The following is an 85,165-nucleotide window of genomic DNA, read 5'->3' as shown; positions in this document are numbered from 1 at the left end:
AAGTTGGCGTATCCCGGCTTGCGTTTGGCCGGGCTGGTGTTGAACAGCTTGGAGTAGAACTCGATTGCGGTATCGAGATCATCGACATTGAGCGCCAGCTGCATACGGGACATGACCATCACCTTCACCTGTGAGACATATATCGAACTGCGGTCACTCTGCAGCGTGCCCACCTTTTCGACATATGTCAAGTAGGGGCGTACGATCTGGTCATGCCGAAGCCCTTGCCGATGGTCGACATCAGCGCCCCGATCTGCTGCGCACCGGTATCGGCGGCACCGCTCGATGACGACACCGCGCTGCAGATCGCGTTGCGGCTCAAGGCGCTTGCCGATCCCGTTCGGATCAAGCTCGTCTCAATCCTGCTTACCGACACCGGTGACGGGACCTGCACCTGCGACCTCGCGACCGCGGTCGGCCTCACCGAAGCCACCACCAGTCACCACCTGGGGCAGCTCCGCAAAGCCGGCATGGTCACCCCCGAGCGCCGCGGCATGAACGTCTACTACCGAGCGCAACCGGACTCGTTGGAAGCACTACGCAACGTTCTCAGCGCTACGACGGGTTGCTGTTGAACGGCGACGGCACGAACTGAGCGAGCCTTATCCGGGTGTCCTTTTGGCAGGCCAACTCCGGTGTCTTTCAGCAGGTCAGCGAGCATGGCGAGCAATCCAGCTCGGCTGGTGGCGGGCAGATCGGATCGGTGATCACGGCGTGGCCGGCGCCGGCGAGGGCGGTGATGCGGGCGGCGACGTTCACCGCGTGCCCGAACAGGTCTCCGTCGCGGACGACTGCGCTGCCGTAGTGGATCGATCCCGGCGCGTAGGGCGATGAATCCGTCTTGACCGGCGGCCGCGGCCGCGGGGGCGGTGATCGTGGCGAGGATCACTTGGGGGGCGTCGGCGGTGAGCATCACCGCATCGCCGATGGCCTTGACCAGCCGCGTGCCCGGTCGTAGAGCCTGCCTGCCAGGTCTGAGAGGCCAACCGTATGGCCAGTTCTGCGGCTTCCTGGTCGCCGCAGAACTCGGTGAACACGCTGTATCCGGCGAGGTCGACGAACGCCACCGCGACGTCACGCTGCTCGAGCTCGGCGAGCTCGTCCGAGGGAGGGCCATGGTGATGCCCGTGCAGTGGTGGCGTGGTCATCGGTCACCGGCGCGGCGGGCACGGAACCGGGCGAGCGCAGGGTTCTCGCGGACCGTGATGTCGGTCAGAGGCAGGGACGTCAGGTGCAGGCGGAGTTCGCCGCGGGGGATGAACCGGTGCGGTGCCCCTTCGAGGTTGTGCAGCAGCCGCGCCGGTGCGCTGCCGAGCAGGTCGTAGCCGACCAGCATTCCGCCGGGCGCGAGCACTCGGGCGGCCTCGGCGAGTGCGCGTTCCCAGTCGATGACGTGGTGCAACATGATGAACGAGACGACGGTGTCGAAGCTTCCGTCCTCGAACGGCAGGGCTGTGGCGTCGGCGACCTGGGCGTGGGCGCGGGCCCCGAAACCCTGCAGCCGATCGCTGGCGGCGGCGACCATGACCGGGTCGAAGTCGGTGACGGTCACATCGACGAGTTCGTCGGGGTTGGTGGTGAGGATCTGTTCGGTCATCGCGCCGGCGCCGCCACCGATTTCAAGGACCCGGCCTCGGGGATGGATGCCTTGCAGCGCCCACGGGAGTACCCACCTGCCGGTGGCCGCCTGCCACGGTGCGCTGCGGCAGAACAGAGACTCGATCGTCGACATCGACGGCATACCAACAGCTCCCACCATCTCGCCCGGCCGCGCCTGCTGCCACTTCTTCGTGATGATTCGATTACAGCACACAATGCCGCTATCATCGTCATATGACGATGAATGAGTGTTTGGTGGCGACTGGGGCGGACCTCGATCCCGCGGTGGCGTTGTTCCACAGCCTCTCCGATGGGACCCGTCTGGCGATCGCAACCCGCCTCGCGCACGGTGGCGAGGCCCGGGTGGCGGATCTGATGGCGGAGCTGGGGTTGGCGCAGTCGACGGTGTCGGCGCACGTGGCGTGCTTACGGGACTGTGGGCTCGTCGAAGGCCGCCCGCAGGGGCGGCAGGTGTTCTACAGCCTGGCCCGTCCGGAGTTGATGGACGTGCTCGCCGCCGCCGAAACCCTCCTGGCAGCGACCGGAAACGCGGTTGTGTTGTGCCCGAACTACGGCACCGACGCCACCACCTCCTGCTGCACAACGGGCGACACGAAGGCGGGGGTGCGGCGATGAGCGACGCATGCGGATGCGGGCACGACGAACCGGCCAGTGAGGACGAGCAGGCCCCGGAGCACTGGTGGCAGGTGCGGGAGCTGCAGGCTGCCGCCGCGGCCGCGGTGTTCCTGCTCGCCGCGTACATCGTCAGCTGGTCCGGCGGCTCCGAACCGGTCGCGCTCGCCCTGGAGTGGGTGGCGCTGCTGATCGGGGCGTGGACATTCGTCCCCTCGACCCTGCGTCGGTTGGCGAAGGGCGAAATTGGCGTCGGCACCCTGATGACGATTGCTGCGGTCGGCGCGGTGATCCTCGGCGAGGTCGGTGAAGCCGCGATGCTCGCTGTGCTGTTCTCCATCAGCGAAGGCCTTGAGGAGTACGCGGTCTCGCGCACCCGCCGCGGGCTGCGGGCGCTGCTGAATCTGGTCCCGGACTCCGCGACCGTGCTCCGCGACGGCACCCCGGTCACCGTCTCCCCGTCGGAATTGGCTGTCGGGGACCTGATGTTGGTCAAACCCGGCGAGCGGATCGCCACCGACGGCACCATTACCGAAGGCCGCACCGCACTGGATGTTTCGGCGATCACCGGTGAATCCGTGCCTGTCGAAGCCGGACCCGGCACGCAGGTCTACGCCGGGTCGATCAACGGCACCGGCGCCCTGAGCGTGCAGGTCACCAGCACGGCGGAGAACAATTCGCTGGCCAAGATCGTGCAGATCGTCGAGGCCGAACAGTCCCGCAAGGGCGACGCGCAGCGCCTCGCCGACCGGATCGCCAAGCCCCTGGTACCGGCGATCATGATCTTCGCTGCCGCCATTGCGATCCTCGGCGCCCTGCTCGGTGACCCGGCCACGTGGATCGAACGGGCCCTGGTCGTGCTCGTCGCCGCGTCGCCGTGTGCGCTGGCGATCTCTGTGCCGGTGACCGTGGTCGCGGCGATCGGCGCCGCCAGCAAGATCGGCGTCCTGGTCAAAGGAGGTGCCGCCCTCGAAGCCCTCGGCCGGGTCCGCACCGTCGCCCTCGACAAGACCGGCACTCTGACCGCGAACCGGCCCACCGTCGTCGACATCGCCACCACCGACACCGCTGCTCCCAGCCCCGGGAGCAGCGTCGGTGGCGGCGAGCGCACTCCGGGCCAGGAGCGGGTGCTCGCCGTCGCCGCGGCGCTGGAAGCGCACAGCGAACACCCCCTCGCCCGCGCGATCCTCGCCGCCCACGGCGAGACCACCGCCGCGCGCGATGTGCAGGCTGTTCCCGGGGCCGGCCTGACCGGCCTCGTCGACGGACGGCCCGCGCGGCTGGGCCGTCCCGGCTGGATCGAGTCCGGCCCGCTCGAGGAGCGGGTCGCGGCCATGCAGGCCGGCGGCGCCACCGCCGTCCTGGTCGAACACGACGGTCAGGTCATCGGCGCGGTCGCCGTCCGTGACGAGCTTCGCCCCGAAGCCGGCGCGGTAATCGAGCACCTGCACCGCAGCGGCGCCACGGTCGCGATGCTCACCGGCGACAACACCGCCACCGCCAACGCGCTGGCGAAGATCGCCGGCATCGACGACGTACACGCCGACCTCCGCCCCGAAGACAAGGCCCGCATCATCGGCGACCTCCGAACGAACTCGTTCACCGCGATGGTCGGCGACGGCGTCAACGACGCTCCCGCCCTGGCCACCGCCGACCTCGGCATCGCCATGGGCGCCATGGGATCGGACGTAGCGATCGAAACCGCCGACGTCGCCCTCATGGGCGAAGACCTCCGCACCCTCCCGCAGGCACTCGATCACGCCCGACGCGCCCGGAAGATCATGCTGCAGAACGTCGGCCTGTCCCTCGCTCTGATCGCGATCCTCATCCCTCTCGCGCTGTTCGGGATACTCGGCCTCGCCGCCGTCGTCGCCGTCCACGAACTCGCCGAGATCGTCGTCATCGCCAACGGAGTCCGCGCCGGCCGGGTCAAAGCGCTAGCCCGGGCGAGGACCGGAACTGGCCAGCGGACTCCGTCCGTAGTGACGGTCGGGCAGTGATCACCGCGGTTCCGGTGGCGCACCGCCGCGTACGCCTCACACGGCGGTGCGGGCTGCTGGCCGTCGCTGTCGGACTCGCGGCCACCGATCTGGCCGTCAAGGCATGGGCCACAAGCGCGCTCGCGGACGGCGCAGTCATCGGAACGGGGCCGGTGCAGCTGCGGCTGGCATTCAATCCGGGCGCGGCGTTTTCGATCGCCGCCGATGCCCCGGCATGGGTGCTGCCCACAGTCACCGGAATCATCACCTTCATCGTCGCGGTCACCTCCTGGCGGATGGCGCCAGGCACCGGGCACCTCGGGCGGCTGGGGTTAGCAGCGATCCTCGGCGGGGCAAGCGCTAATCTCATCGATCGGTTCCCCGACGGAGTGGTCACTGACTATCTCCACACCGGTTGGTGGCCAACGTTCAACCTCGCTGACACATTCATCGTCGGCGGCGCTGCCATCTTGATCACCCTCACCGCATTCAGGAGTCCCGACGAACGAGCGCAGCATTCACCCGAGCGCTGACCCCCCCGATCCGGCGCAGGGCCCGGCTGGCCGCGCTGGTCACTGCCCGGCTCACCGTCTGCCCGGAGTCTCGATGGTCCGCTCCCAGAGGAAACGCCAGAGACTCCTCGCTGCCGGATACAGAATCTGATCCGCTTGTAGCGCGCACCCATGAAGACAGAGAACAGACATCATCATACATTCCGGGCGCTACCCCGAAGGCAACCCCCGGCCTGATGAGACCGATCCTCATTCCCGCCGACATCGCCTCTACGTTGAACGTATGACCAGACCAACCAAGTTCGCGTGGGCGTTCTTCGTAACCATTATCGTCGGTATCGGAGTCGCCGTCCTCGTCGATCAGGACACTTCCACACCCGCCCCGTCCGATACCGCCGCGGTGTCTGATCTGGTGGCCCGGCCCGACAGTCATCGGCTGACGTCGCCTGCGCAGAGCCGGGCGCAATTCGTCGAGTTCCTGGACTTCGAGTGCGAAGCCTGCGGAGCCATCTACCCGGTCATCGAGGATCTGCGGCGAACCTACGGCGACCGCGTTACGTTCGTCGTCCGCTACTTTCCGATGCCCGGACACTTCAACGCCGAACGTGCTGCTCGCGCGGTCGAAGCCGCCGCCCAGCAGGGGCGGTTCGAGCAGATGTACCAGCGCATGTTCACCACCCAAACCCATTGGGGCGAACAGCAAGTCCCCGCTGACGACCTGTTCCGTAGCTTCGCCGTCGACCTCGATCTCGATATGGCGGCCTTCGACACGGTCTACAACAGCCCGGCCACGCTCGAACGGATCCGCGCCGACGTCGCTGACGGTCTGGCTCTCGGGGTCCAAGGCACCCCCACATTCTTCCTCGACGAGAATCGGCTACAACCGAACACGATCGACGACCTCACCGCGGCGGTGCGTGCAGCGGCGTCTGAATGATCTCAGGGGCTAGGCGGCAGCCTCCGCGATGGGCGGGCCGGCGCCCCTCGGAGTCCATTCTCGGCCATCACGGATGAGTGCCCACACAACATCAATCAACCGTCTGGCCAGCGAGATGAGCGCATGCACGTGAGAGCGGTTCTCGCGTCGTTTGCGCTGGTAGAACTCCCGTGATGGTCCGTCGCGTTGCGAGCTGTTGAGTGCGGCCATGTAGAACACCTTCCGCAGACCCCGGTGGTAGCGCTGCGGTCTACGCAATGTGCCCCGCCGGTTACCTGAATCATGCGGGACGGGAGCAAGACCGGCGTAGGCAGCCAGTTTGGCAGCCGAGCCGAACGACGTGAGGTCGCCACCAGTGAACGCGATGAGTTCGGCACCACTTCGGGTGCCGATACCGGGTACGGATTCAAGAATCCGGGCGTGGCGGTCTCGGCGGAACACCTCGGCGATCTGTTTATCCAGGTAGGTGATCTGGCGAGTGAGCGCCATCAGCGAGGTAGCCGCCTGCTGCACCAGCAATGCCGTGGTCGCCTCACCAGGCAGAGCGACGGTCTGCGCGGCCGCGGCGGCACGCGCCTTGCTGATCATCTTCGGGATGGTCGGCCGGCGGACTCCTTGACCGCGTAGGTGGTCGTAAATCTCCTCGTCGGAGACCCCATCAATCGCCGACGGTGTGGTGAAGCGGGTGACGAACGCCAAACCAGTCAACGTCGAGTAGTCGAAGCACCGTTCGAGACCGGGGAAGATGCGGGTCAGCAGGCCGCGCAGTCGATTGATGCCTCGTGTGCGTTCGGTGACCAAGTCGCGGCGATGCCCGGTCAACAGGTCGAGTTCGATCGCGACGTCATCAGGGACCGCGACCGTCGCGAGATCACCACGCAGGCGCGCGGTCTGGGCGATCACCACCGCGTCGCGGGCGTCGGTTTTGCCTTCGCCGGCGAAAGCGCCGGTCATGCTGTGCACAACGCGACCAGGTACATAGCGAATGTGTTGGCCGCGGCGGGACAACACCCCTCGGAGGAGGGCCGATTCCGGCGCGGTCATGTCGATCGCCCACACCACCGATTCGACACGGCACGCCTGGTCCACAATCGCTTCGATGGCCGCCTGATCGTTCGGTACCCGACGTGACCACAGCACCGTCCCCGCGTCGTCCACAGCGGCGGCGTGGTGTGCGTGACGGCCGACATCGATTCCTACCCAGATTGTTTCGACCACATGAACCTCTCTGCTCGAACCTGTTGACCTCGTCAGGGGTTGTTTCGCCGGCGCACCTTTACACAGCGACAAGTTCGCGAACACTTCTCAATCAGCGGCCGAAACGACCCGTCACGGTCCGGGGTGGCCTTCCACGCCGAGCCACCGAGGGCACACAGGTGATTGTCGAGCCACGCCCCGAACCGCGGACGAGCGTCCGAGGCGACCGCCCCGGACGTACTCCAACGTAAAGGTGATTGTGGGTTCGCTGAGTGGTTCGCTCATGAGGGGTGCCCCATGCGACGACACGCTACACGCGAACAGACTCAGGGGGCGACGGACAGCCAGTCGGCGAATCCGGACGGATCGTGGCGTCCCAGGGCGCCGTGCTCGAACAGACCCCACCCCTCGCGGGTGGTGCCGTCGGCTTCGCGACACACCGCCCGGCCGACGTGGTCGATGACGCCGAACGCGGCGCGCCCGATGATCGCCGAGTCGGTCATGTCGTAGGTGAGGCGTTCGGTGAACTTCTCGCCCCGCCACACGCCGTGGATCCAGTCCGGGTCACCGCCGTAGCCGCCGCCGACGTGGATGGGCACCGCGAGCCGGGACTCGACGTCGAGGTGGATCGTCGCGCCGTCGGGGGTGGTCGCGGTGATGGTGGCACCGGTCGGGATGCGGGTGCCCGACGTGTACTGGACGTCGATACGTGGCCAGCCGAGTTGTTCGACCCGCCCGTCCTTCCACACCCGCACGCAATCGTTGAGCGATCGGTACCCGCTCGGTTCCTCCTGGACGATGAGGACCATCTGGAAGTCGTCGAACGCCATCGGGATGTAGAGCCACCACATCCCTTCGAATGGGGGATCGGCGGGCCGTCCGGCCGGTTCGGGTTCGCCGACCGGCCGCAGACCCCACGAGCGGTCCCGGGAACCGATCCAGCGGTCGGGCTCCACCGCGATGTGCTCCCCGTCGATCGTGATCGACCCGGTCCAGGTGCCGACCTGAGCGAAACGCTGCGCATCGAGTGTGACCTTGGTGCTCGCGCGCATGAGGTGGGGTTGCTCCAGGATGGGGTCGAACAGCCCGTTCCATGTGAGGTCGACCGCCACGCCCTCGGTCTCGTCGAGGGTGAGATGCAGCCGCCGGAGTGGTTCGGAGACCTCCATCCGGTAGCCGCCGACCTGCTGGTTCAGCCGATCGTCGTCGATGGCGTCGCTGAGGTGGACGGCGGTCTGGACGTCCCCGCGCCGGACGAGGACAAAGGCATCCTTCACGCCGAGGTTCGGGTAGTAACCGATCCCGGTGATGAGGAAGATGTCGCCGCTGCGGTCATGCGCATTGAGGTAGGCGCGGTCGTAGAAGTTGCGATTCGACTCGCCCGGCCACGCGATCGGTTGGGGCAGTTGATGAATCGGGAACTCGTCGAGTGGTCCCAGGCCCGTCATGTCAGTTCCCTTCGCTCAGCAGGCGTTCGAGCAGACTGCGGTGATAGAACAGTGTGCCGTCGATGTCGTGCGGCGCGTCCATCTCGCCGAAGTGGACGCGGCGCGCGCCGGTGCGCATGAACACGCAACACCATTGGACGCCCGCGTAGATGTAGAACCAGCGCAGGTCACCGAGTTCGACTCCGGTCAGCTCGCGGTAGGTGGATCGAACATCTTCCTCGCGCAACACATCTGGCAGACCCGGGAGTCCGCCGAGGCCGGCCAGTTCCTGGAAGACCATGTGCGCGAAAATCGTCCACGACACGTCGAGTTCGCGTGGGCCCACGGTGGCCATCTCCCAGTCGAGTACCGCGGTCGGCGCGAAGTCTCGGTACATGACGTTGCCGATTCGAGCGTCACCCCAGGTGAGGACGGGATCGGCGGCCGCAATGTCGTCGGGGAAGTTGGCTTCCAGCCAGTCCAGTGCACGCGCGACGAGCGGCGACGGGCCGATTCCCTCGACCGAGTAGTCGTACCAGCGACGCAGCGCGGCGAAGGTACGACGCAGGGGTGTGTCGCCCGGCGGCAGGGCGTCGAGGAGGAAACCGAAGGTCTCGGTCGGATCGGCGATGGCGTGGATGCCGGCGATCACCTTGATCGTCGAATCCTGCAGTGCACGTTGGTCGATGGGCGCGGCGTCGGAAAACCAGTTGTCGCCGAACGTGTACGGCATGACGTCCGGTGGAACCTCCCCGTCTCGTCGTTCCATGACGAAGAACGGCTGACCGAGTACCTCCCCGGTGGGTTCGAGGAACCGGACCGGCGGGACGGGGACGTCGGTGTGCTCGCCGACCAGGCGCATGACGTCGAACTGATGATTCATCCGGTATTCCGGGAACACCGGGACGTCGGCGTCGGCGGGCGCCATGCGCATCACCCAGTCGTCGGCGTGGCCATCGGCCCAGTCGACATGCAGCGGGATGGTCTCCGACGACATGCCGTTCGCGTCGACTCCGCTCTCCACCGTGACCGTCGGACGCGACGACGCTCCGGACACCGATGTCAACCAGTGCGCGAGGGCCTCGGGAATCGAGGTGCTGTCGCGACTGGATCGCTGGAGATTGTCAACATGCCCGACGGTCGGTTCGGTGGTGTGTTCGGTGGTCGCCATGGCGCCCAGCGTCGCACAGATACGCTACGGTGAGTTGCGTAATGGTGAAAAATGCCGATGAGGTTGCTGTAGCACCCGGACGACCGCGGGACGGACGAATCGACGCCGCGGTGCTCGACGCGGCCGCCGAACTGCTCGTCGACGTCGGGTACAGCCGACTGACGATGGCGGCCATCGCCGAACGGGCACAGACCACCAAGACGGCGCTGTACCGGCGCTGGAGCGGCAAACCGGAGCTCGTCCACGAGGCGGCGTTTCCTCCGGCCACCATGCTGCCGCCGACGACCGGCGATATTGCCGCAGACATCCGGGCGATGGTCGTGGTGGCCCGCGACCTGTTCGCGAGCCCGGTCACGCGCGCAGCCCTGCCCGGCCTGATCGCCGACATGGGCGCCGATGCCGAACTGGCGACGCGCGTACATGGCAGGTTCGCCGAGGCCTTCGGTGCGGTGCACACCAGGCTCGTCGAGGCCGCCGACAGCGGTGAGGTGCGTGCCGACGTCGATGCCGACCGGTTGATCGAGGTGATGGGCGGCGCCGCCATGTTGCGCCTGCTCCTCGACCCCGACGCCGTGCTCGACGACGACTGGGTAGAGCAGATGACGGCGATCGCACTGCACGGCGTGCAACGCTGAGTCCCCGCGCCTGCAACAATCGGTTCCGTGGCCAAGGTCAGACCTCACGTCGTCGTCATCGGAGCCGGGTTCGGCGGACTGCATTGCGCCCGGCGACTCAAACGCAGCACGGTGGACGTGACGGTGGTGGACCGCGGGACCAGCCACCTGTTCCAGCCGCTGCTCTATCAATGTGCGACGGGACTGCTGTCCGAGGGTGCCATCTCCAGCCCGGTGCGACATTTGTTGCGTCGGCAGCGAAATGCCGACGTAGCGCTCGGCGAGGCGACGGCTGTCGACGCGACCGCGCAGACGGTGACGGTGACGCGCATCGACGGATCCGAATTCACCCTGCGCTACGACCATCTCGTGGTGGCCGCGGGTATGCGCACCGCTTACCACGGGAACGACGAATTCGCCGCTCACGCACCGGGAATGAAGACCCTCGACGACGCACTCGCGATCCGGCGCCGAGTGATCGGCGCGTTCGAGATGGCCGAATCGGCCTCCGACGCCGACCTGCAGCGGTCGTGGTTGACGTTCGCTGTGGCCGGCGGCGGGCCGACCGGCGTCGAACTCGCCGGCCAGATCCGAGAACTCGCCACACTCGCGCTCGACCGCGAGTTCCGCACCATCGACCCGGAGCGCGCGCGAGTCCTGTTGCTGCACGGCGGAGATCGGGTGCTGCCGAGCTTCGACGCGCGACTGTCCGCGGATGCCCAGCGCACGCTCGATGGGCTCGGGGTGGAGACCCATCTCGGCGTGCATGTCACCGGTGTCGGCGCGGACTACGTCGAGACCACCAGTAAGGCGACGCACGAGGTGGTCCGCTATCCGGCGCGCACCACCCTGTGGACCACCGGCGTCGAGGCGGTGCCGTTCGCAAAGACGCTCGCCGACGCGCTCGGTGTGACCCAGGACCGATCGGGCCGAATCCCGGTGCGGCCGGACCTGTCGGTCGACGGTCACGACAATGTGTGGGTGGTCGGCGACATGAGCTCGCTCGACGACCTGCCGGGCGTCGCGGAGGTGGCCATGCAGGGCGGTCGGCATGTGGGCGCGGTGATCGCCGGGCTCGTCGACGGCCAGCATGACCGTGCGCCGTTCCACTACCGCGACCTCGGCAACGCGGCCTACATCGCACGTCGTCAGGCGGTCGTGCAGGCCGGGCGGCTCCGGTTGTCGGGCTCGTTGGGGTGGTTGGCGTGGGGTGTCATCCACATCGCCTTCCTCGCCGGTATCCGCAATCGGATGGGCACGGTGATCTCGTGGTCGGCAACGCTTCTCACCGACTCGCGCCGGGAACGCGCCATCACCTACGGAGATCCCGAGACGGCACGTCAGCCGTACTCGCGATGACCTGAGAGGTAGTGGACCGCGGCGCTTGACCGGAGGACCCTGGGGGTAGACGAAATCACCTCTAGGAGGCGACCATGATCGGGCGCAACCGTTTTGGCCAACCCACCGGCCCGCCCACCGAATCGAGTCCGCGGTGGCTGAGCGTCGTGTTGCGCTGCGACCGTTCGGGTTCGGGCTGGTACATCGGTCTGGGCTTCTTCTTCGCGCCGCTCGTATTGGCGCTCGATCCGTGGCCGATCGCGGTGGCCATTGCGTGGACGGCGATCGCGCTGTTCGGTCTGTGGCTCGGCATCCTCGGCGTGTTCATGGCCATCGGACTCGGTCGCGTGTTGCGCTCGGGCGAGACGGTTCCCGACGAGTACTGGATGGCGCTGCTGGGTGACCGGTCGGGGCGGTGAGGCGCCGCCGGCTGAGCCTGGATCCATGGACGTAGATCTGGCCCCGAATTCCGCTGCCTGAGCCGAAGGCCCCCATCCGCTCCCTGAGGTGCTCGAGGCGCTAGCCGAGAGCCTCGAAGGGCCTGGTGAGAGAGGGGAGTTCGGCGACCAGGTAGCGACAGTCACCAGGCCTTCGAGGCTCGTCGCTAGCGCTCCTCGCACCTCAGGCAGCGGAACTACGCACCTCGAGCGGTGCGGAATATCGGGCACGGATCCAGGATCGATCGGCGGTCAGTCAACTCAGCAGCCGCCACAGCCCGATCAGCCCGACGACCACGATGACGCCGCGAAGGGCGTTGGGTGACAGTCGCCTTCCGTAGCGGGCGCCGACAACGCCACCGACGAGGGAGCCGGCTGCGATCAGTCCGGCGGCCGTCCAGTTGATGCGGTCGAAGGCGACGATGGAGTATGCCAGGGCGGCAACGACATTGACGACGAGACTGAGCAGGTTCTTCGCGGCGTTCATCCGCTGCAGATCGTCGGGGACGATCACACCGAGGGCGCCGATCAGCAGGATACCTTGCGCCGCGGTGAAATAGCCGCCGTAGACGCCGACCGCGAAGGTGGCGACAACCATCGCGGCGGTGCGGGCCGGTGTCATCGAGAGCCGCTCGCCGTGGAGAAGCCCAGTGCGTGCGAACACCCGGCGCTGGATGCGCGGCTGGATCACGACGAGGATCAGTGCCCCGATCAGCAACACCGGAACGACGGCCTCGAACACCGTCTCGGGCAGATGCAGAAGCAGCCAGCATCCGAGAAGTGCGCCGGTGAAGGACGCGGGAAGCTGCCAGCGCAGTTGTGGCCACTGGCCTTCGAGCTCGCGTCGGTAACCCCATGTCCCCGACACACCGCCCGCGACGAGGCCGACGGCGTTGGACATCGTCGCGCTCACCGGCGGCAAACCGAAGGCGACCAGGGTGGGGAAGGTGATCAGGGTTCCGCTGCCGACCAGCGCGTTGATGGCGCCGGCCCCGACGCCGGCGATGGCGATGGCGAGCAGTTCGACGGGCGTCACCCCTCCACCGTCGCATGTGGCTCCCCACCGGCGACACCCGGTTCTACACTCGGACGATGACCGCAACCGACGACGTTGTCGAGAAGATCCTGTCCACCTACGACACCATCACGGTGGTCGGCGCGAGTGCCAACACCGCGAAGGCGGCGAACGAGGTGCCTGCGTACATGCAGGAACATGGGTGGCGGATCATCCCGGTCAATCCGACAGCGCAGGAGATCGTGGGCGAGACCGTCTATCCGACGCTGGCCGACGTCCCCGAGCAGGTGGGCCTCGTCGATGTCTTCCGTCCGGGACCCGAGTGTGCCGAGGTGGCGCGACAGGCGGTCGCCTCGGGTGCCACCGCGCTGTGGCTGCAGCTCGGTATCCGATCCGACGAGGCGCGGGAGATCGCCGAATCGGCCGGGTTGCTCTACGTCGAGGATCGGTGCCTGATCATCGAACAGCGTCGCACCGGCCTGCGCGCGCCGCGCAGCTGACCGGTGCCGCCATGTTCCGCCTCCACGACCCGCTGACCGACGGGCAATTGGCGCTGTTCCTTGCCTTTCTGGCGTTCACGGTGACCTTTGTGATCACCCGGGCCATCACGCGGCTGATTCGCGCGGGCCGAGGTCCCTTCCGGGACAACGTCTCCGGGGGCGTACACATTCATCACGCGGTGCCCGGGATCGTGCTGACCATCGTGGGGGCGTTCGTCTCGGTGGCGGCGGCGGGGCGTTCGCCGGCCGCCGAGATCAGCGCGATCATGATCGGTGTCGGTGCGTCGCTGGTGCTCGACGAGTTCGCGCTCATCCTGCACCTCAAGGACGTGTATTGGTCACGGGAGGGCCAACTCTCGGTCCAGGTGGTCTCGTTGACGGTGGCCGGACTCGGCATGGCGACGCTCGGTTTCAATCCGCTCGAGGATTCGAGTCTCGAACTGGGACCGGTCGTCTTGACGGCGAACCTGCCGATCAACATCGCCTGCCTGCTCTGCTGCATCGCCAAGGGCAAATACTCCACGGCTGTGGTCGGCGCGTTCGTGCCGCCGCTCGCCTGGGTCGGTGCGATCCGGTTGGCCCGGCCCGACTCGCCCTGGGCGCGTCGCCGCTACTCGGCGCCGAAACGAGAGGCCGCGCGTCGTCGGGCCGAGAAGTTCGACGCGCGGTACGGACGATGGGGAATGACTGTCGAGGACTGGGTGGCGGGGCGCCCGACCAAGACGGCCGATGAGCAGTCAGCGTCGGATCCCGAAGGCGTCACGAATGAGGGCGATGAAGGCTCGGGTCACCGCGCTGGCCTCGCTGCGCCACACAAAGCCGAGGACAGCCGGCTCGGTGATCTCGCGAATCGTCCGGCCGGTGATGTCGCGACGCCCGGAAACGATTGATTCACTGAGTATTCCGACGCCCAACCCGCCGGCGACGAGTTCGAGGATCGCGTCGGGTGAGGACGCCTCCATCGCCGGCCGGAAGGTGCGGGCGCCCCGATCGAAGGTCGTCCGGATTCCCGCGCCGCGGGGCAGGCAGATCAGGTGATGGGATCGGAGGTCGTCGAGCGACAGTTCGTCGCCTGACGCGGTGTGCTCGAGCGCCGGATGATTCGGCGGTGCCGCGGCCACCACCCGCTCCGAGAACACCGTCAGCGACTCGAGCGAGGGTGGCAGGTCACCGTCATGACCGGCGAGCGCGATGTCGAGGTCGCCGTTGCCGACGGCGCTGATCAGGTCCTCGGAGCCCTGCTCGGACAGCGAGATCTCGATCGCCGGATGGTCGCGGTGGAGTCGGCCGAGCGCAGCAAACAGCGGTTGCATGGTGCATCCGTCGACCATGCCGACCGCAAGACTGCCGCGCAGGAGGTCGTTGACGTCGGCCACCGACTGGGCCATCGCATCCGCCGACCGCAGGGACGCACGCGCCGCGGGTAGTGCAGCGGCGCCCGCATCGGTCAGCCGGACGCGACGCCCGGCGCGGTCGAATAGTGCCGCGCCGAGTTCCCGTTCGAGAGCCCGTATCTGCGCGCTGATGTTCGGCTGCGTGGTGTGGGTGCGCTGCGCCGCCGCGGTGAAACTGCCCGTGTCGGCCACCGCGGTGAAGTATTCGAGCTGCCGCAGTTCCATAACTGGAGATTATATGGAGAATCGAGAACATTACTTGGACTTCTTCTGGCTGACCGGGAAGCCTCGGAGGTGGAAGCAGAACATCGACACCAACACCAAGGAGTGATCACGATGACCGACAACACCACATATGTTGCTCGTACGCCCGAGGACATCACCCGTCTCTTCGTCCAGTTCTCCAACGCCGGCGATGCCGACGCGGTCGCCCGGCTCTACCACGAGGACGCGGTGATGGCCTATCCACCTGGAAGCGTCACCGAGGGCCGGGCCGCCATCCGCGAACTCTGGGCATCGGTGCTTGAACACCGTCCGACCTTTGTGCCCGAAACCCCGCTCCCGACACTCTATTTCGGTGATGACCTGGCACTCACGTCGACACCACCGCGCGACGGTGCGGGCGCCCGGGCGCAGGTCGTGGCGCGCCTCGCCGACGGCTCGTGGGTGCGCGTCATCGACCAACCCGAGTTCGTGTCCACCGGCTCGGACCAACCCAATCGATAGCGCGCTACCGAATCACTAGACTGGTGCACGACGGCCGCACTTCTGCGGTCGTCGCCCCAGTTGAGGTGATGGCAGCGGAGGTGATGGCGGTGGTGGCCGATCAGGAGGCGGTGGCGGGCAGTATTGCCGCTGCAGATGATCCGTTGTCGCTCGAACGGCAGGTCTGTTTTGCCCTCGCGGTGGCCAATCGATCGGTTCTGCGGATCTACCGCCGACTGCTCGATCCGCTGGGACTCACCCACCCCCAATACCTGGTGATGCTGGCGCTGTGGGAGACCGACCCGCGCGCGGTCAAGGACATCGGAACCGCCCTGCAGCTCGACTCGGCGACGCTGTCGCCGCTGCTCAAGCGCCTTGAGTCGTCGGGGCTGATCGTCCGGCGTCGCCGCGGCGATGACGAGCGCAACGTCGACGTGGCACTCACCGACGACGGCAGGCACCTGCGGGAACAGGCGCTCGCGATTCCGCCCGCCGTGGTCGCGGAACTCGGTGTCGACCTGTCCGAACTCGAGGAACTGCATTCCGTGCTGACGCGGGTGAACGCCGCGGCACTGCGCGCCGAAGCGGCCCGCGACTGAACGGGTCACATCGCCACGTGGGTGTGATTGGCGTCATGCTAGCTTCGCAAGATCGGGGTATTCGCCCTGGGTGCGGAGGGGTGTGACGGTGAATCAGCGGACCGACGACCAACTCGAGGTGCGCGCGGTGACCGACGCCGATGAGGTGGCTGCCCGCATAGCGCCGCGACTGTCCCAGGATGGATCGCTCGTGGCGCAGTCGGCGCGGGTGTTGCCTGCCGGTGCAAGCCGAACCACCTTCCTCGTCGGTCTGAGCGGCGGCAGCACCGATGCGATCGAGAATGTCATCGTCCGGGCGGTTCCGTCGGCCCGAACCGGCGACGGCGGACTCGGGATCGAAGCCGCGGTGCTCGGTGCGGCCCACGCCGCCGGAGTGCCGGTCCCGCGGGTGCTCGACTCGGGGCTCGGCGCCGGTGAGAGTGTTCTCGGCTACCCGTACTTCGTGATGAACTTCGTTGTCGGAGAATCTATCCCGCGACGCATTCTGCGCGACGACGAGTACGCGACGGCTCGTGCTGGGTTTGTCGGGCAGGCCGGGGAGATCCTGGCCAGAATCCATCGGATGGACCGCAGCGGCTTGGGCGTTCTGCCGTCGATGCCGGACCCGCTGGCGGCGCTCGCCGGATTGTTCCCGAGGGAATGGGACGAGATGCCGGCCGGTTTGGTTCTCGCCGCCGGGTGGCTGGACCGCAATCGGCCGGAACCGTCGCCGGAGGTCACCGTGGTACACGGCGACTTCCGGTTGGGCAATCTGATGATCGACTCCGAAGGTATTGCTGCGGTGCTGGATTGGGAGCTGGCGCACGTCGGCGACCCGGTCGAGGATCTGGGGTGGCTGTGCGCCAAGGCGTGGCGATTCTCCGCACCGCAACCGGTGGCGGGGATGGGGCTGCGCGCCGAGTTGCTCGACGCCTACGAAGCCGAGGCCGGTTGGCGCCCGACCGACGCGGCACTGCGCTGGTGGGAACTGTTCGCGACCGTACGGTGGGGCCTCATCTGCGCGGTGCAGGCGAACCGGCACCTCGACGGCACTGAACGCTCCGTGGAGCTGGCGGCCATCGGAAGGCGGAGTGCGGAGCAGGAATTCGATGCGCTCCTCGATCTCGGCATCGTCGAACCCGAACGGGTCGCCGATCCCCTCGACGCTGCAGCTGCCGACCCGGAGCATCCATTCGGGGAGGATCCGTTCGGGCCGCCCGTTGCGCCCGAGTTGCTGGAGTCGGTCGCCGACTTCCTCCGGTCGGCACCCGTCACCGAGAACATGGCGCCGCACATCAGGTTTCACACCCGGGTCGCGGCCAACGTGCTCGACGTGGTGCGTCGCCAGTTGCTCACCGCGCCCGAATCGGTGCCGGCCAGTGCCGCCCGGTTGCGTGACCTCGGTGTCGCGAATCAGCGCGACCTCGTCGCGAAACTGCGCGACGGAACCCTCGACGGCGACAACCCGGACGTCCGCGCGGCGATCGCCGCCGACGTGCGTGCCCGGCTGATGGTGTCGAATCCGAAGTACTTCGCCGTGCCGCATCCCTGACGCCGGCGTTAATTGACCCGCAGAATCAACAACCCGATCAGGAGTCTTCCCAGTGGATTTCGCACTACCCGACCACCTGCGTGATTATCTCGACGAACTCGACGTCTTCATCGAAGCCGAGATCGTCCCGCTCGAGCAGGCAGACGACAACATCCGATTCTTCGATCATCGCCGCGAGGATGCGCGTACCGACTGGGAACGCGGCGGACTTCCCAATGCCGAATGGGAAGCGTTGCTGGGTGAAGCACGCCGACGCGCCGACGCGGCAGGACACTTCCGGTATCCGTTCCCGGCCGAATACGGCGGACGGGACGGTTCGAACCTGGCGATGGCCGTCATCCGCGAACACTTGGCCTCGAAGGGACTCGGCCTGCACTGCGATCTGCAGAACGAACACGCGATCGTCGGCAACAACATCGGCCTGCTGCTGATGCTGGCGTACGGTTCTCCCGAGCAGAAAGCCGAGTGGGTGGACGGCCTCGCCGCCGGAACCAAGTTCTTCGCGTTCGGCATCACCGAGCCGGATCACGGGTCGGACGCCACGTACATGGAGACCACAGCGGTCCGTGACGGCGACGACTGGATCATCAACGGCGAGAAGACCTGGAACACGGGAATCCATGTCGCGCAACGGGACATCATCTTCGCTCGCACGAGTGGGGAACCGGGCAACGCCCGCGGTATCACCGCGTTCCTCGTCGACCCGCATTCCGATGGGTTCACCGTCGACGAGTATCTGTGGACCTTCAACATGCCCACCGATCACGCGCACATCACCCTGCGTGACGTCCGCGTGCCCAACTCGGCGGTGTTCGGTGCCGAAGGGGCCGGCTTGCAGGTGGTTCAACACTTCTTCAACGAGAATCGGATTCGCCAGGCCGCGTCGAGTCTCGGTGCCGCGCAATACTGCGTCAATCGCGCGGTGGACTACGCCAACGAACGCGCCCCGTTCGGCAAGAAGCTGTCCACCAATCAGGCAATCCAGTTCCCGCTCGTCGACCTGCACACGCGGTGCGCGATGGTGCGCGCGCTGATCCGCGAGACCGCGTGGAAGATGGACACCTACGGGCCCTTCGCGGCGTCGGCCGAGGTGTCGATGTGCAACTACCAGGCCAATCGGCTGTGCTGCGACGCGGCGGATCAGGCGATGCAGGTGTTCGGCGGTCGGGGCTACTCCCGGCACGAGCCGTTCGAACACATCTACCGGCACCACCGTCGCTACCGCATCACCGAGGGCGCCGACGAGATCCAGATGCGCCGCGTCGCGGGCTATCTGTTCGGGTTCATGTCGAGCAAGGCACCCAAGGGAGTGTCGTAGGGTTGGGTCATGAAGTCGTCTGAATCACAGGGCCGGGGGTCACAGGACCGGGGGAACGCCCGATGATCGCGGCCATCGTCATCGGTGTCACGGTGATCGTGGCGCTCGTCATTCTGGGCGGTGCCGCCTGGTTCGCGTTCGATTCGGACAAACGCATCCGCAAGTTCGCGCGGTCGACCGATCTCATCCCGGGCAAGCCGAGTCGGGCGCCCGACTCGTGGGCCACCGATAACAGCCGGGAAGCGTTGCTGCACAGGCGTATCCGCTATGCCATCAACGACGTGCACAACAATCCGGGCATCGCGCACGACGACGAGCTGATCGCAGCGCGGGATCGGCTCGACGACGCCGTGTTCGCGCTCGACGATCGGCTCATCGCCGCTGCGGCAAGTGACGGCGAGGAGAAGACCGAAGCTCTCGACGCCGCGGAGTCCGCAATCAAAGTGCTCGAGGATCTCCCGACCAAACTGTGGGAGGCGCCGAAGGAGCAACAGGCGCAGGACCTCGACCGGGTCACCTCGGCCTTGCGCCGCTGACGTCGGTCGGGCTGGTGAACGATCCCGACTCCCAGGCGTTGGAGCAGGACCCCTCGCGCCGTCACCTGGTGGTATTGCCGTTGACAGCGGCGGTCGCCGGTGTGGCCGCCGGATTCGTGGGTGGCGCGTTTCGCTGGTTGCTCGAACACCTCGACGCCTGGCGCGAGGACCTCGTGCGCTGGGCCGACGGGGCGGGAGCGCTTGCCTGGTGCGTTCCCGTGGTGGTGGTCGCAGGCGGCGCGGCGTTGGGTGCGGCAACCACCCGATGGGTGCCGTTGGCGGCGGGCAGCGGCATTCAGCACGTCGAGGCGGTGGAACGCGGCGAGGCCGATCCTCCGCCGCTGCGCGTGGTTCCGGCCCGTTTCGTCGGTGGCCTTGCCTCGATCGGGCTCGGTGGGATGGTGCTGGGCCGCGAAGGCCCGACCGTGCACATGGCCGCGGCCATCGGCGCCGCGACCGGCCGGCTGCTGAGAGCCGGCGCCGACGACATTCGCACGCTGCAGACGACGCTGTCGGGCGCCGGACTCGCGGTGGCGTTCAACGCCCCGGTCGCCGGCGGTCTGTTCGTCTTCGAGGAGATCCGGCGTCGGGTGCGCGTCGTCGACGTGCTGGCGGTGCTTGCGGCGGTGGCGTGTGCGGTCGGCTGCATGCGTCTGGTGCTCGGCGATCATCCGGACTTCGCGGTGCCGTCGGTCGACCGGCCGTCGCCCGCCGCGGTGCCGATCTTCGTCGTGTTCGGTGCGGTGGTCGGCGTCTGCGGAGTCGCCTACTCGCGGCTGACGGTCGTCTTGCTCGACGTCGTGGAGAAGATGACCGCGGTTCCGCGTGAGATCAAGGCGGCGGCGATCGGGTTGATCGTCGGCGGCGTGATGATGATCGAACCCCTCGTCGTCGGTGGCGGTGATGCCCTCACTCAGAAACTGTTGAGCGGGCACGGTTTTGCCCTGTCGACGGTGGTGATCTTTCTGGTGGTGCGCTTTGTCGCCGGGCCACTGTCGTATGCGGCCGCGACCCCGGGCGGGCTGTTTGCCCCCATGCTGGCGCTCGGTGCTCTGATGGGTTTGGTGGCCGGGCGCATCGTGGGGGTGTTCGACCCGGCGTTGGGCGACCAACTGACCCCCGCGCTGGTGCTCGTCGGTCTGTCCACTTTGTTCGCCGCGGTGGTGCAGGCGCCGTTCACCGGCATCGTGCTGGTCATCGAGATGACGTCGATCACCTCGGTGACGGTGCCGATGCTGGTCTCCGGCGTCGGTGCGGTGACCATTTCAGCGCTACTCCGAAACCCGCCGATCTACGACGAGCTACGGAAGCGGATGTTGGCTGGGCCGGGTGGTCGGTGACGTGTGACCCCACCGCTGCCTGAGCTGAGGTGCGAGCGAAGCGAGCCCTACCGCTCCCTGAGGTGCGAGCGAAGCGAGCCTCGGAGGGGCATGGTGAGACGACAATGGTCCTCTCACCAGGGGCTTCGAGGCTCGCAGGCTCGCACCTCAGCCGGCGGGAGGGGTATCGCCGGCGAGTTCGATCAGTGTGCGGACGGTGCGCAGGTTGCGGCCGGTGCCCGCGACTCCGAGCTTCTTGGCGATCACAGGGGCGGTGAGCTTCGACCGCCCCGCCCCTTCGCGGTACCGAATGTGCAGGTCGTTGCCGATGACTTTGACGTCGGTGTCGTCGTAGGGCGCCGCTTCGAACTCTTTGACCTTGGCGGCGGCGGGTTTTCCGGTGAGGCAGTAGAGGTAGGAGTACTTGTCGTCGACGACGTCGAACGGATGCGCGTCGAGCGCCCTCTGTAACTGTTCCGGCGTTCGGCTGATGACTTCGCGGAAGTATCCGAAGCGGTCTTCGATGGCCTTCTCCAGTGCGCGGTCGAAGGTGCTCGGCGCGCCCTTCGGCGTGCACAGCAGATTGCCCGACGCGATGTAGGTCGAGACATCGGTGGCGCCGAGTTCCTCTGCAATGGACCGCAATTCGGCCATGGGCAGCTTGGCGCCGCCGACGTTGACCGCACGAATCAGAACCACTCGCCTGGTCATTCGTGCTCCTCTGCCGGTCGGGTCGTCAGATCACGGTGGGCCGCGGCGGCGGGTCGGGTTCCGGCGGGCGCGGGGACGGGTCCGGAGTCGGCGGCGCAGGTGTGGGGATCGGCGGCTCGGCCGGGGGTTCGGGGATCGGCTCCGGTGCCGGGATCGGGTCCGGTGGGGGTTGTGGTGGGGGAACAGGCTGACTCATCGTCGTTCCTCTCGGCGCGCGGGCATTGGCGGCGCGGGCTCGGCCTGACCCCGACGCTACGCCTGCGTCGCTCCGTCGGCCACGACCACCGCAACCCCGGTGGTCAGCGAATCTTGGACAGATCGGTCCGGATCATCATGACGTTGTAGTCATCCCAGCGTGACGCCGCGAAGTACAGCATCTGTCCGGTCGAGCGCGGATGGATGTAAGGCGCGTAGAGGCCGTCGGTTTGCGATCGGGCGACGATGAGTCGTTCGCCGCTCCACGGGCCCACCGGGGACGGTGACGTGCGCAGCATGATGTTCCCGGCACGCTCGGTGAGCATCACGAACTTCCCGAGGTAGTTGTTGTAGGCGACCGTCGTCTCGCTCACCGGCTGGCGGATGATCGGGACCGCGGCGGCCGGATTGGGCGACCATCCGTTGCCGGCGAAGTACTCGTAGCGGTTCAGGTTCAGGATGTCGGCGGGCCGGACCCGTGCGATGAACGCCGCACCGTGCCGGCCATTGGGTGTGCCGTACTGGTAGACGTAGTCGCCGCTGCGCAGAAACGCACCCATCTGGAAGCGCCCGTGACCTGCCTGCACCTGCGGCATGCCCGGAATGCTGAGTTCGACGTTCGCGCGGATCGTGTTGTTGTTGGTCGTCCACGTCTGGCCGTTGTTGTACGACACCGCAATTGCCGAGAAGTTGGTCTCCCAGCGACCGGGTCCGGTCCACTTGTGGATCGACATGTAGTTCATGTACTGGACGCCGCCGATGGAGATGCCGCCGGTCGGGATCTTGCCGACCTCGGTGTTGCGCACCCCGATCGCGTTGAGCATCGGCTGGGCGAACGTCGGGTGCTGCGGTGTCACCGACGCTCCCGATCGCACCGATCCGGGGATGGCGTTCGGGAAGCTCATGCCCTTGTCGAGGTCGGCGGTGGGATTGCTGCGCAGCATCGTGTTGTGCCGCCAGACCATCTGCCCGGCGCATTTGCCCCAGGTGTCACCGAAGGCCATCAGGATCTGGCCGGAGCCGTTGTCCCACATCACGCCCACGTCGGTGGAAGTGATGGAGAAGCGCTTGTCGGTTCGGTTGGGGCTGCGCGGACCGGTGATCCACTGGATGGCCCGGCTGGGGCCCTTGAGCCGCGGCAGCGGACCTTGCGGCTTCTTGCCGTCTGCCCGGTAGCTGCCGAAGTCGAGGCTGCCCATGCCGAGCTGACTCGATCCGCTGCTTCCGGTGCTGCCGACGTCACCGCCGTGGAAGCCGGTGGCTGCACAGATCGATGCCTCGGCGGTGGGCGTCCCGACGACGACGCCGGTCAGGGCGAGCGCGCCGACCGTCGCGCCCGTGAGCGCCGACCGCAGAAGGCGCGGTCGGCGACGATCTGCCGCGCGGGGCAGCCAACCGGGTCGGAACATGGGAAAACCCCCTGTGAAGCCGTGACAGTTGTTGTCAGTGTTGCAGAAGTGATCACGGCGTGTGACCTCGGGAAGCCGGTCCGACATCCATGCGTGACCGTTTCCTGAGCATCTCGTGACCAGTCGCTGCATCCGTGACGGTACTTCGTTGCCCCGACCACCCCGACGGATACCGGGAAAAGAGTGCGTTGCGCGCGGTCAGGCTCTCGTCGCGACCGCGAAGGTACGCCGGAACGGCAAGACGGTGCCGGCTTCCTCGGGTACGAACTCTGCGGCGAGGCGTTCCCGCAGGTCGTCGGCGAAACGGGCGCGACTCTCGCCGTCGAGGGCCTGCAGGAAAGGTCGCAGACCGGTGCCGGAAATCCACTCGTACACCGGGTCGGGGCCATGCAACACATGCAGGTAGGTGGTCTCCCAGGCGTTGACGGTGAGTCCGCGCTGGGCGAAGAACGTCAGATAGTCATGCGGGGACACGGTCGGAAGACGCCGCACATCGTCGAGCTGCTCCCGGTACGGGTCGCTGCGCGCGAGTTCGTCGATGGTCCGGTGAGTGGCCGAGTCGGCGTTGTTGGGTACCTGAATGGCAAACGTGCCGCCGTCGGTGAGGCGTTCGAGCAGCCGGTCGATGACGTCGAACTGATCGGGAACCCACTGAAACGCCGCGTTGGAGACGAACAGGTCGGTGGGTCGTGACGGTGTCCAGGACACGAGGTCGGCGACGTCGTAGTTTGCCAGCGCGTCGGTGTTGTCCCCGATGGCGGTGTTGATCATCTCCGCGGAGGAGTCGACGCCCAGGATCTCGGCGCCTGGCCATCGTGCGCGGAGATGCTTGGTGAGATGGCCCGGACCGCAGCCGAGATCGACGATCGTCGACGGCTGGGTGGGAATCTGCGCGATCAGGTCGAGAAATGGGCGCGCGCGGTCGTCGGCGAACTGAAGGTAGCGAGTCGGATCCCAGACCGGCATGGTTCCGAGGGTAGCCGTGACCGGTGCCCGGCGGCATGTCGGAGGATGTTCGTCGCACCGACGATCGCAACGTTTGGCCCGGCGTCTACGCGCGCGTCGGCTTTTGCGTCCGCAGCGTTAAGGTGCAACAGTGACCGAATCGAACTCAGCTGGCGCGGCCGTTGTCGAGATCTCGACCGATGGCGCCTGTCTCGGTAATCCCGGACCGGGCGGCTGGGGAGCGGTCCTGCGGTATCGCGGCACCGAGAAGCGGATCTCCGGTGGTGAACCGGATTCGACGAACAACCGGATGGAGTTGACCGCCGCCATCGAGGGACTCGCGGCGTTGACCCGACCGTCGACCGTCGTGCTCTACACCGACTCGACCTATGTGCGTAACGGGATCATGAAGTGGGTCAAGGGCTGGCAGTCCAATGGCTGGAAGACCTCCGACAAGAAGCCGGTGAAGAACGCCGAGTTGTGGCGGCGGCTCGTCGACGAGGAGAAGCGGCACACCGTCGAATGGCGTTGGGTGAAGGGTCACGCCGGTGATCACTACAACGAGATCGCCGACGAACTGGCGACGTCGGCGGCCCGAGATGTCGCCGCGGGTGGCAGGGTGGCCGGCTGATGTCCCTCGCGGTGGCCATCGAGCCCGAGCGCGACGAGCACATCGTTGCGGCGGTCGAGAGCACTGGCGCGCAGGTGACCACGATCGACGAGGCGCGGGTTCTGGTGTGGATCGGCGGACCCGACGGGTTCCCCGAGCTGCCCGACCACATCGAGTGGGTCGCACTCAAGACCGCGGGCATCGAGGGATTTGTGCGTGCCGGCATCCTCGACGACCGTCGGCTCTGGACCAACGCGTCGGGCTTCTATGCCGAGAATGTCGCCGAACATGCACTGGCACTGTTGCTTTCCGGTCTTCGCCAGATCAACACGGCGGTGCTGCGGCATTGGGACCAGGCCATCGACCCCGCCGTTCGATCGCTGCATGGTTCGACGGTGACGATCGCCGGAGCGGGCGGGATCGGCGCGTCGCTGATTCCGCGACTGCGTGCGTGTGGTGCGCGGGTGATCGCGGTGAACCGGTCGGGTCGTGAGGTGGAGGGTGCCGACCGGACCGTGCCCACCAGCGAGATCGCGTCTGTGTGGCCGGATACCGACCATGTGGTGGTGGCTGCGCCGGCCACGCCCGAGACGCATCATCTGCTCGACGCCTCCGTGTTCGCGGCTCTGCCCTCGCACGCGTGGGTGGTCAACGTCGCTCGTGGTCCGCTCATCGACCAGGCTGCGCTGTACGACGCGCTCGTGGCCGGCGACATCGCCGGTGCGGCACTCGATGTCACCGATCCCGAGCCGCCGGCGCCCGATGATCCGCTGTGGTCGCTACTGAATGTGATCATCACTCCGCACGTCGCGAACCCGTCGTCGGGACTCACGCGCGAGCTGGCACCCTATGTGGCAGAGAATATTCGGCGATTCACTGCGGGTGACGAGTTGTTGTCGGTGGTGTCCACCGAACGTGACTACTGAGGTGTTCCATGATCCACAGCCCGATCGTCGTGATGGGGGTGTCGGGGTGTGGGAAGTCCACGGTCGGAGCGAAACTTGCTGCGCGACCAGATGTTCCGTTTGCCGATGCCGACGATCTGCACCCCGCGTCGAACATCGTGAAAATGGCTGCCGGAATTGCGCTCACCGACGCCGATCGATGGCCCTGGCTTGATCTGGCAGGTGAATGGCTTGCGGCGAATCCGCGCGGCGTGTTGAGTTGTTCGGCGTTGCGCCGGACCTATCGCGACCGGTTGCGCGCGCACTGCGCCTCGGCCTTCTTTGTTCATCTCGACGGTGATCGGTCGCTCATCGCGCGCAGGCAAGCCGACCGCCCTGGCCACTTCATGCCGGCGTCGTTGCTGGAGTCGCAGTTCCGGGACCTCGAACCGCTGGAATCCGACGAACCGGGCGTCGTCGTCGATGTCGGTGACGATCCCGACGCCATTGTCGACGGCCTGTACCAGCGACTCTTGCGTTAGAGCGTGCTCAAACGCCTAGCGTCGTTGTCATGAGTACGGAACACCTCATGGCCAGGGCGCTGGCGGCGCTCGGCGAGATCGACGGTCCGATGTCTGTGGAGGTCATCCATCGGTTGGTCGAGACCCCCGAGATCACTGAGCCGCTCGGCGTCGCAGAGGCGGCCGAGCTTCTCGATCTCTCCCCGCACACCTTGCGCTACTACGAACGCATCGGTCTCGTGACCGTTCCGCGCGACGGCACCGGGAATCGTGTCTACGACGACGCCGCGGTCCGACGGCTCGTCTTCCTGTCCCGAATGCGGCTGTCGGGCATGGCCATCCGCGATCTCCAGCACTACGTCGAACTCGTCGATCAGGGGGACGAGACGGTCGGGGAGCGGCTGGAGATGCTGCTCGAACACCGCGACACCGTGCGACGTCAGATCGCCGAACTCACCCTGTCGCTAGCCGCTACCGAATACAAGATCGCCACCTACGGAGGAAGGACACAACCATGACCACAACACTCACCGCCACCCGCCGCATCGGCGACCTCGACGTCGCACCGCTCGGATTGGGTTGTATGGGAATGAGTTTCGCCTATGGTCCGGCCGACGAGTCCGAGGCGCTGGCGACGCTCAACCTCGCCATCGACCGTGGCGTCAACCTGCTCGACACCGCCGACATGTACGGCGGCGGCGCCAACGAGCGCTTGCTGGCGAAGGTGCTCGCGGATCGTCGTGACGAGGTGGTGCTCGCGACAAAGTTCGGCATCAAGACCAATCCCGACACCGGCTATCCCGCCGGGGTCGACGGATCGCCGGGGTACGTCAGGCAGGCGGTCGAGGCGTCGCTGCGTCGGCTCGGCGTCGACGTCATCGACCTCTACTACCTGCACCGAGTGGACCCGACGCGGCCGATCGAGGAGACGGTGGAGGAGATGTCGAAGTTGGTCGCCGAGGGCAAGGTGCGCAATCTAGGCCTGTCCGAGGCGAATGCAGATTCTCTGCGACGGGCGGCCGCAGTACACCCGATTGCGGCGTTGCAGTCGGAGTGGTCGATCTTCAGCCGCGACATCGAGGTGTCGGATGTGCCGGCGGCGCGCGAGGTCGGTGCGACGATCGTCCCCTACAGCCCGCTCGGCCGGGGCATGCTGACCGGCGCGGCCAAGGTCGCCGAGGGTGCGGACTTCCGGAAGACCCTGCCCCGCTGGCAGGGCGCGAATCTCGACGCCAATCTTGCTCTGGTGGAACAGATTCGGGGTATCGCGGATGAACTGGAAGCAACTCCCGGTCAGGTAGCGCTCGCCTGGGTGCTGGCCCGCGGCGACGACGTGGTGCCGATCCCGGGCACCAAACGCCGCACCTACCTGGAGGAGAATCTGGGTGCCGTGGACGTGCAGTTGTCGGCGGAGCAACTGGATCAATTGTCGCGTCTGGAACCGGCGGGCGATCGCACCCCGGACATGGAGTGGGTGGCGGGGCGGTCGGCGTGAGCGTGAGCAGTTTCTAGAACACGTTCTCGTTTTGGCTTCGGACGTGGCATCCTCAAGGCGTGATTCTCGACAGATTCCGAATCGACGACAAGGTCGCGATCGTCACCGGCGCGGGCCGCGGACTGGGTGCGGCCATCGCTGTCGCATTCGCGGAGGCCGGTGCCGACGTGGTCATCGCGGCCCGCAGTGAATTCGAGCTCGACAAGGTGGCCGGGCACATCGCCGACACCGGGCGCCGGGCGCGGGTGGTGGCGACCGATCTCAGCAACATCGACGCCGCCGCGAGTCTCGCCCAGATCGCGGTCGATGAGTTCGGCCGGCTCGACATCGTGGTGAACAACGTCGGTGGCGCCATGCCCCGACCGTTGCTCGACACCACACCCGAGCAGCTCACCGGTGCCTTCGAGTTCAACGTTGCCAACGCCCACGCGCTCGTCACGGCGTCGGTGAAACACATGTTGGCGACGGCCGACGGCGGATCCATCATCAACATCACGTCGACGATGGGGCGGCTGCCGGGCCGCGCCTTCGCCGCGTACGGCACGGCGAAGGCCGCGCTTGCGCACTACACGCGGCTCGCCGCGATGGACCTCAATCCGCGTATCCGGGTCAATGGCATCGCACCCGGGTCGATCCTGACGTCGTCGCTGGAAGTGGTTGCCGCCAACGACGAGATGCGGGCGACCGTCGAGGGCGCCACGCCGCTCCACCGGCTGGGTGAACCCGAAGACATCGCCGCTGCCGCGCTGTACCTCGCCTCGCCGGCCGGTGCGTACCTGACCGGCAAGATCCTGGAGGTCGACGGCGGACTGATCGCCCCGAACCTGGACCTGCCCATCCCGGATCTGTAGTCGCTCAACTGCAGAACCACACACCCGGAACTCCCATTTACACACGAGATTCCATGTGTAGATGGGAGTTCTCGGTGTGTCCATCAACCGGGCCGCTCGTTGCGTTCGGCTTGCGCGACGAGGGTGGCAATCCGCTTGGTCTTCGTCTCCGGACGTTTGGCGAACGCGAGTTGGCTGAGCCCGAATTTGCGCGCGCTGGGTGGGAAGGCATCCCAGTTGGCGCGGGCGGTCGGGTTGGCGTCCAACGCTGCGGCGAGTTCGGGAGATTCGATCAGCGCCTCCGCGTCGTCGAGCAGATTCCAGAGCCCGCGGGCCTTGGCGTCGTCGATGACGGCCTGCCCCGGCGGTTGCATCCGCCCGGATTCGACCAGCGCGGTGACCCGGGCCTTGTTGGACGCGGCCCAGGCGCTGTTGCGTCCGCGGCGCGTGAACCACATGCCGCGACGATGATCGTCGATGGTGCGGGTGTGACCGTCGATCCAGCCCCAGCAGAGAGCTTCCCGGACCGTTTCGTCGTAATCGAGAGGTTCGCGGCCGGAGTCTTTGCGCCAGAACACAAGCCAGACACCCGAGGAGTCGGCGTGGTTGTCGCGCAGCCATTCTCGCCATTCGTCGAGGGTGTCGGCGACGAGGTGCGGGGCGTCGGGGTCGGCCATGCCCGTCAGCGTAGCCGGGTGCGTGCGATGCGTCGGTACAGTTGAGTTGTGGACCAGGTCCTCAACTTCGCGCAAGACTATTGGTGGCTGATCTTCCCGATCGGCGGGGTTGTCGGGGGCTGGGCCGGACACATTGCGCGGTACAACGAGAAGCGGCGTCAGGACAAGATCGAACTCGCCAAGATCAAGGCGAATGCGCAATCCGAGCAGATTCGGCTCACGCAAGCGTCTGCCGAGCAGATCGCCAAGGTGACCACACGCCATGACGGGGTCAATGAGCGATGGTTCGGCTACGAACTCGACCTGGCCACCCTCATCGACTTTCCGCTGATGACCGACATGCGCGAACCGCTCACCTTGGCATTTCACCGTGCGAAGGTGCGGGCCGACGACCTGCGGCCCGCATCGTCGACGGAAGTGATGGAACCGCAGGACTTCGCGGAGTATCGGGACGCGGTCGGCGATTACGCGGCAGCGTTCGAGGCGGCCGAGCGAGAAGCGCGGCGTCGTCGGCAATCGGACTTCTCGCCTGTCGAACGTGAGCGACTCGAGCGCGCACGCCGATTGGTCGCCGTGGCTGGTGACAGTGGTGCGACGCCAGCAGAGCGGCAGGCGGCCTATCGGAAAGCACGGGCAGAACTCGACGGACTCATCGACGTGCCCGCGCCGGCGGCGCAGGAATTGGAACGACGGATCGCGGGGGAGTTGGAGCGCGGGTCGGGGTAAGCGGGATTCGTTGGTGGTTGCCGACATTGTCGGGTCGCGAGGCCCTTCGAGGCTCGCTCCGCTCGCACCTCAGGGAGCGGTAGACGATGCGGACACCGCTGGACGCAACTCGATCAGGGGATGGGTCACTCCGTCTCCAACGCACCCGCGAATTGGCTGCGGTACAGGCGGCAGTAGGCGCCGCCGGCGGCGAGGAGTTCGTCGTGGTTGCCTTGTTCGACGATGTGCCCGTCCTCCATCACGACGATGACGTCGGCGTCGCGGATCGTCGAAAGCCGGTGCGCGATGACGAAACTGGTGCGGTCGGTGCGCAGGTTGGCCATCGCCTGCTGGATGAGCAGTTCGGTGCGGGTGTCGACCGAGCTGGTCGCCTCGTCGAGGATGAGGATCGTCGGCTTGGCGAGGAAGGCGCGCGCGATGGTGATGAGCTGCCGTTCACCTGCGCTGACACCGCCGCCCTCGTCGTCGAGGACGGTGTCGTAACCGTCGGGCAGGATGCGCACGAAGTGGTCGACATGACTCAGGCGGGCCGCCTCGAGAACCTCTTCGCGGGACGCGGTGGGGTCGCCGTAGGCGATGTTGTCGTAGATGCTGCCACCGAACAGCCACGAGTCCTGCAGCACCATCCCGGTGCGTTCGCGGAGGTCGTCGCGGGTCATGCGGCGCGCGTCGACACCGTCGACTCGGATCACGCCTGCGTCGATGTCGTAGAACCGCATGATGAGGTTGACCAGCGTCGTCTTGCCTGCGCCGGTCGGCCCGACGATCGCGATCATGTGTCCAGGCCGCGCCACGAGTGACAGGTCTTCGATGAGCGGTTTCTCGGGAACGTAGCGGAAGTCGACGTGGTCGAACTCGATCAGCCCGTGGCCGTCGGAAGGGGTCTGCGGGTCGGCGTCGTCGGGTGTTTGTTCGTCGGCGTCGAGGATGTCGAAGATGCGCTCGGCCGACGCCACGCCGCTCTGCATCAAGTTGATCATCGAACCGATCTGGGTCAGCGGCTGCGTGAACTGACGCGAGTACTGGATGAACGCCTGCACCTCGCCGAGGCTCAACGCGCCGGATGCGACGCGCAATCCGCCGACCACCGCGACCGCGACGTAATTGAGATTCCCCAGGAACATGATCGTCGGCATGATGGCGCCGGAGATGAACTGCGCGCGCCAACTCGATTGGTAGAGCTTCTCGTTGCGTTCGTCGAAGGTGTCTTCGATCTCGCTCTGCCTGCCGAATGCCTTCACCAGTTCGTGCCCGGTGAACGCCTCCTCGACCTGCGCGTTGAGCTTGCCGGTCGACGACCACTGGGCCATGAAGTGCGGTTTGGACCTCTTCGCGATGAACGCGGTCGCACCGACGGCGAGTGGGATGGTGATCACCGCGATGAGGGCGAGCAGCGGCGAGATCCAGATCATCATGATCAACAGCGCGATGACGGTCAGCACCGAGTTGAGGAACTGGGAGATGGTCTGCTGCAGGCTCTGTGAGAGGTTGTCGAGGTCGTTGGTGACGCGGCTGAGCAGGTCGCCGCGGGGCATGGAGTCGTAGTAGCGCAACGGAAGTCGATGGACCTTGGCCTCGACATCGGCCCGCAGTCCCCGGATGGTGCCCACGACGGCGATGTTGAGCAGATAGGCCGCGAGCCAGGCGAGCACGGCCGACCCGACGTAGAGGGCCAGCACGATGATCAGCACCTTGCCGACCTCGCCGAAGTCGACGCCCACTCCCGGCGTGAGATCCATCGACGACACCATGTCGGCGAACGTGTCCTGGCCGCGTGCGCGCAGGCCGTCGACCACCTGCTCCTTGCTCATGCCGGCGGGCAGCTGCGAGCCGACGACGCCGTCGAACACGAGGTCGGTGGCATGCCCCAGAACCCGTGGGGCGATGGCGGTCAGGATCACCGACGCGACGATCGCGGTCAGGATGATCACCATCGCGATCCGGTACGACGCGAGCAACCGAACGAGTCGTTTCATCGACGGGCCGAACGATCGCGGCTTCTCGCCGGGAGCGCCCATCATCGGGCCGGGGCCCGGTCCGCCCGGGCGCGTCACGATCCCTCCTGCAGTGCGAGTTGGGAATTGGCGATCTCGGCGTAGGTCTCGCAGGTGTCGAGCAGTTCGTCGTGCCGTCCGATCCCGACCACGCGCCCGCGATCGAGGACGACGATCTGGTCGGCGTCGACGATCGTCGAGATGCGCTGTGCGACAACGATGACCGCCGCGTCTCGGGTGGCCGGCCGCAGTGCCGCGCGCAGCCGGGCGTCGGTGGTGAGGTCGAGCGCGGAGAACGAGTCGTCGAAGAGGTAGACGCCGGGACGCCGGATCAGGGCGCGGGCGATGGCCAGGCGTTGTCGTTGCCCGCCGGAGACGGTGGTGCCGCCTTGCGCGATGGGGGTGTCGAGACCCTCGGGCATGGCTTCGACGAAGTCCTGGGCCTGTGCGACGCGCAGTGCTTCCCAGATCTCGTCATCGGAGGCGTCCGGTTTACCGTGTCGGAGGTTGGTCGCGACGGTCCCGGAGAACAGGTACGGCCGCTGCGGCACCAGACCGATGGCAGCGCGCAGGACGTCGGGGTCGAGGTCGCGTACGTCGGTGCCGCCGACGAGGACCGAGCCCGACGTGACGTCGATGAGACGCGGTACCAGGCTCAGCAGGGTCGTCTTGCCCGATCCGGTGGAGCCGACGATCGCGGTGGTGGTGCCCCGTTCGGTCTCGAAGGTGATGTCGCGCAGCACGGGATCGTCGGCGCCCGGGTACCGGAACTCGGCGGCCCGGAACGAGACGGTCGACGGTGCGGTCGCGAAATCGACGGGCTTGGCGGGCGGCGACACCGACGTCTCGGTGTCGAGCACCTCGCAGATCCGCTCGGCGCAGACCGCTGCGCGCGGCGCCATCATCGCGAGGAAGGACGCCATCATCACCGACATCATGATCTGCATGACGTAGCTGATCATCGCCGTGAGTGCGCCGATCTCGACGCTGCCGTCGGCGACCCGGTGACCACCGAACCAGATGATCGCGACGATGGTGACGTTGGTGATGAACAAGACCGCCGGAAAGGCGAGTGCCATCATCCGGCCGACGCGCAGTGTTGCGTCGGCCAATTGATCGTTGGCGACCGAGAAGCGTTGCATCTCAAAGCGTTCACGCACAAAGGCGCGGACCACCCGGATGCCGGTGATCTGCTCGCGCAGGATCTGGTTGACCTTGTCGATGCGGTCTTGCATGACCCGGAACCCGGGAATCATCCGCGCGATGATCAGGGCCATCGTGACGCCCAGCACGGGCACCGCGACCACCAGCACCCACGAAAGACCCGGTGCCACATGGATTGCCATCGCGATGCCGCCGATGCACATGATGGGGGCCATCACCAGGATGGCGGTGCTCATCACGATCAGCAGCTGCACCTGCTGGACGTCGTTGGTGGTGCGGGTGATCAGCGACGGCGCGCCAAATCTGCCGACCTCCCGCGCGGAGAAGGTGTTCACCCGGTGCAGCAGGTCGTGCCGGATGTCGCGACCGGCACCCAGCGCGGCGCGTGCACCCCAATACTGGGCGGTGATCGAACACACCACCTGCGCGATGGTGATCGCCAGCATCCAGCCACCGATGCGAAGGATGTAGTCGGTGTCGCCCTGCGCGACGCCGTTGTCGATGATGTCGGCGTTCAGCGTCGGCAGATACAGCATCGCAGCGGTCGCCACCAGTTGGAGGGTGACGACCAGCACCATGTTCACGCCGTAGCGCGACAGGTAGGTGCGAATGAGTCGCGTCAGCATCTTGTCGTCACTTCGCCGAGGCTAGCAACAGGGTGCGACAGGCTGCCACGGGTTTGTTTGCCGCCCGACTCCGTGAGGTCCCTCGACGGGCCCTTCGTGGCTCGTCGCTATCGCTCCTCGCACCTCAGGGAGCGGTGGTGGCCGGCACGAGAGGCACCGCGGCCTCGCCGCTGTAGGTGAGGAAGGTGAACGACTCCTGGAAGTAGAGGTTCACGGTGTCGGCGTCGTGCGAGTCGTAGCCGATGGACACATCCTGGCCGATGGTGAGTTCGAAGTCGCCGCCGCGTGTGCTGAGGACAAACGCGCCGGTGATGGCGGGTGCCCACACGATCTCGCCGTCGATCAGCCGCTGGATGTGCTGCCGGATCGGGTAGCCGTGGTTGGAGGTCTCGTTGACCAGGTTGTAGACGTCGGCGGAGAGCGCGATCGAGTACGGACCGTCGACCGACGCGAGTTTCAGGGTCGACAACGCCAGGCTGAACGCCTCCGGGTAGTCGCGGACGTCCTCGGGCAGCGTGATCGGGTTGGCGGTCGCGTCGACACGGATGCCGTCGATCCCGGCCGCCGCGTAGCTCTCGAAGATGGCGCGGTCCTCGGCGAGCGCGAGGTCGCGGGCGGCGTCGACGACCGGATCCCAGTCGGAGTCCTGCGCACCGCGGTCGACGTCGTCGATGGCCTCGCGAGTGACGGTGAACGGCACCTTCAGTTCCACCAGCGACTGGGTGTGCCGGGTGAACGCCTGAATGCCGTCGGCCGGCGCGTCGATCTTGGAGCGGTGGCCCAGCGTCACCGACGCGGTGTCGAGGCCGAGGGGTCCCTTCACGTCGACGAGGCGACGACCCGCGCTGTTGCGTTTGAAGGAACGCGTCGCCTCCTCTTCGATCTCGGCCCAGGCGGCCTCGGAGATCGGCGCGAGTTCGCGATGCAGGTTGTTCATGGTCACTCCTCGTGTCGGTGTGGTCAGCGTAGGGAGCCGATGCCGAGCGAGCCGTCGGCGGGCCGGAGGCGAATGGGTTGTTCCGCGGGTGCTTCTTCGGGTGGCGCGGGTGGTAGGTCGTCGAAGAAATCGATTGTCGGGGTGAAGAATTGGGACCCGGACACCGCGGTGGTGAAGTCGAGTAGGCGGTCGTAGTTGCCGGGCGGGTCGCCGATGAACATCTTGCGGAGCATCTCTTCGGTGACGTCGGGGCCGGCGGAGTAGGCGATGTAGAAGGTGCCGCTCTCGCCCGCGCCGGACACGTCGCCGTAGGGCATGTTGTCGCGGACGATGTCGATCTCCTCGCCGTTCTCGTCTTCGACGACGTTGAGGGCGATGTGCGAGTTGGTGGGCTTCACGTCGTCGGCCATCTCGACGTTGTCCAGCTTGGTGCGGCCGATCGCGGCTTCCTGCTCCTCGGTGCTCAGTGCGGTCCACGCGGTGAAATCGGTGACGTAGCGCTGGATCGCGACGTAGCTGCCACCGGCGAAGTCGGGATCTTCGTCGCCGACGGTGATCGCGTCGATCGCCGCCTGACCGACCGGGTTCTCGGTGCCGTCGACGAACCCGATCAGATCGCGCAGATCGAAATACCGGAACCCGTGTACCTCGTCGACAACGGTCACGGCGTCGCCGAGTGCGGCGGTGAACTTGCGACCGAGTTCGTAGCAGAGGTCGAGTTGGTCGGCCTTGATGTGCAGCAGCAGGTCACCAGGGGTGGCCGGGGCGGTGTGCACCTCGCCCTCGTAGGCGACGAACGGTCGGAGGGACTGCGGACGCGGCCCGTCGAACAGGCGGTCCCAGGCCTGCGAGCCGATCGACACGATCCCGGCCAAGGCCATGTCGGGCGCACGCGACGACACGGCATTGGTCAGGCTCGGTACCTGCCCGAGGAAGTCGCGTACCTGCGCCTCGCCGCCCTCGTTGATGACGAGCACGACGAAGATCGCGGTCTTCGTCTTGCGCGTGAGGATGGTCTGCGGCACCGGCACGAGATCCACCCTATCGGACCCGGTGGTCGCTGTGGTGACGATGGGTTAGCTGTGAAAATATTGGTGAGGCAACCCTTTTCGGATCACCTCACTCTAGTCGGGAATCCCGAGTATGAGACTGCCGATCTGACTGTCCTGGGGCGCTCCGGCTGTGATTGCTGTCGCGATATTCGTTCCCACTGATCCTCCGACCAGCCCTTCCAATAGGTCACCCGTGGCCGGCTCGTCCTGGCGTCGATCGAAGGCACGCAGCTCATGCAGCTCATCGTCTGTGATCCGCTCTGGCCACGCCGCGACAGTCAACCAGGACGCGGGTGCATCGCTTGGTTGAACGAGTCGACTAAAGGCTGAGACTTCGCGATCGAGGGCTTCGACTCGACGAATGCGGCGGTCGTCGACCTCGACCAGTTCGTTGGCGCGCGCTCGCATTTGACCCCAAATTGCTCGTTCGTCGGCTGCGCCGAGGGTTATGGGCTCCCCGGGGTCGAAGTGATCTACTGACGTTTCTCCATCGGTGATCCACGCCCACGCCATTGACCACGACGGTGAGTGCGGGACACGAGGATTTCTGGCCACATTGGACGACCAGTCGTGCAGGCCCCCCAGCTTCTTGCGTTGGCTTGCGATCGGCCGATGGGGCCGCACGGGAGGGCGCGAACCCCTGCCTCGTGCCTCGATGCCGTGCCACCCTGCGCCCGTTTGGACGATGAAGTCGGGCCGGCTACCGTTCGCGACATGCAGCGGATGGCCTGGTGGGAGGCGGTCGGCATCGAGTAGTCCGTGTCGAGGATTCCAGTGGTAACTGGTCGCAGAGCCCAATGCGATACACAAGCCGAGTGATTCCGTGAGAAATCGCGACATGTGACTTGGGCATGACATGGCAGCGCCACTCCAGCTCAGAGGCAGCCCCGCGCGCCAGTTCGTGTTCTCCATCAGCAAGGCGGTCTCGGCGGCGACGGTCAGCAAGGTCGGTGGAGCATATGGCCTTCGGACCACGAAGGCCGAAACAAACGGCCACGTGGCCGGGTCAGATTGCCACGTCGTTGTGCCGGTGAAGTTCCAGGTTCCACCAGGGTCTGCCGCTGTCGGCACTCCAGTGCGTGAATAGTTGCGAACGCTTACCTCTGCCACTGCCTGCGCCGTCAGACCCGCCCTGCGACCGCCCGCCCCGCGGCGCGGCCGGAGAAGATGCACCCACCGAGGAAGGTGCCCTCGAGCGCGTTGTAGCCGTGGACGCCGCCGCCGCCGAAGCCGGCGACTTCACCGGCCGCGTACAGGCCGTCGAAGGCACTGCCGTCGGGCCGCATCACCTGGGCGTCGAGGTTGGTCTCCAGGCCGCCCAATGTCTTGCGGGTCAGGATGTTGAGGCGGACGGCGATCAGCGGGCCGTGTGCCGGATCGAGCAGGCGATGCGGCTTCGCTACACGAACCACCTTGTCGCCCAAGTACTGTCGCGCATTGGTGATCGCCATCATCTGCGCGTCCTTGGAGTACTTGTTGTCGAGTTGTGCGTCGCGGGCCGAGATCACCCGTTCGATCTGCTGCAGGTCGAGGGCCGGCCCACGCGCGATCTTGTTCATGCCGGCCACGAGTTCGGGCAGGTTGTCGGCGACCACGAAGTCGACGCCCTTGTTCTTGAACGCGTCCACCGGGCCGGGCGCACCCTTCGCGAATCGGCTCTTCGCCGCGAACTTCAGATCCTTGTTGGTGATGTCGGGATTCTGTTCGGAGCCCGACAGTGCGAACTCCTTCTCGATGATCGACTGGGTCAGGATGAACCACGAGTAGTCGTGACCGGTGGCGAGGATCTCACGCATCGTCGAATTGGTGTCGAAGCCGGGGAAGTTGGGTGGCGACAACCGGTTTCCGTTGGCGTCGAGCCACAGGGACGACGGCCCCGGGATGATGCGGATGGCATGGTCGGGCCAGATGGGATCCCAGTTGTTGATGCCTTCGGTGTAGTGCCACATGCGATCTCGGTTGACGATGTTGGCGCCGGCATCCTCGGCGATCCCGAGCATGCGGCCGTCGACGTGGGCCGGGACCCCGGAGATCATCGTCTTCGGTGCCGGGCCCAGTCGTTCGGTGGGCCAGTTCTTGCGGATGAGGTCACGATTGTGGCCGATCCCGCCGGAGGTGACGATCACCGCTCCGGCTCGAATCTCGAAGTCGCCGACCACTTCTCGGCTCGACGCCTTGCCGCGGTCGAGATCGGTGGGGGCCAGCAGCGACCCGCGCACGCCGACCGCCGCGCCGGTGCCGTTCTCGCCTTCGACGATCAGCTCGTCGACCTGATGGCGGAAGCGGAACTCGACCAGTCCCCGCTTCTCGGCCTCGAGCACTGGTTCGGCGAAGATGCGCACCACCTCCGGCCCGGTACCCCAGGTGAGATGGAAGCGCGGGACGGAGTTGCCATGGCCGTCGGCGAATCCGCCGCCACGTTCGGCCCACCCGACCACGGGCGTGAAGCGCAGACCGAGGTCGTGCACGTACTGCCGCTTCTCGGTGGCCGCGAACTCGACGTAGGCGCGGGCCCACTGCCGGGGCCAGAAGTCCTCGTCGTCGCGGTCGAAGCCGGCCGACCCCATCCAGTCCTGCAGCGCGAGTTCGGCCGAGTCGTGGATGCCGAGTCGGCGTTGCTCGGGACTGTCGACGAGGAACAGGCCGCCGAGCGACCAGAAAGCCTGGGCGCCAAGGTTGTTGCGATTCTCCTGATCGACGACGATCACCTTGCGACCGGCCTTCGTCAGCTCATGTGTGGCGACCAATCCGGCAAGTCCGGCACCGACCACAACCGCGTCGGCCTGCTGCTGCGTCAACGTTCTCTCCCCTCACGAGATGGCTCAAACACTAGTCCTCCCCGTATGGCGGCCGTGGTCAGAGTGAGATCGTCGCGTAACGATCGAACCAGGGCTGTGCCTCTTCGAGGGCGGCGGCGAGGGTGAGCAGATCGCCGTCGGCCCCGAGCCGGCCGACGAACTGAACGCCGAGGGGCAGTCCGTCTGCGGTCCAGTGCAGCGGCACGCTGATCGCGGGCCGGCCGGTCAGGTTTGCCAGTTGGGTGTAGGGCACCCAGCCGAGGTTCTCGGCGATGAGGTCGTCGAGTACCCCCATCCGCGACAGGATCGAGCCTCCGCGCACCCGGGCGATGATTCGCGATGCCCGCTGCAGCAGCGCGGGCGTGGTGGTGGCCCCGATCCGCAGCGGTGGGGTGGCCAGGGTCGGGGTCAGCAGGAAGTCATGTGTCTGGTGGAACCGCTCGAGCGCGAGCACATGGTTGTTGACGTTGTTCAGCGCGGTGAAGACGGGCACCACCCCCGCCGAGCGGCCGATCTCGGCGACCGCGAGCGTGTCGGCCTCGAAATCCGAGTCGGTGGCGCCGGTGAGGCGTTTGGCCTCGGCGACCTGATCGGCGACCTTCGCGAACCAGATGGTGAGGAAGTCCTTGGCAAGGGCTGCATCGTCCTGCGGTGGCGTGACCTCCTCGACGTGATGGCCCATTTCCTCGAGCAGGCGCGCGGCGTTCTGAACGGCGGTGATCGCTTCGGCGTGCGGGTCGGGATTGATCGCCGACGCGGTCGAGAAGCCGATGCGCAGTCCGCGCGGCCGGTTCGCGATCTGCTCGGTGAACGGTGTTGCGGGGACGGGGGTGGGGTACACCGACGACGGGGAGGGCCCGACGACCGCGTCGTAGATGGCGGCGGCGTCGCGCACGGTCCGGGTCACTGCGCCCTGGACGGCCATACCGAAGAGGAGCTCGCCGGTGTCGGGGCCGAACGGGGTGAGTCCGCGCGTCGGCTTGAGACCGACGAGGCCGTTGCACGCGGCCGGGATGCGGATCGATCCGCCGCCGTCGTTGGCGCCCGCGGCCGGCACGATGCCCGCAGCGACCGCCGCACCGCTGCCGCCCGACGAGCCGCCGGGTGTGTGGTCGGGGTTCCAGGGATTGTGGCTCGGACCCCAGAGTTCGGGTTCGGTGATGCCCTTGGCCCCGAACTCGGGAGTGTTGGTCTTGCCAAAGATCACCAGCCCGGCGTCGAGGAACCTTTGCACGATGGTGGAGTGCTCCGTCGCGACGAGTGTGGCGAGCGAACGTGAGCCCGACGACGTGGGGAACCCGCGATACTCCTGGCCGAGATCTTTGACGAGGAACGGGACACCGGCGAGCGGGCCGCTGAGGTCGTTACTGCCGACGCGCTCGCTCGCCGTCGTATCCATCCGATAGACGATCGCGTTGAGTGTCGGGTTCACGGCGTCGGCCCGCTGCTGGGCCAGGGTGAGTAGTTCGGCGGCGGTCACTTCGCGTCGGGCAACCAGATCGGTCAAGGCGGTCGCATCGAGCGCCAGGTATTCGCTGAGGTTCACTCTCACAACAGTAGTGACGCGGAACACAGGAATTTGCATCACCGTCGACGACGCAAATGGGTAACGCCGCGATGACGGTGCGAGCAGAGCGGCGGACGTAGGTTTTTCAGAAATTCATCCGGCCGACGATCGCGTCACGTTGGTGCAGGTCACATTCAGTTTGACGTCGATCGCGCCCGGTGCTGAGCCGGTGTGGACCGCGTTCTCGCCTTTGCCGGTGTGTTATCGAGCCGTTACACTTCCCATCGACGGGTTCAGACCCGGTAGGGACCAATACAATCCCTTCAACGAACAACTCTGATGCAGGCCCGATCGGGTCTTGAAGGATCGTAAGGAATGCGAATGCTGACTCGCGCCCGTAAGCGCCTCGTCGCCGGACTCGTGGCCTTGCTGGCCGTGTCGGCCGCGACGCTTGTTGCCGCCCCGGATGCTTCGGCCGCGCGCGGCTGCAGTGTCGAATACGTCCGGTCCGCTTCGATGCACCGCACCGTTCCGGTGTGCATCGTCTCGGCCGGCGGCTCCAACAAGCCGACGCTGTACCTGCTCGACGGGCTGCGCGCCCCGAACTACACCAGCGGCTGGCTGCAGAACACCGACGTCGCGAGCTGGATGGGCGGTCGGGGCACCAACGTCGCGATCCCGTTCGGCGGTGGCGGCAGCTTCTACACCGACTGGGAGCAGCGCGACCCGCGCCTGGGCGTCAACAAGTGGGAGACCTTCCTGACCCGTGAACTGCCTGCCTACATGGCTCGCGTCCACGGCAGCGACAACCGTCGCAACGGCATCGCCGGACTGTCGATGTCGGGCACCTCGGCGCTGAACCTCGCGTCGCGCCACCCGGGCTTCTACAAGGCTGTCGCGTCCTACAGCGGCTACCCGACCGTCACCATGCCGGGCTTCACCCAGGGCATCATGGCGTCGGTCGCCGAGATGGGCGGCAACCCCATCAACATGTGGGGCTTCTACCCGGCCGGTGAGTGGTTCCAGAACGATCCGTTCCTGAGCGCCGGCAACCTCGCAGGCAAGTACGTGTACGTCTCGGCGGGCACCGGTGTCGGCAGTAAGTACGACTCCTCGGTCAACCCGACCAGCGGCAACTTCGACCCGGTGAAGTTCGCGCAGATGATCCCGCTGGAGGTCGCCGCGTCGACCAGCAGCCAGCTGTACATCGCTCGCGTCGCGCTGGTTCCGGGCGTCAAGCTGACCACCCGGATCACCCCGGACGGCACCCACTGGTGGGACTACTGGCAGGCCGACTTCAAGCAGTCGTGGCGGACCACCTTCCGTCCGGCCTTCTTCTGACGGACTGAGCTCGGCTTACGCGGCCGGTGACCTTCGGGTCACCGGCCTTCGTCGTGGTTGAAGGGATCAGCTGCTTTTTCAGTAGCGTCCGTGCGAACCTTCGGCCGCTGCCTGAGGTGTGAGGAGCGCAAGCGACGGAACCCTTTACGCTGCCTGAGGTGTGAGGAGCGCAAGCGACGGAACCCCTTACGCTGCCTGAGGTGTGAGGAGCGCAAGCGACGAGCCTCGAAGGCCTGGTGAGACGACATCGTCAGCTCGCCAGGGGGCTTCGAGGCTCGCAGGCTCGCACCTCAGCCGGCGGGAGGGCCACCACGATCAGCCGGCGGGAGACTCGCAGGCTCGCACCGTCAGCCGGCGGGGAGTGTGACTACTCGCCGGGCGGCGGTGAGAAGCGATCCCGGAAACCGCGGGTGGCGGTGTCGTCCGCATCGGGTTCTCGATGCACCGGGCGGAACTCGTCCTCGGCGTCCGACGAGTGCCGGGGTCCGGTGACCTTGGGGATCTGCTCGGTGGGTCGTTCCCACGGATTCAGGCCGGCCGGGCGTCGTGCTTCCTGCTGCGTGGCCGTGTCCGCGTCGTCCGTCCGACGATCGATCACCGACGTCGTGGCTGCCGCTCCGGCACCCGCTGCGGCGTAGGGCGCCCGGCTGTCGGGCTCTCGGTCGACGACGCGAGTGGGTTCGTCGTCGGGTCCAGGTCCGTCGTCGGGTCCACGGCCATCATCGGGACCGTGTGGTGGATCGCCGGCATCGGCGTCGCGCTTACGGCCGCGCCAGAACAGAAGTGCCCAACCGATCAACAGCAGCACGCCGACGATCCCCAGGATGAGCGGCAACCAGAAACCGCCGAGCTTGAGCAGGCCCTTGTAGTGGTCGGCCTTCTCGGCCTGGTTGGCGATCGTCTCGTCACTCCACTGGAAGGTGCCCCGGAGCGAATCCATCCGGAAATCACGCACCGCCGACGAGGTGGCGTCGCTCTGGTCGGGCGAGCGGAAGTACTGATGCTGGTCTTCGCGCCCGTCGATGATCGTCCCGGTCTCGGGTTCGACCCACACATGGCGGGTGGCCGTCGCGTACCGGTGCATCTCGATCGGCTGGCTGGGTCGAATGCCACGCCCCGAGATACCCCACCACCGAGCCGGCATCGTCAGCATCGTGCCGAGGGCCGCGTTGCCCTGTGCATTGGGCAGTTCCGAGAGATCGCGCTCGGGCACCTCGCTGACGAAGTGGTAGGTCTTGACCCCGTTGATGTCCTTTTCGTCGACGAACTTCGCGGGCACATCCTGGCGGGTGTTCAGGTCGTACATGTAGTACTCGCGCTTCTGGACGTTGAAGCCGAACTTGTACTGGAAACCCTGCCGGCGGTCGAGGTCGACGGACACCTGCTTGACGTCGACGCCCTCGGGCGCGGCCTCGAGCTGCAGACTGTTGACGGTGTTGTTGGGAACCGACGTCTTGCGGTTCACCGAGACGCGGTCGATGTTGGCGGTCAGCAGTCCGTCATCGCAGTTGCGCTCCTGACCGGCCGCGGCGACGGTCGGTTCGGTCTCGTTGCCGTTCGCGTCGCGGATGCGGTCGATGAGCACCGTCTGCGCGGATTGGAGGGTGGCCTCGCGGCGGTCCGACGGCTCGACGATGACCGAGCGTCGCTGCTGGGTGAGGTGGGCCTCCATGGTCCGTGCGCGGCTCTGCGAGATCGAGCAGCGGTCGAAGATGACGGCGGGGAATCGGTTTCCGGTAGCGCCGTCGGCAGGCACCGTCGTCGACACGGACACGATGTCCAGGTCGAGGGGCACCACCCGAAGCTGAGGAACCAGCCATGCCGGGATGGCGATGGCCGCGGTGATGCAGGCAACGCCGAAAAACGCCAGCAGCGCCGGCCAGAAACGTCTCATTTGTGACTCCTGTGAATCAAGCTCAACGCCCCAACCCTAGTGCCCCGTGTCGGAGATTCACTACTGACTCCCCGACCGGTTGGCGTCGCCGGCGTACTGTTCAGCCTTGCGATGACTTCTCCGCCCGGCGGTCACGCTCGGCCTCCTTCAGGATGCCGGCCATGTAGCCGTAGATCTCCTTGTCCGCCATGGCCTTCCATCGTGGTGCGAGCAGCTTCATGTACTTCTCGACGTACAGCAGTTGCTTGCCGACCAGGACGAGCTCACGCGGCAGCCGTGCGTCGTAGGCCTTGGCCACTGCGGCGAGCTGACGGCCCAGGTCCGTGTACGACATCGACCCGAGATCGGTGGTGGACAGTGGCGCGGCCACCTTTTCGATGTCGGCAGCGCTGCCCGACGTCGAGCCCGGCCGGTGCACCGCGCCGAGTAGGAAGATGGCGCGACCGGCCGACTCGTAGTCCCCGCGCACGATGAGGTCGACGACGAGCTGGCGCAGAATGCGGCGCGTTCGTGGGGTGAACCGCCCGACGATCCCGAAGTCGAGCAGGACGAGTGTGCCCTTCGCGTCGACGAGGACATTGCCTGCGTGCAGGTCGCCGTGGAAGAGGCCGCCGTGAAAAGCCGATTCGAGCAGCGACAACAGCAGGTTCCGGCACAGTGCGACGCCGTCGTGGCCGGCCGCGCGGACCGCTGCCGCGTCGTCGATGCGCACCGCGTGGATGCGCTCCATCGTCAGGACTCGTGACGTCGTGAATTCGTCGTAGACGGTCGGGACGCGGACGCGGTCGCCGAACGGGCCGTCGCGCAGACACTCGTACCACTCGCGCATGGCGTCGGCCTCGATCCGGAAATCCAGTTCGGCGTCCAACCCGGTGGCGAAATCCTCGACCACATGCCGAGCGCTGAGCATGCGGCCGTACTCGGAGATCTCGGCCAGGCCGGCAACCCGTTCGAGGATGGCGACGTCGGGTGCCAGGCGCTCGGAGATGCCGGGCCGTTGAATCTTGACGACGACTTCCTCACCGTCGTGCAACGTGGCGGTGTGGACCTGCGCGATCGACGCCGACGCGATCGGTGTGGTGTCGAAGGAGGCGAAGATCTCTTCCGGCGGCGCGCCGAGTTCGGCGGTGAACACGTCGCGGACCACGGCGCTGTCGGCGGCCGGGACCCGGTCGAGGAGGGATTCGAACTCCGACGAGAGGGTTTCGGTGAACACTCCGGGACTCGACGCGATGAGTTGGCCGAGCTTCACATACGTCGGCCCGAGATGCTCGAAGGTCGTGCGGATCTCGTGAGCCACTCGCTTCGCGTTCGGGGCCCGACCCTGGAGCGCGTCGCCGACCGTATGGACAACGAACCGCCCGACGCCGGCTGCGGCGTGGGCTGTGGTGGCGCCGAAACGCGTGATCTCGGCGACCGGCGTCACCGGCTTCAGCCGAGCGCGCCGACCGTCGTCGACAGAACTGTGGATTGTCACCGTCGGCCATTGTAACGATCGGAACTGCTGCGATCCGGGGGCACGCGAGAGTAAACCAAGAGTCTCCTGAGGCAAAGATGAGACCCGGCTGAGCGAAATCTGACAACGCGGTGTATCAAATACGTGGTCGGGGATTTCGAGAAAGGACGATCGATGCGCATGAGAGCGATGCAGGGCCTGGTCGCAGTGGTGGCCGCGCTGACGCTGGCATGGACCGGAATGGGTCAGGCGGCGGCCGACCCGAACACTCAACTCCCGGGCGTCGACGACGGCGTCCCGAACTGCGCAGTGCTCCAGCCCCGAGCCTTCGCCGGGTACATCGGGACCAACGATCCCAAGCCGGCACGCAAGATGGACGAGAACTTCGCCAAAGTGCCGAAGGACTGGTGCAACACGTCGGTGGGCTTCAGCCGGCTGTGGTTCGGCAAGCCCAACGGTGTCACCTTCGGTATCCCCGACACCCCGCACGCGTTGTTCCCGTACAACAACGCCGAGATGCTCGCCAAGCCCATCTTCAAACCGGGCATGACGATGACGATGCGCGTCGGCGGCACCCAGCAGATCGGGTCGTGGGCCGGCACCACCGGCTGGGGTGTGTCCAACCGATCCATCGATCCGCTGGGTCTGGAGATCGCGTGGTTCATGTGGAACGACGGCAACGCGTACCTGGCCAACACCAGCGAGATCGTCAAACCGATCATCAACGCCCTCGGCATGGACTTCCCGCGTGGCTTCTTCCTGATGACCAAGAAGGCCGGCGAGATCGTGCCGCAGATTCGTCTGCTGCCGACGAGCTACCTGAAGAAGGAGCATGACTACGCGGTGGTGCTCGGCAAGAAGGACGTGACCTTCTACATCGACGGCAAGGAAGCCGGCACCGACGTCGCCCCGTTCTACGTCGACGGCAAGAAGCGCGGCGGCAAGGGCACCCACTACGGCACTTTCACCAACGCGCCTATCGGCACCTGGTACGACATCTCACGCCAGCCGGTACCCCTGCTCGGTCAGATGTGGCTCGACAGCGGCTACTGGTTCCCGCTGCCCCTGCCGCAATGGAACAACCGCTGGCAGACGGCCTACATGAAGCGCTACGTCCAAGGTCCCAGCAACGAGACGCCGCTGACGCTGACCAACTCCAAGGGCTGGTAGACATGCGTATCGCGGGCGTCCGGGTCATCTCGGACGCCCGCGGTCACGTATGCGTGAGGTGGCATGAGTCGCCGGTCGTCGGCAGACTGGCGGCATGTCGACAGTCAACGCCTACATCGCGACCGCAGCAGATCAGCCACTGAGCCCGACGACCATCGAGCGTCGCGACGTCGGACCGAACGACGTCGCCATCGACATCGCTTTCGCCGGGATCTGCCACTCCGACATCCACACCGCCCGCGCGGAGTGGGGTCGCACCAACTTCCCGGTGGTGCCCGGACACGAGATCGCGGGCACGGTGTCGGCGGTCGGGTCGGAGGTGACGCGGTTCGCGGTCGGGGACCGGGTCGGCGTCGGCTGCTTCGTGGATTCCTGCCGCGAATGTGGACCGTGCCGGGCCGGCGATGAGCAGTACTGCGAGCGCGGCATGGTCGGCACGTACAACGCCGTCGGACGTGATGGGCAGCCGACGCACGGCGGCTACAGCACCGCGATCGTCGTCGACGAGAACTATGTGTGCACGATCCCCGAAGGCATCGGACTGGCTGAGGCCGCGCCGCTGCTCTGCGCCGGCATCACCCTGTATTCGCCGCTGCGACATTGGCGGGCGGGGCCCGGTCAGAAGGTGGCGATCATCGGGCTCGGCGGTCTCGGACACGTCGGTGTGAAGCTCGCGCATGCGATGGGCGCCGAGGTGACGGTCCTGTCGCAGTCGCTGAAGAAGATGGAAGACGGTCTGCGTCTCGGTGCCGACAACTACTACGCGACCAGCGATCCCGACACCTTCCGTGCGCTGCGCAACCACTTCGATCTCATCGTCAACACGGTGTCGGCGAACCTGGACATCAAGAAGTACCTGAGCATGCTGGCCCTCGACGGAAGCCTCGTCGAACTCGGCCTGCCGGAGCATCCGATCGAGGTGCCTGCCTTCGCCCTGGCCGCCAACCGTCGCAGTTTCGCCGGATCGATGATCGGCGGTATTGCCGAGACCCAGGAGATGCTCGATTTCTGCGCCGAACACGGCATCGGAGCCGAGATCGAGGTGATCGCGGCCGATCAGATCAACGACGCGTACGACCGCGTCGTCGCCAGTGACGTCCGGTACCGCTTCGTGATCGACATCGCCACCCTGGGGTAGCCGGGCTGCACGGTCAACGGGTCTCGCCAGGCGGGTAGACGACGGGTAAGGTTTTCGACTGGGAATCGAAAACATCCTGGCGGTGTTGAGCCGAATAGGTATGTCCCTCGTCTCGAGAGGCTCGCGTCATGGCACAGCGGAACACAGTCGCGGATCTCGTGGTGATCGGCGCCGGTGTCGCAGGACTCACCGCCGCGCTGAGCGCCGCCGAGCGCGGACTATCGGTGGTCATCCTCAACAAGGGGCCGCACTGGGCCCCGAACCGCGCCGAGCAGACCACCTCGACCTTCTATGCACAGGGCGGCGTCGCCGTCGTGATGCCAGAGGCAGGCGAGGATTCGGTTGCCGACCACCTCTACGACACGCTCGCCGCCGGCGCGGGACTCACCGAAGCCGACGCAGCCGGACCGATCCTCGGTGACGGTTGGGCGTCGGTATCTGAACTGATCGAACGTGGCGCCGCGTTCGACCGAGGCCGCGACGGGCGGCTCCTGCGCACCCGCGAGGGTGGTCACCGGGCGCGGCGGATCATTCACGCGGGCGGTGATGCGACCGGCGCCGCGATTCAACGCACACTCGCCGATGCGGTGGCGCGCACCGACATCGACTGTCGAGACGAGGCGACCGCGACGTCGATCCTCACCCATCAAGGGCTGACCGTCGGGGTCGCGTATCTGCAGAATGGCCACCGGCATGCGGTGTATGCGCAGACCGTCCTGCTCGCGACCGGCGGCGTCGGCCACCTGTTCGCCGCGACCACCAACCCCGCTGGTGCGACCGCCGACGGCATCGCGCTCGCGCTGCGGGCGGGCGCTGTTGTCGCCGACCTCGAATTCATCCAGTTCCATCCGACGATGCTCTACACGCCCGGTGCACGCGGTCGTCGCACGCTGATCAGTGAGGCCGTGCGCGGTGAGGGCGGAAGGCTGGTGGACGTCGACGGCCGGTCGGTGACCGCCGGCATCCCGATGGGCGACCTCGCACCGCGCGATGTGGTGGCCAACGCCGTCGAGGACGCGATCGAGCGCACCGGGCATCCGTGCGTCTACCTCGACGTGACCGGGGTCGACGACTTCGAACGCCGCTTCCCGACGGTGACCGCCGGGCTGGTCGCGGCCGGGATCGACTCGGCGGACGGTCGAATCCCCGTCGTCCCGGGTGCGCACTACCTCTGCGGCGGTGTGGTCACCGACGCTGACGGTGCTACCTCGGTGCCGGGTCTGCTCGCGGCGGGTGAGGTGGCGCGGACCGGGTTGCACGGCGCCAACCGTCTGGCGTCCAACAGTCTGCTCGAAGGCCTGGTCATGGGACGACGAGCGGCCGACGCTGCGTGGCGTCGGCGAGGCGAGCGGGTGGTCGAGGCGCCTGGCGCCGACGACGGGCCCCTGCCCATCCTGGATCGGGGCGCGCTGCAGGACGCGATGAGCAAGTGGGTCGGTTTGCGGCGCTCGGCAGCCGGACTCGACGGTATGGCGGCGCTCCTCGACTCCGCGCCCCTCCGTCCCGCCTGCACCCCTGCGGACGTGGAGGATGCCGCGCTCACCCTGACGGCGCGTGCCGTGGTCGCCGCCGCGTCCGCCCGAACGGAGTCTCGTGGCGCGCACGTTCGCACCGACCACCCGCAACCCGACGTCGTCGGACACTCCCGATTCTTTCGGTTGCGCGACGGTGACCTCGAGCCGGTCGAACTCGCGGCCGCTGCCCGCCTGATGTGAGGTTTGGTCTCGACCCCGTCTGGGGGTGGCACTGAGGCGGGGTCCTTCGTAGACTGACGCCCGGGATCTCCACATTCACCGATTGGTTGGGCTTCTCGCGGCGTTCATGTGACCTTCACTTACGCGCTCGCGGGCCTCGGGTGGCGGACGCGTACAGCGAGTCGCGTCCGGCTGGGGAGAGAACACTGCGTGGAGGGAGTCGACGATGAACGGCGAGGGTTGCTGGTCGACAGTTGTGTGTCGGCCTGCCGAGCGGGTGGCGCTCGGTCTCGCTCCCGAGTCGGAATGGCTTCTGCAATGCCGGCTCGGCCTCGGACACAGCGGCAATCACGCGACCGACGCCAGCGTTCGGCCGCGGCACGACCGTCGACTCTGGCTCGAATGGAACGACTTCGACAATCGTGCGCAATCGCTGATCGACCGGAATCCCTGTCCGGTGCCGTCGCCCGAAGGTGCCGGATGTGTCTTCTTCGCGGGTCATGGTGGCCCGCATTTCTATGCGCGGTCCAACGGGCACGTGCCGTCGGCGATGTCGGCCGCACCTGGCCAGGGGCATCACACCGGCGCGCAGCCCACGGGTGGATACCCACTCGCGAAACCGCCGGTTTCCGAGCCTCCATATGCTGGACCCCCGCTCTCCGGGCCTTCCGGACCCCCTCTTTCCGGACCACAGACGGGTCCGCACACACCTGCGCCCATGCATCCCGCCCCTGGCGGCCCGATTCCGGCTCCGCCGACCATGCGGACCGGCGCCCATCACTTCCCCGATCCGCCTGCGCACGTGGCGCCCCAACCCCCGGTCGCTCCGCCGCCACCCCAACCGGTGGCTCAGCAACCTGCGGCCCCCGACGCGGCTGCCTATCGCGGGGGCCGGCGCTCGACAAACACCGAACCTCCCGTGGACGGTCACCCCGTTCACCAGGCCGAGTACGAAGGGCGTCGTCGGCGGTCGGAGGACGGCGGTAGTGCCTCCGGTGAGATCTCCCTCGATCGTGGGGAGCGCGAGGCGCAGATCGGCGCCGCGCTCGAGGAGGTCGCCAACGCGATCGCCAAACTTGCCGCGGTCCTGCGTCAGCACTGACTCCCTCTCCGAGTGATCTATACCCCCCAGGGGTAGCTTCCGTGCGCGCTGGATGCTATACCGGTAGGGGGTATAGGAGTGAGCGAGATGGACGATCAGCAACACGGCTACATCGGCCGCAAGGACGACTACTTGCGACGACTGCGTCGCATCGAGGGGCAGGCGCGAGGGTTGCAGCGCATGGTCGACGACGAGGCATACTGCATCGACATCCTGACGCAGGTCTCGGCGATGACCAAGGCTCTGCAGGCGGTCGGATTGGGTTTGCTGTCCGAGCACATGAGCCATTGCGTGATGCACGCCGCCCAAGAAAGCGACGACGCCGGACAGGTCAAGATCGACGAGGCCATGGCTGCCATCGAGCGCCTGGTGAAATCCTGATCGGCATCTCGCCAAACACCCTGCTGCACAAGATCTTCACTACGAGGGGAGTATCACCATGACGACAAGCAATTACAGCGTGACCGGAATGACCTGCGGACACTGCGTGGCATCGGTACGTGAGGAGATCGGCGAGATCGCCGGAGTCACCTCGGTCGCCGTCACACTCGACGACGGGACAGTGGCGGTCACCAGCGACCGCGAGATCGACCGGGCCGAGATCGCCGCTGCGGTGACCGAGGCCGGGTATCAGCTGGTGTGAGGCGCTGACATGAGGGTGATCGCCTATGTCGCAGCGCTCGTCATCGCCTTCGCGGTGGCGTTCGGCGTCGGATACGCGTGGGGTCCCGACACCGAACCGGCACCCGCGCATACCAATTCGCACACCACTCACCAGGGTGCCGCCGAGGTGGCGCGATGACGACGACTTCTGCCATCGACCTCGACATCGCGGGTATGACGTGCGCGTCGTGCGCCAACCGGATCGAACGCAAGCTCAACAAACTCGACGGCGTTGCCGCGTCGGTGAACTATGCGACCGAGCGTGCGCACGTGCAGGTGCCCGACGGTCTGAGCACCGACGATCTCGTCGAGGTCGTACGGGCGGCCGGGTACGACGCCACGCCGATCGTCGAGTCGCCAGATCCCTTCGCGGGCAACGGGGATGACCCCGCCCACGACGCCGACCCTGAACTGGACTCATTGCGTCAGCGGCTGATCGTGTCGGCCGTGCTGTCGGTGCCCGTCATCGCGATGGCGATGATCCCGGCGCTGCAGTTCACCAACTGGCAGTGGCTCTCGCTGACCCTCGCGGCACCCGTCGTCGTATGGGGTGCGTATCCGTTCCATCGTGCGGCGTGGATCAATCTGCGTCACGGTGCCACCACCATGGACACGCTGGTGTCGGTGGGGACGTTGGCTGCCTTCGGCTGGTCGGTGTACGCACTGTTCTTCGGTACCGCCGGAACACCCGGTCTCACACACGGTTTCGACCTCATTCCGCAACGCGCCGACGGCTCGTCACACATCTATCTCGAAGCGGCCGCCGGAGTCACGACCTTCCTTCTCGCGGGACGCTACTTCGAGAAGCGGTCCAAGCGCCGCGCCGGCGACGCCTTGCGCGCCTTGATGGACCTCGGTGCCAAGGATGTCGCGGTCATGCGCGGTGGCGTCGAGACGCGTATTCCGATCGGGCAGTTGGCCGTTGGGGACACGTTCGTGGTGCGGCCCGGTGAGCGCGTCGCGACCGACGGGATCGTGGTCGACGGTGCGTCTGCCGTCGATGCGTCGATGGTGACCGGCGAGTCCGTGCCGGTCGAGGTCACCACCGGCGACGCCGTCGTGGGCGCGACCGTCAACGCCAGCGGCCGGCTGATCGTCCGGGCCACGGCGGTCGGCGGCGACACCGCGCTCGCGCAGATGGCCAAGATGGTCGCGTCGGCACAGGAGGGCAAGGCCGACGCGCAGCGTCTGGCCGACCGCATCTCGGCGGTCTTCGTCCCGATCGTCATCGCGATTTCGGTTGCCACGCTGGGCTTCTGGCTCGGAGTTGCCGCCCAGTCGGGGATGGCGGGCGGCGACGTGACCTTTGCCTTCACCGCGGCCGTCGCGGTCCTGATCATCGCCTGCCCGTGTGCCCTCGGTCTGGCCACGCCGACCGCGCTGATGGTGGGCACCGGACGGGGAGCACAGCTGGGCATCCTGCTCAAGGGCCCTGAGGTGCTGGAAACCACGCGCCGCATCGACACGATCGTCCTGGACAAGACGGGCACCGTGACCACCGGCGACATGTCGGTGAGCGAGGTGATCCCGGCGTCGGGGCACGACGAGTCGTCGGTTCTGACGGCCGCGGCCGCGGTCGAAGCGGCATCCGAGCACCCGATTGCCTCCGCGATAGTCGCTGCAGCCAAGGGTGTTTCACTACCCTCTGTGGTCGGATTCCGTTCGACGCAGGGCGTCGGGGTGTCGGGGCAGGTAGACGGTCGCGACATTGTGGTGACCGCGCCGGATCGTACCGAGACGGCGTTGGGCGACGATCTCGCGCGGGCCGTCGACGAGGCACACGACCGTGGCGCGACCGCCGTGGTGGTGAGTGCCGAGGTGCAGCCCGTCGGGGTGATCGTCGTCGAGGATCAGGTGAAGCCATCCGCGGTCGCCGCCATCGCCGACTTCCGCCGGCTAGGTCTGACGCCCGCACTTCTGACCGGTGACAACGAGGGTGCTGCGCGTCGTGTGGCGCAGGAGGTCGGCATCTCCGATGTGACCGCCGGGGTCACGCCCGAGGGGAAGATCGACGCGATCAAGAAGCTTCAGGCGCAAGGACATTCGGTCGCGATGGTCGGCGACGGCATCAACGACGCCGCAGCACTCGCGCAGGCCGACCTCGGACTCGCGATGGGTACCGGCACCGACGTCGCCATCGCGGCAAGCGATCTCACGATCGTGAGCGGCGATCTACGACTGGTGGGTCAGGCGATCGAACTGTCGCGTCGAACTCTGGCCACGATCAAGGGCAATCTGTTCTGGGCCTTCGGCTACAACGTCGCCGCGATTCCACTGGCTGCCGCCGGACTGCTGAACCCGATGATCGCCGGTGCCGCGATGGCCTTGTCGTCGGTGTTCGTGGTGGGCAACAGTTTGCGGCTGCGGCGGTTCAACCCGAGTTAGCTCTGAATTAGTTCGCGGCCCGCGCGGCCGCATGCCGGCCCGCGCGACGACCGAAGTACGATCCCTCACCCAATTGCGTTCCGCTGCAATAGCCTTTGCAGTCCTGCGCAATGTTCGACGCCGAGGCGCCTGCCGCGTACAGACCGGGAACCACCTGCCCCGCTTCGTCGAGGACCTCGGCGTCCACGGATGTCGCCATGCCGCCCATGGTGAATCCGGCGTACATCGCCTTGCCCAGCGACAGGTTGTAGGCCGCCCACGGTCCGGTGTCCTGCGGTTCGAGGAACTCGGCTGCCTTGTGGAAGTCGGGATCTTCGCCCTTGGCGGCATTCTCGTTGTAGCGGGCCAGGGTTCGTTGCAGATTGCCCTCGGGGATGCCGAGATCGCTCTCCATCTCTGCGACCGTCTCCCAGCCGTCGATCAGCGGTACGAGGTAGTTGCGGTCGGGGTTCATATGGGACTCGTCGACGATGAGATAGGCCACGGCGTCGGGCTGTTCCATCACAAAGCCGGAGGTCCGGGCGTGGTAGGAGTCCTCGGTGACGAACCGATCACCGTTGGCGTTCACCACGATTCCGGTGACCATGCTGGCCGGCGGGTAGATGGGCGCGGTGATGAAGGCGTTGTCCATGTACTTCAGCTCGGCGCCGACCGATGCGCCCATGCGCAGGCCCAGGCCGTCGTCGTAGGTATTGCCGAGGACAAACGGCTTCTCGGCCAGATGCGGCGTGTTGGCCGCGACCATCTCGGGGTTCATCACAAAGCCGCCGGCCGCGATGATCACCGACCGGGCCTTGATGACGCCTTCTTCGCCGGGCCGCTTCCACACGACCCCGGCCACTGCGCCGTCGTCGTCGACCACGAGTTGCCGTGCGCCGGTGTCGTATCGGACTTCCGCGCCGAGCTCGGCCAATCGCTTGACGAGGAGGTCGATGACCATCGACGCACCGCCGGTGTCGCCGGGAACCGGCACTTTGTGTCCACGAGGAGCAGGCTTGGCCATGTCCTTGAACGGCCAGACCTTCTCGTTGCCGGTGTACATCAACCCCTCGGTGCCGGGCTGGATGACCGCCTTCTCCGGGTAGAAACTCCGCTCGAAGGCGAACCCGAGATTCTCCAGCCAGGTGAAGTGTTCGACGCTGTCGGTGCAATAGGCGTGGATCTTGTCGACCTCGGGGTCCACCGAGACGGCGGTGAGGTACTTCTCCATCTCCTCGACGCTGTCTTCCTGCCCGGTCGCCAGCTGCACGGCCGTGCCGCCGCCGAGGTAGAAGAATCCGCCGGCCATCGACGTGGTGCCGCCGGCCGCCGCCGCGCGTTCGATCAGGAGCACCTTGGCTCCGTGCGCCGCTGCCTCCACGGCCGCACAACCGCCCGCGATGCCGAACCCGATCACCAGGACGTCGACCTCGTCGGAGAATTCGGTCACGCTCGAGAGTGCGACGGTGTCGGGGATGTCCGTGCTTGCTGCCATGCCGCATACGATAGCGGAGAAACTAGAACATGTTCTAGTCCTGGTCGAATTGCGGCAGCGGCCGAGTAGGCGGTCGTCGGGCGAATGGTCGACGCTGGTTTCCGGGGCCGTGTCACCCGCCGCGAAATGCGGGTATCAACGAGGGTGTGACGAACTTCGGCTCCACCCCGGTGCGCTCAGCCTGCGCCGCGTTATCGGGTGTCGTCGCGGTTGCTGCCGGGCTCGCGGTCGGCGAGTTGGTGGCCGTCCCGATCTCGCCCGATGCATCGCCGTATTTCGCGGTGGGTTCGACCGTCGTCGACCATTCGCCGACGTCGGTGCGCGAGTGGGCGATCTCGACGTTCGGCACGTCGGACAAGACCGCCTTGTTCATCGGGATGGGTGTCATCATCGTGCTGATCGCCGCCGGTTGCGGGCTGGCCGAGCGGTTGCGCCCGCCGGTGGGCTCGGTGATCATCGGCGTGTTTGCGCTGGTCGGAGTCTTCGCCGCGATGGGTCGGCCGGGTTCGTCGGTGACTTATATGTTTCCGTCCATCGTTGCCGGGGCGGTCGGGATACTCGTCCTCCGTGTGCTGATCTCATTGCTGGCCGACCGGCCGGACCTCGACCCACCCGAGAAGGCGGATGGGTTGTCGCGACGGTTTGTGCTGACCGCCGGTGGGGTGATTGCCGCTGCGGCCGTGGTCGGCACCATCGGTCGCCGGATGCTGGCCGACACCGCGAACACCCTGGCCGACCGCGCGCGACTCGTCCTGCCGGTGCCGGCCAAGCCCGCCCCGCCGATCCCGCCCGGAACCGATCTCGACGTCGACGGTGTCACCCGGTTCGTCACCGGCAACGCCGATTTCTACCGCATCGACACCGCACTGCAGGTGCCGCGCCTGACGACAGCCGACTGGTCGTTGCGCATCCACGGGATGGTGGACAAGGAGGTCCGACTGTCCTGGGCGGACCTGCTGGCGATGCCGATGACGGAGCGCCTGGTGACGCTGACCTGCGTGTCCAACGAGGTGGGTGGCGACCTCATCGGCAACGCCAAGTGGCTGGGCGTGCCGATGAAGGAGGTCCTGGAACTGGCCGGCGTCCGACCGGGCGCCGACATGCTGTTGTCGACCAGCTCCGACGGCTGGACCTGCGGAACCCCGGTGTCGGCGGTGACGGACGGTAGGGACGCGCTACTCGCCATCGGGATGAACGGTGAGCCGCTGCCCATCGAACACGGGTACCCCATCCGTCAGGTGATCCCCGGGCTGTATGGCTATGTGTCGGCCACCAAGTGGGTGGTGGACTGGGAGATCACCAAGTTCAGCGAAGCGAAGGCGTACTGGTCGACGCGGGGATGGTCGGAACTGGGTCCGATCAAGTTGTCGTCGCGGATCGACCGCCCGGCCAACAGCACTGAGCACGCGGCCGGCGAGGTGGTGATCGCGGGGACGGCATGGGCGCAGCACACCGGCATCGAGCGCGTCGAGGTGCGCATCGACGACGGCCCGTGGCAACCGGCAGAACTGGCAACCGAATACAGCGTCGACACCTGGCGGCAGTGGAAGTTCGCCTGGCAGGCCACCAGCGGTGAGCACGACGTGCAATGCCGGGCGATCGACAAGATGGGGAACGCCCAGATCGAGGACAATGCGTCGCCGGCGCCGGATGGCTCGACCGGGCTCGACGGTCGGACGTACACGATCACGTGAGGGGTTGGGGCTGGAGCTGCCGAAATCTGTACGTGGCAGCGAAGCCGAGTGGAATGTGCACTTCGTCGGGGTGACGCGTACAGAAAACCTGTGGTGGGTCGTCGGGCCGGCTTCGCCCGCAAAATCTAGGGGAGGAGTTTCTTCCCCGGGGTTCGAAGTCGTCCGCTAGAGATTTCGCGGGGACGACACCAAGGGTAGGGGACGAGTTTTCTTCCCCTACTTTTTGTGCGGAGGCATCGCGCGGCGCGCTGACGCGGAGCACGGCGACCAACGCCTTGCGGGGTTCACCCAATCGGATGAATCTCAGACGATCGCCGCAGGTGAGACGGTATCGTTAGGATGTCTCACATTAACGAAGGCTAATTGCTGATTCGATAACCGATACACTCTCGCTCAATTGTCGGTGACGTCCGGAACACCCCCGCCCGGACGGGCCGACAGTTGTTTGGTTCGAAGGGATTCAGGTGCGTCGGATTCTTTGGCTGTTTGCTGTCCTGACCACGGTCGGAGCGGTGTTCCTCAGCCCCAACCCGAGTGCTCATGCATTGCAGATCGGGTCGATCGTCTTCCCGGACTTCAACCCGCCGGTCACCATCGATCAGTCGAAGCCGACGACCGTCGCTGAACCGGAGTGGGTCGCCCTGCAAATCGGGCGCAACTTCGACAGTGGCAAAGGTGACGTCGTCATCTTGATCCCCGGCACCACCGACTACGACGGCACCGATCAGCTCGGACGCACGCGCGACATAGGCATGTTCGGCACCGATCCGGATACGCAACCGCCGGTGCAGGTCGTCGACTACCCGGCAGCATTCGGCCTGACGATCGGGCCGCTCCCGATCTATCTCGCCGGCGAGGGCACCTTCAACGAGTCGGTCGATATCGGTACCCGCAAGGGCGTGGCGGCTGCCGAAGCGGCCTACGACCCGGACAATCCCGACCAGATCATCGTCATCAACGGCTACTCGCAGAGTTCGCCAGTCGCGATGAATGTCGCCTACATGCTCAAGGAGCGTGGCACGATCCCCACGGACCAGATCGTTGTCATCGTCGGCGCCGACTCCCGCTTCCCGCATTCCGGTGTGGAGAACGTAGTGCCCAGCTTCATTCCGGGCATGTACACCAACGGTGATCGCGACACGGACGACATGGAGGGCATCAAGGTCATCTCCTATTGCGTCCGCGGTGACGCGACGTGTGGTGTCGGCAACCCGTTCACCAATCCGATCGGGACGTTCTTCTACCTGATCCCCGGCTTCTACGTGCACGCTTTCCTCACGTACCGCATCAACGAGTACGAGGTCATCGATACGTGGTCCAGCCAGGACCCTGATCGTGGTTGCGGATGTGGCAACACGACCTACGTCGTCTACGACGGTGGAAACCCCTGGGGGATGATGCTGCGCGACTTGGGTATCCCGATCCCTACGGAGGTCGACGACATCCTGTCCGCGATCATCCCGGTCCCGATGCCGGGGGAGCAGTCGACGATCGCCGGCGTGCCGGTGCCGACGCCGCGTGAACTGCAGGACTCCATCTACGAGGCGCTCGGACTGACCGTCACGGTGACCGATCCTGATGTGAACAAGACGGTCCGCGACGACATGCTCGTCGATGACACGCAAGACGACTCCAAGACTGCAACTCCGGCGACCACGGCCAACACCGCCACGGCGCGGGGTCTTGCCGAGCGAGTCGACACCACGGCGAACGACGAGGGCGCTGACAACAACAGCGCCGACGACGACGACGGCGCCGCCGGCGAGAAGAAGGACGACAAGAAGTACGGCAACGCCGAAGCGGACAACGGTGACGACGACGCCAACGACGACGACAGTGTCGCCGATGACGACACCACCGATCACGACGCCACGACCACGGGCGACGACGCCGCCTCGCACAACGGCGCCCCCAGCGGTGCCGGGCACGAAAACAATTCCGACAGCGCGCATTCCGAGTCGGAAGACTGAGTCGGCCGACCCACTTGAACCGGGTCGTTAACCAGAGAAACGAAATCGTTAACAGTTCTACATATCAGCTTCGACAACCGTAGACTTCGGCTCACCCCCACCGTGAGATCGAGGTCTACGTGCGCCGAATTCTGCTGTCCTTCAGTGTCTTCCTCACCATCGGACTGTTCTTTGCGCCAGGTTCCGCGTCGTCGGCGACGCTGGGTCGGCCACTCGGCCCGCTCGCTTCGCTCCCGGCGCCCGGCCCGCTGACCCTGCCGGAGATCGAGGTACCTGCATCGTGGCAACAGCCCGAGCAGATTCGCCAACGGCCCGCGTGGCTGCCGGCCAACTTCGCCGACAACGCGACCGTCATCCTCGTCCCCGGAACCGACGACTTCGACGGTGCCGACCAGTACGGACGCACCGTCGCCATCGGCATGTACGACACACCCGAAGGTGGTCACTTCGACGAGACCCGCCACCTTGTGATCGTCAACTACCCAGCAGCCTTCGGTTTCACTGTGCTCGGGTACCCGGTTTATCTCGTCGGCGACTCCACCTACAACGACTCGGTGAACGACGGCACGATCAAGACCATCGACGCGGCGCTGGCCGCCCACGGGCCGTCAGACTCCGGGCAGAAGATCATTCTCAACGGCTATTCGCAGAGCGGTCCGGTCGCCTGGAACGCCGCCTACCTGCTGCATCAGTCCGGCCAGATCCCGGACAGCGACATCGTGGTCCTCCTCGGCACCGACACCCGATTCCCCAACACCGGCGCCGAAGTGGTGGTCCCCAGCTTCATCCCCGGCCTCTACACCAACGGCCCGCGCGACGAGTCGGCCACCGGCGACATCGAGGTGATCTCCTACTGCGTGCGCGGCGATTCGGGCTGCGGGCTCGGCAATCCGCTCGCGCACCCCTTCGAGACGGCCTTCTATCTCTTGCCCGGCTTTTACATCCATGGCGCAAACGGCAACTACGTCAACCAGTACACCGTCATCAAGACGTGGAAGGTCGACAACACCACCTACGTCGTCCTCGACGGTGGCAACCCGTGGGGAATGATGTTGCGTGGCATGGGAATACCGGTGCCACCCGAGTTCGATGCGGTGCTGTCGGCGCTCGTGCCGGTGCCGGTGCCGGGTGAAGCGGCCACCGTTGCCGGTCAGCCGGTGCCCACGCCACGCGAACTCCAGGTGCTCATCTACAACGCACTGGGGCTCACGGTCCCGACCACCGACCCCGATCAGAACCCCGACGCCTGGCAGGCCGTGTCGACCAGCAGCACCGCTCGAACCGCCGCCACCGTCACGGATGGGCAAAGTGACGACTCCGCCGCCGCGGAAACCACACCCGAGCCCGCCGCCGAAACAACGCAAAGTGTCGAGAGCCCGGACACCACGGCAAACACGACCGACGACGTGACGGATGCCGCCGACAAGACCGACGGCGATAAAGCTGACGGCGACAAGACCGATGGCGACAAGTCTGACGGCGACAAGACTGACGGCGACAAGGCCGACAGCGATAAAGCCGACAGCGGAGACAAGACGGACGGCGATAAAGCCGACAGCGGAGACAAGACCGACAGCGACAAGACCGACGGCGACAAGACCGACGGCGACAAGACGGAATCGACCACCGATTCGCACGAGAACGACGGCGATCACGACTCGAACGACGACGCGTCCGGTGGCGACACGGAGTGATCGGCCGCAGCCAGGTTTTGGGCTGACCAGCGCCAGAATGCATGGACACCAGACTGGACATGTGTCCATAAGTCCAGGAGGACGTCTCGTCAAGGGGTAAGTGACCTATCTGACTGCGTCAGTCACGCTTGCTGAGGGCATGCTATGTTCTTCGCACGTTTTGTGAGCCGGGCGACATTGCATCGCCCGCGCAGCGCATGGGTCGGCGCTGCGGACCAGACAAGGTGAGAAACATGAGTGTGGGTGTCGTGCGCGAAACGGCCCAGGGTGAGCGTCGCGTGGCGCTCGTTCCCAAGGTGGCCGCGTCGCTGGTGGGCAAGGGTGTGCCCGTCGTCGTGGAATCGGGTGCCGGTCTCGGCGCACTGATCCCCGACGAGGCGTACACCGATGCGGGCGCAACGATCGGCGATCCGTATTCGGCCGACGTCGTGCTGCGCGTCGCGCCGCCGTCGGACGAGGAGATCGGCAAGCTGCGCAGCGGTCAGAAGCTGATCGGCTTCCTGGCGCCGCGCAACGCCGACAACCAGATCGGTGCGCTGAAGGCCGCGGGCATCGAGGCCTACGCCGTCGAGGCCATTCCGCGCATCTCTCGCGCGCAGGTGATGGACGCGCTCAGTTCGCAGGGCAACGTGTCCGGCTACAAGTCGGTCATCGTCGCAGCTGATCTGTCGACCCGCTTCTTCCCGATGCTGACCACGGCCGCCGGGACGGTGAAGCCGGCAACCGCGCTGATTCTGGGCGTCGGCGTGGCCGGCCTGCAGGCGCTGGCCACCGCCAAGCGACTCGGCGCGCGGACCACCGGCTACGACGTCCGGCCCGAGGTGGCCGAGCAGGTCCGCTCGGTCGGCGCGCAGTGGCTCGACCTCGGCATCGACGCCGCCGGCGAAGGCGGTTACGCGCGTGAACTGACCGAGGACGAGCGCGCCCAGCAGCAGAAGGCACTGGAAGACGCCATCAAGGGCTTCGACATCGTCATCACCACCGCACTCGTGCCCGGACGCCCGGCACCGCGCCTCGTCACCGCCGCTGCGGTCGAGGGGATGAAGCCGGGCAGTGTGATCGTCGACCTCGCCGGTGAGACCGGGGGCAACTGTGAGCTGACCGAGCCGGGGCAGACCGTCGTCCGCCACGACGTCACGATCACCTCGCCGCTGAACCTGCCGGCCACCATGCCCGAGCACGCCAGCGAGCTCTACTCCAAGAACTTGCTCGCGCTCATCGAGCTGATGCTCGACGACAACGGAGCCATCGCCCCGGATTTCGACGACGAGGTGCTGGCCGCATCGTGCGTGACGCGCGAGGCGAAGGAGGCGACTGCCTGATGTACACCCCATTGTTGGCGAACATCGCGATCCTGGTTCTGGCCGGGTTCGTGGGCTTCGCCGTGATCTCCAAAGTGCCCAACACACTGCACACCCCGCTGATGTCGGGCACCAACGCCATCCACGGCATCGTCGTGCTGGGCGCGCTGGTGGTGCTGGGTTCGTTGCCCGAAGACGCGAGCTGGGGAGTTCGCATCATCGGGTTCGTCGCGCTCGTGTTCGGAACGCTCAACGTGGTGGGCGGTTTCGCCGTCACCGACCGCATGCTCGGCATGTTCAAGGGTAAGAAGGAGGCCGCCAAGTGAACGGCAACGTCCGCAATCTTGCTCTTGCCGCCGGGACCGAGAAGTACGAGGCTCTCGGCTACGGCGTGACGGTTCTCTACATCGTCGCGTTCTCGCTGTTCATCTACGGCCTGATGGGTCTGACCGGACCCAAGACCGCGGTGCGCGGCAACTGGATTGCCGCCGTCGGCATGGGAATCGCCATCGTCGCGACCCTGCTGTACGTGTACAACAACCCGCCGAGTGTCGACGGTGTACCCGCGATCAACTGGATCCTCATCGTCGCCGGTCTGATTATCGGTGTGGTGCTGGGCATTCCGCCCGCACTGAAGACCAAGATGACCGCCATGCCGCAGCTCGTCGCGCTGTTCAACGGCGTCGGTGGCGGCACCGTGGCGCTGATCGCGTGGGCCGAGTACATCGAGTCCGACGGCTTCACCGCCCTGCACGCCGAGCCCGACGTCCACGTGATCGTCGGTTCGCTGTTCGCGGCCATCATCGGTTCGGTCTCGTTCTGGGGCTCGCTGGTGGCGTTTGCCAAGCTGCAGGAGATCATGCCGAAGGGGCTCGAGAAGACCTTCGTCAAGAACGCGAAGCTGTTCCAGTTCGCCAATATCGTGCTGGCCATCGCGGCCGTCGCAATCGCCATCTACATCGGTCTGTCTGCCGACAACACCGACGCGACGCCGTGGTTCTGGATCGTTGCCGTACTGGTGATCGCCGGCCTGATGGGTCTGTTCGTGGTGTTCCCGATCGGCGGCGCCGACATGCCCGTCGTGATCTCGCTGCTCAACGCGCTCACCGGTCTGTCGGCCGCGGCCGCCGGCCTCGCGCTGAACAACCAGGCGATGATCGTGGCCGGCATGATCGTCGGCGCGTCCGGCTCGATCCTGACCAACCTCATGGCCAAGGCCATGAACCGCTCGATCCCCGCGATCGTGTTCGGCTCCTTCGGCGGAGACGACGCGGCAGGCGGCGGACCGGCCGGCAGCGCGGGCGGCACCGTCAAGGCCACCTCGTCGGCCGACGCGGCGATCCAGATGGCCTACGCCAACCAGGTCATCGTCGTGCCCGGTTACGGTCTTGCGGTCGCGCAGGCGCAGCACGCGGTCAAGGAGATGGCGTCGATCCTCGAATCCAAGGGTGTCGAGGTCAAGTACGCGATCCACCCGGTCGCCGGTCGTATGCCCGGACACATGAATGTGCTTCTGGCAGAAGCGGATGTGCCGTATGACGCGATGAAGGAGATGGACGACATCAACGGTGAGTTCAACCGCACCGACGTCGCCATCGTGATCGGCGCCAACGACGTGACCAACCCGGCCGCGCGCAACGACCCGGGCTCACCGATCCACGGCATGCCGATCCTCAACGTCGACGAGGCGCGGTCGGTGATCGTGCTGAAGCGGTCGATGTCGTCGGGCTACGCAGGTATCGAGAACCCGCTGTTCTTCGCCGACCAGACCTCGATGCTGTTCGGCGACGCCAAGAAGTCCGTCGACTCCGTGGTGGAGGAACTCAAAGCGCTGTAGACGCTCCGATGAGTTTTCCGAGTGGGTGATGTCTGTATGGGCATCACCCACTTTCACTCGGAGGACATCATGAACGCGATCATCGGAACCCTGCAGAACATCAACGACGACGCTCCCGCGAAGTCACGCAATTGGCGGCACACCACGGGCGTGGTCATCAGCGTCCTGGTCGGCGCCTTCCTCATCTTCGACATCGTGGGCAAGCTGACCCAGCCCGACGCGGTGGTCGAGGGCATGGCCGACCTCGGCTTTCCCGTCGACCAGAGCTACGTGATGGGTACGGTCCTCCTGGTTTGCCTTGCGGTGTACGCGATTCCGCGTACAGCGGTGCTGGGGGCGCTCGGCATCACGGCTTACCTCGGTGGTGCGGTCACCGCGAACATGCGGATCGAGTCGCCCCTGGTATCCACCACTCTGTTCGCCGTCTACCTCGGAGTGTTCATGTGGATCGGCCTGGTCTTGCGCCGCCCGGAGTTGCTGAGGGTTGCGGGTATCCGCTCCAGCGCTCCCTGATCTTCGCTGCCTCGAAGGGCAGGCGACACAACGTCGCCTGCCCTTTGCTGTCTGCACTGGGTCGTTATCGACTTGGGATCGGACGGGTGTCGTGGCGTTGCGCGCCTTCTCTACTGTTACGCCAGTGACTTCTGTGACCAGGGTGACTCGACGTTTCAAGCTCGCCGCTGCGGCGACCGTTGCTGTTGCGGCGATCGGTGGCGGTGTGATCGGCACGATGCCGGTGCTCGGCAACCACGACGTGGTGCCGGTCGCGACCACGCTCGACGCGTCGTCGATGTACAACGACGCGCAGAAGAAATTCGCCGCAGGCGACGTGGCGGGCGGGCTCGCCGCGTTGAAGCAAGTCGTGAGTATGGCGCCCGCTGACGCCGAGGCGATTGCGCTGCAGGCGATCTGGTCGGACCAACTGGGCGACAGCAGCGGTGTGCAAGGTGCACTGAGCAAGCTGTCGATGATGAACCCGCAGCTGGCCACGATCGCACGCAACATCATCAGCGGTGTGGAGGCGGCCGCCAAGATCGTGCCGGACACCACGCCGAAGACCGTCGCGGGCCGGCCGACGATCGTCATCCTCGGATACGGCCTCAACGGCAACGGGAAGATGGCTCCCGAACTCGTGAATCGTGTGCGAGCGGGCAAGGCTCAGGCCGAGGTCAGCACGACGGCGCCCATCGTGGTCACCGGCGGAGCGCCGAAAAGCGGTGTCACCGAGGCTTCCGCCATGCAGAAGTGGTTGGTGGACAACGGAGTCGACGCGAGCCGCATCACCACCGAGGACAAGTCCGGATCGACTGTCGCCAACGCCCAGAACACCGCGGCCATTCTCCAGCGCACCGGTGTCCGGGACATCATCCTGATCACCTCGCCCAATCACATTCGCAGGGCAGCAGCCGATTTCGCGGCGACCGGGCTGCGCATCGTGGGCACCCTGACCACCTCGACCGAGCTTTCCCGTTACGCCGCAACGCTACCCAAGGAGCGGCAGACCGGGATTCGCGTCGAGGCCACCCGGACCGCAAAGATCCCGGTGTCGCGTCAGCCCGGGGCGCTCCCACAAAACCTCCCCGACGCCGGGCCGGGACTGATCCCGGAGATCGGTGGCAAACTCCTCGAGCTGCTGGGTACCGGGTCGTCGAAGTAGCCGGTTGCCTGACTCGAAAAATCTAGGGGAAGAACTTCTTCCCCGGGTTTCGTAGTCGTCCGCGGGAAACTTCTGGGGGAGGACTCCAAGGGTAGGGGAAGAAGTTTCTTCCCCTACTTTTGTGGGCGCGTGTTCCTGGCGGCCCCGACTTCCACCCCTTCCCGCCTCCACGATCGCCGACGCCGTCGGCTGGTGGGCGCCCGAATGAACTCATGCGCATGAATTGATGTGTCGTGCAGTGTCTTTCAATCTCATTCGACGAGGAAGTGAGCGCCGACACATCGACGCGCGATGTGGAGCGGATCTCACACCATGTCCGTTTCGCCAGTTCTTTCCGTGTTAACAAAACATCCGTACGGTCGTTGTCATGTCGAATAAGGGGTTCGGGGGAGCCCTTTCGGAATTCCGTGAGAACGTCCGGTATGACCTGCCGGCGTCGCTCGTGGTCTTTCTGGTCGCGCTCCCCCTGTCATTGGGGATTGCCATCGCATCCGACGCTCCGGTGCTTGCCGGTCTCATCGCGGCGGTGATCGGGGGTATCGTCGCCGGCGCCATCGGGGGTAGCAAACTGCAGGTGTCCGGCCCGGCGGCCGGCCTCACCGTGGTGGTTGCCGAGATGGTCGCCAACTTCGGGTGGAAGGTGACCTGCTTCATCACCGTCTGCGCCGGGTGTCTGCAAATTGTGTTCGGGCTCAGCCGAATTGCCGGTGCGGCGCTCGCGATCGCACCGGTCGTCGTGCATGCGATGCTCGCCGGAATCGGCATCACCATCGCACTGCAGCAGATTCACGTGCTGCTCGGCGGCAGTTCGGCGAGCAGTGCGTGGGAGAACCTCAGCGAACTGCCCGGTCAGGTCGCCCACGTGGCCTGGGCGGACGCTCTCGTCGGCGTGATCGTGATCGCGGTGATGCTGAGTTGGCCGTTGATGCCGCCCAAGGTGCGCAAGGTGCCGGGTCCGTTGGTGGCTGTGGTCGGTGCGACCCTGGTGGCGCTGTTCTTCTCGCTCGACGTGGAGAAGATCGCCATCGACGGCAACTTCTTCGAGGCGATCGCCCTTCCCGAATTGCCCAGCGGGAATTGGGGAGCCGTGGTCATGGGCGTCCTGACCGTCGCGTTGATCGCGAGTGTGGAGTCGCTGCTGTCTGCGGTCGCGGTGGACAAGATGCACACCGGCGCCCGCAGCGATCTCAACCGTGAACTGCTTGGCCAGGGCAGCGCCAACATTGCCTCGGGAATGCTCGGCGGTCTGCCCGTGACCGGCGTGATCGTCCGTAGCTCAACCAATGTCGCGACCGGGGCCAGGACGCGCTGGTCGGCCATCATGCACGGCGTCTGGGTGCTGGTCTTCGCGGTGTTCCTGACCGGCCTCGTGGAGCAGATCCCCACCGCCGCGCTGGCGGGCCTGCTGGTGGTCATCGGACTCCAGTTGGTGAAGCTCGCGCACATGAAGACCGCACTGCGAACCGGTGACCTGTGGGTCTACGCGGTGACCGTGCTCGGCGTCGTGTTCCTCAACTTGCTCGAAGGTGTCGCGATCGGTCTGGCGCTCGCCGTTGCAATGGTGGTGTGGCGGGTGGTACGCGCCGAGATCACCTCGGAGCCGCTGGGTACCAATCGGTCTCGACAATGGCTGGTGCGCGTGCACGGCTCGCTGAGCTTCCTGGCCCTCCCGAAACTCAACAAGGCCCTGAACACTGTTCCCGACGATGCCCATGTCACCCTGGAACTCGACACCGACTTCCTCGACCACGCGGCGTCGGAGATGCTCGAGGACTTCCGGTGGGCGCACGAGGCGGGTGGCGGAAGCGTGCATGTCGTGGAGAAGGGCAAGGCGCGGTTGGCCGATGCGCCGCGGCGTCCTCCGCGTCGGCACACGATGGGATTCGCCGGCCTCACCCCGTGGCGCAAGCGTCCCGCCAACATCGACGCGGAAGCCGACACCCGGCCGCCGTCGTTGCGCTCGATCATCGGCGGCGTCGACGAGTACCACCAGAATCATGCAGAAGCGCTGCGCGCCAACATGTCCGACGTCGTCAGCAGTCAGGATCCGGATGCACTCTTCCTGACCTGTGCCGACTCCCGGCTGTTGCCGAATGTGATCACCGCCAGCGGTCCGGGTGACCTGTTCACCGTTCGCAACGTCGGCAATCTCGTTCCGCCGATCGACTCGTCGGACGATTCCGTCCAGGCCGCGCTGGAGTTCGCGGTCGGCGAATTGGGTGTGACTTCGGTTGTGGTGTGCGGACATTCGTCCTGCGGAGCGATGCACGCGCTCATCACCGACGACGACTCGGACAACGATGTCGGTCCGGTGCGCCGGTGGTTGCGGCACGGGAGGCCGAGTGTGATGGCGTACCAGTTGGGGCATCCGGCCGGCCGCGCGGCTGCCGATCTGGGCTTCGGCGAAGTGGATCGGCTGTCAGTGGTGAACGTGGCCAAGCAGGTCGAGACGCTGAGCAGGCATCCGATGGTGGGTCGCGCTGCGGCCGAGTCGACGTTGCGGATCGTCGGCATGTTCTTCGACATCGAGACCGCACGGGTCTACGAGGTGACCACCACGACGATCCGTCCGGTGGGACGCAACGCGGACGCTCTGGTCACTTCGTGAGGATCTTCAGAACATGACCGAACGGAAGTGGGTGACGAGTCGCCCGTCGTCGTCGAGGATGTGGAAGGCGATTCCCGGCGGCTGACCGCGGTTGACGATCTCGGTGCCCTCGAACGGGAGATTCAGGGTCGACGCGACACCCGGCGCGATACACAGCGGACGCCCCGCGAAGTGCGTGACGGCCGGTGTGTGCGCGTGTCCGCACAGGAAAGCAACGACGTTGGGATGGCGCTCCACCATGGCCGCGAGCCGATCCTCGCCGGTCTGACGGATCGAGTCCATGAACGGCATCGAGAGCTTGGCCGGTGGGTGATGAAACGCGATGAACACGGGATTGTCGGCACCGTGGCGAGTGATCTCCTCGGACATCCAGGCGAGGGTGTCGTCGGACAGGTAGCCGTCGTTGCGTCCGGGGATGGAACTGTCGGCGATGATGAAGAGGACGTCGTCGATGGTCTCCGACCAGTTGATCGGCGACGACGTCTCCTCCTTCAGGAGCGCGGCGCTGAAGTTCTCGCGGATGTCGTGGTTGCCCGCGGTGATGAGCATGGGCAGCGGGCTGTCGAGGACGAGGAAGGCCTCGCGGTACTCACTGGGGCTGCCCTCGTCGGCGATGTCTCCGGTGACGAGCAGCACATCGATGCCGTCGGCGCGCGCGTTGAGATAACTCAGCGTCGACTCGATGCGGCTGCGGTTGAACCGCGTGCCATTGAAATGAAGGTCGCTGATGTGGGCGACAACGAACACGGGTACTCCTGTACGTCACTGACTCCCATGAAGGCTAGCCGCGTCGGACGGTGGAGGTGAGGCGAGGGTGGGCGTGAGTCGCGGTTCAGTGGTGCGGTGTCAAAGTCCGCGCGAACAGAGCTTCGAGTTCGTCGTAGTGGTGCTCGGCCGCTGCGTGGTGATAGTCCGCGGTGTCGGCCATGGTGTATCCGTGTGCTGCGCCGGGATAGACGGTCGCGTGATGTGTGACACCGCTGGAGATCAGCGCATGTTCGAACTGCGCGACGGCGGTCGCGGGCAGCGACCGGTCGTTGTCGGCGTGGATCGCGAGCACAAAAGCGTCGATGCCGGCCATGTGCAGGTGTGGGCTCGATGAGTCTTCGGTCACCAGCCGACCGGTGTGGAACATGCCGACGGCCGCGACCTGCTCCGGCCGGGTACGCGCGGCGAGCAGGGCCAGCCTGCCGCCCATGCAGTAGCCCGTGACGCCGATGTGTGAACCCGACACGTCCGGCAGCGCGGCGAGCGCGTCGAGGTAGCGGGTGAGGTCCGGTATCACGACGTCATCGGTCAGCGTCCGCACCCGCCCCATCGCCACCTTCATGAAGGCGGCCCGGTCCTCGGGGAGGAGAAGGTCGTAGGCGGGGGCCACTTCCTCGGCGGTGCCGTTGCGGTAGAACACGTTGGGCGCCAGCACGACGTACCCCCAGGACGCTATTCGGTCGGCCATGGCCCGGGTGTGCGGACGTAACCCGATCGCGTCGGTCAGGAACAACACCCCGGGGTGTGGGCCGTCGTCGTCCGGGCGGGCGACGTAGGCCTCGGCATCCCCGTCGGCGGCGGCGATCACGATGTTCTCACCGGGCATTGCGTGGTCCTCTCGTCGATCTCGGGCGGTGGTGTCGTGCGTGGTTCACAGATCTCCGGGCAGCTTGTCGTGGCGGATTCCGCGCCAACTCGGATGTCGGAGGTGCCCCGTGCTGGTCCAGTCCATGAACCGAACCTCGCCGACGATCTTGGGCAGCACCCAGATTGCGGTCGACGCGACGGGACGGTCGAGCTTGTCCAGGAACGGCGAACGGGAGATCTGCAGCGGCTCGAGTTCGGCCGCGAGTGAACTCAACGCGGCGTCGGTGAAACCGGTACCCACCCGCCCGACGTACCGAAGTCCGGTCTCCTCGGGCAGTCCCAGGAGGAGCGATCCGATGGTGTTCGCGCGCGAACCGCGTCCCGGTCGCCAGCCGCCGACGACGACCTCGATGTCGCTCCAGTTCTTGTGTTTGAGCCACGACGTGGATCGTCGTCCCTGTTGGTAGATCGACGATCGACGTTTGGCGACAACGCCTTCCATGTTGTGTTCGCGGCTGTACTCGGCCGCCGCCCGGCCCGGGCCCGGCAACAGGGCGGGAATCTCGACGTGGGTCGAACGGCGGAAGGCGGGCGCCAGTTCGTCGAGCAGTTCGCGGCGTTGCTCCCACGTGCGACGCAGGAGCGACGAACCGTTGAGGTAGAGGATGTCGAACAGGTACAGCTTGAGTGTCAGGGGTTCGTCTGTGTTGTTGCGAGAGGTGAGCAGCGTGAAGTTGGTGCGGCCGGTCGAGTCGAGGGCCACCACCTCGCCGTCGAGGACCACGTCGAGTAGGCCGAGATCGTCGGTGACGGATGCGAGTTCGGGGAAGTCGCGGGTCATGTCGATGCCTGAGCGCGACGTCAGTTTCAGCTCACCATTGATGTAGCGCAACAGGATTCGATATCCGTCCCATTTCCCCTCGAACGCCCAGTCGCCGGACAGGCCGTCGATCGACTCGTCGGTGGCCAGCATCGGACGTGGATCGGTGAGGCTGTCCGGCACGATCGGGCGGGGTTCGTCGCTCATCAGATGGGCGAGCCAGTTCTTGTCGCCGGTCTTGATCAGCGCGTAGCGGCCCTGCACCCGCTCGCCGTCGAGGCGGACGATGATCTCCTTGTCGCGCCACTTCTCGGTGGTGAATGTTCCTTTGTCCCAAATAGATACGTGGCCGCCACCATATTCACCCGAAGGGATGTCGCCCTCGAAGTCGGCGTAGTCCATCGGGTGGTCCTCGGTCTGCACGGCCAGCCGGTTCTGGTCGGGATCGGTCGGCAGATTCTTCGGCACCGCCCACGACACCAGCACGCCGTCGTGTTCGAGGCGGAAGTCGTAGTGCAGACGGCGTGCGTGGTGTTCCTGGATGACGAAGATCGGACCGGGTGGTCGGGACTCGTCGACGGTGTCTTCCGCACGGCTGCGGTGGTTCTCGTCGCCGAACGGCTCGGGAGTCTTGGCCGCGTTGCGCTTTCGCTTGTACTCGCGGAGGTTGACGACCTGTGTGTCGGTAGCTGGTGGAGTGATCTCGACACGACGCCTCGCCCCAGGGGGCTCGGTGTCGGCTCCGCCGGATCGAGCCGACCCCGAGCGGAGCGAGGCGTCGTGTCGAGATCGATCAGCGGGTGGGGGCTCGGTGTCGGCTCCGCCGGATCGAGCCGACCCCGAGCGGAGCGAGGCGTCGTGTCGAGATCGATCAGCGGGACGTGGCTCCGCATAGTCGTCGTCGAGATCGCCGAGCAGGTCGCCGTCGGATTCGATGCGGTCGAGGACGTCGGTATAGAGCAGTTGCGCGAGGTCGGGATCCTCGAGTTCGTCCCACGTCCGCGGGGCGGCGACCCAGGGTTGTGCGCGCCCGCGCAGCGAGTACGGCGACAGCGTGGTCTTGGAGCCGCTGTTCTGACTCCAGTCGATGAATATGCGTTGTTCGCGTTGGGTTTTCGCCATCGTCGCGGTGACGCGCTCGGGGTGCTCGCGGGCCAGTCGGGTGGCGATCTCCTTGGCCAGCGTGCGCGCCGCGTCCGGCGACACCGGCCGCGGGAGCCGTGCGTAGACGTGAATGCCCTTGCCGCCGCTGGTGACCGGGTAGGTAGACATGCCTGCGTCGGCGAGGAGGTCGCGGATCTCGCGGGCGACCTGGGCGCAGTCGCTCAGCGCAACGTCGGGCCCGGGGTCGAGGTCGAGGACCATGCGGTTGGCCTTGGGGCCGTCGGGCCCGATCGGAAGACGCCACTGATGAGCGTGCAGTTCCAGCGCCGCCATCTGCGCCAGCCATACGAGTGTTGCGCGCGAGTCGGCGACCGCGTAGGTGATCACCCGTTCGCTGTGCTCGATGCCGTACCGGGTGATCCAGTCGGGTGCGCTCTCTGGCAGGTCCTTTTCGAAGAAGGGCGTCGACTCCACGCCGCCCGGCCACCGCTTGCGGGTGATCAGCCGCCCGGCGAGGTGGGGCAGCATGACGTCGGCGATCCGCGAGTAGTAGTCGATGACCTCGAACTTCCGCGTGCCCGTAGCCGGATACAGCACCTTGGTGAGGTTGGTGATGGAAATCCGGTGGCCGTCGACGTCGAGATGGGTTCCGCCGGTCGCCATGCATCCATTGTCCACTGCGGCGCGGCCGGTGACGTCATCTCCAGGGTCATCGCTGCCGCGATGGCGTCTCAGGTGGCACAATGGCCCCATGCGCTCGATCTGGAAGGGCGATCTGAGCTTTGGCCTGGTGAACGTTCCGGTCAAGGTGTACTCGGCGACGGAAAGCCACGACCGCAAGTCGTTCCAGGTGGATTCGAAGGACGGAACCCGAATCCGCTATCGGCGCGTGCGGGAGGGCACCGACACCGAGGTCGACTACGGCGACATCGCCAACGCCTACGAGGCCGACTCCGGCGAGACCGTGATCCTCACCAAAGACGACCTCGCGACGCTGCCGGTACAGAAGAGCCCGGAGATCTCGATTCTCGAATTCGTGCCGGTTGACCAGGTCGATCCCATCTATTTCGACAAGCCCTACTACCTGGAGCCGTCGTCGAAATCACCGAAGGCCTACGCGTTGCTGGCCAAGGCGCTCGAGGAAACCGAGCGACTCGCGATCACGTCGTTCACCTTGCGCAACCGCACCCGGATGGCAGCGCTGCGCGTCGTCGACGGCGTGATGACACTGCAGACCCTGCTGTGGCCCGACGAGGTTCGCAAGCCCGATTTCGGCTTCCTCGACGACGACATCACGATCCACGACCAAGAGCTGAAGATGGCGTCGTCGCTGATCGAGACGATGGCCAAGGATTACGATCCGGGTGAATTCGAGGACACCTACCAGGTGGAACTGTCCAAACTCATCGAGGCCAAGGCCGACGGATCCGAGGCATTCCCCGAGACCGAAGCAGAGGACACCGTCGACGAGGACTCCGAGGTGGCCGATCTGCTGGCGGCGCTGCGCGCGTCGGTGAAGGACCGCGGGCCCGAGGACTCGGCGGACGACAAGGCCCCGGCAAAGAAGGCTCCGGCCAAGAAGGCGGCCGCGAAGAAGGCGCCTGCCAAGAAGGCCGCTGCCAAGAAGGCGCCCGCCAAGAAGGCCGCGGCGAAGAAGGCTCCGCGCAAGGCGAGCTGAGTAAAACCGCTGGCAGCGGCGGGCTGCGATCGGGCATCCTCGAAGGATGACCACCGCCGAGCGCCGATTGCCGCGTGCACTGATGCCGTTTGCACGGCGTCAGTACCGGCTGCTCTTGAGCGGTCTGGTGCTCGCGATGTTCGCCGACGGTGTGTGGACGATCGCGGTGGTGTGGCAGGTCATCGAGTTGGGCGGCGGACCCGCTCAGGTGTCGCTGGCCACCGGCGCATCGGCGGTCGGGATGCTCGTGTCCACATTGGCCGGAGGCGTTCTCGCCGATCGGGTTTCGCAGCGAGTCATCATGATCGGTCTCGAGACGGTCAAGATGATCGTCTTCGGCCTGATCGGGTTGGCGTCGATTCTGGGTGTGCTGTCGCTGTGGCATGTGGTGGCGGCCGCGATCCTCGGTGGCGTCACGATCGGCATGTACTACCCGGCGTACTCGGCGTTGCTTCCCAGCATCGTAGAGCCGTCGGAGTTGCAGGCTGCCAATGGAATTGAAGGGTTTCTGCGTCCGGTGGTGTTCCAGGCGGTCGGGCCGATGATCGCCGGTGCGGTCATCGCCGCCGCGGCGCCCGGTCCGGCGGTGGTACTGGCCGCTGCCGGTTCCATCGTGTCGGCGCTCTTCTACGTCCGCATGGATCCGGTGGCGCTGCGCCGGTCGGATTCCGATGGGGGTGAGCCGCTTCGCGGGAATCCGATTCGCACCGCGGTGACCGATGTCGCGGAGGGGTTCGCTTACCTCTGGCGCACGCCGTGGTTGTGGGCGACGCTGTTCTTCGCGTGCGTGCTGGTCTTGGCGACGATGGGGCCGATCGAGGTGCTCGTTCCGTTCGCTCTGCAGGAGCGCGTGCACGGCGGGGCGTCGGATCACGCGCTGGTGCTGGCCGGCTTCGGCGCGGGTGCTGCCTCTGCATCGCTCGTCTTTGCCTCGATCCGCATGCCCCGGCGATATCTGACGGTCATGTTCTCGATCTGGGGATTCTCCAGCGTGCCGTTGGTGCTGATGGGTCTCGCGGATGCGACGTGGATGTTCGTCCTCGCCGGCTTCGCGATGGGCGTTCTGTTCGACGGCCCGATGGTGCTGTGGGGCACTCTGCTCCAGCGTCGCGTGCCGCCCGCGCTTCTCGGCCGCGTGGCGAGCCTGGACTTCTTCGTCTCGATTGCGCTGATGCCGGTCTCGATGGCGATCGCCGCGCCGCTCAGCCATTACCTCGGACTGACGACGACGTTCATCCTCGCCGGCCTGCTGCCGGTGCCCGTGGCTCTCGCCTTCTATCTGGCGGCCCGACTCTGGCGGGACGAGGTGGCGCATCCGATCACCGACGTGGTGACCGTTGCCGCGGATCCTGTGCCGCCGGTCGTCGAGCGGCCACTAGGGCTCTTCAGTTCAACTAATGATTCGTGAGAAAGATTCGTTGGACTGTATATCGCGCTGCTCTTAGCGTGGAGAGTCGTGACCACCTTCCTGACTCCGGCGCTTGCCGGCCTGCTGACCGGCGCCGGTCTGATCATCGCGATCGGACCGCAGAACATCTTCTTGCTCCAGCAGGGGGTACGACGTTCGCATACCGCCGCCGTCGTGGCGGTGTGCGCACTCTCCGACGTGATTCTGATCGTGGCCGGTGTCGCGGGATTGGGTGCGCTCGTGGCGGCGCATCCCGGGGTGGTTACCTTCGCCAAGCTCGCCGGCGGCGCATACATCGTCGTGCTCGGACTGCTTGCAGCGAAGCGATGCCTACGTAGCGACGAGGCAATCGCCATCAACGACGGAGAAGCGGGGACGACGAGCCGTTGGGCCGCGATTGCCACCGCGTTGGCGCTCACCTGGCTGAACCCACACGTCTATCTCGACACCGTGCTCACCATGGGAGCCATCGCGTCGAGTCACGGAAATGGCAAGTGGGCGTTCGCAATCGGTGCCTGCGCGGCAAGCTTCCTGTGGTTCCCCGCGCTCGGGCACGGCGCGGGCCGGTTGTCGCGGGTGTTCTCCAAGCCACGCTCGTGGAAGATCCTCGACGGCGTGGTCGCGGTGGTCATGCTGATCATGGGCGGGTTGTTGATCGCGTCGGTGTGAAGCGGGCGGCGACTGCCTCGAGAACATCAACCGACGCGCGATAGGGCTCCTCGTCCCGCGGCCAGTGCACCACGACGTCGGTGAAGCCGAGTTCATCTGCGCGGCCGACCATCTCGTCGAACAGGCCGATGCTTTCCAGCGAATTCCACGGGGAGGAGTCCAGGCTCAGGTAGGCGTCGAAGTCTCCTGCGTCGCCGATGTCCGCACGGGCTTCCTGTAGGACGTCGCAACCGCGTGCGATGTCCTCGAACCACTCGTCGAGGGTGTCCGCGCCACGGCCGGTGGTCACCCAGCCGTCGCCGTGCCGGGCGGCGAAACGGATTGAGCGAGGACCGTTGCCGGCGATGAGTAGCGGTACCCGGTCGCGGACGGACCCGCCGACCAGTCGCATGTCCACGGTGCGGTAGTACTCGCCGTCGACCGTCACGTGGTCGTCGCGCAGCGTCGCGTCGAGCACGCCGACAAACTCCTGAAACCTGTCCACTCGCCGGCCGATCGACAACTCCGGCTGACCGAGGATGTGATCGTCGGGAGTTCCGCCGACCCCGAGTCCGACGAGGAGTCGGTCGTCGGAGATGTCGCGCAGGGTTTGCACCTCACGCGAAAACGCTGCCGGGTGACGGAAATTCGGCGAGGTGACGAAGGTACCGAGCTTGATGGACGTGGTCACGGAGGCCGCCGCGGCAAGCGTCGGCATGCACGAGAACCACTGTGCCTCAGGGAGTCCGCCCCACACCAGGTGGTCGTAGGTCCAGGCGTGGTCGAAGCCCATCTCCTCGGCCGCCGACCAGAGCGACCGCGACCGGGCCCACGGTTGGTCGGGGAGAATGCAGATGCCGTGGCGCACAGTCGATCACGCCGGAGTGGGTGCCGGCTTGCGTTCGTCCGTGGGGTCGGTGGAGTCCTCGATCGGGATCTCGCGGATGGCGGTGCCCTCCACGTCCACGTTGGGCAGGATCTTGTCCAGCCATCGTGGCAGCTTCCAGGCGGCGTCGCCCATCAGGGCGGTCACCGCCGGGACCACCATCATCCGAATCACGAAGGCGTCGAAGAAGACCGCGGCCGCAAGCGCGAATCCCATCATCTTGGCGATGGTGTCCGGGGCGAGCATGAACGCGGCGAACACGGAGATCATGATCAGTGCGGCGGAGGTGACCACACGCGCACCGTGCTGGTAGCCGATGATGACCGAGTCCTTGGCCGACACCCCGTGGACGTACTCCTCGCGCATTCGGGTCACCAAGAAGACCTGGTAATCCATTGCGAGGCCGAAGACAACACCGATGAGGAAGATCGGCAGGAACGAGATCACCGGTTTGGTGTGATCGATCAGGCCGAAGTAGCCCTCCTGGAAGATCAGTACCGTTGCCCCGAACGTCGCGCAGACGGAGAACAGGAAGCCGATGGTCGCGGTGAGCGGCACCAGGATCGAACGGAACACCACCATCAGGATGATGAACGCGAGTCCGACGACGAGAAGCAGGAACGGGATCAACGCCGAACTGAGCTTGTCGGAGATGTCGGACAGAATCGCGGTCTGTCCGCCGACATTCACCGTGGCGCCGTTCGGGGCGTCCTTGGCGTAGTCGCGCAGCTGGTCCATCAGCGTGTGCGTCTCGGGTCCCGACGGTGACTTCTCGGGTGTCACCGTGATGAGCGCAGCGGTTGCGCCCTCCTGCGAATTGGCGGGATTGGGCCCGTTGCCCACCCAGGTGATCTGGCTCGGGTTGGCTACGTTGTCGAGCGTCTTGGCATGGGCGACAACGGCATCGGCGGCCGGTGCGACATTGCCGCCGTCGGCGTCGGTGACGACGACGAACAGTTCGCCGTTCACGCCCTCACCGAAGCCGCGTTGCAGCAGTGCGGTGGCCGAGTATTCGGCGTCGGACGTGGTGTCCATGCCGAGCTCGAGACGGGTCATCGGACCGGCCGCGACCGCGAGCAACACGAGGCCGATGATCGCGACGGGCAGCGGGTAGCGCGTGATGAACCGGCCGACGCGCAGGCCGTTCGACGGCTGGTCGTCGGGCTCGTCGCCGTGCCGGATACCCGGGATGCGCGGCTTGAAGGCGAACCGCCCGAACGCGCCGAGCAGCGCCGGGATCAGGGTGATGGCGCCCAGGACTGCGATGAGCACCGCGAACGACGCGGCGATACCCATCTGGGTGATGAACGGGATACCCACGACGCTCAGTGCGGCGACCGCGACCATGACGGTGAGACCGGCGAAGACCACGGCCGACCCGGCCGTGCCCACGGCGCGTCCCGCAGCTGCCTCACGGGTGCCACCGAGGTTCAACTCCGACCGGTAGCGGGACACGATGAACAGCGCGTAGTCGATCGATACGGCGATGCCGAGCATCGTGATGATGGCGGTGGCGCTTTGCTGCACGTCCATGAACTTTGCGCTCAGGGTGACCAGCAGCATCGTCAGGCCGACCCCGACGATGCCGGTGATGATCGGGATGAACGCCGCCACGAGTGCTCCGAACGCGACGATCATCACGACGAAGGCGATGGCGAAACCGAGCAGCTCGGCAGCACCGCCTTGTTCCTGCACCTGCATGAGCGCGCCGGTGCCCTCGACCTGGAGTCCGTTGCCGCTGGATTCGGCGAGGATGTCCTTGAACTGCTCCATGTCGTCGACGGTGAGATCCTCACGCGGGATGTCCTGCTGGATCTTGATGAGGCCGACCTTGCCGTTGTCGCCGATGAAGAGCGACGCCAGCTTCGGATTCGCGGCCGCCGCGGCGACCGGATTGACGGTCTGCTCGGGCATGACGACGTGCGGGAGCGCTCGCAGCTTGCCGACCAGCGCGTAGATCTGGGCTTCGTGGTTCGCGAGACCGTCGTCGGCCGCGATCACCACCGTCGTCGGGGACTTGAGCAGCTGATCGTTGAAGGCCGGGAAGTCGGTCTTCATCACCGACATCGCACGGTCGGAGTCGGTGTTGGGGAGTTCGAAGTCGGTGGCGAACTTGGGTGCCGCGGCGGCGGTGATCGCACCGACCGAGAACAACGCCACCAGCCAGGCGGCGATGAACCACCACTTCTTGCGGAATGCGAATCGACCGAGTCGATAGAGCGCGAGTGCCACGTTCCCTCCCGAGGTTCGTTGTAAGCCAGCCTATCGATATCCGCGGAACACCATCGGATCGGTAGGGTGACGCCATGGCCGGTCTGGGACGTGTGCGACAGAACGAGATCTACACCGCCGGAATCCACCGCCGAAAGCCGCGCGTACCCACCGACTTCGCCGAACTCGAGCGTCGTGCCCGTCGGGCCATGTCCGACCGGGCGTGGGCCTACATCGCCGGCGGCGCCGGTGAAGGACGCACGATGGACGCCAACCGGGCGGCACTCGAGAAGTGGGCGATCGTGCCGCGCGTCCTGCGCGACGTCTCCGAACGAACGTTGGAGATCGAGTTGTTCGGGCAGAAGCTGCCCGCGCCCGTCCTCTTCGCGCCGGTGGGTGCCGGGTCACTGGCCGCGCCCGACGCGGATGTGCACATCGGTCACGCAGCCGCGGAAATCGGTGTGCCCTATATCTTTTCGAACCAGGGCAGTGCGTCGATGGAGCGGGTGGCGCGCCAGATGGAGGCCGTCGCGCCAGGCGCCCCGCGGTGGTTCCAGCTCTACTGGTCCACCGACGACGACCTCGTCGACAGTCTGCTGTCGAGGGCCGAGGCGATGGGCGCGGCAGCCGTCGTCGTAACACTGGACACCACGATGCTCGGCTGGCGGCCACAGGACCTCAATCTGGGTTCGCTGCCCTTCGCGCGCGGTGAGGGCATCGCGCAATACACGTCCGATCCCCGGTTCGCCGAGATCGTCGCCGAACGGGTCGCGTCCACCGATGATGCCGAACGCCCCGAGGTGAGCCTGGGAGCCATCGCGACATTGTTCTCCATCGCCCGCAACACTCCAGGAAAGCTGCTGGCAAATCTTCGCGCTCCGGAGCCGAGGGTCGGGGTGCAGACCTTCCTCGACATCTATTCACGGCCGTCGCTGAACTGGGCCGACGTCGAGGGACTGCGCGACCGCACGTCGCTGCCGATCCTGCTGAAGGGTGTTCTGCATCCCGACGACGCCCGACGCGCCGTCGACGTCGGGGTCGACGGGATCGTCGTGTCGAACCATGGTGGGCGGCAGGTCGACGGTGCGATCAGCTCCATCGATGCGCTCGACGCGATCGCCCCGGTGGTCGACGGTCGGATCAAGGTGCTGATCGACTCGGGAATCTATACGGGCGCAGACGTATTCAAAGCACTCGCGTTGGGTGCCGATGCCGCGTGCATCGGTCGTCCGCACATGTACGGGCTGGCGATCGCCGGAGCCGACGGGGCTCGCGACGTGGTCGCCGACATCATCGCCGAACTCGATCTCACGCTCGGACTTTCCGGCCACACGAGCGTCGCCGACCTTGATCGGGACGCGTTGCGTCGGTTGTAGCTACCCGCGAATCAGACCAGCGGACGACCCGTGCGGATTCGCCAGCGGACGTCGGCGAGCAGGATGTTGTAGGGGAATGCGCGCAGGCGGCGCGGTGCGCGGGTGATGATCGCGCGGACCACCGCGTTGTGGGCGTTGAAGATCAGCTTCTGCCACGGCGCCATCCGCACACCCATCTTGTCGCGGAACTCGACGGGCAGGAAGCCGAGGGTCATGATCTCGGTCCACCAGCCGAACAGGCCGGAGACCACCGGGCCGGCGAACTCGGCGCGCGCGATCGAGAGCAGAAGGTCGCGGATCGTCTCGTCGATCTCCAGTTCGGCGACCGTGGTCTGCCAGTACTCCTCGAAGTCGGCGCGGGTGGCCGGCCACATCTCGCGGGGCACCTGCAGCGTCGTGCCCATGACGGCGCCGGCCTGATACTCGGCGTCGGTGACCTCGGTGCGGCCGCCGTAGATGCGCAGGACGTCCTCGGTGCCCTTGTACAGGCAGGCGGCGACCCAGAGCTGCAGCTTCGGGTCGAAGGCGTTGTACTTCACCGGGCTGTCGGGGGTGGAGCGCACCTTCGCGTGCGCCTTGCCGACGGCCTTGCGGTAGGCCTTGCGGTCCTCCGGGCTGCCCATGGCCGCCACCGCGAGGTAGCTGAGGGTGGTGCGGGTGCGCTTGACGGGGTGCTTGAACAGGTTGCCGCTGTCGACCTTGGACTCGGCGACGCCGTACCCGACCGCCGGCACGGCGAGCTGCATGATGACGTTGGCCGGGCCGGCCAGGACGCCCGCACCGATCATGTCGAGTTCGGTGGGGAGTGCATCGAGCTCGGCGCGGCTCATCCGCGCGGCCGGCGGAATGTACTCGGTGTCGGGCTTCTCGGCGGCGAAAGCATCGGGAATCGCGTCTGCACTGGTGGGCAGGATGGTCATCGGCGCACTCGTGTCGTCCAGCGACAGTGCGGCGTTTCCGCTGCTGATGGGCTGCGTTGTCATGAGGTACCCCCTTGAGACGAAATTCTGAAAACGTCTGTTTCCTGTTTATTACAACGCCTAAGTTACTGGCGTGTCAATATGGACTTATGGCCTATAAATCCTCTGCATCGTCGAGCCGGGCGGCCAGTGGCGCGGAGCAGGGCGGCACTCTTCGTGCGTATGGCGGCGAAGGCGGTGACACCCGGGTCGCTCGGCGTCGTTCCGCATTGGTCGACGCATGCCTCGACCTGCTCGGCGACGACGAACCTTCGCCGGTCACCGTGCGTGGCGTCTGTCGGCGTGCGGGCCTCACCGCTCGCTATTTCTACGAGAGCTTCGAATCGGTCGACGAGTTGGTCGCCGTGCTCTACGACGAGGTCATCGCCGACATCGCCGACGCGGGTTTGCGGGCGTTCGAGGATGGCGCCGACGTGGTGTCCAAGGTGCGCGGTGGCGTTGCTGCGATGGTCGACATCATCGACGCCGATCGTCGTAAAGGCCGGCTGATGTTCTCGCAATCACTGCTGAGTCCGGTGATCGCCGCCAAGCGGATGGAATCGACGGCGCTGTTTGCCGGTCTCACGCTGCAGAGCGCGTCAGGCGTCATCGACCTCGACAGCGTGCTCGGTCCGGGTGCCGCGTTCGGGGTGGCGCATTACCAGGTCGGCGGGCTGAGTCGACTGCTCGCGGCCTGGGTCGAGGGTGACGTGGGCATGACCCGTGACGAGATCGTCAAGTTGAGCGTCGCACTGCTGCTCTCACCCGCCGAGCTGTTCGGCGCGGGCGATCTGATCCATCCTCCGGTGAATGGCGGTGGCACCACGCCCAGCGCGTGAGGCTATGTTGGTAGCCATGACAGGCCGGGCCGGGGAGGCGGACGTGCAGCAAGCGGAGCCCGAGTCTTCGCTCGCATCGGTGTCTCCGGGAGAAGCCGGTGCGACCGGTCACTGGCGTGACTACGGCGAGGCCGAGCTACCGGTTCCGTTGGCAGCGGCGCTGGCCGCATTCGCCGAGCACGGCTATCACGGGACGTCGGTACGTGAGATCGCCGCGCGGGCCAACCTGTCGGTGCCCGGCCTCTATCACCACTACCCGTCCAAGCAGTCGTTGCTGCAGGGCCTGCTCGAGCGGACGATGACCGATCTGTTGGCGCGGTCCGAACTCGCCATCGCCGAGGCCGGACCCGAGCCCGTCAAGCAGTTCGACGCGGTGGTCGAATCGCTCTTGCGGTTCCACATGTACCGACGTGAGCAGGCCTTCGTCGGGTCGACCGAGATCCGCAGCCTCGACGACAGCTATCGCGACACCTACATCGGGCATCGGGACCGGCAGCAGCGGATGGTCGACGAGATCGTCTTCGCCGGTGTCGCCGCGGGCGATTTCGCGACGAAGTACCCCAAAGACGCCAGTCGTGCCGTGACCACCATGTGTGTCGGGGTGTCGACATGGTTCAAGCTCGACGGCGATCTGGGCGCCGACGAACTGATCGCCCGCAACCTGGAACTCGCCCGCCAAACGGTCGGGTATCACGCGCCTGCCGATTCCTGAAGCTTCTCCGCACTTGACCCGGACCGCCTGGGCTGGCATCGTATGGCATGCCGAACGATCGCTCGGTCGGCATGCTGTCACTGAATGCGCGAGGAGAGACGATGCCCATAGACCTGCGTCACGATTCCGAGATCGACGATCTCGTCGAGAAGACCCGACGCTTTGTCCGTGAGTACGTCCTGCCGATCGAGAACGAGGCGGCCGGCGACATCACCGCAGCGGGCGGCGACGACCTCCGTCGGGAGATGAACGCCAAGGCCAAGGCGGAAGGCATCTTCGCGCCGCACGCGCCGGTCGAGTTCGGTGGCCTCGGCCTCGACATGCGCGACCGCGCGCCCGTCTTCGAGGCGGCCGGCTACTCGACCTTCGGTCCGGTCGCGCTGCACATCGGCGCACCCGACGAAGGCAACGTGCACATGCTCGCGCACATCGCCAGCGAGGAGCAGCGGCAGAAGTACCTGGGGCCGCTGGCCACCGGCGAGGTCCGGTCGGCCTTCGCGATGACCGAACCGTCGCCGGGTGCCGGTGCCGACCCGAATGCGTTGCGCACCAAGGCAGTCAAGGTCGACGGTGGTTGGAAGATCAACGGTGAGAAGCGATTCATCACCGGTGCCGAGGGCGCAGGCTTCTACATCATCATGGCGCGCACCGCAGGCGAACCCGGCGACCGTGGCGGCGCCACCATGTTCTTGGCCCCCGGCAACACCGAGGGCATCACGGTCAAGCGCCACATCCACACCACCGACAAGTCGATGATCGGCGGGCACTGCGAGGTCGACTTCGTGGATGTCTTTGTGCCCGACGAGGACATCCTCGGTGAGGTCGACGAAGGCTATCGCTACGCGCAGGTGCGGCTGGGGCCGGCGCGCATGACCCACGTCATGCGCTGGCTCGGAGCGGCCACCCGCTGCCACGACGTCGCGCTCGACTACGTCGCGCAGCGTGAGGGATTCGGCGGCAAGCTCGGCGATCTCGGCATGATCCAGCAGATGGTCGCCGACAACGAGATCGACCTCGCCGCGACACGTGCGTTGCTGCTCAAGGCATGTCACGAACTCGATCTGGGCAACCACGCGTCGAACGAGACCTCGATCGCCAAGACCTTTGCCGCCGAGGCGTATTCGCGCATCGCGGATCGCAGCATCCAGATGTGCGGCGGGCTCGGCGTCTCCGAGGATCTGCCCCTGGCGCGGCTGCAGCAGGAGCTGCGTCCGTTCCGTATCTACGACGGTCCGTCCGAGGTGCACCGCTGGGCCATCGCCCGACGCGCGGTCGGGCGTGCACGCAAGGCTTTGCAGGCGGCCGCACAGTGACGGCCGTGGAGTCCGCGCTCGACGCGGATCGGTTGCGGCAGTTCCTGATCGACTCCGACGTCGCGGTGCAGGGTGAGCTGCAGGTCGACCTGATCTCCGGCGGGAAGTCGAATCTGACCTACGCGGTGACCGACGGGGTGTCGCGGTGGGTGGTGCGGAGGCCGCCGACCGGTGGGCTCACGCCGTCGGCTCATGACATGGGACGCGAGTGGGCGGTCACCTCGGCGTTGCAGGACACCGCGGTTCCGGTCGCGACAACGGTGGCCTTCGACTCGGATGGCTCCGCGATCGGTGCGCCGTGCACGATCGTCGGGTTCATCGACGGTCGCGTGGTGCGTACCGCGGCAGACCTCGAGGCGTACTCCGATGCCGACGTGGTCACCAACATCGATGCGCTGGTGCGCACGCTGGCCGACTTGCACGCCGTGGACTACCGCGCCGTGGGGCTCGGCGAGTTCGGCCGCCCAGCCGGATTCGCGGCCCGGCAGGTCAAGTTGTGGGCACGCCAGTGGGGACACGTGCACACCCGCGAGTTGCCCGACGTCGACAAGCTCGTCGCGGCATTGTCCGAACGGGTGCCGTCTGAGTCCCGGGAAACCGTGGTACACGGCGACTTTCGCGTGGACAACACGATCATCGCAGCCGACGATCCGGGACGCATCGAGGCCGTGGTGGACTGGGAGATGTCGACGCTGGGCGACCCCATCACCGACGTCGCCCTGATGTGCGTCTATCGCCAGCCCATCTTCGACACGGTGCTCGGATTCGAGGCGGCCTGGACCAGCGACCGCTACCCGTCGGCCGACGAGATCGCGCAGAAGTATGCGACTTTCGCCGGTGTGGACCTCGGTGACTGGGACTTCTATCTCGGCCTGGCGAACCTGAAGCTCGGCGTGATCGCCGAGGGCATCACCCACCGCGCTCTCGCCGGCGCATCGTCGGGCGACGGTGCGGAGAACGCCGCCGAGGCCACCGCGGAGTTCATCGCAGCGGGAATCAAACACGTCAGCACGTCGGCATAGAACGAAAGTCATAGGGGGACCAGGAAAATGGCTGATTCAGACCACAAGGTTGCGCTGGTCACCGGCGCGTCGCGCGGCATCGGCGCCGCCATCGCCGAGAGGTTTGCCGCCGACGGTTGGGATCTCACCATCAGCTCGCGCGGCCGGGAGGCCCTGGAGAAGCGGGCGGCAGAATTGCGCGAGCACGGTGCAGGTCGCATCGAGGTGATCCCGGCCGACATGACCGATCCGGAAGCCGTTGAGGCGCTCGCCACTTCGCATGCGGCAGCGTTCGGCCGATGCGATGCGCTGATCATCAACGCCGGGATGGGGCAGAAGGGTGCCGTCGCCGACCTGCCCGTGCGTCGCTTTGATCGTCTGTATCAGGTGAACGTGCGGGCGCCGTACATCTTGCTGCAGTCGCTGTTGCCGACGCTGCGAACCACCGCTGAAGCTGCCGGGGCGGCGAAAGTCATTGCCGTGGCGTCGATCACGGGCGTGTATCCGGAGCCGGAGCTGTCGGCGTACGGCGCCACCAAGGCCGCACTGATCTCCCTGTGTGAGACCTTCAATCTCGAGGAGTCCGAGCGCGGAGTGAGCGCCACGACGATCGCGCCCGGCTACGTCGACACCGACATGTCCGACTGGCTCAAGGACACCATCCCCGGCGATGAGATGATCACCGTCGGCGACGTCGCGACCATCGCCCACTCGGTCACGCAATTGTCCCGATATGCGGTGCTGCCCAACGTTGTTCTCACCCGGCCGGGAAGCAATCTGCATCGCGCCTGAACCGCGCCGCCACGTTCAGCGGAACGTCGACACCCCACCCTCGCGGTCGGCGAGGTGGCCGTGCTCGTTGAACGACACCAACGACACCCCGCTGCGACCGACGATCAGCTTGGTGATGGAGGCATTCACCATGGTGCGCGCCATCGCGGGCCAACGTTGCGCGGGGATGTCCCACAGTTGGGCGATCCACTGGGTGATCGAACCGGCCGACGACACGACCAGCACGGTCTGACCCGAACCGGCGAGTTCGGCAGCGCGAGCCGCGGCGTCGCTGATGCGACCGGAGAAATGCGCGTATGTCTCGTCCGGGCCGTCGGTCTCGTCGGCGGAAATCCAGTGTGCAAGGCCGGCGTCGAGCTGGCGCTGATAGCTCCGACCGTCACGGAACAGTTCGGCGCTCGCTGACCCCACCAGGGCGGGCAGCTCGTACTCGTTCCAGTCGGCGTCCACGGTGGGCGTTGGTGGGTTGTCGAAGGCCGCGAGCACACCGGCGAGCGTCTGCTGTTGCCGCGGGAGGTCTCCGCTGATGGCCGCGGTGATGGCCTCGACCTGACCGGCGAGCGCGGCGCCGGTGAGTTTGGCCTGCATGTCGCCGACGCGAGTAAGACCGCCGGGCCCGTTCGACACGTCAGTGCTCGCGTCGTCGATGCCGTATGCCAGCGCATTCGCCTGACCGTGCCGAACCAGATAGATCACACCCATACCTGCACCCTATGCGGCGCCGATGAATTCTCGGTGCCGGGCGGGTCTGCCCTTGTGGGGCGCCCCGAACCCGGACTTCCCATCGCGCTCCGCCCAGGAGACCCGCTGTGCCACCGATGATGTTCGTGAACCTTCCCGTCGCCGACCCGGCGCGGTCAAGGATCTTCTTCGAGAAGCTGGGGTTCCGGTTCGACGCGGTGTTCTGCGACCAGGGCACTCTG

The 85,165-nt window shown here is 66.3% G+C and carries 79 protein-coding genes and 1 pseudogene (1 of these 80 running past the window's edge); 52 read left to right on the top strand and 28 right to left on the bottom strand.

Going from position 1 to position 85,165, the window contains the following annotated elements:
* Positions 1-113: VOC family protein (locus tag ACWDTF_RS13200; protein ID WP_449754444.1), on the bottom strand; the 113-nt coding region annotated here is incomplete at its 3' end.
* Positions 114-212: 99 nt separating this feature from the next.
* Here ACWDTF_RS13200 and ACWDTF_RS13195 point away from each other — a divergent pair.
* Both ACWDTF_RS13195 and ACWDTF_RS13190 read left to right on the top strand, forming a co-directional pair.
* Positions 213-575, top strand: a complete 363-nt coding sequence (locus tag ACWDTF_RS13195) for an Rv2640c family ArsR-like transcriptional regulator (protein ID WP_005193682.1) — start codon at positions 213-215, stop codon at positions 573-575.
* A 35-nt stretch (positions 576-610) separates the two neighbouring features.
* The gene (locus ACWDTF_RS13190) at positions 611-805 is read left to right on the top strand and encodes a hypothetical protein (RefSeq protein ID WP_328715116.1); all 195 of its coding nucleotides are present in this window, start codon (positions 611-613) and stop codon (positions 803-805) included.
* A 339-nt stretch (positions 806-1,144) separates the two neighbouring features.
* On the opposite strand, the gene ACWDTF_RS13185 is transcribed toward ACWDTF_RS13190, so the two are convergent.
* The gene (locus ACWDTF_RS13185) at positions 1,145-1,741 is read right to left on the bottom strand and encodes a class I SAM-dependent methyltransferase (protein ID WP_328715114.1); all 597 of its coding nucleotides are present in this window, start codon (positions 1,739-1,741) and stop codon (positions 1,145-1,147) included.
* A 92-nt stretch (positions 1,742-1,833) separates the two neighbouring features.
* On the opposite strand from ACWDTF_RS13185, the gene ACWDTF_RS13180 reads away from it, so the two are divergent.
* The 4 genes from ACWDTF_RS13180 (at position 1,834) to ACWDTF_RS13165 (ending at position 5,660) form a co-directional block, all read left to right on the top strand.
* A complete protein-coding gene (locus tag ACWDTF_RS13180; RefSeq protein WP_328715112.1) occupies positions 1,834-2,235 on the top strand; it encodes an ArsR/SmtB family transcription factor in 402 nt (133 codons plus the stop codon).
* Positions 2,232-4,232 carry a heavy metal translocating P-type ATPase gene (locus ACWDTF_RS13175; RefSeq protein ID WP_449754478.1) on the top strand — a complete coding sequence of 667 codons (2,001 nt, stop codon included), beginning with the start codon at positions 2,232-2,234 and terminating at the stop codon, positions 4,230-4,232. Before ACWDTF_RS13180 ends, ACWDTF_RS13175 begins: the two co-directional genes overlap by 4 nt.
* Positions 4,229-4,744, top strand: coding sequence for a signal peptidase II (locus ACWDTF_RS13170; RefSeq protein WP_005193672.1), 516 nt, complete (start codon positions 4,229-4,231; stop codon positions 4,742-4,744). Before ACWDTF_RS13175 ends, ACWDTF_RS13170 begins: the two co-directional genes overlap by 4 nt.
* A 262-nt stretch (positions 4,745-5,006) precedes the next feature.
* On the top strand, positions 5,007-5,660 hold the full coding sequence (locus tag ACWDTF_RS13165) for a DsbA family protein (RefSeq protein ID WP_006360542.1): 654 nt from the start codon (positions 5,007-5,009) through the stop codon (positions 5,658-5,660).
* A gap of 9 nt (positions 5,661-5,669) precedes the next feature.
* Here ACWDTF_RS13165 and ACWDTF_RS13160 read toward each other — a convergent pair whose 3' ends face one another.
* The 3 genes from ACWDTF_RS13160 to ACWDTF_RS13150 form a co-directional block, all read right to left on the bottom strand.
* Positions 5,670-6,878 carry an IS110 family RNA-guided transposase gene (locus ACWDTF_RS13160; RefSeq protein WP_005193666.1) on the bottom strand — a complete coding sequence of 403 codons (1,209 nt, stop codon included), beginning with the start codon at positions 6,876-6,878 and terminating at the stop codon, positions 5,670-5,672.
* Between the two features lie 305 nt (positions 6,879-7,183).
* On the bottom strand, positions 7,184-8,305 hold the full coding sequence (locus ACWDTF_RS13155) for a hypothetical protein (protein WP_449754477.1): 1,122 nt from the start codon (positions 8,303-8,305) through the stop codon (positions 7,184-7,186).
* A gap of 1 nt (position 8,306) precedes the next feature.
* The gene (locus tag ACWDTF_RS13150; RefSeq protein ID WP_355279727.1) at positions 8,307-9,455 is read right to left on the bottom strand and encodes a phosphotransferase family protein; all 1,149 of its coding nucleotides are present in this window, start codon (positions 9,453-9,455) and stop codon (positions 8,307-8,309) included.
* A 41-nt stretch (positions 9,456-9,496) separates the two neighbouring features.
* Here ACWDTF_RS13150 and ACWDTF_RS13145 point away from each other — a divergent pair, with 41 nt between their 5' ends.
* The 3 genes from ACWDTF_RS13145 (at position 9,497) to ACWDTF_RS13135 (ending at position 11,826) form a co-directional block, all read left to right on the top strand.
* Positions 9,497-10,090, top strand: a complete 594-nt coding sequence (locus ACWDTF_RS13145) for a TetR/AcrR family transcriptional regulator (protein WP_355279724.1) — start codon at positions 9,497-9,499, stop codon at positions 10,088-10,090.
* 27 nt (positions 10,091-10,117) lie between these two features.
* Positions 10,118-11,428, top strand: coding sequence for an NAD(P)/FAD-dependent oxidoreductase (locus ACWDTF_RS13140; protein ID WP_449754476.1), 1,311 nt, complete (start codon positions 10,118-10,120; stop codon positions 11,426-11,428).
* A 74-nt stretch (positions 11,429-11,502) separates the two neighbouring features.
* Positions 11,503-11,826, top strand: a complete 324-nt coding sequence (locus ACWDTF_RS13135) for a hypothetical protein (RefSeq protein ID WP_355279645.1) — start codon at positions 11,503-11,505, stop codon at positions 11,824-11,826.
* A 274-nt stretch (positions 11,827-12,100) separates the two neighbouring features.
* Here the strand turns inward: ACWDTF_RS13135 and ACWDTF_RS13130 are convergent, their stop codons facing one another.
* A complete protein-coding gene (locus tag ACWDTF_RS13130) occupies positions 12,101-12,880 on the bottom strand; it encodes a sulfite exporter TauE/SafE family protein (protein WP_355279643.1) in 780 nt (259 codons plus the stop codon).
* 56 nt (positions 12,881-12,936) lie between these two features.
* On the opposite strand from ACWDTF_RS13130, the gene ACWDTF_RS13125 reads away from it, so the two are divergent.
* Positions 12,937-13,359, top strand: coding sequence for a CoA-binding protein (locus tag ACWDTF_RS13125; protein WP_240855082.1), 423 nt, complete (start codon positions 12,937-12,939; stop codon positions 13,357-13,359).
* Positions 13,308-14,249, top strand: coding sequence for a hypothetical protein (locus ACWDTF_RS13120; protein ID WP_374245768.1), 942 nt, complete (start codon positions 13,308-13,310; stop codon positions 14,247-14,249). The genes ACWDTF_RS13125 and ACWDTF_RS13120 overlap by 52 nt, the downstream gene beginning before the upstream one ends.
* On the opposite strand, the pseudogene ACWDTF_RS13115 reads toward ACWDTF_RS13120, so the two are convergent.
* Positions 14,172-14,978, bottom strand: a pseudogene (locus tag ACWDTF_RS13115) (LysR family transcriptional regulator); the annotation flags it as partial. The gene ACWDTF_RS13120 and the pseudogene ACWDTF_RS13115 overlap by 78 nt on opposite strands.
* Before the next feature lie 111 nt (positions 14,979-15,089).
* On the opposite strand from ACWDTF_RS13115, the gene ACWDTF_RS13110 reads away from it, so the two are divergent.
* The 6 genes from ACWDTF_RS13110 to ACWDTF_RS13085 all read left to right on the top strand — a co-directional run bounded on the left by ACWDTF_RS13110 (position 15,090) and on the right by ACWDTF_RS13085 (position 20,782).
* The gene (locus ACWDTF_RS13110) at positions 15,090-15,479 is read left to right on the top strand and encodes a YybH family protein (protein ID WP_355279640.1); all 390 of its coding nucleotides are present in this window, start codon (positions 15,090-15,092) and stop codon (positions 15,477-15,479) included.
* Between the two features lie 83 nt (positions 15,480-15,562).
* Positions 15,563-16,057 carry a MarR family winged helix-turn-helix transcriptional regulator gene (locus tag ACWDTF_RS13105; RefSeq protein WP_240855552.1) on the top strand — a complete coding sequence of 165 codons (495 nt, stop codon included), beginning with the start codon at positions 15,563-15,565 and terminating at the stop codon, positions 16,055-16,057.
* 88 nt (positions 16,058-16,145) lie between these two features.
* A complete protein-coding gene (locus ACWDTF_RS13100; protein WP_240855078.1) occupies positions 16,146-17,588 on the top strand; it encodes a phosphotransferase family protein in 1,443 nt (480 codons plus the stop codon).
* A 52-nt stretch (positions 17,589-17,640) separates the two neighbouring features.
* Positions 17,641-18,906 carry an acyl-CoA dehydrogenase family protein gene (locus ACWDTF_RS13095; RefSeq protein WP_355279637.1) on the top strand — a complete coding sequence of 422 codons (1,266 nt, stop codon included), beginning with the start codon at positions 17,641-17,643 and terminating at the stop codon, positions 18,904-18,906.
* Between the two features lie 62 nt (positions 18,907-18,968).
* Positions 18,969-19,442 (top strand): hypothetical protein, encoded by a 474-nt coding sequence (locus tag ACWDTF_RS13090; protein ID WP_355279635.1) that lies wholly within the window; start codon positions 18,969-18,971, stop codon positions 19,440-19,442.
* Positions 19,443-19,456: 14 nt separating this feature from the next.
* The gene (locus ACWDTF_RS13085) at positions 19,457-20,782 is read left to right on the top strand and encodes a chloride channel protein (RefSeq protein WP_433256879.1); all 1,326 of its coding nucleotides are present in this window, start codon (positions 19,457-19,459) and stop codon (positions 20,780-20,782) included.
* Positions 20,783-20,929: 147 nt separating this feature from the next.
* Here ACWDTF_RS13085 and ACWDTF_RS13080 read toward each other — a convergent pair whose 3' ends face one another.
* From ACWDTF_RS13080 to ACWDTF_RS13065, 4 genes are all read right to left on the bottom strand, one after another.
* Positions 20,930-21,472 (bottom strand): DUF1697 domain-containing protein, encoded by a 543-nt coding sequence (locus tag ACWDTF_RS13080; RefSeq protein WP_240855070.1) that lies wholly within the window; start codon positions 21,470-21,472, stop codon positions 20,930-20,932.
* 25 nt (positions 21,473-21,497) lie between these two features.
* A complete protein-coding gene (locus ACWDTF_RS13075) occupies positions 21,498-21,668 on the bottom strand; it encodes a hypothetical protein (protein ID WP_240855069.1) in 171 nt (56 codons plus the stop codon).
* A 103-nt stretch (positions 21,669-21,771) separates the two neighbouring features.
* On the bottom strand, positions 21,772-23,076 hold the full coding sequence (locus tag ACWDTF_RS13070; RefSeq protein ID WP_240855068.1) for a DUF4185 domain-containing protein: 1,305 nt from the start codon (positions 23,074-23,076) through the stop codon (positions 21,772-21,774).
* 198 nt (positions 23,077-23,274) lie between these two features.
* Positions 23,275-24,042, bottom strand: coding sequence for a methyltransferase domain-containing protein (locus ACWDTF_RS13065; protein WP_240855067.1), 768 nt, complete (start codon positions 24,040-24,042; stop codon positions 23,275-23,277).
* Between the two features lie 130 nt (positions 24,043-24,172).
* On the opposite strand from ACWDTF_RS13065, the gene rnhA reads away from it, so the two are divergent.
* The 6 genes from rnhA to ACWDTF_RS13035 are packed head-to-tail and all read left to right on the top strand — an operon-like array spanning position 24,173 to position 28,382.
* Positions 24,173-24,652 (top strand): ribonuclease HI, encoded by a 480-nt coding sequence (rnhA, locus tag ACWDTF_RS13060; protein WP_240855064.1) that lies wholly within the window; start codon positions 24,173-24,175, stop codon positions 24,650-24,652.
* The gene (locus ACWDTF_RS13055) at positions 24,652-25,557 is read left to right on the top strand and encodes a D-isomer specific 2-hydroxyacid dehydrogenase family protein (protein WP_449754475.1); all 906 of its coding nucleotides are present in this window, start codon (positions 24,652-24,654) and stop codon (positions 25,555-25,557) included. The genes rnhA and ACWDTF_RS13055 overlap by 1 nt, the downstream gene beginning before the upstream one ends.
* 11 nt (positions 25,558-25,568) lie before the next feature.
* Complete coding sequence (locus ACWDTF_RS13050) at positions 25,569-26,057, top strand: gluconokinase (protein ID WP_355277202.1); 489 nt, start codon at positions 25,569-25,571, stop codon at positions 26,055-26,057.
* Between the two features lie 29 nt (positions 26,058-26,086).
* A complete protein-coding gene (locus tag ACWDTF_RS13045; RefSeq protein WP_240855060.1) occupies positions 26,087-26,554 on the top strand; it encodes a MerR family transcriptional regulator in 468 nt (155 codons plus the stop codon).
* A complete protein-coding gene (locus ACWDTF_RS13040) occupies positions 26,551-27,531 on the top strand; it encodes an aldo/keto reductase (protein ID WP_355277157.1) in 981 nt (326 codons plus the stop codon). The genes ACWDTF_RS13045 and ACWDTF_RS13040 overlap by 4 nt, the downstream gene beginning before the upstream one ends.
* Positions 27,532-27,590: 59 nt before the next feature.
* On the top strand, positions 27,591-28,382 hold the full coding sequence (locus tag ACWDTF_RS13035) for an SDR family oxidoreductase (protein WP_240855056.1): 792 nt from the start codon (positions 27,591-27,593) through the stop codon (positions 28,380-28,382).
* An 83-nt stretch (positions 28,383-28,465) separates the two neighbouring features.
* Here the strand turns inward: ACWDTF_RS13035 and ACWDTF_RS13030 are convergent, their stop codons facing one another.
* The gene (locus ACWDTF_RS13030) at positions 28,466-29,038 is read right to left on the bottom strand and encodes a YdeI/OmpD-associated family protein (RefSeq protein WP_240855055.1); all 573 of its coding nucleotides are present in this window, start codon (positions 29,036-29,038) and stop codon (positions 28,466-28,468) included.
* Between the two features lie 48 nt (positions 29,039-29,086).
* On the opposite strand from ACWDTF_RS13030, the gene ACWDTF_RS13025 reads away from it, so the two are divergent.
* Positions 29,087-29,764, top strand: a complete 678-nt coding sequence (locus ACWDTF_RS13025; RefSeq protein ID WP_240855054.1) for a hypothetical protein — start codon at positions 29,087-29,089, stop codon at positions 29,762-29,764.
* A 125-nt stretch (positions 29,765-29,889) separates the two neighbouring features.
* Here ACWDTF_RS13025 and ACWDTF_RS13020 read toward each other — a convergent pair whose 3' ends face one another.
* The 6 genes from ACWDTF_RS13020 to ACWDTF_RS12995 form a co-directional block, all read right to left on the bottom strand.
* Entirely contained in the window at positions 29,890-31,818 is a 1,929-nt protein-coding gene (locus ACWDTF_RS13020) for an ABC transporter ATP-binding protein (RefSeq protein ID WP_355277161.1), read from the bottom strand.
* Positions 31,815-33,548: an ABC transporter ATP-binding protein gene (locus ACWDTF_RS13015; protein ID WP_355277164.1), complete on the bottom strand. Its 1,734-nt coding sequence runs from the start codon at positions 33,546-33,548 to the stop codon at positions 31,815-31,817. The genes ACWDTF_RS13020 and ACWDTF_RS13015 overlap by 4 nt, the downstream gene beginning before the upstream one ends.
* Positions 33,549-33,672: 124 nt before the next feature.
* Positions 33,673-34,485: a family 1 encapsulin nanocompartment shell protein gene (locus ACWDTF_RS13010; RefSeq protein ID WP_355277167.1), complete on the bottom strand. Its 813-nt coding sequence runs from the start codon at positions 34,483-34,485 to the stop codon at positions 33,673-33,675.
* A gap of 23 nt (positions 34,486-34,508) precedes the next feature.
* On the bottom strand, positions 34,509-35,516 hold the full coding sequence (locus ACWDTF_RS13005; protein WP_355277169.1) for a Dyp-type peroxidase: 1,008 nt from the start codon (positions 35,514-35,516) through the stop codon (positions 34,509-34,511).
* A 1,142-nt stretch (positions 35,517-36,658) separates the two neighbouring features.
* Complete coding sequence (locus ACWDTF_RS13000; RefSeq protein ID WP_355277172.1) at positions 36,659-38,335, bottom strand: FAD-binding dehydrogenase; 1,677 nt, start codon at positions 38,333-38,335, stop codon at positions 36,659-36,661.
* Positions 38,336-38,393: 58 nt separating this feature from the next.
* Positions 38,394-39,881 carry an amidase gene (locus ACWDTF_RS12995; RefSeq protein WP_355277174.1) on the bottom strand — a complete coding sequence of 496 codons (1,488 nt, stop codon included), beginning with the start codon at positions 39,879-39,881 and terminating at the stop codon, positions 38,394-38,396.
* A 342-nt stretch (positions 39,882-40,223) separates the two neighbouring features.
* On the opposite strand from ACWDTF_RS12995, the gene ACWDTF_RS12990 reads away from it, so the two are divergent.
* The gene (locus ACWDTF_RS12990) at positions 40,224-41,183 is read left to right on the top strand and encodes an alpha/beta hydrolase (protein ID WP_355277176.1); all 960 of its coding nucleotides are present in this window, start codon (positions 40,224-40,226) and stop codon (positions 41,181-41,183) included.
* Between the two features lie 367 nt (positions 41,184-41,550).
* Here ACWDTF_RS12990 and ACWDTF_RS12985 read toward each other — a convergent pair whose 3' ends face one another.
* Together ACWDTF_RS12985 and ACWDTF_RS12980 are read right to left on the bottom strand one after the other, a co-directional pair.
* Complete coding sequence (locus tag ACWDTF_RS12985; RefSeq protein WP_449754474.1) at positions 41,551-43,077, bottom strand: DUF3068 domain-containing protein; 1,527 nt, start codon at positions 43,075-43,077, stop codon at positions 41,551-41,553.
* Positions 43,078-43,177: 100 nt separating this feature from the next.
* Positions 43,178-44,554, bottom strand: a complete 1,377-nt coding sequence (locus tag ACWDTF_RS12980; RefSeq protein WP_449754473.1) for an ABC1 kinase family protein — start codon at positions 44,552-44,554, stop codon at positions 43,178-43,180.
* A gap of 159 nt (positions 44,555-44,713) precedes the next feature.
* Here ACWDTF_RS12980 and ACWDTF_RS12975 point away from each other — a divergent pair, with 159 nt between their 5' ends.
* From ACWDTF_RS12975 to ACWDTF_RS12940, 8 genes are all read left to right on the top strand, one after another.
* Positions 44,714-45,703, top strand: coding sequence for a hypothetical protein (locus ACWDTF_RS12975; protein ID WP_449754472.1), 990 nt, complete (start codon positions 44,714-44,716; stop codon positions 45,701-45,703).
* A 94-nt stretch (positions 45,704-45,797) separates the two neighbouring features.
* A complete protein-coding gene (locus tag ACWDTF_RS12970) occupies positions 45,798-46,841 on the top strand; it encodes an NAD(P)-dependent alcohol dehydrogenase (protein WP_240855040.1) in 1,044 nt (347 codons plus the stop codon).
* A gap of 128 nt (positions 46,842-46,969) precedes the next feature.
* On the top strand, positions 46,970-48,556 hold the full coding sequence (gene nadB / locus ACWDTF_RS12965) for an L-aspartate oxidase (RefSeq protein WP_240855037.1): 1,587 nt from the start codon (positions 46,970-46,972) through the stop codon (positions 48,554-48,556).
* A gap of 205 nt (positions 48,557-48,761) precedes the next feature.
* Positions 48,762-49,637, top strand: coding sequence for a hypothetical protein (locus ACWDTF_RS12960; protein WP_240855036.1), 876 nt, complete (start codon positions 48,762-48,764; stop codon positions 49,635-49,637).
* Positions 49,638-49,724: 87 nt separating this feature from the next.
* Complete coding sequence (locus ACWDTF_RS12955) at positions 49,725-50,018, top strand: metal-sensitive transcriptional regulator (protein ID WP_240855034.1); 294 nt, start codon at positions 49,725-49,727, stop codon at positions 50,016-50,018.
* A 58-nt stretch (positions 50,019-50,076) separates the two neighbouring features.
* Positions 50,077-50,280: a heavy-metal-associated domain-containing protein gene (locus ACWDTF_RS12950; protein ID WP_240855033.1), complete on the top strand. Its 204-nt coding sequence runs from the start codon at positions 50,077-50,079 to the stop codon at positions 50,278-50,280.
* 9 nt (positions 50,281-50,289) lie between these two features.
* Positions 50,290-50,439 (top strand): hypothetical protein, encoded by a 150-nt coding sequence (locus ACWDTF_RS12945; RefSeq protein ID WP_240855032.1) that lies wholly within the window; start codon positions 50,290-50,292, stop codon positions 50,437-50,439.
* Positions 50,436-52,685, top strand: coding sequence for a heavy metal translocating P-type ATPase (locus tag ACWDTF_RS12940; protein WP_449754471.1), 2,250 nt, complete (start codon positions 50,436-50,438; stop codon positions 52,683-52,685). The genes ACWDTF_RS12945 and ACWDTF_RS12940 overlap by 4 nt, the downstream gene beginning before the upstream one ends.
* A 7-nt stretch (positions 52,686-52,692) precedes the next feature.
* On the opposite strand, the gene ACWDTF_RS12935 is transcribed toward ACWDTF_RS12940, so the two are convergent.
* Positions 52,693-54,159, bottom strand: coding sequence for an FAD-binding protein (locus ACWDTF_RS12935; RefSeq protein WP_240855028.1), 1,467 nt, complete (start codon positions 54,157-54,159; stop codon positions 52,693-52,695).
* Between the two features lie 146 nt (positions 54,160-54,305).
* Here ACWDTF_RS12935 and ACWDTF_RS12930 point away from each other — a divergent pair, with 146 nt between their 5' ends.
* The 9 genes from ACWDTF_RS12930 (at position 54,306) to ACWDTF_RS12890 (ending at position 66,920) form a co-directional block, all read left to right on the top strand.
* The gene (locus ACWDTF_RS12930) at positions 54,306-55,853 is read left to right on the top strand and encodes a molybdopterin-dependent oxidoreductase (RefSeq protein ID WP_449754470.1); all 1,548 of its coding nucleotides are present in this window, start codon (positions 54,306-54,308) and stop codon (positions 55,851-55,853) included.
* Positions 55,854-56,317: 464 nt separating this feature from the next.
* The gene (locus tag ACWDTF_RS12925) at positions 56,318-57,823 is read left to right on the top strand and encodes an alpha/beta hydrolase family protein (protein WP_355277194.1); all 1,506 of its coding nucleotides are present in this window, start codon (positions 56,318-56,320) and stop codon (positions 57,821-57,823) included.
* Positions 57,824-57,942: 119 nt separating this feature from the next.
* Positions 57,943-59,517, top strand: a complete 1,575-nt coding sequence (locus tag ACWDTF_RS12920) for a PE-PPE domain-containing protein (protein WP_355277197.1) — start codon at positions 57,943-57,945, stop codon at positions 59,515-59,517.
* A gap of 233 nt (positions 59,518-59,750) precedes the next feature.
* The gene (locus ACWDTF_RS12915) at positions 59,751-60,839 is read left to right on the top strand and encodes a Re/Si-specific NAD(P)(+) transhydrogenase subunit alpha (RefSeq protein ID WP_240855024.1); all 1,089 of its coding nucleotides are present in this window, start codon (positions 59,751-59,753) and stop codon (positions 60,837-60,839) included.
* Positions 60,839-61,144, top strand: coding sequence for an NAD(P) transhydrogenase subunit alpha (locus ACWDTF_RS12910; protein WP_240855022.1), 306 nt, complete (start codon positions 60,839-60,841; stop codon positions 61,142-61,144). Before ACWDTF_RS12915 ends, ACWDTF_RS12910 begins: the two co-directional genes overlap by 1 nt.
* Positions 61,141-62,655, top strand: coding sequence for an NAD(P)(+) transhydrogenase (Re/Si-specific) subunit beta (locus ACWDTF_RS12905; protein ID WP_240855021.1), 1,515 nt, complete (start codon positions 61,141-61,143; stop codon positions 62,653-62,655). The genes ACWDTF_RS12910 and ACWDTF_RS12905 overlap by 4 nt, the downstream gene beginning before the upstream one ends.
* Before the next feature lie 69 nt (positions 62,656-62,724).
* Positions 62,725-63,168, top strand: a complete 444-nt coding sequence (locus tag ACWDTF_RS12900; RefSeq protein ID WP_240855019.1) for a DoxX family protein — start codon at positions 62,725-62,727, stop codon at positions 63,166-63,168.
* Between the two features lie 133 nt (positions 63,169-63,301).
* Positions 63,302-64,312, top strand: coding sequence for a YdcF family protein (locus ACWDTF_RS12895; RefSeq protein ID WP_355277107.1), 1,011 nt, complete (start codon positions 63,302-63,304; stop codon positions 64,310-64,312).
* A gap of 367 nt (positions 64,313-64,679) precedes the next feature.
* Entirely contained in the window at positions 64,680-66,920 is a 2,241-nt protein-coding gene (locus tag ACWDTF_RS12890; protein WP_449754469.1) for a solute carrier family 23 protein, read from the top strand.
* A gap of 6 nt (positions 66,921-66,926) precedes the next feature.
* Here the strand turns inward: ACWDTF_RS12890 and ACWDTF_RS12885 are convergent, their stop codons facing one another.
* The 3 genes from ACWDTF_RS12885 to ACWDTF_RS12875 form a co-directional block, all read right to left on the bottom strand.
* On the bottom strand, positions 66,927-67,667 hold the full coding sequence (locus ACWDTF_RS12885; RefSeq protein ID WP_355277098.1) for a metallophosphoesterase: 741 nt from the start codon (positions 67,665-67,667) through the stop codon (positions 66,927-66,929).
* Positions 67,668-67,752: 85 nt separating this feature from the next.
* The gene (locus ACWDTF_RS12880; RefSeq protein WP_355277095.1) at positions 67,753-68,514 is read right to left on the bottom strand and encodes a dienelactone hydrolase family protein; all 762 of its coding nucleotides are present in this window, start codon (positions 68,512-68,514) and stop codon (positions 67,753-67,755) included.
* Between the two features lie 45 nt (positions 68,515-68,559).
* Positions 68,560-71,082, bottom strand: coding sequence for an ATP-dependent DNA ligase (locus ACWDTF_RS12875; RefSeq protein ID WP_449754468.1), 2,523 nt, complete (start codon positions 71,080-71,082; stop codon positions 68,560-68,562).
* A gap of 88 nt (positions 71,083-71,170) precedes the next feature.
* Between ACWDTF_RS12875 and ku the strand changes: the two genes are divergently transcribed.
* The 3 genes from ku to ACWDTF_RS12860 are packed head-to-tail and all read left to right on the top strand — an operon-like array spanning position 71,171 to position 74,174.
* Positions 71,171-72,097 carry a non-homologous end joining protein Ku gene (ku, locus tag ACWDTF_RS12870; protein ID WP_449754467.1) on the top strand — a complete coding sequence of 309 codons (927 nt, stop codon included), beginning with the start codon at positions 71,171-71,173 and terminating at the stop codon, positions 72,095-72,097.
* Between the two features lie 46 nt (positions 72,098-72,143).
* On the top strand, positions 72,144-73,505 hold the full coding sequence (locus ACWDTF_RS12865) for an MFS transporter (RefSeq protein WP_449754466.1): 1,362 nt from the start codon (positions 72,144-72,146) through the stop codon (positions 73,503-73,505).
* 48 nt (positions 73,506-73,553) lie between these two features.
* Positions 73,554-74,174: a LysE/ArgO family amino acid transporter gene (locus tag ACWDTF_RS12860; protein ID WP_449754465.1), complete on the top strand. Its 621-nt coding sequence runs from the start codon at positions 73,554-73,556 to the stop codon at positions 74,172-74,174.
* On the opposite strand, the gene ACWDTF_RS12855 is transcribed toward ACWDTF_RS12860, so the two are convergent.
* Both ACWDTF_RS12855 and ACWDTF_RS12850 read right to left on the bottom strand, forming a co-directional pair.
* Positions 74,143-75,021 carry an LLM class flavin-dependent oxidoreductase gene (locus ACWDTF_RS12855; protein WP_449754464.1) on the bottom strand — a complete coding sequence of 293 codons (879 nt, stop codon included), beginning with the start codon at positions 75,019-75,021 and terminating at the stop codon, positions 74,143-74,145. The genes ACWDTF_RS12860 and ACWDTF_RS12855 overlap by 32 nt on opposite strands.
* Positions 75,022-75,027: 6 nt before the next feature.
* Positions 75,028-77,271 (bottom strand): MMPL family transporter, encoded by a 2,244-nt coding sequence (locus ACWDTF_RS12850; protein ID WP_449754463.1) that lies wholly within the window; start codon positions 77,269-77,271, stop codon positions 75,028-75,030.
* 74 nt (positions 77,272-77,345) lie between these two features.
* Between ACWDTF_RS12850 and ACWDTF_RS12845 the strand changes: the two genes are divergently transcribed.
* Entirely contained in the window at positions 77,346-78,626 is a 1,281-nt protein-coding gene (locus tag ACWDTF_RS12845) for an alpha-hydroxy-acid oxidizing protein (RefSeq protein ID WP_355277075.1), read from the top strand.
* Between the two features lie 11 nt (positions 78,627-78,637).
* Here the strand turns inward: ACWDTF_RS12845 and ACWDTF_RS12840 are convergent, their stop codons facing one another.
* Positions 78,638-79,609, bottom strand: coding sequence for an oxygenase MpaB family protein (locus ACWDTF_RS12840; protein ID WP_240854996.1), 972 nt, complete (start codon positions 79,607-79,609; stop codon positions 78,638-78,640).
* 86 nt (positions 79,610-79,695) lie between these two features.
* Between ACWDTF_RS12840 and ACWDTF_RS12835 the strand changes: the two genes are divergently transcribed.
* From ACWDTF_RS12835 to ACWDTF_RS12815, 5 genes are all read left to right on the top strand, one after another.
* Positions 79,696-80,424, top strand: a complete 729-nt coding sequence (locus ACWDTF_RS12835; protein WP_449754462.1) for a TetR/AcrR family transcriptional regulator — start codon at positions 79,696-79,698, stop codon at positions 80,422-80,424.
* 16 nt (positions 80,425-80,440) lie between these two features.
* Complete coding sequence (locus ACWDTF_RS12830; protein WP_374245723.1) at positions 80,441-81,136, top strand: TetR/AcrR family transcriptional regulator; 696 nt, start codon at positions 80,441-80,443, stop codon at positions 81,134-81,136.
* A gap of 101 nt (positions 81,137-81,237) precedes the next feature.
* On the top strand, positions 81,238-82,449 hold the full coding sequence (locus tag ACWDTF_RS12825) for an acyl-CoA dehydrogenase family protein (protein WP_240854990.1): 1,212 nt from the start codon (positions 81,238-81,240) through the stop codon (positions 82,447-82,449).
* Entirely contained in the window at positions 82,446-83,471 is a 1,026-nt protein-coding gene (locus ACWDTF_RS12820) for a phosphotransferase family protein (RefSeq protein ID WP_240854986.1), read from the top strand. The genes ACWDTF_RS12825 and ACWDTF_RS12820 overlap by 4 nt, the downstream gene beginning before the upstream one ends.
* 27 nt (positions 83,472-83,498) lie before the next feature.
* Complete coding sequence (locus ACWDTF_RS12815) at positions 83,499-84,242, top strand: SDR family NAD(P)-dependent oxidoreductase (RefSeq protein WP_355277068.1); 744 nt, start codon at positions 83,499-83,501, stop codon at positions 84,240-84,242.
* Between the two features lie 15 nt (positions 84,243-84,257).
* Here the strand turns inward: ACWDTF_RS12815 and ACWDTF_RS12810 are convergent, their stop codons facing one another.
* Complete coding sequence (locus tag ACWDTF_RS12810; RefSeq protein ID WP_433256833.1) at positions 84,258-84,944, bottom strand: histidine phosphatase family protein; 687 nt, start codon at positions 84,942-84,944, stop codon at positions 84,258-84,260.
* Positions 84,945-85,051: 107 nt separating this feature from the next.
* Here ACWDTF_RS12810 and ACWDTF_RS12805 point away from each other — a divergent pair, with 107 nt between their 5' ends.
* Positions 85,052-85,165: the start of a VOC family protein gene (locus tag ACWDTF_RS12805; RefSeq protein ID WP_240854981.1), read on the top strand. The gene runs 303 nt beyond the window's last position; only the first 114 of its 417 coding nucleotides appear in the window; the start codon lies at positions 85,052-85,054; its stop codon lies beyond the right edge, outside the window.

This window comes from Gordonia sp. NPDC003422 (assembly GCF_053588675.1).
This window is presented reverse-complemented; position numbering and strand designations above follow the sequence as displayed.

Excerpts from the sequence above, each read along its gene's own strand:
- ACWDTF_RS12935 (WP_240855028.1), bottom strand. The coding sequence starts at position 54,159 with ATGGCAGCAAGCACGGACATCCCCGACACCGTCGCACTCTCGAGCGTG.
- ACWDTF_RS13175 (WP_449754478.1), top strand. The coding sequence starts at position 2,232 with ATGAGCGACGCATGCGGATGCGGGCACGACGAACCGGCCAGTGAGGAC.
- ACWDTF_RS12950 (WP_240855033.1), top strand. The coding sequence starts at position 50,077 with ATGACGACAAGCAATTACAGCGTGACCGGAATGACCTGCGGACACTGC.
- ACWDTF_RS12970 (WP_240855040.1), top strand. The coding sequence starts at position 45,798 with ATGTCGACAGTCAACGCCTACATCGCGACCGCAGCAGATCAGCCACTG.
- ACWDTF_RS12975 (WP_449754472.1), top strand. The coding sequence starts at position 44,714 with ATGAGAGCGATGCAGGGCCTGGTCGCAGTGGTGGCCGCGCTGACGCTG.
- ACWDTF_RS12900 (WP_240855019.1), top strand. The coding sequence starts at position 62,725 with ATGAACGCGATCATCGGAACCCTGCAGAACATCAACGACGACGCTCCC.
- ACWDTF_RS13150 (WP_355279727.1), bottom strand. The coding sequence starts at position 9,455 with ATGGCGACCACCGAACACACCACCGAACCGACCGTCGGGCATGTTGAC.
- ACWDTF_RS12880 (WP_355277095.1), bottom strand. The coding sequence starts at position 68,514 with ATGCCCGGTGAGAACATCGTGATCGCCGCCGCCGACGGGGATGCCGAG.
- ACWDTF_RS12940 (WP_449754471.1), top strand. The coding sequence starts at position 50,436 with ATGACGACGACTTCTGCCATCGACCTCGACATCGCGGGTATGACGTGC.
- ACWDTF_RS12960 (WP_240855036.1), top strand. The coding sequence starts at position 48,762 with ATGAACGGCGAGGGTTGCTGGTCGACAGTTGTGTGTCGGCCTGCCGAG.
- ACWDTF_RS12955 (WP_240855034.1), top strand. The coding sequence starts at position 49,725 with ATGGACGATCAGCAACACGGCTACATCGGCCGCAAGGACGACTACTTG.
- ACWDTF_RS13075 (WP_240855069.1), bottom strand. The coding sequence starts at position 21,668 with ATGAGTCAGCCTGTTCCCCCACCACAACCCCCACCGGACCCGATCCCG.
- ACWDTF_RS12890 (WP_449754469.1), top strand. The coding sequence starts at position 64,680 with ATGTCGAATAAGGGGTTCGGGGGAGCCCTTTCGGAATTCCGTGAGAAC.
- ACWDTF_RS13105 (WP_240855552.1), top strand. The coding sequence starts at position 15,563 with ATGGCGGTGGTGGCCGATCAGGAGGCGGTGGCGGGCAGTATTGCCGCT.
- ACWDTF_RS12945 (WP_240855032.1), top strand. The coding sequence starts at position 50,290 with ATGAGGGTGATCGCCTATGTCGCAGCGCTCGTCATCGCCTTCGCGGTG.
- ACWDTF_RS12815 (WP_355277068.1), top strand. The coding sequence starts at position 83,499 with ATGGCTGATTCAGACCACAAGGTTGCGCTGGTCACCGGCGCGTCGCGC.
- ku (WP_449754467.1), top strand. The coding sequence starts at position 71,171 with ATGCGCTCGATCTGGAAGGGCGATCTGAGCTTTGGCCTGGTGAACGTT.
- ACWDTF_RS13045 (WP_240855060.1), top strand. The coding sequence starts at position 26,087 with ATGAGTACGGAACACCTCATGGCCAGGGCGCTGGCGGCGCTCGGCGAG.
- ACWDTF_RS13180 (WP_328715112.1), top strand. The coding sequence starts at position 1,834 with ATGACGATGAATGAGTGTTTGGTGGCGACTGGGGCGGACCTCGATCCC.
- ACWDTF_RS13040 (WP_355277157.1), top strand. The coding sequence starts at position 26,551 with ATGACCACAACACTCACCGCCACCCGCCGCATCGGCGACCTCGACGTC.
- ACWDTF_RS12910 (WP_240855022.1), top strand. The coding sequence starts at position 60,839 with ATGTACACCCCATTGTTGGCGAACATCGCGATCCTGGTTCTGGCCGGG.
- ACWDTF_RS13090 (WP_355279635.1), top strand. The coding sequence starts at position 18,969 with ATGATCGCGGCCATCGTCATCGGTGTCACGGTGATCGTGGCGCTCGTC.
- ACWDTF_RS13145 (WP_355279724.1), top strand. The coding sequence starts at position 9,497 with ATGGTGAAAAATGCCGATGAGGTTGCTGTAGCACCCGGACGACCGCGG.
- ACWDTF_RS13015 (WP_355277164.1), bottom strand. The coding sequence starts at position 33,548 with ATGCTGACGCGACTCATTCGCACCTACCTGTCGCGCTACGGCGTGAAC.
- ACWDTF_RS13125 (WP_240855082.1), top strand. The coding sequence starts at position 12,937 with ATGACCGCAACCGACGACGTTGTCGAGAAGATCCTGTCCACCTACGAC.
- ACWDTF_RS12810 (WP_433256833.1), bottom strand. The coding sequence starts at position 84,944 with ATGGGTGTGATCTATCTGGTTCGGCACGGTCAGGCGAATGCGCTGGCA.
- ACWDTF_RS13185 (WP_328715114.1), bottom strand. The coding sequence starts at position 1,741 with ATGCCGTCGATGTCGACGATCGAGTCTCTGTTCTGCCGCAGCGCACCG.
- ACWDTF_RS13110 (WP_355279640.1), top strand. The coding sequence starts at position 15,090 with ATGACCGACAACACCACATATGTTGCTCGTACGCCCGAGGACATCACC.
- ACWDTF_RS12865 (WP_449754466.1), top strand. The coding sequence starts at position 72,144 with ATGACCACCGCCGAGCGCCGATTGCCGCGTGCACTGATGCCGTTTGCA.
- ACWDTF_RS13010 (WP_355277167.1), bottom strand. The coding sequence starts at position 34,485 with ATGAACAACCTGCATCGCGAACTCGCGCCGATCTCCGAGGCCGCCTGG.
- ACWDTF_RS13055 (WP_449754475.1), top strand. The coding sequence starts at position 24,652 with ATGTCCCTCGCGGTGGCCATCGAGCCCGAGCGCGACGAGCACATCGTT.
- nadB (WP_240855037.1), top strand. The coding sequence starts at position 46,970 with ATGGCACAGCGGAACACAGTCGCGGATCTCGTGGTGATCGGCGCCGGT.
- ACWDTF_RS13030 (WP_240855055.1), bottom strand. The coding sequence starts at position 29,038 with ATGGCCGACCCCGACGCCCCGCACCTCGTCGCCGACACCCTCGACGAA.
- ACWDTF_RS13080 (WP_240855070.1), bottom strand. The coding sequence starts at position 21,472 with ATGACCAGGCGAGTGGTTCTGATTCGTGCGGTCAACGTCGGCGGCGCC.
- ACWDTF_RS12835 (WP_449754462.1), top strand. The coding sequence starts at position 79,696 with ATGGCCTATAAATCCTCTGCATCGTCGAGCCGGGCGGCCAGTGGCGCG.
- ACWDTF_RS12915 (WP_240855024.1), top strand. The coding sequence starts at position 59,751 with ATGAGTGTGGGTGTCGTGCGCGAAACGGCCCAGGGTGAGCGTCGCGTG.
- ACWDTF_RS12825 (WP_240854990.1), top strand. The coding sequence starts at position 81,238 with ATGCCCATAGACCTGCGTCACGATTCCGAGATCGACGATCTCGTCGAG.
- ACWDTF_RS13155 (WP_449754477.1), bottom strand. The coding sequence starts at position 8,305 with ATGACGGGCCTGGGACCACTCGACGAGTTCCCGATTCATCAACTGCCC.
- ACWDTF_RS13195 (WP_005193682.1), top strand. The coding sequence starts at position 213 with ATGCCGAAGCCCTTGCCGATGGTCGACATCAGCGCCCCGATCTGCTGC.
- ACWDTF_RS12830 (WP_374245723.1), top strand. The coding sequence starts at position 80,441 with ATGACAGGCCGGGCCGGGGAGGCGGACGTGCAGCAAGCGGAGCCCGAG.
- ACWDTF_RS12985 (WP_449754474.1), bottom strand. The coding sequence starts at position 43,077 with ATGAGACGTTTCTGGCCGGCGCTGCTGGCGTTTTTCGGCGTTGCCTGC.
- ACWDTF_RS12990 (WP_355277176.1), top strand. The coding sequence starts at position 40,224 with ATGCTGACTCGCGCCCGTAAGCGCCTCGTCGCCGGACTCGTGGCCTTG.
- ACWDTF_RS13070 (WP_240855068.1), bottom strand. The coding sequence starts at position 23,076 with ATGTTCCGACCCGGTTGGCTGCCCCGCGCGGCAGATCGTCGCCGACCG.
- ACWDTF_RS13135 (WP_355279645.1), top strand. The coding sequence starts at position 11,503 with ATGATCGGGCGCAACCGTTTTGGCCAACCCACCGGCCCGCCCACCGAA.
- ACWDTF_RS13165 (WP_006360542.1), top strand. The coding sequence starts at position 5,007 with ATGACCAGACCAACCAAGTTCGCGTGGGCGTTCTTCGTAACCATTATC.
- ACWDTF_RS12845 (WP_355277075.1), top strand. The coding sequence starts at position 77,346 with ATGGCCGGTCTGGGACGTGTGCGACAGAACGAGATCTACACCGCCGGA.
- ACWDTF_RS12875 (WP_449754468.1), bottom strand. The coding sequence starts at position 71,082 with ATGGCGACCGGCGGAACCCATCTCGACGTCGACGGCCACCGGATTTCC.
- ACWDTF_RS13065 (WP_240855067.1), bottom strand. The coding sequence starts at position 24,042 with ATGCCGGTCTGGGATCCGACTCGCTACCTTCAGTTCGCCGACGACCGC.
- ACWDTF_RS12840 (WP_240854996.1), bottom strand. The coding sequence starts at position 79,609 with ATGACAACGCAGCCCATCAGCAGCGGAAACGCCGCACTGTCGCTGGAC.